The following is a 92900-nucleotide window of genomic DNA, read 5'->3' on the forward strand; positions in this document are numbered from 1 at the left end:
GCAAGCTCGGCGATCCGGCCCGCGTCCGTCACGTCTCCCGCGACCAGGTCGACACCGCCTTCCGTCGTACGCGCGACCGCAGTCACCTCACCTCCGGGCGGTAGACCGCTCGGTTGTCAAGTCCGGGACATGGTCTGGGTGCCGATGACGGCGAGCAGCCGGAGTGCCTCGTCGGAGGGTGAGCCCGGCTCTGCGGTGTAGAGGATGACGCGCTGGTCGCGCTCCGGGACGACCAGGACCTCGCAGACCACGTCGATCCGGCCGACCTCGGGGTGGAAGATCGTCTGGCACATGCTGTGTTGCCGGGACACATCGTGGAACGACCAGATCTTCGCGAACTCCTCGCTGCCCGCCAGCAGGTCCGCGACGAGCCCGGCGATGCCGGGATCGTTCGGGTAGCGGCCGGTCGCCCCGCGCAGGTCGGCCGCGGTCGCGAACGCGAAGTCGTGGGTCGCTGTCTCGCCGAACCGCTCCGCCTGCTTGTCGCCGTGCAGGAACCGCAGCCGGAGCAGGTTGCGCTCCTTGACCGGCAGCGCCGAGAAGTCCGTGATCAGCGCGGCGGACAACGGGTTCCAGGCGAGGACGTCGTACTTCGCGTCGAGGACCAGGGCCGGTACGTCGAGACGCGCCACCATCCGCAGGACGCCGACCCGGACGTCGGTTGGTGGGCCTGGCGGCGGACCGGGTTGCTCACCGGCCAGGCGGAACAGGTGGTCGCGCTCGTCGTCGTTCAGTCGGAGGGCCCGGGCAAGGCCGGTGAGCACCGGTCGTGACGGGCGTGGACCGCGGCCTTGCTCGAGCCGGGTGTAGTAGTCGGTGGACATCGTGGCCAGGCTCGCGACCTCCTCGCGGCGCAGTCCGGGGGTGCGCCGGCGCAGGCCCGCGGGCAGGCCGACATCGGCGGGCTTCAGCGCCTCCCGCCGTAGCCGTAAGAAATCTGCGAGCTGTCCCCGGTCCATGGACCAAGGATTCCAGGCGCCGCAAACCGTAAACAGGGACTGCCGATCCCAGGTTCGGCCCACTCTGCCTGAGTCCGCTCGGCGGCCGCAGATTGGACCGCATGAACACGAAGATCGCGCTCGTCACGGGCGCCAACAAAGGCATCGGCAAGGAGATCGCGCGGCAGCTCGGGGCGGCCGGGTTCACCGTGCTGGCAGGGTCCCGGGACCTCGCCCGGGGCGCGGCGGCAGCGAAGGAGCTGGTTGCCGAGGGCTACGAAGTGGAGGCGGTGCAGCTGGACGTGACGGACGAGGCGTCGGTGCGGGCCGCGGCCGGCCGGATCGAGGCGGAGTACGGGCGGCTGGACGTGCTGGTGAACAACGCGGCGATCATCCCGCCTGGCGACGACGCGGTGTCCCGCATCGAGGGCGACGTACTGCGGGAGGCGTTCGAGGTGAACGTGTTCGGGCTGGTCGGGGTGACGCAGGCGATGCTGCCGTTGCTGCGGAAGGCGGAGCAGGCCCGGGTGGTCAACATGTCGACTTCGCTGGCGTCGTTCGAGCTGGTCGGCGATCCGGAGTCGCCGTTCTCGACGATGCTGATGCTGGGGTACAACGCGTCCAAGGCGGCGGTGAACATGGTGACCGTGATGCTGGCCAACGAGCTGCGCGGGAGCGGCATCCTGGTGAACGCGGCCGACCCCGGCAACTGCGCGACGGACATGGGCGGCTGGGACGCGCCGCGGACGCCGGAGCAGGGTGCGGCCGTCGCGGTCCGGCTGGCGACGCTGGACGCGGGCGGGCCGACCGGTGAGGTGCAGGCCGAGGAGGGGCGGTTGCCGTGGTGAGCGACCTCCCCGGCGGACGTCAGACCAGAGCGCCGGACGTCATCAGGGCGCCGGACGTCTTCAGGGCGCCCGTAGTCAGACCAGAGCGCCGGACCAGGCGAGGGCTTGTTTGAGGAGCTGGCCGCGGCCGCCTTCGAGGTCGCCCAGCAGGCTCGGCTCGAGGGCTTCCTTCGGGGTCAGCCACGTGAGCTCGAGGGCGTCCTGGCGCGGGTTGCACTCGCCGGTCACCGGGACGACGTAGACGAGGGCGACGGCGTGCTGGCGGGGGTCGTGCAGCGGGCTGATCCCGGGCAGCGGGAAGTACTCCGCGACCGTGAACGGCACCGGGCTGACCGGCAGCCGGGGAAACGCCGCCGGGCCGAGGTCCTTCTCGATGTTGCGCAGCAGCGCGTCGCGGATCGACTCGCCGTGCAGCACGCGCCCTGACACCAGCGTCCGGGTGATCTGTCCGGCGGTCGTGGCCGACCCGCGCAGCAGTACGCCGACATGCTCGATCTGCCCGTTGGCGTCGACACGCGCCGGGACGGCCTCGACGTACAGGATCGGAACCCGGGTGCGGGTCTCCTCGAGCGCGAACTCGGAGAGCCAGCCGGGGTTCGGGTCAGGGGTGCGAAGGGAACTCATGGTGACCATCTTTGCCCACCACCCCACCCCCTGCCCGCCCAGTCCCATTCCCGCGCGTCGCCGCTACGGGCGGAAGGTTGCTCGGTAGCTGGAGGGGCTGAGGCCGAAGGTGGAGCGGAAGCGGCGGGTGGCGTGGCTCGGGTCGTGCCAGCCGACCATCGCCCCGATGGCGGCGATCGGCAACTCGGTCTCGATCAGCAGGCCGGCAGCGCGCTCGGCCCGGAGGCGGTTCAGGTACGCCATCGGTGAGATGCCTGCGGTCCGCCCGAACAGCCGGACCAGGTACCCCGGTGCGAGGTTCACCAGACCGGCCAGCCGGTCCAGCGTCCACGGCTCGTCGATGCTTGCCTCCAGCAATCGCATCGCGTGCTGCACCGCGGGATGGGCCGGCTCAGGCGACTCGCCGCCGCGGACGAGCGCGCCGGACAGCAACCCGAACACGTCCGGACCAAGGTACGCGTTGCGGAGCACGAGCCCGTCGCAGTCGGTGTACCCGTGCCACTCACCCGGCCGGAGCACCACGACCGAGTCCGGTTCGAGCGTGACCTCGCCGGCCGCCGAGAGGTGGATGCCGCGGCCGGCGATCACGACCGCGATCTCGAAGAACGCGTGGCTGTGCGGTGCGACGTCGGCGACCAGTTCGAGGCGTTCACCGGCGACCGGGAGGCGCTGGTCCGCGAAGACCTCACTGCTGAGGACCTTGTGCATTGCCGACCTCCGGAGGTCAGGATCAGTCAAGTTCTGGTCAACTGCTGCCTGTCCTCACCGTCGTGCGTGCCCGAGGCTGGAAGCACCAACCAGGCAACGGATTCCGAGGAGCCGACCGATGACCACCACCGACCCTACGACAGCCGCGCAGCTGGATGAAGAGACCATTTCGGCCTACCGCCGCGACGGCGTCGTCCGGATCCGGAACATCATCAGCGCCGACGAGGCGGCCCGGTTCCGGGACGCGGCCGCGGCGGCGAGCGGGATCGCTGCCGACAACGCGAGCGAGTCGCCGATCTTCAACCAGTACGTCAACATCTGGCGGCAGGACGACGTACTGCAGGAGCTCACCCTGGACCCGCGGCTCGCCGCCGCGGCGACGGCGCTGGCCGGGGTTCCGCTGCGGCTGTGGCACGACCAGTTGCTGATCAAGCCGCCGCACAACGGCGCGGCCACCGAGTTCCACCAGGACGCGCCGTACTGGCCGCACGGTGGCTCGCGGCACTCACTGTCCGTGTGGGTGGCGCTGGTCGACGTACCGGTGGAGCGCGGGTGCATGACGTTCATCCCGGGCTCGCACGACCACCAAGACCTGCGCCGGCAGGACTTGTCCGACCGCGACGACATGTTCCGGGCTGCGCCGGATCTGCGCTGGGAGGAGCGGCTCACGATCCCGCTGCGGGCCGGTGACTGCACCTTCCACAACGCCTATCTGGCGCACTCCGCGACGCCGAACCTGACCGACGACCCGCGGATCGCGCACGTGGCGATCTACGTCGACGCCGAGGCGACGTACACGGGCGCCCGGCACGTCGTCACCGACGGGCTCGGCCTGACCGTGGGCGAGCCGCTCGAGCACGAGCTGTTCCCTCGGTTCTGAGTATTTTCACGCCGTGACATAAGTTGTCAGGGTGCGTCTGCTCACTGACATCCGGCCGTTGAAGGAGTCGCCGGACTTCCGCCGGCTTTGGGTCGGGTCGACGGTGTCCCAGCTCGGCCAGCAGATGACCGCGGTGACGGTGTCGATCCAGGTCTACGCGTTGTCGCACTCGACGTTCGCGGTCGGGCTGGTCGGGCTGTGCTCACTCGTCCCGCTGATCGTGTTCGGGTTGTACGGCGGGGCGATGGCCGACGCGATCGACCGTCGTACTCTCGCACTCGTCTCGTCGGCCGGACTGTGGCTGCTCTCGATGGTCCTGGTGCTGCAGTCCCAGCTGCAGTGGAACCAGACCTGGGTCCTGTACGCCGTCGTGGCCTGCCAGTCGGCGTGCTTCGCGGTGAACAACCCGGCGCGGTCGGCGATCATCCCGCGGCTGATCCGGCCCGAGCTGCTGCCGGCCGCGAACACGCTCAGCCAGGCCGCGTTCAACCTGGGCTTCACCGCCGGACCGTTGCTCGGTGCGGCGGTGATCGCCTGGCAGGGGTTCGCGGCGGCGTACCTGATCGACGTGCTGACCTTCACCGCGGCGCTGTACGCGTTGTTCCGGCTGCCGTCGGTGCCGCCGACCGGTGAGGTGCGCCGGGCCGGCCTGCGGTCGGTGCTCGAGGGATTCACCTTCCTGCGGGCGGCACCGGCACTGCTCGCGACGTTTCTGGCCGACATCCTGGCGATGGTGTTCGCGCAACCCCGGGCGCTGTTCCCGGCGGTCGCGGGCGCGTTCTTCGGCGGGGGAGTCCGCACGGTCGGCCTGCTGCAGGCGGCGCCGGCGATCGGGGCGCTGATCGGCGTCGTATTCTCCGGCTGGGTGACCCGGGTACGGCGCCAAGGCGTGGCGATCGTGGTCGCCATCACGGTCTACGCCGCCGCGGTCGGACTCTTCGGGCTGTACCGCACGATCTGGCTCGGGGTCGCGCTGCTCGCACTGTCGGGGGCGGCCGACATGGTCAGCTCGGCGTACCGGAACACCGTCCTGCAGTCGGCCGCGCCGGACGCGATGCGCGGGCGGCTCCAGGGCGTCTTCATCGTCGTGGTCGCCGGCGGCCCGCGCCTGGGCGACTTCGTCGCGGGCACGGCGGCGTCGCTCACCACCCCGACCATCGCCCTCCTCGGCGGCGCCGCCGTCTGCATCGCCGGACTGTTGCTGCTCCTCGCCCGCAACCGCCCGTTCCGGGTCTACGACTCCAGGACGCGGGAGCTGAACTAGCCGCCGGTCACCAGCTTCTTGACGACCGTCGGCCAGGAGTCGACGTCCGGGTTGATCTGCTCCATCGGCTTGCCGTCGACGGTGACCACCTTGCGGTCGCCGAGCGGCTTCTTCAGCTTGTAGGAGGTCAGCGAGACGTTGTCGGTCTCCGGGCAGGGCTGGTTCGCGTCGATCAGGACCACGACCTTGTCCTCCTCCTCGGTGATCCGCAGGTCGGAGGCGCACTCCATAACGGTCCCGATCAGCAGGTCGGCCTCGTCGTACTTGGGCGGGTTCTGGATCCAGCGCAGGTACGTCGGCTTCTTCTTGTGCACCACCTGGTACGCCGGGACCGGTTGCGCGCTGTCCTTGGTCGTCGAACCGGTGCCGTCGCCGAAGAAGGTGCCGTAGATCATCCCGATGCACGGGTCCTCGGCGGCCTCGCCGTGCAGTGCGCCCCATGCGGTGGCCGCCTGGTAGCAGGCGTTCGACTCGCGGTTCAGCTGGATGTTGAAGCCGAGCAGTGCGAGCGCGGCGACGACCAGGAAGCCGGCCAGCATCCGGCGCGACTTGATCTGCTGCGGCCCGAGCACCCCGGCCGGCCGCTGGGCCTGCTCCTGATTCTGCGCTTGATTCTGGGCCTGATTCCGGGCCTGATCCTGCCCTGGATTCTGGGCCGGCTGGGCGTCCTCGGGGAACTGCCGGAACAGGCCCAGGATCGAGCTGGTCCACTGCGGATTGATCAGCGTCGGGATCGCGTACAGCAGGATCAGCCCGATCATCACGGCGATGGCGGGGAGGAGCGCCCAGTAATTTCGCACGGCAGCAAGATACGGGGCCATCGGGCCGTGCCCGAAAAACGGATACGCTTCGGAGGTGCCCGCAGAGACGTCCCAGACCCTCGACCGGGGACTCACCGTCCTCGAGTTGCTGGCGGACGCCCCGGACGGCCTCTCGATCACCGAGCTGGCCGCCGCCCTGGGCGTCAGCCGCACGGTGGTCTATCGGTTGGTGAACACGCTGGAGCTGCATCGGCTGGTCCGGCGTGACAGTGAAGGCCGGGCCCGGCTCGGTCTCGCGGTCCTGCACTACAGCCGGCGCGTTCAGCCCACGCTCCGTGACGCTGCGTTGCCGGTCCTGCGCTCGTTGGCGGAAGACACCGGTGCGACGGCGCACCTGACCGTCGCGGATGGTGACGAAGCGCTCGCCATCGCGGTGATCGAGCCGAGCTGGACCGACTTCCACGTCTCCTACCGGATGGGGTCGCGGCACGCGCTCGACCAGGGCGCCGCGGGGAAGGCGATCCTGGCCGGCCGCCGCAAACCCGACCCGGCCGGCCGGCCGTTCGTCGTCACCTCGGGCGAGCTCCAGGCCGGCGCGCAAGGCGTGTCGTCCCCGGTTCTCGGCGTACCGGGGGTCGAAGCCTCGATCGGCGTGGTCGTCCTCGGCAAACTCGACCGCGACTTCGTCGGCCCCCGAGTTGCCCGGGCCGCGATCGAGGTCGCCAAGCGACTCGCTTAGGCGGACCCCCACCCCATCACAATCGCTCCTCGAGCGGTGCCGCAGGCGGGGAGTCCGCTCGCCGGCCCGCATTGTGATGGCCTGGGCGTTCGGCAACCGCCTCGACCAGGGGCAGGACTCGGTGCGGGATCTGCTCGGCCAGCGCGATCACCGTCGAGGCTCGCTGGATGCCGCGGACGATGACGACCTGGTCGATGACGCGCTGGAGGTCGGCGTTGGAGCGGGCCACGATCCGGCACCAGAGATCCTCGGCGCCGGTGATCGTGTGGACCTCGAGGACCTCCGGGATCCGGGCCAGCGCCTCGGCGACCGCGGTGTGGCCGGAGCCCTGCTCGATCTGGAGAGTGGCGAACGCGGTCACCGGGTAGCCGATCGCGGTGGTGTCGATGTCCGGCCCCCAACCGCGGACCACGCCGTCACGTTGCAACCGGTCCAGCCGCGCCTGCACCGTGCCACGCGCGACCCCGAGCCGCCGCGACGCCTCCAGCACGCCGACCCGCGGCTCGGCCGCGAACAACGCCAGGATGCGGGCGTCCAGCGCGTCCACCGACATAACTTGCCTCCATCAATGGTCACCCTGACCAAATAGTCCAGCAACATCTGCACGATACTGCACAACCTGCCCAGTCAAACAGGGATGTGTTGCGCAACCTGTCCCGCCGCAGCAGGCTCATCGGCACGAACCCGAACCGGGAGGACCACGATGACCAGCACCGACCTCACCCCCGCAGAGCTCGACGCCGATCTCGACCTCGACCAGTTGAAGCAACTCGTCGGCCTGGTGCCGTACGACGAGAGCACCGACCCGTTCCCCGTGCACGCGATGGACGCCGTGGTGTTCGTGGTCGGCAACGCCACCCAGACCGCGAAGTACTACCAGCTCGCGTTCGGGATGGACCTGGTCGCGTACTCCGGCCCGGAGACCGGCAACCGGGACAGCAAGGCGTACGTGCTCAAGGCCGGCTCGGCCCGCTTCGTCATCACCGGCGGGGTCAGCCCGAAGAGCCCGCTGCTCGACCACCACCGCCGGCACGGCGACGGCGTGGCCGACCTCGCGCTCGAGGTCCCGGACGTGGACAAGTGCATCGAGCACGCCCGCCGGCAGGGCGCCGTCGTACTCGAGGAGCCGAACGACGTCACCGACGAGCACGGCACCATCCGCCGGGCCGCGATCGCCGCGTACGGCGACACCCGGCACACGCTGATCGACCGGAGCAAGTACTCCGGCCCGTACCTGCCCGGGTTCGTGGCCGCCAGCACCCAGGTGACTCGGCCGGAGGGGCACCCGAAGCGGCTGTTCCAGGCCGTCGACCACGTGGTCGGGAACGTCGAGCTCGGCAAGATGGACGAGTGGGTCGGGTTCTACAACAAGGTGATGGGCTTCGTGAACATGGCGGAGTTCATCGGCGACGACATCGCCACCGACTACTCCGCGCTGATGAGCAAGGTGGTGGCCAACGGCAACCACCGGGTCAAGTTCCCGCTGAACGAGCCGGCCATCGCGAAGAAGAAGTCGCAGATCGACGAGTTCCTGGAGTTCTACGACGGCGCCGGCGCCCAGCACATCGCGCTCGCCACCAACGACATCCTGCGCACCGTCGACATCATGCGGTCCAACGGCGTCGAGTTCCTGAACACGCCGGACTCGTACTACGACGACCCGGAGCTGCGGGCCCGGATCGGCAAGGTCCGGGTGCCGATCGAGGAACTGAAGAGCCGCGGCATCCTGGTCGACCGGGACGAGGACGGCTACCTGCTGCAGATCTTCACCAAGCCGATCGGCGACCGGCCGACGGTGTTCTACGAACTGATCGAGCGGCACGGCTCGCTGGGCTTCGGCAAGGGCAACTTCAAGGCCCTCTTCGAAGCCATCGAACGCGAACAAGAACGCCGCGGCAACCTCTGACCCCCGACCCGTTTCAGCGGATATCCCCGTGTGTTGTGGGTTCTCCCCTCGTCGGCAAGGGGAGAACCCACACGCGCGGGGGATATCCCCTGGTGCGCGGTGGGCGGTTAAGCGGTTGCCTGTTGCTGGGTGCAACTTATTACGGCGTGTCGCCGTCCGATTACCGGAATGACTGTCAAGGCAGGGGCCGTTCGGCTAGTGTGCCCGGTGAGTGTGCGTCGGGGCGTACATTCAGGAAGGGTTTCGTCATGAAGACACTGGGCATTCTGCTCAGCACTGCGGGCCTGGCCGGGGTGGGCGCGATCACCCTCGCCGCGACGCCGGCCCAGGCGGCCGAAGCCGCCGCCTGCTCGGGCGCCAAGTCGATCGCGTCGGCGCCGATGCTGCGGGACAACAAGCCACCCAGTTGGGGCACGATCCGGCTCGTCCGGGACAACTGCTATCAGTACTGGGCGGAGGTCACCATGGCGTCGCCGATGCCGGCCAACGCGAAGGCCAACGCCTACCTGGTGCAGTACGGCGGCGGCAGCAACGGCCGGGTGCTCAGCTGTGACAGCAGCGGCGGCAACGGGTCGGTGGTGAAGGGCCAGCGAACCTGCCGGACGCCGAAGGTGAAAGCGACCGCGGGCGGCATCACCTTCGTCGCGATCGGCCGCGAGTTCCACAACTACGGCGGCGGCTACGAGGAGATCTCGGAGAACTCCACCCGCCGAACCCGCTGACCGACCGTCCTGATCCGGACACCACCGCCCTGCGCACAACCGCTCAGTAATCACGAGTGCCCCGCGCCGGATGGCGCTTGGCGCTTGCGGCGCCCATGCACGCACCTCACGGCACTTGCCCAGCGCCCACGATGCTCCGCATCGAGGCCACTGCTCAAGCACCGCGATGCACGCACCTGGACACCGCAATCACTCAAGCGACATCCGACGCGGGGCACTAGGCTCGAACCATGAGTGACGTGGTCGAGCAGTTGCGGCAGGCGTTGCCCGCTGAGGCGCTGGTGACGGATCCGGACCGGATGGAGAGTTTCCGGTACGACCGGGCGATGTTCTGCCCGGCGGGGATGCCGCTCGCCGTCGTCCTGGCCCGGGAGACCGCGCACGTGCAGGCCGCCGTACGGATCGCGTCGGAGGCCGGCGTGCCCGTCGTACCGCAGGGGGCGCGGTCGGGGCTGTCCGGCGCGGCCAACGCGCTGGACGGCTGCATCGTGATCTCGCTGGAGAAGATGGACCGGATCCTGGAGATCGAGCCGGTCGACCGGTACGTCGTCACCCAGCCGGGCGTCTACAACGCCGTGCTGTCGCGGGCGGTCGAGGAGCAGGGGCTGTTCTACCCGCCGGACCCGTCCAGCTGGGAGTTCTGCTCGATCGGCGGCAACCTGTCCACGAACTCCGGCGGCCTGTGCTGCGTGAAGTACGGCGTGACGACGGACTACGTGCTCGGCCTGGAGGTCGTCCTCGCGGACGGGCGGGTGCTGCGGACGGGGCGCCGTACGGTCAAGGGAGTCGCCGGGTACGACCTGGCCAAGCTGCTCGTCGGCAGTGAGGGCACGCTCGGCATCATCACCGAGGCGACGCTCGCGCTGCGCCCGCTGGCCGCCCGGCCACGGACGATGGCCGCGCTGTTCGACTCCGGCGTCGCAGCCGGCCAGGCGATCACCGAGATCATCCGCAGCGGCGTGTCGCTCAGCCTGCTGGAGATCATGGACCGGACCACGATCGCCGCGGTGAACGCGTACAAGCGGATGGACCTGCCGACCGAGGCGGCCGCGATGCTGCTGGCCCAGTCGGACGCCGGTGGCGAGGCGGGCGCCGCGGACGTCGCGACCGTGGCCAAGCTGTGCCGCGAGCACGGTGCGATCGAGTGCCTGGAAGCCGAAGACCCCGCCGAGGGCGAACTGCTGCTGGAGGCCCGGCGGGCCGCGCTGCTCGCGCTCGACCAGCTCGGTACGACGATGATCGACGACGTCTGCGTGCCGCGTTCCCGGCTGGCCGAGTTCATCGGCCGGACCGAGGCGCTGGCGAAGGAGCTCGACATCACCGTCGGTGTGCTCGGGCATGCCGGCGACGGCAACATGCACCCGACCGTGGTCTTCGACCCGACCGACCCCGGCCAGGCCGAGCGGGCCCAGCAGGCGTTCGACCGGATCATGGAGATCGGGCTCGCGCTCGGTGGCACGATCACCGGCGAGCACGGGGTCGGCGTGCTGAAGCGGACCTGGCTGGCCGAGGAGATCGGCCCGGTCGCGCTCGACGTGCACCGGGCGATCAAGGCCGCGCTGGACCCGAAGAACATCCTGAACCCGGGCAAGGTGGTGGCCGAGTAGGGCGGCTGTGACCCAACCGCAACGGAACTGCCGAGGCCATTCGACGTCCATGGCCGTCGAATGTGACGTCCGGCCAGCACTATGGAAGGCAGTTGTCTGAATCTCCCGGGGGAATCGATGAGGCAGGGTAGGAGGCGCCCTATGCGCATGTGGCGAACCGGGCGCGCCTCCGCCGGTGCCTGTCGCCGGACCCTGCTGACCGCGGTCGTGACTGCCTCCGCCCTGGTCGGCCTGTCTGCCTGCGCGAACGGCGGCGGCCTGCGGGTCGAGGGCGCCGACGCGCCGGCCACCAGCGCGGCTCCCTCCGGCAGCCCCTCGGTGATGGGCGAGGGGATCGCTCCAGAGGAGACCGTCCGGACCCCCGCAGCGGCCGTCGACCTGGCCCAGGTGCGGGTCAAGCTGCTGGCCGACAAGCGCCTTCCGGACATCTCCCGGCGGGTGCTGACGAATTGCACGGTGATTTCGCGTTGCCTGAGCAGGGGTAAGTCCGTTGATGTTATGCACAACGGAACGCCTCAGCAGATCGTCCTGATCCACACCATCGAGAACTTCGTCTTCGGTATCTTCCTGATCGCGCTCGAACCCGCCGGTCCGCGGCCGATCTGGAGCCTGAAGGTCGAGCAGCCGACGATCAACGCCAGCCCGCAGGGTGACCTGGTGGTCGAGTCGAAGATCTACACACTCGACGACAAGGTCTGCTGCCCCTCGGGTCGGCGGGTCGAGGTCTACCGTTGGAACGGCCGGCAGATGACCAAGGTGAGCTCGACGGACAACAAGGGAGACTGAAGTTCGGTGGTACCGGAAGAACCGGCAGCGCGGATCCTGATGGTCGAGGACGACGCGGTGATCCGTGAGGCAACCCAGTTGACCCTCGAGCGGCACGGCTACGACGTCACCACGGCCGAGGACGGCCTGGAGGCGATCGAGCGTTTCGAGAAGATCCACCCGGACGTCGTGATGCTCGACATCATGCTGCCCGGGCTGGACGGCATCTCGGTGTGCCGCCGGATCCGCGAGACCAGCACCGTCCCGATCGTGATGGTGTCCGCCCGCGGCGACGCGCTGGACGTCGTACTCGGGCTGGAAGCGGGTGCGGACGACTACGTGACCAAGCCCTTCGACACCCAGGTCCTGGTGGCCCGGCTGCGCGCGGTGATGCGGCGGGCGGTGTCCGACCCGGAGCGGCCGGCGCCGACGGCCGGGTCCGGCGTGGAGTCGTTCGGCGACCTGGAGCTGGACCGGGAGGCGCTGGAGGTACGGCGGGGCGGCTCGTCCGTCCAGCTCACGCCGACCGAGCTCAAGCTGCTGATCGAGTTCGCCAACAATCCCGGGGTCGTGCTCAGCCGCTCCACGCTGCTGCAGCGGGTCTGGGACTACGAGTGGGGCGGCGACGGCCGGCTCGTCGACGTGCATCTGCAACGGCTGCGAACCAAGATCGGGGCCGACCGCATCGAAACCGTTCGCGGATTCGGATACAAGCTGCGGGCCTAATAGTGTCCTCCGGAGGCACACCGACCTAGGACGGAAGGCACTGACGTGGGACTGCGCGGGAAGCTCGGTCTGATCTTCCTGTTGGTCTCGTCGCTCGCGATCCTGGTGCTCTGCGTCGCGGTCTACACCCAGGCCCAGTCGGCCCGGCTGGACCGGACGCGGAGTTTCGCCGACGAGCGGATCCAGCTGGCCGCGTCCGCCTACGACCGCGACGGCGTGCCGGTGTTCGGGTCCAAGCTGGACGACCCGGACCTGCCGCCGCAGCTGCGGGACGCGGTGCTGGAAGGCAAGCGGGCGACGTTCAAGACCGGGTCGCCGAACGCGAAGATGTGGGCCGCGGTCGGGGTCAAGGACGGCAAGATCCTGTCGATCGTGCAGGACTACGAGACCAGCGACGACTCGATGAACGCGCTCCGGCAGGCGCTCATCCTCGGCGGGATCGGCACTGTCGGGCTGGTGGCGCTGGTCAGCGTGATCCTGGCCGGCAGCCTGTCCAAGCGGATCGTCGCGGTCGCCGGGACGGCGCGCCGGATCGCGGCCGGCGACCTGGATGCGTCCGCGGCCGAGGCGGTCGGCAAGGGCAAGGACGAGGTGCAGTCGCTCGCGACCGCCCTGGACACGATGGCCAGTTCGTTGCGCGGTCAACTGGAGGCCGAGCGACGGTTCACCGCTGACGTCGCGCACGATCTACGTACGCCGGTCACCGGGCTGACCACCGCCGCCGAGCTGCTGCCACCCGGGCGTCCGAGTGAACTGGTCCGCGACCGGGCCAAGGTGCTGCGACGACTCGTCGAGGACCTGCTCGAGATCGCCCGGTTCGACTCGGGCGTCGAGCAGGCCGACCTGGAGCTGGTCGGGCTGGGCGCGTTCGTCGGGTCGGCCGTCGGCCGGTTGCGGATGCAGCAGTCGCTCGCTCCGGACAGTGTCGTGGTCCACCAGAACGGCGCGGACGTCACGGTATCCACCGACTCGCGCCGGATCGAGCGGATCCTGGCCAACCTGATCGTCAACGGGCTGCGGCACGGCAAGCCGCCGATCGAGGTCAAGGTGTCCGGCCGGACCGTCGAGGTGGTTGACCACGGCAACGGGTACCCGGAGGAGTTGATTGCCGAGGGCCCGCGCCGGTTCCGGTCCGGGATGGCCGAGCGCGGCGTGGGTCACGGCCTCGGCCTGACCATCGCCGCCGGCCACGCCAAGGTCCTCGGCGCCGACCTGACCTTCGGTACCGCCCCCGGAGTGGGCGCCCTTGCCCGCCTGGTCCTCCCGCCCGAACCTGAGACTCAGTCTTAACCGCGAGTCCCACAGCGGCGCGCGGGTTGCCGGCCTCCGGGGGTGGTGACAGAAACTGGGGGCCTTGCAGAGGAAATAGCCTGTGCAGGGCCCCCAGTTGGCGTGGTCGGGGCCCGCTACCTGGTCCCGTAGACGTTCAGCTCGGCGGCCGAGCCGAAGACCGCGCCGTTGAGCGAGCTCGTGCCGACGAACTTCACGTACCGGCCGGGCTTGGCGGTGAAGCTGAGCCGCTGGTTGGCCGTCGAGTTCGGGAACTCACCGGTCGCGACCGGCGTGCCCCAGTCCTGGCCGTCGGCGCTGACGTAGAGCTCGTAGCCCTTGAACATCCCGTTCGTCCCGCTCTGCCGCGGCAGGTAGCCGAACCCGTCCACCTGGTACGTCGATCCGAGGTCGAGCGTGATGTGGTGCGGGAAACCGGCCGGCGGCGACACCTGAGACCAGGCGGAATGCCAGAGTGTGCTGGGGTTTCCGTCCAGCGCCTCGGTCGCGGCCCCACCGGTGGCGACGTCCTCACTGCTCACGTCGGCCACCGTGATCCGGGACTGCGGCACGATCCCCGGCGGCAGGACGGTCGCCTCTGCGGTGGTCGTCGCGCGGCCACCTGTTGCCGTCAGCATGTACTTGCCTTCCGGCGTGCCGGCCGGCGGCGTGACATCCCACTTCGTCGTCACACTGGTGCCCGCAGCAACGGTCGCGTGGGTCGCCGGAGTCGTTGCCGTGACCGTCCAGCCGTCGGGAGCGGTCAGCCCCAGCGTGATGTCTTTGGCGGCCACAACGTCGTTGTTGGTGAACGTGGTGACGAGGGTGTTCGCCTCGCCGGAGACCAGGCCGGTCACGCCGGTCAGCGCGATCGACGTGCAGTCGGCCGGCTCGGACGTCGTACCCAGGTCGGTGACGGCGAAGTCGTCCAGGATGAAATCGGCCTGGTCGCCACCGCCGGACAGCTTGCGCAGGCCGACCCAGTAGTCGCCGCCGCAACCGGCCACGAACTCCTGGCTGAAGGTCGCCTTCGTCCGTCGCTCACCGATCGGCGCCGCCTTGACCTCGACGGAGTCCGGCCGGTCGACGCCCTGCACCCAGGCGTACTGGCCGGCGCGACCGCTCTCGTAGCCGAAGCTGACCCTGTACTTGTGACCGGGCTGGAAGTTCACCGTCCACGGCGTCGTGCGGTAGACGAGGCCCGCGTTCTCCTCGTGCGACTTGAGCGACCACTCGCCGTCGAGCACGTCGTCGACGAGCTTCCCGTTCCACCCTGCTTGCGTGTACGGCGCGTGCTTCTTCGCGAGGCTCGTCCGTGGGTCGGTGACACCGCCGGAGTCGCCCTTCACGAACGGGCCCCAGCCTTGGTCGACGTTCTCGAAGTCATCGACCAACCCCGCGGCGGGCCGCTTGGTCTCGACCACGCGGACGTCGTCGATCCGGACCTTGGCGGCGCCGGCCGCCGCTCCGACGGCAAGTTGAGCGGTGGTGCCCTTGGCGGTGAAGACGACGCGGACGCGCTGGTAGTACGCGTCGTGCTTGTCGTCCGAGGCAACCATGTTCTGGGCGGTCGAGCGGGTGATGGTGTTCTTGACGCCGTCGACGGTGATGGTGGTCGGACGGGACTTGCCGGGCTCGACCTCGATCCAGGCGGAGGCGCTGTAAGTGCGGCCGGCGGTGAGGCCGGTGATGCGCTGCCGCAGGGACGACGCCTTGGCGCCGAGACTCGCGACGTACTGACCGTTGTCCAGCCGGGCGATCGTCGCGCCGGTGGCGTCCCAGGCCTGCAGGTTGCCGGCGTTGAAGCCCGGGTCCTTCAGGTGCGAGCCGTCACCCCAGTTCGCCGGACTCGGGGTCGGCGCCGCGTCGGGGTAGAGGACGTAGGGCTGGCCGGCGGTGGCGTCGAGGGTGACGGCGCCGTTGCGGACCGGGGCGCTCGCGACCTTGACCCGGCCGGTGTCGGTCAGCTTGTAGACCGAGAACTTCTCGACCCGGTTGAAGGCTGCCGGGAGCTGCCAGGTGGTGCGGCCGCCGGCCGGGTTGTAGTGGTACAGCTTCTTGTTGCCGTCCCACGGCAGCAGGTACTTGTCGCCGTCGAGCACCTTCGCGGTTCCGTCGTACACGGTCCGCTTGCCGTTCTCGACCGTCCCCCGGACGCCGCCGGTGAAGCTGATGCCGTCGGCGTTCCAGTCGGTGATCTGCTGCTGCTGGAGGTACTTGGCCGGCAGGTTCTTCTGCCAGATGTTGGGGTAGAACGCGTTCCAGTCGGTCTCGCCGGTCCAGCCCTCGAATTCGACCAGGCTGGTCTGGCCGAGGATCGGGTCGTTGTTCCAGACGTCCTTCTCGTGGTTGCGGACGAACCGGATGATCTTCGAGTTCAGGCCCTTGTTGGTGGCGCCGCCGTAGTCGAGGTCGTTGGCCCAGTGCGACCACAGCGACGTCCGCTCGTGCCGGTCGGCCCACTCGGTGGCGATCTGCCACCCCTGATCAGCCAGCTGCCGGGTCAGGCCATCGGCCAGCCAGCCGGACTGGTAGTACACGTCGATGTACAGTTCCTGCAGGTTCGCGTCGGTCTCGTCGCGGAGCTGCTGGAACCGCTTCACGATGTTGCCGGAGGCAAGGTCAGGGCGCTGCTTGATGTAGTAGCTCTGGTTCAGCCAGTTCCAGCCCTTGGCGTTCTTGTCGACCAGGTCCTCGCTGAACGCGTTCGCCTCCGGGTACGACTCGGTCGCGTTCACGTGCACCCCGAAGGCGGCGTTCCAGGCCTTGCCCTTCTTCAGCAGGGTGTTGAGGTCGGCGAGACCGCCGGCCCGGGTGTTGTAGTTGCCGCCGTAGTCCGGGTGCGCCGAGTCGTGGCCCTCCGAGCCGTACCCCTTCAGCACCGCCATCTGGCCGAGGCCGTCGGTGGCCAGCGAGATCCGCTTCACGTCGTCCAGAGTGCGCAGGAACGGGTGCGTCGCCTGGCTGGCGAAGTTGAACGGGATGTGCGTGACGACGCGGTCCTTGACCTGGTCGCCGCCCTTCGGCCCGGTCATGATCGAGCGGAACGCGATCGCGCCGTCCTGCCAGTCGACCGTCTGGTCCTGGTTCGCGTCGGGGGTGACCACGACCTTCGCCCAGGGCAGCGGTTCGGTGTACGGCGAGGTGTCGGCGCGGTACGTCCACTGGCCGCTCCAGACGCCGACGCGGGTCGTGCCGTCGGCGGCCTTCCGGGCGCGGTGCCAGAACCGGGCGCCGTCGTCGACGGACTGGCCGGACGGCTTGTCGTAGACCGAGTTCGACTCGATGCCGGCGGCCAGGCCGGTGGTGTTCACGAAGGCGTACGCCGCTCCGGTCGCGGACGGCTCCGCGGGCGTTGCGGATGTGATCGGAGTGATCTTGTCCGCGGTCCGGGTCGAGTCGGGGTCGAGCGTGGTGAACGCGGTCGTCGCGCCGGTGTCGGTGCTGGCGACGGACACCAGATCGTGGTTCGGGATGTCGATCGTGTGCACCCGCGACGCCTCGGTGTCCCGGACGGCGTCGACCTTGAACGTCGTCACCCGCCCGGTCACGCTCAGGCTCGCGTCCAGCTCGACGCCGGGAAGCGCGTCGAAGGCGAGTTCGTACGACGCCGTGCTGCCGCTGACCGCGGGTGGCGCGGTCAGGTGCGCGGTCCGCGCGACACCGTCGATCGTGACTGTCGAGATCGTCTCCGGTTGGCCGCCGAGCGCCTGGCCGGACGCGTTGTCGACGTACTTGATCACGCGTGGGAAGTCGGCTCCCACGGTGACCGTCAGCTCGTTCGACCGCAGCGTCAGGCCGGCGGCGTGCGCGCCCGCAGGCACGCTCAGCACACCGGCAGCCAGCGCTACAGCCAGTACCCCATGCCCCACTGAACGTTTCATGCGGAGAAAGTTCGCACGTAACCGCTAGCAGGTCAAGAGAAACGAACAGTAATGAACAAGATCAGCCTCGCCTTCGGCTCGGCGGAGTGGGCTGGGTTCAGGCAGGAAGGATTTTGCCGGTCACCTCGCCGAGGCCGAGGGGGCCTGCGGGGGTGGTGGCCCAGGCGGTGATGGTCACTTGGTCGCCGTTCTCGAGGAAGGTGTGTTGCTTGCCGTCGAGGGTGAGTGGCTCGCGGCCGCCCCAGGTGAGTTCGATGAACGAGCCGCGCTGGTCCGGCTCGGGCCCGCTGATCGTGCCGGACGCGTACAGGTCGCCGGTGCGGACCGAGGCGCCGTTGACGGTCATGTGGGCGAGCATCTGGGCCGGCGACCAGTAGGTCTCCTTGTACTGCGGCGAGCTCACCAGGTGCCCGTTGAGCCGGACCTCGAAGGTGATGTCGTAGTTCTCCAGCTTCTCGCCGGCCAGGTACGGAAGGACCGGCGGATCCTGCGCCGGCAGCGGTACGGCGGCCTCCGCGAGCGCGTCGAGTGACACCACCCACGGGGAGATCGAGGTGGCGAACGACTTGCCCAGGAACGGGCCGAGCGGGACGTACTCCCACGCCTGCAGGTCCCGTGCCGACCAGTCGTTCACCAGCACCACGCCGTACACATGCTCGCGGAAGTCCTCGACGGAGACGGGCTTGCCGAGCGTGGACGGCGTACCGACGACGTAGCCGAGCTCGACCTCGATGTCGAGGCGCTGGGACGGTCCGAAGGTCGGCGCGGGCGCGTCCGGGGCCTTGCGCTGACCGGACGGGCGGACGATTTCGGTGCCGCTGGCAACGATCGTGCCGGACCGGCCGTGGTAGCCGACCGGGAGGTGCTTCCAGTTCGGGAGCAGCGGCTCGGAGTCCGGCCGGAACAGCCGGCCGAGGTTGGTCGCGTGGTGCTCGGAGGCGTAGAAGTCGACGTAGTCGCCGACCTCGAACGGCAGCTGCATCGTCACCGCGGACTGCGGGATCAGGTGCGGCTCGACCACGTCGCGGTCGTTCTCGTTGCGGACCAGGTCGAGCAGCCACTCCCGGGTCGCCTGCCAGGCCGGGCGGCCGAGCGCGAGGAAGTCGTTCAGCGACGGCCGGGCGAACAGCTGCGATCCGTCCAGCATCTGCGCGGACGCGACCGGCGCGAGATCGATGACCTGGTCGCCGATCGCGGCGCCCACCCGCGGCTCCTCGTCGTTGTGCCGGAACACGCCGAGCGGCAGGTTGTCCGGCCCGAACGGCGAGCCCGCGGGGATGTCGATCCAGCTCACTGCTGAGCCTCCATCAGTTTGAGGGCGGTCAGGTCGTGGCGCGGCTCCTCGATGCTGCAGGAGCCGAACGAGGTGAACCATCGGCGGGTGCTTGCCGCCTGGTCGTCCGAGAGTTCGTTCGCGCGGGCCGCGAGCTGCTCGGCGTCGCGATCGGCCAGTACGGCGGCCAACTCGTCCTGCGAAGCGCCGTCGAGCGAGGCGCGAGTGGCGAGCAGCACGTTGAGGAACCCGTGGTGCTCGAACCCGGTGTCTGCCGCGGTGTGCCGCACGGCGTTGTGCAGGCCGGCCGTGCACTTGAACGCGACCTCACGATCGAGGCAGGCGGTGATGAACGCCGCGACCTGGGCCTCCGACGGGAACAGCGCGGCGTCGAGGCCGCCGGTGCGGAGCTTGGCCGCGTACCCGGCGTCGGCGACGACGTCCAGGGCGCGCTCCCAGGCGCCGTCCAGGCCGACCTCGACGAACGCGTTCTCCTCGTCCAGGCAGTCGTCGCAGGCACGCACCACGCGGAGCGCGTTGCGGGACAGGTCTTCCTCGTTGCGCAGCCGCACCTCGACCGCTTTCACCTCGACGTCGGCGGACCGGTCGCCGTACCGGACGGCGGGCTCGATGCCACCGGCGCCGCCGGTGATCACGACGGTGACCTCGAGCGGGGCCGGCCCGGTCCGGGCGGCCTCGGCGGCGACCTTCATCAGGTCCTCGTCGGCGCACACGAACGGCCCGACCAGGTCGGCGTACGCGGACTGGCGGTGCGCCCGGTGCGCGGCGACCGCCTCGGCCAGCGGCAGGTCCCCGGGCGGGAACACGGAGGCGTCGTCGACCAGGTGCCGGAACAGGGCAGGGACGGTTGACATGGGTCCGAGCCTAACGGATGCTTTCGGTAAGCGGACGCATGCGTTCGACTATCGTACACCTGGAGTCAGTGAGATGGCGTTCTACCGGCAGGTCGGGGAGATTCCACCGAAGCGGCACACCCAGTTCCGGAAACCGGACGGCGGGCTGTACTACGAGGAGCTGATGGGGGAGGAGGGGTTCTCGTCGGACTCGTCGCTGCTGTATCACGCCGGCGTACCGTCCGCGATCGTCGACTCGCAGGTGTGGGAGCTGCCCGACCTCGCCACCGTCGCGAACCATCCGCTCACGCCGCGGCATCTGAAGCTGCACGATCTGTTCACGGACACGTCGAAGAGCAACGCGGTGGAGGACAGGCGGCTGGTGCTCGGCAACGGCGACGTCCGGATCTCGTACGTCGTCGCCGAGCAGCCGTCGCCGCACTACCGCAACGCGATCGGCGACGAGTGCGTGTACGTCGAGAAGGGGTCGGCGACCGTGGAGACCGTGTTCGGTGTGCTGAACGCGGTCGAGGGCGACTACGTCATCATCCCGCGGGCGACGACGCACCGCTGGCTGCCGGGGGTGGACGGCGTACACGCGTACAGCATCGAGGCAAACTCGCACATCGCGCCGCCGAAGCGGTACCTGTCCCGGTACGGGCAGTTCCTCGAGCACGCGCCGTACTGTGAGCGCGACCTGCATGCGGCGGCCGAGCCGTTGGTTGTGGAGGGCAACGACGTCGAGGTGCTGGTGAAGCATCGCGGCAACGGGCCGGGCGGGATCGTCGGGTCGCGAATGGTGTACGCGACGCATCCGTTCGACGTGGTGGGGTGGGACGGGTGCCTGTACCCGTACACGTTCAACGTGAGCGACTACGAGCCGATCACGGGGCGTATCCACCAGCCGCCGCCGGTGCACCAGGTGTTCGAGGGCTACAACTTCGTCGTCTGCAACTTCGTGCCGCGGAAGGTGGACTACCACCCGTTGTCCGTCCCGGTGCCGTACTACCACTCGAACGTCGACTCCGACGAGGTGATGTTCTACTGCGGCGGCGACTACGAGGCGCGCAAGGGCTCCGGCATCGGCCTCGGCTCCATCTCCCTGCACCCCGGCGGCTACGCCCACGGGCCGCAGCCCGCAGCCATCGAAGCCTCCCTCGGCGCCGAACGCTTCGAAGAACTCGCCGTCATGGTCGACACCTTCCGCCCCCTCGAACTAGGCGAAGCCGGCCAAGCAGTAGACGACGGCGTCTACGCCTGGACCTGGTCCGGCCGCCGCAACACCTGAACCGCGGTTGGGGTGGCTGTGGGAGTCTTGGGGGGTGAGTGTGGATGGGGCGTTTGTGGTGGGTATTGATCGGGAGGCGGTGCGGGGGCGGCGGGTGCATGTGCGGAGGGTGCAGCGGCGGGGAGCGTGGGTGACGCTGGCGCTCGGCGTGGTGGGGATCCTGGCGGCGCTGTACGCGTTGGTGTCGTTTCGGGGAGCGGGCCTGTGGCCGTTTGCGTTGTTGCTGATCGTGGCGATGGCGCCGCTGGTGCTGAGCACGGTGCTGTTCTTCCGGCTCGACGGCGAGCGGCAGCGGTGGTACGACGCCAACGACGTGCAGCCGATCGCGATGCGGATGTCGCCCAAGGCGCTCGAGTTGGCGTGTGAAGGGGCGGCGTACCCGGTGGTGTTGCCGTGGCAGACCGTCCAGGGGTTCCGGCAGGTGAAACTCTTCGGGCAGTACGCGCTGGAGCTTCAGCTCGCTCCGGGCATCGGCGCCACCACGGCTGGCGTCCGCGGTCTGGACCAGCCAGCCGTACGGACCGTCGTCAAGCCCAACCCGCTGCTCCGGCCGACCGGGCTCTTCCTGGTGAACGCGCTCGACCAGCCGGTGCACGTCATCGACCAGGCGCTCAAGCACTTCTCCGGCGGCCGCGCCGGCGTCGTCACCTGACCGGCCTGGGGTGGCTCGTTAGCTGCCGATCATGAGGTTGCCAGTGGCGAGCGGGGTGGCCAGTTCGCAGGCGCCGGTGGAGATGGTGCAGCGGATGATCGCGGCTCGCGTCTCCTGACCGGTGTCGGCGCGGATCAGCAGGTGCTGGTCGTCCTCGGCGACTGTCTGCAGGAAGACGCCGGACCACTCGTGCAGCAGGCGGCCGGTCTTCGCATCCAGGGCGGCTGCCATGCCGTCGCCGTACCCGTCGCGGTAGATGGGGCCGGCGATCGCGGTGGAGCCGTCCTGCGTGAAGCTGTCGACCTGGTACTCACACGTGCGCCACAGCCGCTTGCCACTCGCGATCGACAGCACACTCGTGCAGCTGTGCTGGTCGTTCAGAGCGGTCAGCGACGCGGCCACCGCACCATCGCCGGACACAGCCGTCGGCTTCGACACGCTCTTGAGCGCGGTCGCCTTCGCGGCGCCCGGAGTCCACTCGTACAGAGTCCAGGTCTTGCCGTCCTGCGTGCCCGAGGCCTGGAAGTAGACCTTGCTGTTGACGTAGCCGAGCAGGGTCGCGTGCCAAACCCCTGGCACGGTGACCTTCTGGACCTTGTCCGCTTCCGCGTACACGGTGGTGCCCGCCTCGTCCTCACCGAGATCGGACATCAGGGTGGTGTTGTACGCCGCGGCCGTACCGTCCTCGGTGGTGACGATCCCGGTGACGTTCGGAGTCCGCCGCAAGATGGCGCCGTCCGAGCCCAGCGTCAGCATCTCGGTCGTGTTGTCGCCCGCGCTCACCACCGCGAGCACCGACTGCCGCAGCCGCGCGATCGCGTGGATGTCCTGCAAGCCGGGGACCTTGACGTCCCCACCGGCTCCACCGCGGACCGTCCGGCCGCTCAGGTAGGCGATCTGCGGCACCCGTCCGATGGGCAGCTTGTCGAGTACGACGGCCGTCTTGACCGGGCCCGAGGCCTTCTGCGTCGGCTTCACGGCGACCGTGGAGGCGTTCGGCGTCCGGCTCGGCGTGGACGGGCTCGGCGTGGTCGCGCCGGCCGGGGTCGGCAGGCCGCCGAGCGGCTTGGCGGCAGACTCCGCGTCGGCACGGGGACCCTGGCGGTAGGCGACGGCGCCACCAGTGGCGACCGCAGCCATGGCGACGGCTGCCACCACAGCGATCAGGGTTCGGTTTTTCTGCATCGGTGAGCTCCTTGGGTCACGATCCGGCAGTCCGCCGGTCGTGAGGTAGCGGCTCCGTCCCCGACTGTGACGCAGAGTATGCCGACTTTGTTCGCTAGCAGGGCAGGGCCTGGTAGGTGTACCCCTGGCGAGTCAGTTGAGTGAGCGCGCGGTCGAGCGCGGCGACGGTCTCGGAGCGGTTGCCGCCGCCGTCGTGCAGCAGGATGATCGCGCCGGGCCTTGCTCCTTTCAGGATCGCTCGCTCGATCTTCGCCGTACCCGGCTTGGACCAGTCGAGAGTGTCGACGTCCCACAGCACCTGGCGCTGGTGGTTCGACGCGGCGACCGCCTCGACGTGCGCGTTCGTGTCCCGGAACGGCGGCCGGAAGCACTTCGACTTCACCCCGGTCAGGATCTCCTGCCGCATCTTGTCCGCGGGGAGCTTGGTCAGCCTCGGGTGATCCCAGGTGTGGTTGCCGATCCGGTGACCCGCCGCCCTGGTCAGCGCGACCAGGTCGGGATGCGCGGCCGCCTCGCGGCCGAGGACGAAGAATGTTGCCTTGGCGCGGTGTTTCGCCAGCACCTGCAGGACCTTCGGCGTCCACTCCTTCTGCGGCCCGTCGTCGAAGGTCAGGTACAGGACCTTGCCGTGCGCAGCCAGGTTCCAGTCGGTCGTCGTGGATGTTGCCGTGGTCGACGTACGGCGTTGCCGCGCCGGCTGCTGCTTCTTCCGCGGCACCGCGGCCGGATGACGTACGACGGGAATCGTCAACGGCGCATGGGTTGAGGCCTGCATCGCAGGCGCTGCACTGGTGACAGAGTGGTCGGCCGGTTCGGCGGCCTGGGCGAGAACGGCACCGCAGAGGAGGGCGGCGACCAACGGCAGAAGCTTGCCGGGCGGCTTGGTCATGACGGGCATCCTCTCGTGCATGCGGGGCCAACCCGGCATCGGGGTGGGGCGCGTCGGCCGTATCGTTTGCGGTCCAGGCCGGCAGTCCCGGCGTGAGCGACTCGTGAGGCGGATGCATGACTGGTGAGACGGTCCGGCTGACCGTGATGGGCACCACCGACCTGCACGGCAACGTCCTCAACTGGGACTACTTCAAGGACACTGAGTACGACGACTCCGCGCACAACGACATCGGGCTGGCGAAGGTATCCACCCTGGTCACCGCGGTCCGGGATCGGATCGCCGCCGACCCGCGCGCCCCGCGCCCGCTGCTGTTGGACGCCGGCGACACCATCCAGGGCACCCAGCTCGCGTACTACTTCGCCAGGATCGCCCCGATCACCGACGGCCACCTGCACCCGGTCGCAGCCGCGATGAACGAGATCGGGTACGACGCCGCAGCCCTGGGCAACCATGAGTTCAACTACGGCCTCGATGTGCTGCGGAAGTTCCAGCAGCAACTCGACTTCCCGCTGCTTGGGGCGAACGCGCAGGACTGGACGACCGGCGAGCCCGTCTTCCCCCCGTACGTGCTGAAGCAGATGCAGGTGCCGGGCGAGCAGCCGATCACCGTCGGCATCCTCGGCCTGACCAACCCCGGGATCGCGATCTGGGACAAGGCGGTGGTCGAGAACAAGATCAAGTTCGGCGGTGTCGTCGAGCTCGCGCAGGTGTGGGTCCCGCGGGTTCGCGAGGCCGGCGCGGACGTGGTGATCGTGGCCGTGCACTCCGGGATGGGTCTGTCCTCGTCGTACGGCGACGCCCTGCCGGTCCCCGAGAACGCGTCCGCGCTGATGGTCGAGACCGTGCCGGGCATCGACGCCGTACTCGTCGGGCACGCGCACCAGGAGATCCCCGAGCGGCTGGTGACGAACCTCCAGACCGGCGAGCAGGCAGTGCTGACCGAGCCGCTGAAGTGGGGCATGCGGTTGTCGCTGATCGAGCTGGACATGCGCAACGACCACGGCCAGTGGAAGGTCGTCGATCGGCATGCCCAGGTGCTGAACGCAAACACCGTCGACGCGGACCCGAACGTGGTCGCCGTACTGCAGCAGGACCACGACACGGTGATCGAGTACGTGAACTCGAGGATCGGCACCTGCACGGAGGCGATGTCCGCGGCGACCGCGCCGTGGGAGAGCACCACCGCGCTGGACTTCGTCACCTTCATCCAGGCCGACGCGGTCGCGAAGGCGCTCGCCGGTACGCCGGAGGCCGCGCTGCCGGTGCTGGCGATCGTCGCGCCGTTCAACCGGGCGGCGGCGATCCCGGCGGGTGACGTGTCGATCCGGGACGTGGCCGGGTTGTACGTGTTCGACAACAGTTTGCTCGCGGTGACGATGACGGGGACGCAGCTCGGGGAGTACCTGGAGTACTCCGCGCAGTACTACAAGCAGGTGATGGGGACCGGGCCGTTCACGTCCGATCAGGTGACCAACGCGCCGACGCAGACCGCGCCGAACGGCACGCCGGACTACAACTACGACATCGTCGGCGGGCTGACGAAGCCGCTCAGCTACGTGATCGACATCGCGAAGCCGGTCGGGTCACGAATCACGGACCTCGCGTACGGCGGAGTCGCGGTGGCGGCGGACCAGCAGTTCGTCGTGGCCGTGAACAACTACCGGCAGTCGGGCGGCGGCAACTTCCCCCACATCACGACCGCCCCGGTCGTCTACAACCGCCAGGTCGAGATCCGCCAGCTGATGATCGACTACGTCACCGCCACCGGCACTGTCGACCCGGCCACCTTCGTTGGCGGTGACTGGTCCTTGGTCTCCGGCGGTGCTCCCATCATCATCAACCCCTGATGTATGTGGTCGCTGTGCTCAACCTCTCCAAGCTCGCGCCGCTGGGCTTGGCCTGAATTAGGTCAGCCACTCGCAGAAGCCGCAGCCGACGGAGTCTGCGGCGAGCGGCCAGGCGGAGCGCGGTTCAAGGTCGCGGGCGATCTGCTCGGCGCGCGCATCGTGCCTGCGCTGGGCGTCGCCGCCGCCGTACGTCCCGGCTCGTACGTAGGCCCACTGGCGTTCGTCGGCGTGCACGAAGTACCGGCTCTCGCCTTCGGGGCCGCGTGCTTGCCACAGGCCGGGTTCAACCTCCGAGCACTGCGTGACCGGTCCTCCGGTCACGTCGGTGAAGCCGGTACAGGGTGCCTGGTCGGGGGCGAGGTTGCGGATGCTGACCTCCACCTCGGCGATGCGGGAACCGTTGGACGGCGGCTCGAAGACTAGGTAGTCGATCCCCGTGCTCGAGTACTCAACGGAGTACGGCCAGGTGCCGTCCAGGTCGGTTTGCAGCGGCCGCTCGACGACTTCCTCGATCCGCTGCTGCTCGGACCACACGTCGCCCAACATCCACCCCGCAGGCAGCCCGGCGAGCACCAGAAACCCGGCCGCAACCAGCAGCGAACCCCGCGACGGCCGAGCCCACTGCCGCCGCTGGCTGCTGTTGAGCACGCAGGCGACGACAAGCACGACCCCAGCCAGAAACACGAGCAACCGAGCCTGCCCCAACATCGCAACCCATACCGCGCCGACGAGCAACCCCATGGCCACAGCCACCCCGACCCCGAAGATCCCGCCCACCCGCAACCGAACCGCCAGCACGATTACCGCGATGGCGGCGGCGATCACACCGGCGATGAGGCCGTACGCCATACCGCTCAGAACCGCAAGGCACTCCTCCTCAGGCAGGCACTCCCCAGCCGAGATCGCCGTCCCAACGATCCCGACCACCACCCCGACGCCCACCCCAATCCCCAGCCCCCCGAACACACTGGCCGTGACACCCGCCCCGAAACTCCGCTCATCCACCCCGGCACGATAAGCACCACCCCGGTCCACCCCGAGCCCACACACCCGCCACTACAAGTTCCTCCGCAAGCCCGGAGCTCGCATGAGCAGCCGTTGTGCGGAGGAAAAGTGTCAGCGGGTGGCGAAAAGTCTCCGGAGACTCGCGGAGATGACGACCGACGAGGCGCAGGACGCCGTACGGCGGGCGCCGTTGGTCATCATCCCGGTCGGGGCGCAGGAACAGCACGGCGGCGGGATGGCGATGGCCACCGACACCGTGTGGGCCGTGGGTGTCGCCGACCTCGTGGCCGAGCCGCTGGGTGGGCGTGCAGTGGTCGCCCCGGCCGTCCCGTACGGCGCCTCGCCGCATCACATGGCCTTCCCCGGGACGGTGTAGTTGTCTCCGGCAACCTTCATGAACGTGCTCAGGGACGGGGTCGCCAGCCTGCGGGAGCACGGTTGGCGGCAGTTCCTGGTGGGCGCTCGGGATCCCACTCGGCCCGGGGGCGCCGGTCAGGTGAGCTTGACCCCGGCGGCGCTGAGCTCGGTGAGAGCCTGCTCGGTCGTCGCCGGGGCGACTCCCGCGGTCAGCCGGGTCAGGACCGTCGTACCGAAGCCTGCCTGCTTGGCGTCCAGGGCGGTCGCGCGGACACAGTAGTCGGTGGCGAGCCCGCAGACGTCGACGTCGGTGACGCCCTTCTCCCGCAGCCAGTCCGCGAGCGCCCGGCCGTCGCCGTGGGACTTGCCCTCGAAGCCTGAGTAGGCGGCCGCGTACTCACCCTTGTCGAAGATCGCGTCGAACGGCTGCGGGTCCATGTTCGGGTGGAAGCTGACGCCGTCGGTGCCGGCGACGCAGTGCCGCGGCCAGGAGTCGATGTAGTCGGGGGTCTTGGAGAAGTGGTCGCCCGGGTCGATGTGATGGTCCCGGGTGGCCACGACGTACTCGTACTGCTTGTCACCCGGGTCGGCCTCGTACCACTTGTGCAGCAGCTCGCCGATTCGGAACGCCACGTCCGCACCACCCTTGACGGCCAGGCTCCCGCCTTCGCAGAAGTCGTTCTGCACGTCAACCACAATCAGTGCCCGGGCCATCGCGACGCTCCTTCTCCAGGGTCCTGTGCCCACGGTACAAGTGTCACCACCCCGGTACGGCGAGCGCGCGCCGCGGGTGCGTTTTCGCCCCGGCCTGCGCTGACAGTTATCGTGTGGTGGCACAACGTCACAGGTCGGGTCACAAGTCGGGTTCGCGCACGGGGGATTCATGATGAAGAAGGCTTTTCTGGCGGTGGTCACGACCGCGGCCGTGGTTGCTGCGGCCCTGATTCCCTCGGGCCGTCCGGTGGAGGCCGCGGCGCCGGGGTTCGCCTCGGCGGTGTCGGCGGTCAGCCAGACGACCTGGCAGACCAACGCCAGCGTGAACGCGCTCGCCGTCGCCGGGAACACCGTGTACGCCGGTGGCCTGTTCACCCGGATCCGGCAGCCCGGCAAGGCGCTCGGGCAAGGTGACGCGGCCCGGACCTACCTCGCCGCCTTCAACCGCAGCACCGGTCTGCCGACGCGGTTCGCGCCGACGCTGAACGGCGCGGTGTGGAGCATCGCCACGAGCCCGGACGGCAAGTGGGTCGTCATCGGCGGCGACTTCACCACGGTCAACGGGGTGTCCCGCAAGCGGGTCGCGTTGTTCAGCGCGGCGACCGGTGAGCTCGTCAGCGGCTGGGACCCGGCGATCAACTACCGGGTCGCGGCGCTGGCGATCCGAGGCAACACCGTCTACGTCGGCGGTTCGTTCGGCCGGGTGGACAACGTGGTCCGGAACCGGCTGGCCGCGATCAGCTTGAGGACCGGTGTCCTGACGTCCTGGAACCCGGACGCCGACGACGACGTGCACGCGATCGAGCTCTCGGCGGATGGGAAGCGGGTCTTCGTCGGCGGCGGTTTCATGACCCTGCAGGGTGTGCCGCACCATGCGCTCGCGATGCTGAACACCACCACGGGCGCTGCCTACTCGATGCCGGCCGCCGCGGCAATCCCGGCGAAGACGGTCGACTGTGACAGCCGGGTCAAGGACATCGACATCCTCGGCAACAAGGTCTTCGTCGCGAACGCCGGCAGCGGCATCGGCTGCTACGACGGTGTGCTCGCGGCCGACGCGTCGACCGGCAAGCTGCTGTGGCAGAGCAAGTGCCTCGGCGCAACCGAGGCGGTCAAGGCGATCGGCAACTGGGTCTACAAGGGCTCGCACGCGCACGACTGCAGCCGGGACGGCGGCTTCTCGGACAAGACCGGCATGCACCACCTGCTGGTCTACAGCGGAATCACCGGCAAGCTCGGCCCGTGGTTCCCGAACACGAACGCGGGCGGCAGCACCGAAGTCGGTCCGCTGGCGTTAGCGTCCGGCGGCAACGACGTCTGGGTCGGCGGCGACTTCACCCGGGTGAACGGCGTCTCCCAGCAGGGGCTGACCCGTTTCACCAACGCTCCCGGTGGCGCGCGGCCGGGGTTGCCGGCGGCGCCGAAGGTGTCCAGCACCCGGGTCAACCGGGCGGCGGTCAGCTTCCCGACCGTGCTCGACCTGGACAACATCTCGCTGACCTACACGCTGTACCGGGGCAAGACGAAGGTGGGGAGCTGGAAGCGTACGTCGTACTCGTGGACCAAGCCTGTCGTGACGACGTTCAGCGACAGCGGCCTGACCAGCGGCCAGTCGGTCGCCTACCAGGTCGAGGTCAGCGACGGCCGCAACGTCCGGAGGAGCGCGGCCGCCGCTGTCAGGATCCGCTAGCCCGGGATCAGGCTGCCGCCGGTGACGCGGAGGATCTCGCCCTGAATCGCGGTCGTCCGCGGTGAGGTGAGGAACAGGATCGCGTTGGCCAGTTCGGCGGTGTCCGGCAGTTTGCGGGCGCTGAACGTGGCCGCGATCTGCTCGAGCGCGGGTTTCGGGATCGCCCGGTGCTCACCGTTCTCCAGCGTGATCCCGGGCATCACCACGTTGACCAGTACGCCGTCCTGGCCCAGGTCGTGCTGGAGACTCGCGACCAGGCCGTGCAGCCCGGCCTTCGCGGCGGAGTACGGCCAGGAGCCGGGCAGACCGCGCTCGGCCAGGTCCGTCGAGATCAGTACCAGCCGGCCGTGCTCCGACCGTCGCAACGCGGGCGCCACCTGCTGCACGAGGTGGTAGTTGCCCTCGAGATTGCCGCGCATCACCGGAACCCACCAGTCGGCCGGGCCGTCCTCGACCTTCATCGGCCGGTCGTGGAACCCGGCGTTGCCCCAGTTGACCGCGTTCCCCACCACCACGTCCAGCCCGCCCCACCGCTGCACGGTCGCTTCCACCGCGGCGGCGATGGTGTCCGGCTCGTTCAGATCCATCGGTACGACGTACGCCGTACCGCCCCGCCGCCTCGATCTCCTCGGCCACCGCCTCGGCCGCGTCCTTGCGCGCGTTGTAGGTGATCGCAACCCGCGCCCCTTCCCGCCCATATCCGATCGCAGCAGCCCGCCCGATCCCGGACGACCCACCCGTCACCAGCACCGCCACATCCTGCAACCCCAGGTCCATTGCCGTACCCTTCATGTAGTTAGTCGGCTAATCACAAAACTTAGCCGTCTAACTACCAGGATGCAAGGCAACTTTTGCGGCGTGCCGTGCATCCCCTCGGGTAGTGCTTTTCTACCGGGGGTGAGAGATGAATCGGTATGGCATCAGGGGAACGATGGCGGCGACGATCTTGGCGGCCGGCTTGCTGGTCGCGGCGGCGCCATCCACGGCACACGGCAGTACGGCGGGGGCCGCAGCTGCCTGTGAGGTCAAAGCAGGGGCGGTGACGGCCGGCGGGGACCACTGGATCCAGGGGTTCCGGGCGACCGCGCCGATCACCCGGACAGAGAACAGGGTCGTTGCCCGGGGCCTCTATCCGGACGGCCAGGCCCGGCTCAGCAGCAGCTGGGAGTACGGGTCGCACGCGGAACTGCCCGGGACGATCCACTCCGGCTTGGTCACCTTGGGAACCGTGCTGTACGAGCACGGGTACGTGATGGAGCCGGACGGCAGCGGGCCCTTCGGATCGATGGATCGGATCGGGGGCGGCTGGGGAGCGTTCAAGGCGCTCGACCTGTCGACCGTCCTGACGTCGTCGACGACCGAGCGCTGGACCGGCTACGGTCTGCGGACCGACGGGATCCTGCAGCGCTGGAACGTCACCCACAACGCCGGGCAGCCGGTCTGGCGGCCCAGTGGTACGGCGACCGGGTTCGGGGCGGTCAAGGCGATGGCATTGATCAGCCAGACCAGGACCTACGACACGTTCCTGATGAACACCGGCAGCGGTGGGCTCTACACGGTCCGGATCCCGACCACGACCCCGATGAAGCCGGTGGTGAAGAAGGTTCGGAGCTCCACCTGGCAGGGGTTCGAGTCGCTGGTGACGGCGCGCTGCGGCAGCACCGGCACGCTGCTGCTCGGCATCGACAAGGACACCGGCAACGGCTACCTGTACGCCGTCGGCCACGGCGCCACCGTGATCAAGGGCCTCGGCAAGGTGCCCGGAACGTTCACCAACCCGGTGAACTTCTCCTGGCGCCGGGACCGCGACCTGCCGACCGGCGCGTGAGCTTCGGGCGGCCGGCGGTCCGATCCGCCGGCCGCTACCGCCGTCGTGGCTGAACCAGGCCCGACTCGTAGGCGGTGATGACGAGTTGGGCGCGGTCGCGGGCGTGGAGCTTGGCGAGCAGGTGGCCGATGTGCGTCTTCACAGTGCCGTGGCCGACGTGCAGGTGGTCGCAGATCTCCTTGTTGGACAGGCCGCGGGCGATCAGGGACAGGACCTCGCGCTCGCGCTCGGTCACGCCGTCGAGTCCGTGCAGCGGCGCCTGGCCGGGCTCGGCCAGGCGGGCGAACTCGGCGATCAGCCGGCGCGTGATGGAGGGTGCGAGCAGCCCTTCGCCGGCCGCCACGACTTTGATTGCCTGGAGCAACTCAGTGGGCGGGACGTCCTTCAGGAGGAACCCGCTCGCGCCGGCGCGCAGGGCGGCGTACACGGAGTCGTCCAGGTCGAACATCGTCAGGATCAGCACCCGCACCCCGGCGTCCTCGCGACAGAGTTGCCGCGTGGCCTCGATCCCGTCGAGTCGCGGCATCCGGACATCCATCAGGACGACGTCCGGCCGCTCGCGGCGGGCGAGCTCGACGGCTTCCACGCCGTCCGCTGCCTCGCCGACCGTCACGAGACCGGGAGTGGTGTCGATCAGCACCCGGAAGCTGCCGCGCAACAACGCCTGGTCGTCCGCCACCAGGACCCGGATGTCGGTCACGCGCGCACTCCGATCGGCAGTTGGACGACGACCTCGAAGCCGGTCGGCGATCGAGGCCCGGCCCGGAACGTCCCGCCGTACATGCTCACCCGCTCCCGGATCCCGATCAGCCCATGCCCTTCGGTCACCGTTCCGCCCACGCCGTCATCGGTTACTTCGAGCCGTACGGCGGATGCGTCACCGGAAACGTGCACCCGGCAACGACGTGCTCGCGCGTGTCTGGTGACGTTGGTCAAGCACTCCTGGACGATACGATGGACCGCCAGCTCGACCGCCTCCGGGAGCGGGTCGGTCACTTCGACGAGGAGTTCGACCTGGACCCCGGTGGATTCCACCCGGGCCGCCAGTTCCGGGAGCGCGGACAGACCTGCCGTCGGCGGCTCATCCGTCGTACGCAGGAGGCTGAGCATGTGGCGAAGCTCGACCAGTGCGTCGCGGCTCGTGGTTTCGATGACGGCCAGCGCGTCCGAGACCTCGTCGGGCTTGACGTGCAGGACGTGGTTGGCGACGCCGGCCTTGACCGCGATCAGTCCCATGCTGTGGGCAACGATGTCGTGCAGCTCGCGGGCGATCCGGAGCCGTTCGTCCGAGACCGCCTGCTCGGCGAGCGCTTGGGCCGCCCGCACCGCCGCGGCGCGCCGATCCCGGACCACGCGACCTAGCGTCCAGGCGCCGTACATGCCGGCCAGGCCGGTCAGCACCAGGACGACACTCGTCGAACCCTGCGGCGAGCCGCCGATCAGGGCGAGGACGAGGACGACGAAGGCGGTTCCGCCGCCCGCGCTGACCAGGCGCCTGGTTGCCGGCGGCCGTGGTCGCGCGTAGGTCAGGCCGACGACGTACAGGACGTAGCAGGCGGCCAGCAGCGGGTCGCGCAGGGTCTGGGTGGCGATCGCGGCGGCGGATGCGACGAGTACGGCGGCCAGCGTCGGCAGCGGCCAGATCCGTCGGATGGCGACCGGCACAGCGAGCGCCACCATCAAGATCAGGGACCACCAAGGAGCGTCCGAAGGAGCCGTGAAGGCGTACACGACGGCGATGAGGCAGTCGGCGGCGATCAACTGTCGCCGGGTCAACGCGGACTCCGTCACTCGACGAACCTAACCGACCGGCCGGCCGCCGACCTCGGACCCAGGTCTGTCGGCCCGCCGTCCGATGTGCTCGCCTGCCATCGACGGCAGCGTGGCCGGCATGGTCAAACTACTCACGATCGCTGCGCTCGCGATGAACGCGGTGACAGTGCCGGCACCGAGCCTGGACTGGGGCGAGTGCCCCGGTGGGCCGGGCGAGGTCGGGATCGAATGTGCGTCCATGCAGGTCCCGGTCGACTGGGACGACCCGGGCGGCCGGCAGCTCACCTTGATGGTCGGCAGGTTGCGCTCGACCGCCGCCAACCCGCAGGGCTCGGTGCTGGTCAACTTCGGCGGGCCGATGGGGATGAGCATCGACCTGATGCGCTCGTACGGCGGCGCCGAGGCGTTCGCCGGGTTGCGGCAGCAGATGGACATCGTCACCTGGGACATGCGCGGCGGACCCAACGTGCCCGGCTTGAGCACCAACCTGGACTGCGAGTGGAGTGGGGCGCGACTGCCGCGGCTGCCGCGCAACCAGGCCGAGTTCGACCGGCTCGCGGCGGCGAACCGGGCCGTGGCGTCGAAGTGCCAGGCGAAAGATCCACAACTGTTCGAGTCGATGGACTCGGCCAGCCAGGCGCACGACCTCGAGGCGATCCGGCAGGCGCTCGGCGAGTCGAAGGTCAACTTCTACGGGGCGTCGTACGGCGGCTTCCTGGCGCAGGCGTACGCCCGGCTCTACCCGCACCACGTCCGCGCCCTCGTGCTGGACGGGACCTGGAACCACAGCGCGGCCAACTGGGACCGTGAGTTGCCCAAGCTTGCGCGGGACGTGCAGAGCTTCCTGACGCGCTACTTCGATTGGTGCAAATGCTCACCGGCGCAGTGGCAACGGCTCGTGGCGAAGGCGAGTCGCACGCCGATCCCGGCTCCGGCAGCGGGGACGACGTACGACGGGAACGACCTGCGGGCGCTCGGACTCCAGCTCGCGAGGCGCGGGCCCGAGGCGTACCCGAAGCTGACCCAGGCGATCAAGCAGGCCCTCGCGGGTGACGCGTCCGGGTTCACGCCGGCTCGGCCCAACCCGCCGTACCCGTACACGCCGACGCCCGGCGTGGTCGAGTGCACCGACTGGCCGCGGCCGGCCAACCAGCGCGAGCTGCAGCGACAAGTACGGCGGATGGAGGCGGCAGCGCCGTACACGGGTGCATCCGGCACGATCGCCTACGCGATGTTGTCGTGTGTCGGCTGGCCGGTGCCGGTGCAGAACGAGCCGGCCGCGCTGCCGAAGGGACTGCCGCCGTTGCTGATGGCCGGCAACTGGAGCGAGTACGACTCGGCCGCGCGGGTGATCGACCAGGTCCCGGGGAGCGGGTCCGTGTACCACGACGGTCCGGGGCACACGCTCTACATGGTCAACGCCTGCGCCCGCGCGAAGATCGACGCCTACTTCGCGGACGGCGTCGTACCGCCGCGTGGTATCCGTTGTTGACACCAGTTAATTGCAGTAACTAGTGTCGCAAGATGATCACGGGACCGCACCAGCCGCGAACCATCAGCTACCTCGGACTGCGAGAGCTCGACGGGTGGCGGGTGAAGTACTACGGCATCGCGAAGAGCGGCCGGCCTGATGCTGCTCTGGTCGCGGCGGCTGAGCGTGCCGTGAAGCAACTGCCGACCTTCCTGGACGATGACGAGCCGCATGGCGTCGGGTTCGTCATCGTCCACGAGGCCGGCCGGCGTTCGTACGTCCTGATCGACTGGTGGGCCGCGCAGAACGAGATCCACCAGCGGATGCTGTCGGCTCCGGGCGACGAGCCGGACCAGCTCGCGCCACACTCGAGCGCTGCGATCGGCTGTGTCTGGGAGCTCGCGGTCACCGACTTCGAACGGCGCGCGTGGCTGCAGCATGTGCTCGCGAACCCCGGCGGCCCGGACCTCGACGCGTATCTCGCCGCCAGCTTCGAAGCCAAGCTATGACGTCCTTGCCCACGGACGTCGCCCTGGTCCACGCCTTCGTCAACACCCTCGACCTCCGCGAGTTCCGCCGTCACGGCGAACGCCTGCAGCCCCACGACACCTTGGATTCCCCGACTGCCCTGCGCGACTGGCTACGAGACCACGACCTCATCGAAAACCGCCAAGTCACCAAAGCGCACCTCGCGCAGGCGCTACGCCTTCGCACAGCCTTCCGCAACGGCACCAAGCAAACCCCCGGCGAGGCAACCCACCTGGACCTGACGCTCACCGTCACCGTCGATCCAGACTCCGGTGTCGCGCTGTCCCCCGCAGGTGCCGGCGTCGAGGCAGCCCTCACCAAACTCCTCCTGACCGCCGCCGACCTCACTGCTCGCGGCCGGTGGACCCGGCTCAAGATGTGCCCTGCCGACGACTGCCACTGGATCTTCTACGACCAGTCCCGCCCGGGCCGCGCCCGCTGGTGCTCGCCCGACCGCTGCGGCAATCGGACCAAAACCCGCGCCTACCGCGAACGCCGTACCTGAGGAAATCCGCTGGCCCCGCCGGGAGCGCGGTGGCTAGGGTGCGGGGGAGTCGAGAGTGCGAGGAGTTGGTGATGGTCGGTCGCCCCGGCACGCGCTGACGCACCTGTCATCGCGTGCTGCTTCGGTGGAGGTGGCACGGTTTCCCCTGCCCGGATTCGGGCTGACTCGAAGGAATCCTTGTGCCGTCTTTGTGGGCGGAAGCCGACTTTCGCAAGCTCTGGATCGGCCAGAGCGCCTCGTTGTTCGCCGCCTACGCCAGTCAGGTGACGCTGCCGTTGGTAGCGGTCGTCTCGCTCGGCGCCAGTGCTGCTCAGCTCGGCGGCCTGCGGGCCGCGCAGCAGGTACCGATCCTGCTGGTCTCCCTGTTCGTCGGCGTGCTGGTCGACCGGTGGCGAGCGCGCCGGATGATGGTGTACGCCGACCTCGGCCGGGCCGTCCTGCTCGGGCTCGTCCCGATCGCGTGGACGCTCGGGCTGCCGTTCCTGTACGTCGTCGCGTTCGTCATCGGCGTGTTCAGCGTGTGCTTCGACGTCGCCTGCCAGGCGTCCTTCACGCGGCTGGTCCGCCAGGATCAGCTTGCCCAGGGCAACAGCATCCTTGAGGGCAGCAAGTCGGCGGCGCAGATCTCCGGGCCGGCGATCGGCGGTGCGCTGGTGTCGTTGCTCACCGCACCGCTCGCGGTGCTGGGGAGCGCGGTCGGCTTCCTGGTCTCGGTCGTCTCGATCTGGCGTCTTCCCGACGCCCGGCCGGTCGCCCCGTCCGGCGGCATCCGGGACGGGCTGTGGCTGGTCGTCCGCGACAGCTCGCTGCGGGCGATCGCGATGGCGACCTGCGTCTACCAGTTCTTCTTCACCGCCATGATGACGGTGTACATCCTGTTCCTGTCCCGCTCGCTCGAACTGCCGGGCGCGGCCATGGGTCTCGTCCTGGCGGCCTTCGGCCCGGGTGCGTTGGCCGGGTCGCTGCTCTCCAGCCGGATGCCGCGCTGGTTCGGCTACGGCCGAGTCGTCGTCTTCGCCGCGCTCATCTCCGACCTGGTGATGCTCTCGACCGCCGCCTTGCACGGCTCGACCACGGTCACCGTGGCCGCCCTCGTCACCATCAACTTCCTGTACGGCGTCTTCAGCCAAACCGTCGACGTGGCCATCATGGCGATCCGCCAAGCCGTCACCCCGGACACCGTGCAGGGCCGAGTGGTGGCCACCATCGCCTTCCTCGGCATGGGTCTGACCCCGGTCGGCGCCTTGCTCGGCGGCGCAGCGGCCGGCGTCTTCGGCGTCCGGGCAGCCCTCGCCGCCACGATCGCCGGTCTGTTCCTGTCCCCGCTGACCCTCAGCCTGTCCCCACTGGCACGCCTCGGCCGGATAGTCCGGTGAGGCGGGCTGCGCACTCGGCCGCCACGGCCTGGCAGAAAGACTCAGGGGTGTCGGGCTCGGGGATGACGTGGTGAACGGCCCCGACAGATTCGAGTGCCGCGGCGGTGATGCGTTGTGATGCGGCCATCTGGGGAGCGTGGTGGTTCCTTCTTCCGGGGATGCCTACTTGGCAGTATTTGGCTCAGTGGCCTAGCCAATAGCCCAATGGGCCAGTTGTCAATAAGCTGGGTTGTATGGACTCGCCGCTGCCCGGAAGACTGGTACCGCCTCGTCCGGTACTTCGGTCGCGCCTCTACGAGCAGGTCGCCGACCAGATCTCCACCTGGATCAAGGAGAACGGCCTGCTGCCCGGTGACCGCCTGCCACCGGAGCGTGAACTGGCCCAGCGGCTCGGCGTCAGCCGGGCGACCCTGAGCCAGGCGCTGGTCGCGCTGGAGGTGATCGGCGTGGTCGTGGTCCGGCACGGCGATGGGACAGTGCTGACCGAGCGGGCCCGGACTGGAGCGGTGATCGAGGCGATCCGCGCGCATGCCGATCGGTTGCCGGAGATCATCGAGGCCCGCGACGCGCTCGAGTCGAAGCTGGCCGCGCTGGCAGCGGTACGGCGTACCGACGACGACCTCACCGCGATCCGGGCGGCGCTCGACCGGATGGAGCGCGACATCGAGACCGGCGGACGCGGGGTGGACGCGGACGAGCAGCTCCACGGCGCGATCACCGCGGCGGCGCGGTCGGAGTTGCTCACCCAGATGATGGCGGCGATCCACGACCTGATCCGGGAGACCCGGTCGGAGTCGCTGTCCCAGCCGGGGCGGCCGCGCGAGTCGCTGGCCGGTCACCGGAAGGTGGCGGACGCGATCGCGGCCGGTGACCCGGATGCCGCGGCCGCAGCGATGCACGAGCACGTCATGCTGGTCTCCGACGTCGCGCTGCTCCGCGAGCAGTCGTGACGGGTCCCGAACATCTGGCGGTGGTCGCTGCGGGTCTCGGCGCCGGCGTGTTGACGTCGACGGTCGGGGTCGCGTCGTTGCTCAGCTTCCCGGTGCTGATCGCGCTCGGGATCCCGCCGGTCGTGGCGAACGTGTCCAACACCGTCGGCCTGCTTCCGGCCGCGGCCAGTGGGTCGTTCGGGTACCGGCGCGAGCTTCGCGAAGTGCCGCGAGCTCACTCAGTTGCCGTCGTACTGACCTGTGCGATCGGCGCGATCGGTGGCGCGGCGCTGCTGCTGGCGTTGCCGCCCGGGGTGTTCGCGTCGCTGGCGCCGTGGCTGATTCTGTTCACCTGCCTGATCGTCGGCGTGCAGCCGTGGATCACGAAGTGGCTGCGGTCGCGGCACGAGGGCCCGCACGCCGAGCGGACCACGATGTCGCCGGCAACCACGTTCTTCGCCGCGCTGACCGGCGTGTACGGCGGCTACTTCGGCGCCGGCGCGGGCGTGATGATGATGGCGGTGCTCGGCCTCGGCCTCGATCTCGACCTGCGCATCGTCAACGCCCTGAAGACCCTCGCGCTGCTGGCCGCGAACCTCGTCGCCGGCCTCATCTTCGTCTTCGTCGCCGACCTCGACGTCACCGCCGCCGGCCTCCTGGCCGCCGGCTCCGTCGTCGGCGGCTACGTAGGCTCCCACATCGGCCGCCGCCTCCCGGCAACGCTGCTGCGCGTGCTGATCGTGGTCGCCGGGGTGACGGCCGCGGTCCTGATGCTGGGCTAGGCCGAGGTTATGCTCGAGCCGTCTTCTGCTGGGGAAGGAGCCCGATGACGGCACTACCGAACGACCTGCCCATCGTCGAGCGGGACGTGGTCCGGCTCGTTGTCCGCGACGACCAGGACCGGATCCTGCTCTTCCACACCCGCGAGTTCGGCGCCCCGGAGTTGGGGGTCTGGTGGGAACTCCCCGGTGGCGGCATCGATCCGGGGGAGACCGTGGTGGACACGGCGCTGCGCGAGTTGCAGGAGGAGACGGGAATCGTTGCCACGGCCGACCAGGTGGGGTCACCGACCTGGCGCCGTACGGCGGCCTTCCGGCATCGGGCGGCCCGGCACCTGCAGCACGAGGTGGTGTGCCAGGTGCGGCTCAGCGGACCGGGGCCGGACATCGACGAGTCCGGGCGGTTCGACGACGAGAAAGAGGACTACTTCGGCTTCCGGTGGTGGCCGATCGCCGAGGTGGTCGCCAGCGAGGAGCTGTTCTACCCGCGGAACCTGCCGGGCCTGCTGACCGGCTTCCTGGCCGGTGAGGAGATCGACGAGCCGTTCGAGCTCTGGTCCTGATCCGCTAGAGGTGCTGGGTGATCGCGGCGGCTGCGATCAGGAGGCAGATGGCGCCGTTCAGGTAGCGGTGGGTGTAGAGGATGGCGACGAACTCGCGGATGGTTGCCGTCGGCCAGTAGTAGGTGGCGGTCGGGGAGCCGACGACCTGGCCGTTGACCTTCGCCCGGCGGGCGGTGAGGGCGGCGCGGAAGGCGTGGAAGTTGTTCGTCACGATCAGGCAGCGGTACTTCGGCTTCCGGGCGACCATGAGTTCACGGCTGAAGGTCAGGTTCTCCCACGTGCTGGTCGACTTGTCTTCCCGCAGCACCCGGTCGGCCGGCACCCCGCGCTCGATCAGGTACGACGCCATCGCGTGCGACTCGGGGATGTCCTCGTCCGGGCCCTGGCCGCCGGAGGTGATGATCACCGGTGAGCGGCCCTTGCGCAGCGCCCGGTCGTACACCTGCTTCGCGCGGTCCAGCCGGCTCGCGAGCAGCGGCGGGACCCGGGAACCGCGCAGGCCGGAGCCGAGGACGATGATGAAGTCGACCTTCCGGGACGAGCGGACCCGGCTGTAGACGAAGGCGTAGGCGAGGAAGCAGACGAACAGGAACGAGATGTAGGTCAGGACGCCGATCAGGACCGACCGGACCGCGGCGAGTGGTTCCCAGCCGAGCTGCTGGACGGCGATGCCGAAGACGACCAGGCCGATGATGCCGAGACCCGCGGCGAGGGACAGCAGGTTGGCCGGGCGACGGCCTTCGCGGCGCAGCATCGTGATGCCGTTGACCACCAGGAACACCGCGAGGACGGCGATCGTCACCGGGATGGCGGCCAGGATCGCGACCACGAGCAGCCGGGCGGCGGTGTCCGAGACCGCGTCCAGCGCGAAGATCACGCCGAGCCCGGCGAACATCAGCGTCAGCACCAGGAAGATCCCGTTCCGGAACAACCGCCGGTCCCGCCAGAAACTCAGGCAGAACACCAGGAACCAGAACCCGGCCGCCCCGAAACAGATGATCATCGGGAGCCATCCAACCACGCTGTCCGTCAGGTGGAGTCGCGCCTTACCAGAGTGGTTCCGACGCGTTCGAACTGCTCCCCGCCGCCCGAAACCTTTCGCCGTACTCCAAGGGATAAGACCGTCCTGCCCGGGCGTGGGCGGATGTGCGAGAGTCGGGCCGGAGAGAAGGGGCCATCGATGACACAGCTGACCAACTGGGCCGGGAACATCAGCTTCGAGAGTCCGCTCGAGCGGCCGGCGTCGGTGCCCGAGCTGCAGGAGCTCGTCGCCCGGAACGAGAAGGTGCGCGTGCTCGGCACCGGGCATTCGTTCAACCGGATCGCCGACAGCACCGGCACGCTGGTCACGGTCGCAGACCTGCCGAAGGTGATCGAGGTCGGCGACGGCGGCGTGACCGTCTCGGCCGGGCTCCGGTACGGCGAGATCACCGCGGCCCTGCAGTCCCGCGGACTCGCCCTGCACAACCTCGGTTCGCTGCCACACATCTCGGTCGCCGGCGCCTGCTCGACCGGGACGCACGGCTCCGGTGACACCAACGGCCCGCTGGCGGACGCGGTCAACGCGATCACGTTCGTCGACGCGTCCGGCGAGTTGGTCACGCTGACCCGCGGCGACGCCGACTTCGCCGGCTCGATCATCTCGGTCGGCGCGCTCGGGGTGACGGTGAGCCTGACGCTCGACGTGCAACCGTCGTACGAGATCAGCCAGGTCGTGTACGACGGATTGCCGGTCGATCGGCTCGGATCCGACTTCGCCGAGGTGATGGGCAGCGCGTACAGCGTCAGCGCGTTCACCGACTGGGTCGACCCGGACGTGATGGTCTGGCGCAAGCAGCGCGCGGGTGCGCCGATCGAACCCGACTGGCTCGGTGCGCACGTCGCCGACGGAGCCCGGCACCCGATCAAGACGATGCCGGCCGACTACGCCACCCAGCAGGGCGGTGTGCCGGGGCCGTGGAACGAGCGGCTGCCGCACTTCCGGCTCGAGTTCACCCCGAGCAACGGCGACGAGCTGCAGTCCGAGTACTTCGTGCCGCGGGCCAAGGCCGCCGAGTCCTTCGAGGTCTTGCGAGCCCTGGGCAACCAGCTGGCGCCGGTCATCCAGGTGTCCGAGGTACGCACGATCGCCGCCGACGAGCTGTGGCTGAGCCCGAGCCAGGGCCGTGACACGGTCGCCCTGCACTTCACCTGGATCCAGGACGAGGCCGCCGTACGCCCGGTCGTGCTCGCGCTCGAGGAGGCGCTCAACCCGCTCGGCGCCCGGCCGCACTGGGGGAAGGTCTTCGCGGCCGACGCGGCGTACCTGCGCTCGTGCTACCCGAAGGTCGCCGACTTCATCGACCTGGCCGCGAAGTACGACCCGAACGGCAAGTTCCGCAACCCTTACCTGGACACCTATTTACCCGCTCAAGCCTGATCCATCGGCTCGAGGGTTGTCGTGATGGTCCACAGCAGGTTGCGGAGCACGCGACGGTCCTCGGGGCTGAGCGCGGCGAGGGCGCGGCGGCCGGCCCGGTCGTAGATCTTCTGGACGGTCTTGGCCAGCTCGGCGCCGCGGTCGGTGAGCTCGATGCTGACCTGACGGGCGTCGGTCGAGTTCTTCACCCGGCGTACCAAACCGGCGGTCTCCATCCGCTGGGTGGTCTTGGTCGCGGTCGGCACCTCGACGTCGAGCACCTTCGCCAGCTTGGCGACCGGCAGCGAGCCGTGGTGCAGGAGCTTGGCCAGCACGAGCTCCTGCCCGGTGTGCAGGCCGGTGCCGGCCAGCTCCTCGGCGACCGCCTTGCGGGCCGCGCGGTCCGCGAACCGCATCGCGACCAGCACGTCCGCCTCACTGGCCGGCGCGTCGGCGGGCCATGCCTGGGGTTCAGTGCTCACATGTGGCTCCGCGAGAGGAACGGATTCCGGGCGTCGTAGTCGCCGACGTACTCGGTCGGGATGGCGGCCTCGCCGCGGCTCAGCTGGCTGGCGTAGCGCGGGAGCTCGTCGCGGACCTTCAGGTGGTGCGCCTGGGACTCCTCGGGCGTGGTGCGGCCGACGATCTTGCCGCCCTCGACCAGGACCTTCAGCAGCTCGCGGTCGTCGCCGTCGTCCGCCGGCGGCTCGCCGACGCCGATCAGCTCGACCTCGGCGACCCCGGCGGCCGTGCGCCGGCGCAACGCCCACTTCCGGCCGCCGATCGAGATCTTGTCCGGACTCTTCTTCGCCACCGGGAGCAGCGTGCCGTCGGCGTCCTCGCGGGCGACCAGCTTGTAGACGAACCCGCTGGTCGGGTGGCCGCTCCCCGTGACCAGCGCGGTCCCCACGCCGTACCCGTCGACCGGCGCCGGCGCCAGGGCGGCGATCTGGAACTCGTCCAGGTCGCTGGTGACGATGATCCGGGTCTTGGTCGCGCCGAGCGAGTCAAGCTGCTCACGGACCTGGCCGGCCAGCGACGGCAGGTCGCCGGAGTCCAGCCGGACCGCGCCCAGCTCGGGCCCGGTGATGTCGATCGCGGTCCGGACCGCCTCGGCCACGTCGTAGGTGTCCACGAGCAGCGTCGTTCCCTTGCCGAGGGCATCGACCTGGGAGGTGAACGCCTCCCGCTCCTTGTCGTGCAGCAGGGTGAACGAGTGCGCCGCCGTACCGGTGCTGGGGATGCCGAACCGGCGGGCGGCCTCCAGGTTCGAGGTGGCGGTGAAGCCGCCGATGTACGCCGCCAGCGCGGCGGCGACCGCGGCCTCCTCGTGGGTCCGGCGCGAGCCCATCTCGATACACGGCCGGCCGCCGGCCCACCAGGTCATCCGGGACGCCGCCGAGGCGACCGCGGAGTCGTGGTTCAGGATGGACAAGAAAACGGTTTCCAGGAGCACCGCCTCGGCGAAGCTGGACTCCACCACCAGCACCGGGGAGCCCGGGAAGTAGATCTCGCCGTCGGCGTAACCGGAGATGTCGCCGGTGAACCGGTAGTCCGCGAGCCAGTCGCGGGTAGCCTGGTCCACGACACCCCGATCGGCCAGGAACGCGATCGACTGCTCGTCGAAGCGGAACCGGTCGAGCGCGTCGAGCAACCGGTTCACGCCGGCCACCACGCCGTACCGGCGGCCGTCCGGGAGCCGGCGGGCGAACAGCTCGAAGACCGATCGGCGATGCGCCGTGCCGTCGGCCAGGCTGGCCTGCAGCATGGTGAGCTCGTAGTGGTCTGTCAGCAGCGCGGTCGAGTGCGTCACAAGGGCAGCCTATTGCGAACGACGAACCGATGATGGAGAGAATGGACCGGTGAGCACCGCACCCAGCGAACTCGAGAGCCCCGAGGTCGACGAGGCGATCGAGCTGAGCCCGCCGTGGGTGACGATCGTCTGGAACGACCCGGTCAACCTGATGGACTACGTCACCTTCGTGTTCCAGACCTACTTCGGCTACTCCAAGCACAAGGCGGAGAAGCTGATGCTGCAGGTCCACCAGGAGGGCAAGTCGGCGGTGTCGAACGGGAACCGAGAGGCGATGGAACGCGACGTCGAAGCCATGCACTCCTACGGCCTGTGGGCCACCTGCGAGAAGTCGTGACACGGTTCCGCAAGCGCCGCAAGACCGTCGTCGTCAGTTTCGCCGAGCACGAGGCGGACATCCTGGCGAACCTGCTCCGCAACCTGGTCGAGCTCCTGTACGACGGGATGCCGCCGCGCGCCACCGAGTCGTCGGACCCGCTCGCCGCGCTGCTCGACAGTGACGGGCCGACGTCGCCGCCGGAGGACGTCGTACTGCAGCGGCTGCTGCCGGACGCGTACTCCGAGGACGACATGGCGTCGGCGGAGTTCCGCCGGTTCACCGAGCGCGGGCTGCGCGACGGCAAGATCACCGACGCCAAGCGGGTGCTGTCCGCCCTGGAGGAGTCCGGCGCCGACGAGATCGCCCTCGAGCCCGACGAGCAGCTGTCCTGGCTGCGAGCTCTCAACGATCTCCGGCTGGCGATCGGCACCCGCCTGGACATCAAAGAAGAAGACGACTACGCCACCTGGGAGAAACTCCCCGACGACGACCCCCGCCGCCTCACCTACGACCTCTACGACTGGCTCGGCTACCTCCAGTCAGCCTTACTCCACAACATTCGCTGAAGCCCGGCCACCGCCTTCGGCGGCGGCTGCTGGTTCGGCGCCTTTAGCGCGTTGCAGGCCGTGATCGCGCTCCAGGCAGGTGGGCGAAGGTGGGTGTGGTTGCTGCAGATGAGATCTGCCGACGGGACGTAGGGGTCAGGTGGCATGTGGTTCCCGCCTGAGCGCCGGCCGGCAGGGCGGAGACCTCCTGTCCGTCGGCGCCACTAGGCAGACCCTGAGTCCACACCCGTCAGGACGGGGGGATATCCACTGGTGTTGTGCCTCCTCCGGGCGTGTGTCAGGGGAGAAGGCGTGACGCGCGGGGTTATCCGTCCGCGGGGGGCGGTCGGTTGGTGCCGCGCTTACGATCGGCGGGTGAGTTATCCGAGGACTGGTGGGCGGCTGGGTGGGGTTCCGGACTTTCCGGGGGTTGAGCTTGGGGTGCTCGAGTACTGGGAGCGGGACGGGACGTTTCAGGCGTCGGTGGACGGGCGGGAGGCGGGGCAGGACGGGAGTAACGAGTTCGTCTTCTACGACGGGCCGCCGTTTGCCAACGGGTTGCCGCACTACGGGCATCTGCTGACCGGGTACGTGAAGGATGTCGTGCCGCGGTACCAGACGATGCGGGGACGGCGGGTCGAGCGGCGGTTCGCGTGGGACACGCATGGGCTGCCGGCCGAGCTGGAGGCGCAGCGGGTGCTCGGGCTGAAGACGAAGGCGGACATCCTCGAGCTCGGGATCGAGAAGTTCAACGAGGCCTGCCGCGCCTCGGTGCTCAAGTACACCGGTGAGTGGCGCAGCTACGTCACCCGGCAGGCCCGCTGGGTCGACTTCGACAACGACTACAAGACGCTCAACCGCGACTACATGGAGTCGGTGATCTGGGCGTTCAAGACGCTCTACGACAAGGGCCTCGTGTACGAGGGACTGCGGGTCCTTCCGTACTGCTGGAACGACGAGACCCCGCTGTCCAACCACGAGCTGCGGATGGACGACGACGTCTACCAGCCGCGCCAGGACCCCTCGATCACGGTCGCGGTCGAGTTGGAGACTGGCGAGCGGCTGCTCGCCTGGACGACCACCCCGTGGACCCTGCCGAGCAACCTGGCGATGGCCGTCGGCCCGGACCTCGACTACGTCGTCGTGAACGATGCCGAGGGTCGTCCGGTGATCCTGGCCGAGGCGCGGCTGGCGGCGTACGCCGGTGCGCACGGCGACTTCGCCGGCCTCGGAGGCGAGGTGCTCCGCCGGCTCAAGGGGTCGGAGCTGATCGGCCGCCGCTACACCCCGCTGTTCGACTTCCTGGCCGGCACCGCCAACGCGTTCCAGATCATCGCCGCCGAGCACGTCACCACCGACGAGGGCACGGGCGTCGTGCACATGGCTCCCGCGTACGGCGAGGAGGACCAGACCGCCTGTGAAGCGGTCGGGATCCCGACCGTGCTGACCGTGGACGACGGAGCGCGGTTCACCGGCGTCGTCCCGCCGTACCAGGGGTTGCATGTCTTCGAGGCGAACCGGCCGATCATCCGGGACCTGCGGGCGTCCGGCGCGCTCGTCCGCGAGGACAGCTACGTGCACAGCTACCCGCACTGCTGGCGGTGCCGGAACCCGCTGATCTACAAGGCGGTGTCGAGCTGGTTCGTCGAGGTGACCCGGGTCCGGGACCGGATGGTCGAGCTGAACGAGCAGATCACCTGGGTCCCGGAGCACGTGAAGCACGGGCAGTTCGGCAAGTGGCTGTCGAACGCGCGGGACTGGTCGATCAGCCGGAACCGGTTCTGGGGCTCGCCGATCCCGGTGTGGCGGTCGGACGATCCGTCGTACCCGCGGATCGACGTGTACGGGTCGATCGAGGAGCTCGAGCTGGACTTCGGGGTGCCGGTCACCGATCTGCATCGCCCGTACGTCGACCAGCTGACCAGACCGAATCCGGACGACCCGACCGGGCGGTCCACGATGCGCCGGGTGCCCGACGTGCTGGACGTGTGGTTCGACTCGGGATCGATGAGTTTCGCGCAGGTGCACTACCCGTTCGAGAACACGACGTGGTTCGAGCACCACTTCCCCGGCGACTTCATCGTCGAGTACATCGGCCAGACGCGCGGCTGGTTCTACACGCTGCACGTGCTGTCGACCGCGTTGTTCGACCGGCCCGCGTTCTCGTCCTGCCTGAGCCACGGGATCGTGCTCGGCAACGACGGGCAGAAGATGAGCAAGTCGCTGCGCAACTACCCGGACGTGACCGAGGTGTTCGACCGGGACGGCGCGGACGCTATGCGGTGGTTCCTGATGTCCAGCCCGATCCTGCGCGGCGGCAACCTGGTCGTCACCGAGCAGGGCATCCGGGACGGCGTCCGGCAGGTGCTGATCCCGCTGTGGAACGCGTGGTACTTCTTCGCGCTGTACGCGAACGCAGCGGGCGCGTCGGGATCCTGGTCGACCGCGTCGACCGACCTGCTGGACCGTTACCTGCTCGCCCGCCTGCGGATCTTCGTCGGCGACGTCCAGGACCGGCTCGACCGCTACGACATCGCGTCCGCCTGCGACGCGGTGAACGACTACCTCGAGGTGCTGACGAACTGGTACATCCGGCGCTCCCGGGACCGGTTCTGGGCCGGCTCGGCGGAGGCGATCGACACGCTCTACACGGCGCTCGAGGTGGTCTGCCGGACCGCGGCGCCGCTGCTGCCGCTGGTGTCCGAGGAGGTGTGGCGCGGTCTGACCGGGGAGCGGTCCGTCCACCTGACCGACTGGCCGACGGCTTCCGACCTGCCGGAGGACGCCGGCCTGGTCGCGCGGATGGACCGGGTTCGGGAGATCTGCTCGGTTGCATCGTCGATCCGCAAGACGGCCGGGATTCGGGCCCGGCAACCGCTGCAGCGGCTCACCGTCGCGGCTGCCGACGCCGAGGAACTGCAGGCACTGGCTCCGATCATCAGCGCGGAGGTCAACGTGCGGGAGGTCGTGCTGACGTCGGCGGATGCGGCGGATGCGCCGGTGTCGCAGCGGCTGACGGTCAACGCACGGGCGGCCGGACCGCGGCTCGGGCGGGACGTGCAGTCGGTGATCAAGGCTTCCAAGTCAGGTGACTGGTCGGTCTCCGCCGATGGTGTTGTGGTTGCCGGTGGCATCGAGTTGGCGGAGGGCGAGTACACGCTGGAGACCACGCTGGCCGAGGGCGGGGCTGCGAGTGGACTGCTGGCCGGCGGCGGCTTCGTCGTACTGGACACTGGTCTGACGCCTGAGCTGGAAGCCGAGGGGGTGGCGCGTGACGTGATCCGGTCGCTCCTGCAGGCGCGGCGGGACGCCGGTCTGGAGGTGACGGATCGGGTGCGGTTCTCGGTGACGGCGCCGGCCGAGGTGGTCGCCGCGGTCGAGGTGCATCGCGAGTTGATCATGGGGGAGACGCTGGCGGTGGAGCTCGCGTTGGCGGAGGGTCCCGAGGTGCGGGTCGAGGTCACTCCCTAGGGTTGGCCCCATGGAGACGCGCAGGCTTGGTCGTACGGGTCGTGATGTGGGTGTCGTCGGGCTCGGCGCCTGGCAGCTCGGGGCCGACTGGGGGTCGGTCGACGAGAGCGACGCGCTCGCCGTACTGCGGACCGCCATCGAGGGCGGGGTCACGTTCATCGACACGGCGGACGTGTACGGCGACGGACGCAGCGAGCGGCTGGTCGGTCAGGTCATCAAGTCGACAGCGCTCAACGGGTCTGGCGGCTTGACCGTGGCGACCAAGATGGGGCGGCGGGTCGAGCAGGTGCCGTCGGCGTACAACCTGGAGGCGTTCCGTGCCTGGAACGACCGGTCCCGGGAGAACCTCGGCGTCGACACGATCGACCTGGTCCAGCTGCACTGCCCGCCGACGCCGGTGTACTCGAACGACGCGGTCTTCGACGCGCTCGACACCCTGGTGGACGAGGGCCGGATCGCGTCGTACGGCGTGAGCGTCGAGACCTGCGCGGAGGCGCTGACCGCGATCGCCCGGCCGAACGTCGCGTCGGTCCAGATCATCCTGAACGCCTTCCGGCTCAAGCCGCTCGACGAGGTCCTGCCGGCCGCGCAGGAGGCGGGTGTCGGCATCATCGCCCGGGTCCCGCTGGCCAGCGGGCTGCTGTCCGGGAAGTACGACGAGAACACGGTGTTCGGCGCGGACGACCACCGCACGTACAACCGGCACGGCGAGGCGTTCGACGTCGGCGAGACCTTCTCCGGCGTCGACTTCGGCACCGGCCTGGAGGCCGTCCGCCGCCTGATGCCCTGGCTCCCCGCCGGCACCACCATGGCCCAGTTCGCCCTCCGCTGGATCCTCGACCAGCCCGGCGTCACCGTGGTCATCCCCGGCGCCCGCAACCCCACCCAAGCAGCCGCCAACCTCACCGCCGCCACCCTCCCCCCACTCACCCCCGACCAGTTGACCGCCGTCCGCGACACCTACGACACCCTCATCCGCCCCCAGATCCACGACCGCTGGTAGGGCGTCACCCCACCAGTTGAATGCTGGTGCTGACGACCCCGGAGACGATGCCGACGATGGCACCAGTTGTCGCGAGGCACTTCGTCGGATTCACCCACAGACCCTTGTTCAGCTCACGCCATCGGCGTGGAACGAAGGTGAGCTTGAGCTTCTGCCACTTGTGCTGGCGGACCTGGTTACAGCCGAGCAGGATCCCCGACGAGTTGTTCCGGCAGGGGCCTTGGCGCCCCTCGGCTCCGCACCAGACAGGTGCCTGGAACAGGAAGAAGCCTGTGACCAACGCCCAGCCGGCGACCAGCACCGCCGGTCCGAGCGTCCATGACCAAGCCGCGGTGAGCATGATCGCCAGCAGCACCCAACCCCAGTACTTCCGCAGTCCCCTCATGTTCACCCAGTATCACCTCATGATTACTCTCTGAAACCATCCCAGTATCCGGACGGGAGCTGCGGTGGTCAGGTCGGGCCGTTCCGGGCAACTACGGTTGTGCTGTGTTGGAGATCGAGCAGAGGACGTACGACGCGATCGTTGCGCATGCGCGGCGGGATCATCCCGACGAGGCGTGTGGGGTGGTTGCGGGGCCGGTGGGGTCCGGGCGGGCGGTGCGGTTCATTCCGATGCTCAACGCGGCGATGTCGCCGACGTTCTACGAGTTCGACTCCGGCGATCTGCTCCGCCTGTACAAGGAGATGGACGAGCGCGACGAGGAACCCGTGGTGATCTACCACTCGCACACCGCGACCGAGGCGTACCCGTCCCGCACGGACATCAACCTGGCCCAGGAGCCCGGCGCCCACTACGTGCTGGTGTCGACCCGGGACGGTGCGGAGTCCCCGGCGTACGACGGCCCGGTCGAGTTCCGGTCGTACCGGATCATCGACGGCGAGGTCGTGGAAGAAGAAGTCCGCGTGGTTGGTTCCTATGAAGAGACCGAAGGAGAGAAATAGAGATGGCGATCGAACTGCGCGTCCCGACGATTCTGCGCACCTACACCGGCGGTGAGAAGGCGGTGAACGGCGACGGCGCCACCCTGGCCGAGCTGATCGACAACCTGGAGGGCACCCACCCGGGCCTGAAGGAGCGCATTGTCGAGGGTCAGCCGGAGGAGCTGCGCCGGTTCGTGAACGTGTACGTGAACGACGAGGACGTCCGCTTCACCGGCGGCCTGCAGACCGGTGTCAAGGACGGCGACGTCGTCGTCGTGCTGCCCGCGGTGGCCGGCGGCTGATCATGCGCTTCGACAGCCTGCTCGACTCGGTCGGGGGCACGCCGCTGGTCGGGCTGCCCAAGCTGTCGCCCTCGGCCGACGTCCGGCTGTGGGCCAAGCTGGAGGACCACAATCCGACCGGCTCGATCAAGGACCGGGCCGCGCTGCGGATGCTGCTGGACGCCGAGAAGGACGGCCGGCTCCGGCCCGGCAACACGATCCTGGAGCCGACCTCGGGCAACACCGGGATCTCGCTGGCGATGGCGGCCAAGCTGCGTGGCTACCGGATGGTCTGCGTGATGCCGGAGAACACCTCCGAGGAGCGCCGGCAGATCCTGCGGATGTGGGGGGTCGAGATCATCTCCTCCCCGGCCGCGGGCGGCTCGAACGAGGCGGTCCGGGTGGCCAAGCAGGTCGCCGAGGAGCACCCGGACTGGGTGATGCTCTACCAGTACGGCAACCCGTCGAACGCGGCCGCGCACTACGACGGCACCGCGCGCGAGATCCTCGCCGACCTGCCGTCGGTGACGCACTTCGTGGCCGGCCTCGGCACCACCGGAACGCTGATGGGCGCGGGCCGGTTCTTCCGCGAGCACAAGCCCGAGGTGCGGATCGTCGCCGCCGAGCCGCGGTACGGCGAACTCGTCTACGGGCTGCGCAACCTCGACGAGGGCTTCGTCCCCGAGCTGTACGACGAGACGCTCATCGACGCCCGGTTCTCGGTCGGCCCGCGGGACGCCGTCCGCCGGGTCCGGGAACTGCTCGACAACGAAGGCATCTTCGCCGGCATCTCGACCGGCGCGATCCTGCACGCCGCGCTCGGCCAGGCGGCCAAGTGCGTGCGCGAGGGCGAGTCCGCCGACATCGCGTTCGTGGTCGCCGACGGCGGCTGGAAGTACCTGTCCACCGGCGCCTACGAAGGCACCATCGACGAGGCCGAAGACCGCCTCGAAGGCCAGCTCTGGGCCTGATTCCCAGGCACTACCTGTCCAGGATCCAGGCCGCGGACCGTGGCGGGGCCGTCCTCCGGACCCGGTCGGCCGGGGCTGGGGGTCGGTAGTCACCGGGTGGGCCGGCGGAGGAGCCCGTCCCGGTGCCGGTGCCTTGTTGTTGCCTTGGGCACCTGATGGATACTCAGGTCATCTGCGGCCTACGGTTGCTTGAAGAGGATCCTGCGTCCGATCCGGGGATGGACGCCGCGGCCCTTGCAGCTGGTGCAGGGGCGCTGTGCGTAGCTGAAGATGCTGCCGTGGTGCCGCCCGGCGCCTTTGCAACGGTGGCACTTGGCGTTCGGGTGCAGCGACAGCGAGACGACGTACAGAGCGAACGCCGCCATGGCCAGCACCAGCATCGTCCCGGTCGGCCCGAGAGTCGCCAGGACATCCGCCATGGTGCTGTTGGTCTCCGCAGCCTGACCGGCGGCCTGCCCAGCGGCCGTGGCGTTCTCCGGTTGCGGATTCGGTGCGGCGGTGGTGCTCAGCGCCACCGCGATGTGGTGCGCCAGATTCATGGCATCACGAAGGGCGGTCGTACAAACATCGCTCCAGAGTGGCGCGCATCACGCGAAAAGGCAACTCCGGAGAGTAAAGATGTGGATAAGTCCGGCGTGTCGGTTGATCACGTTAGGTAAGGCTCGCTTCAGAACTGCCCGATCCCGGGTTTGTCCAGAGGTGTGGCCGGCCGGCCCGCGGCCGCCGGTTAAGCTTTCCGGCGTGGCTGACGCACCGGTGGGGATCTTCGACTCAGGCTTCGGGGGACTCACGGTCGCGAGGGCGGTGCTCGACCAGTTGCCGCACGAGCCGATCCTCTACCTGGGCGACACCGCGCGGCAGCCGTACGGCCCGAAGCCGATCGCCGAGGTGCGTGAGTACGCGCTGGAGTGTCTCGACCACCTCGTCGAGGCCGGCGTGAAGATGCTCGTGATCGCCTGCAACTCGGCCAGTGCGGCGATGCTCCGCGACGCCCGCGAGCGGTACGACGTACCGGTCGTGGAAGTGATCCTGCCCGCCGCCCGCCGCGCCGTCGCCGCGACCCGGAACCAGCGCGTCGGCGTGATCTGCACCCGCGCGACCGCGGCCTCGCTGGCCTACGAGGACGGTTTCGCCGCGGCGCCGCAGGTCGAGCTGTTCACCCGGGCCTGCCCGCAGTTCGTCGACTTCGTCGAGTCCGGCGTGACGTCCGGCCCGGAGCTCCTCGAGGCGGCCCACGAGTACCTCGACCCGCTGGTCGAGGCCGGCGTCGACACCCTGATCCTCGGCTGCACGCACTACCCGTTGCTGACCGGCGTCATCTCCTACGTGATGGGTGACAACGTCACCCTGGTCAGTAGCGCGGAGGAGTGCGCCAAGGACGTGTACGGCGTGCTGACCAAGACCGGCCTGCTCCGCCCGGACAACCTGCCCGAGCCGCGGCACCGGTTCGTCACCACCGGCAGCCCGGCCGAGTTCGCCGCGATCGGCTCCCGCTTCCTTGGCCCGGTTCTGTCCGGCGTCGACCAGTTCGCCTGGATCCGCTGACCCCGCGCCGGCACCTCGTCGTACCAGCGCTCGTTCGTCCCGGTTCGTACTCGCGGGTGTGACGGGTCTCGCACTGGATGTTGTCCATGGCACCAGATCGAGCGTGGATGTGCGCGAAATCATTGCCAGGCTGCTGGATCGGCTCTTCGGTGACGCCACCGGCTTCCCTGCGAAGCAGGCAACCCGCCGGTAATGTTCAAGCTATGAAGCTCACCGTGCTCGGCTGCTCCGGGTCCGTCCCCGGGCCGGACTCGGCCGCCTCGAGCTATCTGGTCACCGCCGACGGGTTCAACCTGATCCTGGACCTCGGCAGTGGCGCGCTCGGCTCGCTCCAGCGGCACCTCGCCGTCCCGGAGATCGGCGCCATCGGCCTGTCCCACCTGCATCCTGACCACTGTATGGACCTGTGCGGCCTGTACGTCTCGGCCAAGTACGCGCCAGGCTCCCCGATCCCGCGGATCCCGGTCTACGGCCCACCCGGTACGGCGTACCGGATGGCGCTGGCGTACGACCTGCCGCTCGACCCGGGGATGGAGGAGGAACTGGAGTTCCACAGCTGGAAGGACGTTCAGCAGATCGGGCCGTTCACGGTGCGCACCGCGTCGATGGTGCACCCGGTGCCGGCGTACGCGATTCGTGTTGAGCACGGCAACAAATCGCTCGTCTACACCGGCGACACCGGGCCGAACGAGGCGCTGATCGAGCTCGCCCGCGGCGCCGACCTGCTGCTGTCCGAGGCCGCCCTGCAGGACAACAACCCGCGCAACCCGACCGACCTGCACCTCACCCCCGCCGACGCCGGCGAACAGGCCAAGAAGGCCGGCGTCAAACGCCTCGTCATCACCCACGTCCCACCCTGGTACGACCGCGAGACCCAGGCCGAGAACGCCCGCAAGACCTACCCCGGCCCGGTCGACATCGCCACCCCGCACGCCGTTTTCGAGATCTGACGCCGGGCGCTGGACAAATCTGGGTTCTGAGATCTACTCTCAAATTAGAGTCGATCTCAGAAGGGGTTATGTCATGGATACAGATCCGCGCCGGTGGTGGGCGCTGGGGGCGATGTCGGTCAGTCTGCTGGTGGTCGGGCTGGATCTGACCGTGCTGAACGTGGCGTTGCCGACGCTTGCGACCGAGCTCGGGGCGTCGACAAGTCAGCTGCAATGGTTCGCGAACGCGTACACGCTGGTGCTCGCGGCGCTGTTGCTGCCGGCGGGGTTGCTGGGGGACCGGTTCGGGCAGAAGCGGCTGCTGATCTTCGCGCTGGTGATGTTCGGCGCCGCGTCGGCCGCGTGTGCGTTCTCGTCGTCGCCCGAGCAGTTGATCGCGGCTCGGGCGGCGCTCGGGGTCGGGGCGGCGTTCCTGATCCCGCTGTCGATGTCGCTGCTGAACGTGCTGTTCGCGCCGGAGGAGCGGGCGCGGGCGATGACGATCTGGGTGATGGCGAACTCGCTCGGCATCCCGCTCGGGCCGGTGCTCGGCGGTTGGCTGCTGGACAATTACCGCTGGGGCTCGGTGTTCCTGATCAACCTGCCGCTCGTCGCGGTCGGCCTGGTCGCGGTGGCCGTGCTGATCCCGGCGACCCGCGGTCATCGTTCGGGACGGATCGACGTACTCGGGATTCTGCTGTCGGGGGCTGGTCTGGTGGCGCTCACCTACGGGTTCATCGCGGCCGGGGAACGTGGTTGGGGCTCGATCGTGACGCTTGGGTGCATCGCGCTCGGGGTGGGGTTGCTGGCGGCGTTCGGGGCGTGGCAGGTGCGGGCGACGGATCCGCTGGTCGACCTTGCGCTGTTCAGGTCGCCGCGGTTCATGTGGGGGACGGTGCTTGCGACGTTGGCGTCGTTCGCCTTGATGGGCTTGCTGTTCGTGCTGCCGCAGCTCTTCCAGGCCGTGCAGGGTGCGGATGCGTTGTCGACCGGGCTGCGGTTGCTGCCGATCATCGGCGGCCTGCTGGTCGGAGCGAAGATCGCCGAACGGCTCGTCGTCGCGGCCGGGGCGCGGGTGGCCGTCTCCGTCGGCTTCGTCCTGATGCTCGCCGGGCTGGCGATGGGGGCCTTGGGCAACGTCAACTACGGCTACACGGCGATCTGGGTCAGCCTGGTCGGGCTCAGCATCGGGTTCACGTTGCCGCCGGTGATGGAGCTGGCGATCGGCGCGCTGACGGTCGAACGCAGCGGCTCGGGTTCGGCGCTGATCCAGGCGTTGCGTCAGGTCGGCGGGACGATCGGGGTCGCGATCCTCGGGACGGTGCTCAACTCTGCGTACCGGGACCGGCTGGACGTCTCCGGACTGCCTGCTGACGTGGCGCACGCGGCTCGCGACAGCGCATCCGGAGCCGTGGCCGTCGCAGCCCAGGCGAACCTGCCGGCCTTGGCCGAGTCGGCCCGCGATGCCTTCATGCACGGCATGACCGCAACCCTCTGGACGTGCTGCGTGGTCGCCTTCGCCGGACTCGTCCTCGCCCTGGCCTTTCTCCCACGCCGGCCCGTGTCCGCCGAGAGCACGCCGGAAGAAGTTGCCACAATCGGGTCATGACGACGGACAAGCCGGCTGGGTTGCGTGAGCGGAAGAAGGCGAAGACCCGGGCGGCCATTCAGGAGCACGCGCTGCGGCTGTTCCGGGAGCAGGGGTACGCCGAGACGACGGTGCAGGAGATCGCGGCCGCCGCCGAGGTGTCGCCGGCCACGTTCTTCCGGTACTTCCCGACCAAGGAGGACACCGTCGTCTTCGACCGGCTCGACCCGGTGATGATCGACCTGTTCCGGTCCCAGCCGGCCGGCCTGAACCCGACCGAGGCGTTGCGCGCCACCCTCCGGGACAGCCTGGCCACGCTGTCCGACGAGGAGTGGCAACTCGAGGCCGAGCGGCAGCGACTCGTCCTCAAGGCTCCCGAGCTCCGCGCCCGGATGCTCGACCAGTTGTACGCCGGGATCGACCTGCTGGCCGAGTTGGCGGCCGAACGCGTCCACCGGCCGGCCGACGACTTCGCCGTACGCGCGTGGGCCGGTGCCGTGGTCGGGGTCGTGATGGCCACCTACGAGATGACGCCTGACCTGTCCCTGCCGGACAGCCTCCGGTTGATGGACCAGGCCTTCGAGCACCTGCAGGCGGGGCTGCCGCTATAGCTCGGTGATGGCAACCGACATGGTCGCGCCGGGGATCGGCATGGCGAGCGCCTCGGCCTCGATCGCTTCCCTGTCGCCGGCGGAGAGCTTGATGGATCGGACGTCGACGTTGCCCTTCCGGCGGCCCCAGGTCCCGACGAGCTTGCCGTTCAGCAGGAGTCCGTTCGGGTGGAACGTGTCGTGGAGGTGGATGCGCGGCTTCAGGCCCGGGGCGATGAACAGCCCGTGCTTGTCCTGACCGAACAGGCGCAGATCCGGTGCCGCGAGGAACCGAACCCCGGTGAACTCTGGCGCGGAGCGGACCGCGTCCTCGTCCGCCGTACGAATCCACCCTTGGCGGCCTTCGAGGTCGACCGGCATCAACTCGTCCGCCAGTTTTCGCCAGACCTCGGCTGCTTCCGGCTTCGACAATCCCGCCCACCACGCGAACGCCTCGACCGTGGTCGGGCCGAACGCCTGCACATGCCGCCGACACAGCTCCAGATGCGCATCCCAGAAGTCGATCTCGGGTCGCGGAACCTCCCGGACGTACAGCGCACTCGTCGTCCACCGAAGCGCCAGCCGCCCACTCCCACACGACCCCCGCAACTCCGGCCCCCGGCCGCCCCGATGCTCACCACCCGCCAGGTCCCGGCAGATCCGGTCGGCCTTGTCCTCGATCGCCTTCCGCTCCTCCGGATCCAGCGGCAACCGCCCGATCGTGAACACCCCGAAGTCCGCCTCCGGCAACACGTACACCGCCCACCGCGGACTGTAGGTCTGGATCAACCCGGGAGCCTCCCAAGCCCCCGCCTCACACCTCTCCACCCGCCCGTACAAACCCACCAGCGCATCCCGCGGAGCCGTGTCCTGCAACCCGAACCGAGCCGCCTCCACATAAGCCCCAACGGGCAACCGCTCGACCAGCCGATTCACCCACAACCGATAGCGAACGGCTTCCTGGTAACTGATCGAGAGGCTCACCCAGCAGATTCTGCTGGGCGGAGGGGCGCGTCGCCGGGTTGGAGGTTGAAGTGGCTGGCGGCGGACGCGTTGCGGATTACGAGTTCGAGGTAGCCGGTGCCGGAGCTGCCGGGGATCAGGCCGGGGGTGTTGCGAGGGACGGCGGTGAGGTGGGGGTAGCAGGTGATGTGGGTGATGGTGGTGGCGCCGGTCGGGGTGCGGTGGATGACGGGCAGGGTGGCGCCCAGGGCGAAGCCTGCCTCGGCGGGGAGGCAGTTGAGTTTGCAGTTGCCGAAGTTGTCGATGACGCTCACGGTCGGCGGCTCGTCCGGGGTCAGGGGTACGACGGTTGCCGTCGAGACCACCGGGCGGTCGTCGGCGACCCACTTGGCGAGCAGCGGCAGGTACCAGAGGCTGCGGAACTGGGTGTCCGCGATGGTGTCCACGTCGGCAGGCGTGAGGTTCGTCCACGATGCCGCGGCCAGGACCTCGCGGATGTCCGTGACGAACACCTTGTCGATGTCGAGCTCCCGCCGTACCAGGGCCAGGGCTCGTGGGTTGAACGTGCTCGCGACCAGGTGCTGACCGAACCAGAAGTAGCAGAACGGCACGCCGTTCGGCCAGGCGCCGTCGCGGGGCGCGATGTTGAGCAGGGTGATGGTCGGATGGCCGTCCTCGCCCAGGGACTGCGTCGATCTCAGGCAGTCCAGCAGGGTCAGGGCCGCGAAGGCCTCCGGGTCGGGGCCGTCGGCGGCCACGATGGTCGGGGTCTGGCCGAAGAGCGCGCCGATGCGGGTGCTGAGCCGGGCCCGGGCGTTCCCGTCGGAACAGTCGGTGATGTAGGTGATCGGGTACACGATTCTCCAAGTGACGTTTGCAGCCGGAAGGAAATGAGAGAGGCCCCCGACGCGTCGGGGGCCTCTCTCGCTGCAAGCATCAGTGCGTGCGCCGCTAGAGTCCTCCGCATCGAGGGCTCAGCATTCGCATAGCGGCGTACCAGGTCACGAGATGCGATGGTACTAGCGACTTTGGCCGTTGTCGAAGTACGAGACCAGCGCCGGGTCCAGGGCCGGGATGTCGATCGGGGTGCCGTTCTCGCGCAGGGACGTGGTCGCGGCGTACCCGGCGGCCACCGCGGCGCGGGCCGCGACCGGCGACGTGAGCGTCGCGCCGCCCTCGCGGACGAACCGGATGTACTCGTCGACCAGCCGCGGGTCCGCGCCGGCGTGACCGCCGTCGGCGTCCGGGATGTCGACGACCAGGTCGGCGTCGTCGCGGTACCCGGACCGCTTGCTGTTCCACACCTTCACCACGCCGCCCGGGCTGTCGCCGAAGTTCTCCAGCCGGCCCTCGGTGCCGATCACGGTGTAGTTGCGCCAGTAGTCCGGCGTGTAGTGGCACTGCTGGTAGGTGAGGTAGACGCCGTTGTCCAGCAGCAGGTTCGCCATCGACAGGTCCTCGACGTCCATCACCGGCGCCATCCCCTGCTGCGACAGCGGCGGCCAGTTCGACTCGGACACGAAGTCCGCGAACCGCTGCCCGGACCGGTCCAGCCGGTCCTCGATCCCGCCGTACAGGGTGAGTGCGCCCATCGCGTTGACGCGGGTCGTGTAGCCGCCGGCCAGCCAGTGCATCACGTCGATGTCGTGGGCGCCCTTCTGCAGCAGCAGGCTGGTGGTGCGGCGCCGGTCCGCATGCCAGTCCTTGAAGTAGAAGTCGCCACCGTGGCCGACGAAGTGCCGGCACCAGATCGCCTTCACCTCGCCGATCGCACCGGACTGGATCAGGTCGCGCATCGTCAGGACGACGGGCATGTGCCGCATGTTGTGGCCGACGTACAGCCGGGAGCCGCTCTCGTAGGCCGCCTGCAGCACCCGGTCGCACCCGGACGTGGTGATCGCCAGGGGCTTCTCCACGAACACCGCGACGCCGGCCCGGAGGAAGTCGATCGCCGGGTCCTCGTGCAGGTCGTCCGGCGTGGTCAGGAAGACCCCGTCGAGCTTCTGGTCGAGCAGCTCGGTGTGGTCGGCGTGTGTGGTGGCTTCCGGGTACTGCGCCTGCGCGGCGTCTCGCTGCGCGGCGGCCGGGTCGGCGAGCGCCACGACCTCGGACCCTTCGCCGGGACGGTGGGCGTACTGCGCGATGCGGCTGCGGGCGCCGAGGCCCACCACACCGAACCGAAGATCAGTCATAACCAGGCAACTCCTGCACATAGTTGTTTGCAGCACCCTAACTCCGAGCACTTCCGTCCTTCAATCACCCGTCCTCCAGCTGGAATTGCCCCAGTCGTCATCCGGGCAACACCAGCGGCTCGACCGGTGACGTCACCATGACGGAATGTGAGCCTCCACTACGTGGCACTGGGCGACTCGACCACCGTGGGTGTCGGGGACCCGATGAACGGCAGTAGCACGACCGATCTTGCCGGTGCCGGTGCGCGCCCGGGCGAAGGGTGGCGGGGCTGGGCCTCGCTGCTCGCCGACGCCCTGGCCAGCTCCCACCGTGTGACGTTCTCCAACTTCGCGACCAGCGGCGCCACCGCGTCCGCCGTCGCGACCGACCAACTGCCCGACGCGGTCTCGACCGAGGCCCCGATCGACCTCGCCTCCCTGATCGTCGGGGTCAACGACACCCTGCGCTCCACCTTCGACCCCGGCCGGATCCGCGACTGCCTGTACCTGTGCGCCGAGCAGCTGACCGGGCGCGGCGCACTGCTGCTCACCGTCCGGTTCCACGACCACGGCCAGGTGTTCGGGCTGCCCGCCTGGCTGCGCCGGCCGCTGTGGCAGCGGATCGAGCAGGTCAACCTCGCGTACGACGACCTGCACGCCAGGTTCGGCGGGATCCGGCTGGACATGGCCGACTACCCGGAGGTGTACCGCCGGGACTTCTGGAGCGTCGACCGCCTGCACCCCGGTGAACGCGGTCACCGCCGGCTGGCCCGCGGGTTCGCCGACGAGCTCGCCCGGCGTGGGCTGCAGATCGACGTACCGCCGGAGCTGGACTGCGCCTACCGGCCGCCGAGCAGGTGGGCGGACGCGGTCTGGATGGTCCGCGAGGGCGTGCCGTGGCTCGGCCGCCGGGCCGGCGACCTGACCCCGTGGGCAGCCCGGATGGCAGTCAGCCAGCTCAAGCCCGCCACCAATGCGGAGGTGCAGCGCGTGGAGGCATAGGGCATGACTGGCAGTTCCCTGCGTGCTGCGCGGCACTCGGCGGGCGCCTCGCTGCACTGGAGGGAAGGTCACGATGGATCCGCATCGAGCCCTCCCCTCCAGCACACCGAGGCACTCCGCCGAGCACCTGCTCGCGACTGCAGGGAACTGCCAGTCATGCCCTAGGGTCGGGGGCATGGCGCGTATCGATGGACGTACTCCCGACCAGCTTCGGCCCGTGACGCTGACCCGGAAGTGGCTCGACCACGCGGAAGGCTCGGTGCTGGTCGAGTTCGGCCGCACCCGGGTGCTGTGCGCGGCGAGCGTGACCGAGGGCGTGCCGCGCTGGCGGAAGGGCTCCGGGCTGGGCTGGGTCAGCGCGGAGTACGCGATGCTGCCGCGGTCGACGAACACCCGCTCGGACCGGGAGTCGGTCAAGGGCCGGATCGGTGGCCGCACGCACGAGATCTCCCGGTTGATCGGGCGTTCGCTGCGGGCCGTGATCGACTACAAGGCGCTGGGTGAGAACACGATCCTGCTCGACTGCGACGTGCTGCAGGCCGACGGCGGCACCCGGACGGCCGCGATCACCGGCGCGTACGTCGCGCTCGCGGACGCGGTCTCGTACCTGCGCGACCGCAAGCTGCTCAAGTCCGAGCCGCTGACCGGCTCGGTGTCCGCGGTCTCCGTCGGCATCATCGACGGCGCCCCGATGCTCGACCTCTGCTACGAGGAGGACGTCCGGGCCGAGACCGACATGAACCTGGTGATGACCGGCGACGGCCGGTTCATCGAGGTGCAGGGCACCGCCGAGGGCGCGCCGTTCGACCGCTCCGAGCTGGACAGCCTGCTCGAGCTCGGTACGGCGGGATGCTCGGAGCTCACCAAGCTGCAGCAGGAGGCGCTCGCGTGACGCGGGTCTTGCTTGCCTCGAACAACAAGAAGAAGCTAGAGGAGCTGCGTCGCATCCTGACCCCGATCGTGCCCGGGATCGAGGTGCTCGGACTGGGCGACGTACCGCCGTACGAGGAGCCGGCCGAGACCGAGCCGACGTTCGAGGGGAACGCGCTGCTGAAGGCGCACGCGGCGATGGCGGCGACCGGCCTGCCGTCGATCGCGGACGACAGCGGGATCTGCGTCGACGCGCTGAACGGGATGCCCGGCGTCCTGTCCGCGCGCTGGTCGGGGCCGGCCAAGGACAACCACGCGAACAACGTGCTGCTGCTCGGCCAGTTGGAGGACGTGCCGGACGAGCGGCGCGGGGCGTCGTTCATCGCGGCAGTCGCGTTCGTCCGGCCGGACGCCGAGGACGAGATCGTGATCGGCGAGATGCGCGGGCACGTCATCCGCGAGCTGCGCGGTACCGGCGGCTTCGGGTACGACGTCCTGTTCGCCGCCGATGGCTACGACCGGACCACGGCGGAGCTGTCGATCGAGGAGAAGGACGCGATCAGCCACCGGGGCAAGGCACTGCGAGCCCTCGCCCCGATCGTCGCGAAGGCGCTGGGAGGGTAACCATGCTGTTCGCAGGATCGGATCGGGACGGGGTCGCGGACGGCAGGATCACCACCGCGTACCGGCGCTGGGCCGAGGCACGCGTGGTCGAAGGCCGGATCTACCGCACCAACGCCGGCCGGATCGAGATCGAGAGCGTCCGCGAGGTCAACCCGGACCTGATCGCCGACGACGACGACGACGTCGCGGCCGCGGACCGCCGCAACGCGAAGGACGTGCGCCGCCGGCTGCGCGGCAACGAGGACTGGCCCACGTTCCTGATCAGGTTCCACCTGGTCGAGGGTCCCGACCCCCGCGAGCAGCTCGCCGCCCAGTCGACGCTGACCGCCGCGGACCTCGAGGACCTGACCGCGCGCCTGGAGAAGTTCGACTCGCTCAGCCACCACGGCCCCTGGACCACCGCCACGCTGCGCCTGATCCAGGCCAAGCCGGCCACCCGGGCCGCCGACCTCGCCACCGAGCTCGGCCGCGAGACCGCCCCCTTCAAGCTCGACGTCCGCAAGCTGAAGAACCTCGGCCTCACCCACAGCCTCGAAGTCGGCTACGAGCTCAGCCCCCGCGGCACGGCGTACCTGGACTCCCTGCACATCTGAGGGGTAGGGGGCGGTTTCTGAGGGGTTGTCTCCGATGTGGGGACCGGGGCCGGAATCCGATCGTGAGATCAAGCGGCGAATCCGCCGCCGGTCTCACAGGAGGAATCATGAACCGCAGGTGGTCAGCCCTCGCACTGTCCGCAACCGCAGTGGGCGCGTTCGCGTTCACCGCCACCGAAGCCGCCGCCGACCCGCATCCGGACCGGGAGTTCACCGCGGTCTCGACGGATCCGCCCGGTTGGCCGGACGAAGGCACCGGTTACCCCGGTGACGGTGCCAAGGTCCCCGAGTACAGCTACCCGAACTACGACCCGGCGTACGAGCAGCCGCAGCGCCACCCGCGGTACGGCGTGACGCCCGTGCAGGACGTGCCCGCTGCCGAGGTCAGCAAGGCCGACACCGGAGACACCGCGCTGCAGGTCGGCGCCTCCGCGCTCGGCGCCGCCGGACTCGCGTTCGGCGGGATCTGGATGCTCCGCAGGCACCACCGCGCGGCCACGTAGGCGTATCCGGAGGAGGGGGACCAGCTGTCCGGCGGGCCTGCACGCCGGACAGCTGGTACAGACAGGCCAGGCCGGCGGGCGCAGACTGAACCCTGTGGGAGGGGGAGCTGCCGGGCTTGCGGGTCGGGTCGAGGAAGCGGAGGTCCTCGGATCCGCGATCCGGGGAGCAGCCGAAGGTCGGCCGTGTGCGGTCTTCGTGCACGGTGAGGCAGGTGTGGGCAAGACCCGTCTGGTCCAGGCCGTCTGCGCCGAGGCCGCAGACAGCGGCATCGCCGTCTTGTGGGGACGCTGTGTCCGCTTCGGCGCGGTGGACTCGCCGTACGGGCCGCTGGTCTCCGCACTGGAGGGTTGGGTCGAGTCGGCCGAGCCCGCTGAGGTGACCGAGGTGCTCAAGGCAGTCCCGGCCGCAGGCGAGTTGTTGCCGTCGCTGGGAGGCTTCGCCGACGACCGTGAGGTCCGGCTGTTGTCCGTGGTCGATGCGCTGGTGATGGCGATCGCCGTGCGCCGGCCGACGGTTCTCGTCGTGGACGACGTGCAGTGGGCCGATCCGGCGTCGCGGGACGCGCTGGCCTATCTGGTGGCCGGATTCCGCCGGCAGCGGCTGGCGGTCCTGACGACGTGTCGCGACGAGGAGCTCGGCACCGGTCATCCGATGCACAGCTGGCTCGCGGATCTCCGCCGGCTGCCGGCGGTGAGCGTCGTACGCCTGGACCGGTTGAGCTGGGACGAGACCGAGCAGCAGGTGGCGATGTTGCTCGGCGGGCGTCCACATCACCGCCTGGTGGACGACGTCGTACGACGGTCCGACGGCAACCCCTATCTCAGCGAGCTACTCCTCGAGGGAGTCCCGGTGACCGCCGACGAACTGCCCGCCGGTCTGCCGGCCGAGCTGAGCGGCGCGTTGCTCGCCGCCTGGCACCGGCTTCCGGCGACGGCGCGCGAGGTCATGCGGCTGCTGGCGGTCGCGGGCCGGCCGACGTCGATCGACGACCTGCGGGAGGTCGCCTCGGCGCACGGGATCGGTCCTGCTGCGGTGACCAGCGCGCTGGCCGAGGCGACGAACACCGGGATCACCGTGGCGCAGGGGGCGGGCTTGTGCTGGTTCCGGCACTCGTTGCTGGCCGAAGTTCTGTACGCGACCTTCGTGCCCGGCGAGGCCGAGTCGGTGCACGCCGCCTGGGCGAAGACGCTTGCCGCGCGTCCGGCGACCGGCCTCGACGAGGTCCAGCGACAGGGCGATCTCGCGTTGCACTATGAGGCTGCCGGTGACCTGAAGGCCTGTTTCGAGGCGTCGCTGCGAGCGGCCGACCTGGCGAGCGGGATCAAGGCCCGGCGCGAGGAGGCGGTCCATCTGCGTCGGGCGGCAAGCCTGATGATCCACACTGGAAAGGTCGACGACGAGGTGCGCCTGCTGGAGCGGGTCGCGCGGGCGAACGACCTGGTCGGCGACGGCGAGGCGAGCTTCCAGGCGTGGAGCCGCGCGCGCGAACTCGTGGACGAACGCACGGACCCGCTCCAGGCCTGCCGGCTGCTCAGACGCTGGGCGGACTCGGCCTTCGCGACCGGCCGGACCCGTGGGCGCCCGATCGCCGAGGCGGAGCACGCGGTCGAGCTCAGCCGGGGCTTCCCCGACAGCGAGGAGTACGCCGAAGCCCTTGCCTACCTGAGCTGGTGCCAGTGGTGGAACAACGAGCTCGAGCTGTCCGCGACGTACGCCGAAGAAGCCGTGCAGGCCGCTCACCGCTCGGGTGCGAAGGCGGCGTTGAGCCTTGCGTACGCCGCTCGCGGAAATGCTGACCGCCACAGTGAGCGAGCGGACCAGGACACCGCCACCGGCTTGGGATTCGCCGAGGAGACCGGCGATCCGGAACTGATCTGGCGGATGCTCGTGATCCGCCAGAACTACCTGAGCCGGCGCGGCCGGGTCGACGAGTGCATCGACCCCACCAAGCGGTTCCTCGCGTTCGCCCTCAACGCCGGAGCGCAGTCGGTGGCGGTCTTCGCGGCCGGGCTGCTGTCCCACCACCTGCTGATGTTCGGGCGCCTGCAGGAGAGCGCGGAGGTCATCCGGGAAGGACTCTCCCTGAGTGGTCTGCCGAATGCGGCCGCGATGGTTCGCCTGAGTGCGGCCGCGTTGGCGGTGCGGCAAGGCGACACGGACGTCGCGGGCCTGCACCTCGAGCGGGCGAAGGAACTGATCCCGGGACTCGAGAGCCGGGTGGGCCTGTTCTCGCAGCCGGTCCTGGCGGAGTACCTGCTCGCCACCGGCCGAGCCGAAGAGGCGCTCGACCTGCTGTCGCACACGATCGGCGCGCAGAACGTCGACACCCGCGACGCCGACGAGCTGCTGGTGTGGGGAGGACGCGCCGCGGCAGAGCTGATGGGCGCTGCCAGGGACCGGCAGGACAGCCGCGCTCTGCAGACGACCCAAGCCGCGTTCGACAACCTCCGGGCCGCGCGCAGCACGATGCAGCCGGCACCCTTCGAACCCGGCGGTCCCGCTGACCTGATCCAACCGGCGATGCAGGCGTTGTTCGAGGCGTCCGCGACGTCCACCTCGGCCGCCTGGGCGGACGCCGTACGGCGGTGTGCCGTCGCGGGACTGCGTTGGGACGAGGCCGTCGCCTCATCACGGTGGGCACAGGCGCTCCTCGACGAAGGGGCCGCCCGGTCCGTCGTCGCCGTACCGCTGCGGTCTGCGCACCGGTTTGCTGGCGAGGTCGGTGCGCGGCCCTTGCTCAACCAGGTCGAGGCCTTGGCGGCTCTCGGTGGCATTCCGCTGCAGGAGCCGACGCAGCCCGTACCGGACGAGGCGCCGGAACGCTTGCGTTCGTTGACTAAGCGGGAGCACGAGGTGCTGTCCTACCTGGTGGCCGGCCGGACGTACGGCGAGATCGCGAAGGCGCTGTTCATCAGTGAGAAGACGGTCAGCGTGCACGTGTCGAACCTGCTGCACAAGACCGGCACGTCGTCCCGCCATGAGGTGGCTGCGCTGGCAGTCCGGCTCGGTCATCCACCGCCGGACTAGCCGTTCTCCAGTCGGCCCAGCGCGCGGCGGGTAGTGCGGTCGGCGGACGCCGGTCGGCCGACGGCTGCGCCGTACAGCGGTATCTCGTCCCTGAGCTGCAGCAGGCCGGACAGCTCGTCGTCGAGGAAGCCGCCGAGGTTGACCACGCCTAGAGCGAGCCCAGTCGCCGCGAGTACGACGTTCTGCGCGACGTGACCCGCTTCGAGCAGCAGATAGCGGTGCCCGCGGTCGCCGTACTTGTCCATAGGGCGCGCGGACAGCACCAGTACGACGGCAGCCTCGGCAGCCCACGCCTGGTCCAGAAACAGCCTGCTGACGGATGACGGCGGCACCGCAGTCTCCTGGACGACCTCTAGGCCGTCCGCGAGCGGCACGTAGTGGTAGATCCCGGCCGGCAGGTCGTCCACGCAGCGCACGATGACGCTGAGCTCGAGCGGATAGAGCCCGCCTCCGGACGGCACCGGTCGATCGACTACGTAGAGCGGGCCGTCATCGGTCACTCCGGTGCTGCCGTAGCCGACCCGCAGTAGCGTCGCGAGCTCCGCGAAGCCGATCGGCCCATCCTGGAATGCGCGGCAGGACACCCGGTCGCGGACCAGGTCGGCCAGCGGCATGTCGAGCTTGATGCCCGGCGGCAGCGGGATCCACCGCGCTGTCGGGTCCTCTCGTCCCGGGGTCGGAAAGTCGGGCATCTCAGGCCAGTGGGTGTGGGGCGAGGTTGAGCTCGTCCAGCCGGGCCGGCGCCGGGCGCAGGCCGATCCGGGCCGGCATCTCCAGTAGCCGGGATCCACCGAGCCTCGCCTGGTTCGCGCCGAACCAGATCGGCACGAAGCCCGGCACCAGACCGCGTACCACCCGGACGCCGACGGCCTCGACATCAGGCGGCGTCACGTCCACCGCGAGCACGTCCGGCGCGACCTTGGCCAACGACCGCACGAGCGCCTCCAGGCTGTCGTCGCCGGGGGACGCGTCCGGCCACGGCAGGCGCGGGCTGTCCCGGAGGAATCCCAGACCCTCGGCAGCAGGGTCGGCGTACAACAGGTCGTGGTCGTCTATCGTCGCGACCTTTGCCGGTGCGGCGGCCAGCTCCACCATGCGAGCCCGGACGGCCGGCAACCGGAGCCGACTGCGCAGCAGCGGCCGGACCTGCGCCACCTCCAGCACCGCGGACCGAGCAGCGACCACCGGGTCCATCGCAGCAGCAGCCCCGACCACGGCAGCCGGTGCCCGGTCGGACCACGCAACGGCGAGTACGGCGGTGGCCGCTGTGTCGGTCGGGAGCAGATGCACCGTCAGCTCGACTCCACGCCGCGCATGGGTCGCAGCGATCCCGCGGACCACCTCGTCGGGCACGTCCGCCGCTGCAACGCAACGGCCGGCCAGCTGATGCGTCCATGCGATCGCGAACGCGTCCCGCTCAACCACCTCGAGCAACGCTCGCAGCGTGGCGCTGTCCCGATCTGCGCCGGCCGCGAAGCCGTTCGACGTGGCTGGGAACAGCGCAGCCGGGGACCGGTAGCCCAGATGCGTCGCCAGCAAGGGGATCCAGATCTCCTGGCCGGTCACCAGCGACTGCGCCGGCACCCACTCCAGCTCGGTCTCCGGCCGCCACGGCTGGAAGGGCAGGTCGTCGTACTGGTGGTCGGCGAACAGCACCAGGTCCCGCGGATGCAGGCCGGGCCGGTCCAGTCCGTCGTACGTCGACGTGAGCTTGCGCTCGGGGTGCCAGGTCATGGCGGCGTACCGCTCGAGGGCCTCGCCCAGCGCGCCGTCACGCGCCGCACGGTGGGTCCAACCCTTGCCGGTGCACGAGATGAACGCGTCGCGGCCGGTGCGGAAGTGAGCGTTCGCCAGCTCGGCGCGTACGACGTACGGACGCTCTGGCTCGTCGACATCCTTCGGCATCACCTCCAGGACGCGGACGACACCGCACAGCCGATCGACAGTCCGCCGTTCGACCTCGTCCATGTCGGTGACGACCGCTGCCGATGGTCGCTGGACCTTCGCACACGCCGGACAGTCCGGGCGGGGCAGCACCGGATGCAGCTGCTCGGCGCCAGTCCGCGCGTCGAGGGTCAGCACGCCGTCGGCGAGCTGCGCCTGAGTGACCATCGCCAGCAGCGCTGGCAGCACGGGCCGGGCCGCATCCGGCGAGCGACGGGCATCAAGCTCTTCCTCGACCGCCATCGCTGCCGCGAAGTCCTGCTCGCACGCGAGCGCTCGCATCCGCCAGCACAGGTAGCACGAGCCCTCGCCGGCCAGCACCAGCGGACCAACGGTCGCCCGGTGCCCTCGTACGGCGATGTGCAGCGTCGGCACGCCCAGCCGCAGCCCGATCGTGTTGACCCAGGAGTGCAGCACCGGAAGCGCACCGTCGTCGGCCGCGATCACCAGATCGGCGTCCGTCATCACCGCCGGCAACTCTTCGCGCTGTCCCGGATACGGCGCGGGAACCCAGCGGGCAGGCAGTATCGCCGACCCCGCCAGGGCCGTGGTGAGTTCCGGGTGGCCGACCAGGACGACGTGCGCCCCGGACAGCCGGCCGGTCATTCGCCGAGGTTCGCGAACCGCTGGACGGCGCCGGCGTCTGCTTCGCCGAACGTGCCCTGCTCCCCGGATGTCTCGAAAATGCCCATCATGGCGCAGCGCAGCCCATCCAGGTGCGCCGAGCCGGCGTCCGCGCCGGCAAGGATGTCCCGGACCTTGACGTAGCCCGCCCATTCCTGGTCGGTCACCGTCTCCAGCCCGTCTTTCATGCTCTGCAGCTTGGCCTTCAGCTCGTCCAGCTCCGGAACGGCCATCGTTCCCCCTCCCGTCGTCCCCAGTCGCAGTATCGACCGGGGACGGACGGGCCACAAGGTGCGAGAGGCGGGACTCGAACCCGCACGCCCGGGGGCACCGGCACCTAAAGCCGGCGTGTCTGCCGTTCCACCACTCTCGCCGAGGGAGTCGCCTCCCCTTCGCAGGACATCCTAGGGGAGGCGACCGGGCTCAGCGGCTCTGGAGGGCGTCGATGAAGACCTGGCGCAGGTCGCCGGGGTTGCGGGCGACGTAGCTCTGGCCGCCGGTGGCCTTGGCCAGGGCGCGGAGCTCGTCGGCGTTCGCCTCCGGGCCCATGCCGAGCGCGATGATCCGGACCGGGCGGGCCGGGTCGGTCAGGCTCTCCAGGGTCTTCACGGTCTGCTGCAGGGTGGGGCTGCCCGGGTCGTCGTTCTTGCCGTCGGTGAACAGCAGGATCGAGTTGACCGCGCTGGAGTCGTACTGCTGGCGGACCGCCCGGACCGCGGCGATCGCGGTGTCGTACAGACCGGTGCTGCCGTTCGGGATCGGGCGCTGGATCTTCAGGTTGTCGAGGATCTTCTTGCGCTGCCGGTCCGACAGCGGCGCGATCGGGACCAGTTCCTTGTAGTCGGCGTCGTCCGGGCCGATCTTGGTGGAGAACGTCCACAGGCCGAGCGAGGCGCTGTTCGGGAACAGCGACAGGCCGCCGCCGGCCGCCTCGATGGTGAGCTGCATCCGGGTCTTGGCGCCGACCTTCTCGGCCATCGAGCCGGAGATGTCGATCACCGCGAGCGAGTGCGTGGACAGCGACAGCCGGGTCCAGTTCAGCAGCGTCTTGTCGATCGTCTCGCCGTTCGGCTTCGGCAGCTGGGTGACGTCGCCGACACCGCGGCCGCCGCTCAGCGGGCTGAGCTGCGCGTCCCGGAAGCCCGAGTCGTCCCGGGCCTGGCCGGACCCGTCGGTCAGCAGCTCGGCGGCGAGCGCCTTGGCGGCGTCGGTCGCCTGCTGTGCCTCGGACTTGGCCGTGACCACGACCGGGTAGTCCAGCACCAGCGTGCCGGTGGACGGCACGATCGCCCGGAGCTGGGCGTCCGGGTGGTCGTCCTGGTACTTCACGAACGTCTGCTCCGACACCGGCACGACGACCTTGCTGCTGTCCTGGTCGGCGCGGCCGAGCAGGGCGTTCGGGTCGGTGTACGGCTTGGCCATCGAGCCGAGCCGCTGCGCCAGCGGTACGACGACCGACGCAACCTGGGTGTCGGACGCCGACGTCCGCTGCCGCTCCGACTGGATCGCGAGCAGCGACAGCGCACCGGGCGACGTGCTCAACGGGTCCAGCAGAGCCGGCTCGGCGCCGCCGAGCGCACGCAGCCAGGACGAGGTGTCGGCGAAGTTGGTGTTCCGTCCGACCAGCACCAGCGGTGAGGAGGCGACGGACGGTACGGCGACGGTCGGCACGCTCTGGCCGTCGTCGGCCTGGGCGACCCAGAGCGAGGAGTCCGGGATCCACAGGTCGGGACGGTTGTCGCTGTTGCCGGCGATGTCCTGGGCGACCTTCGCCGAGGGAGCCGCGCTGATGGTGAACTGCAGACACGGAGTTCCGTCGTCGCCGCCCTTGCCGGCCAGCGACTTGGCCGCCGACTCGAGTGCGGGCTGCAACTCGGGCGTGGTGCTCAGCGAGATCTGCGTGGGATCGTCGCACGACTGGCCGCCGCCGCTCAGGAAGCCGTCGGCTCCCGACTCGGATCCGAAGGACCGGACCACGAACACGGCGCCCAGCGAGATCACCAGAAGCCCGACCGCGGTGATGTACACCGATCGACGGTTGTTGTTACTTCGCGTCACCGCAGAGGAATGTTTTCCCATCGCGGCAGGTCCCTCCCTCCCAGAGGCTGACTGCGCGCGCAGATTACCCGCTTTCGGCTGGTCACGGCGAAGATCGCCGTGGTTCCGGACACACCCCCGGAACGGCCGCAACGCGACGCTGAGGGGTGCGGGAGTACCGGTCTTTCACAGGAACGCTGGAAAACTCACCGACGGTAGCGCTCCGGCTGCGGTCCGCTGAGATGGGCGTGTGATCCAAATCACACTGGATCGCCGACTCAAACGACCGTTCCATAGACCAGTCCCGTGAAACGGTCGAAGGTTTCCCCCTGCCGGAGCCACCAGGTGGCTCGGTCACGGTGACTCAGAGACCCAGGTCGCGGCGGAGCTTGGCGACGTGGCCGGTCGCCTTGACGTTGTACTGCGCGACCGCGATCTTCCCGTCCGGGTCGACGACGAAGGTGGAGCGGATCACCCCCGTGACCTTCTTGCCGTACATGGTCTTCTCGCCGAACGCGCCGTACGCGGTCAGGACCTGCTTGTCCGGGTCGCTCAGCAGCGGGAACGTGACCGCGTCCCGCTCGCGGAACTTGGCCAGCTTCGCCGGCTTGTCCGGGGAGATGCCGAGCACGGCGTACCCGGCGGCCTGCAGCGAGTCGAGCGAGTCGCGGAAGTCGCAGGCCTGCTTGGTGCAGCCCGGGGTCATCGCGGCCGGGTAGAAGTAGACGATCACGTTCCTGCCGCGCAGGCCGGCCAGCGAGACCTCGTTGCCGTCGGCATCCGGCAGGGTGAACTCGGGTGCGGTGTCGCCGACGGACAGACGTTCGGACATCAGGGCCCTCCACACGGATCGGTTGACTGTGCGCAATGTTACGTGCGGGATAACTGGAGACGGTTCCGGGTGCGAGCGCGGCCGACCTGGGTGAAGATGCGCAGATGAGCCGCGCACCGTCCCGCCCCGCGGGCCCCCAGCTGTTCGACGGGTACCTCGACCCGCGGCGTCCGCACGCCGGCGCGTACGACGAGATGTTCGACCCGGTCGACGGGGTCCGGACGGCGTACAAGCGGCTGCACGACTCGCTCAAGCCGCTGCAGCCGGGCGACCTCACCGCCCGGTCCGAGGCGCTGGACCGGGCGCTGGTCGACCAGGGCATCACCTTCAGCCTGTCCGGCCAGGAGCGGCCGTTCCCGCTGGACCTGGTGCCGCGGGTGATCACGGCCTCGGAGTGGTCCCGGCTGGAGCGCGGCATCGTGCAGCGGGTCCGCGCGCTGGAGGCGTTCCTGGCCGACATCTACGGATCGCAGCAGATCGTCGCGGACGGTGTGCTGCCGCGGCGGCTGATCACCTCGTGCGAGCACTTCCACCGGCAGGCGGCTGGGATCGCGCCGCCGAACGGGGTCCGGATCCACGTGGCCGGGATCGACGTGGTGCGTGACGAGCAGGGTGACTTCCGGGTGCTGGAGGACAACCTGCGCAGCCCGTCCGGGGTGTCGTACGTAATGGAGAACCGCCGGACGATGACCAGGGTGTTCCCGGACCTGTTCGCCAAGCACCGGGTCCGTGCGGTCGGCGACTACGCCGTCCACCTGCTCAGAGCGCTCCGGGCGGCCGCTCCATCGAGTGCGACCGACCCGAACGTCGTCGTACTCACGCCGGGCGTCTACAACTCGGCGTACTTCGAGCACTCGCTGCTGGCCCGCCAGATGGGCGTGGAACTGGTCGAGGGGCGTGACCTGCTCGCCCGCAACAACGTGATCTACCTGCGCACCACCGAGGGCGAGCAGCGGGTGGACGTGATCTACCGGCGGATCGACGACGACTTCCTGGACCCGGTGCAGTTCGTGCCGGACTCCGTGCTCGGTGTCGCGGGCCTGGTGAACGCGGCGCGGGCCGGCAACGTGGTGATCGCCAACGCGATCGGCAACGGCGTCGGCGACGACAAGCTGATCTACACCTACCTCCCGGAGATCCTGAAGTACTACCTGGGCGAGACTCCGCTGCTGCCGAACGTCGACACCTACCGCTGCTGGCTGCCGAACGAGCAGACCGAGGTGCTGGACCGGCTGGACGAGCTCGTCACCAAGCCGGTCGAGGGCTCTGGTGGGTACGGCATCGTCTTCGGGCCGGATGCCTCGCCGAAGGAGCTGCTGGCCCAGCGGCGCCGGATCAAGGCCAATCCACGCGGCTGGATCGCGCAGCCCGTCGTACAGCTCTCCACTGTGCCTACCAAGGTCGGCGAGCGGCTGCAGCCGAGACATGTGGACCTGCGGCCGTTTGCGGTGAACGACGGCGACGACGTGTTCGTGCTGCCGGGCGGACTGACCCGGGTGGCCATTCCGGAGGGCAGTCTGGTCGTCAACTCGTCGCAGGGTGGCGGGTCGAAGGACACCTGGGTGCTGGCGCCCAGAGCCTCCGACGAGGACGCCGAGCTGCGCGGCCGCGGGCTGGGCGCGACCGGGGTCAAGAAGGACGAGGCCTCGACGCTGGAGCAGGGGCCGGAGCTGAACATCGCCCAACAGCAGCAGCAACAGTGATGGGGAGGTGCTGACGATGCTCGCACGCAACGCCGAGTCGCTGTACTGGATCGGCCGGTACGTCGAACGCGCGGACGACACGGCGCGGATCCTCGACGTGTCGGTCCATCAGCTGCTCGAGGACGCGACAGTCGACGCCGACACCGAGAGCCGCACGCTGCTGTCGGTCCTGGGCATCACCCCGCCGGACGGCACCCAGCTGGACGTGTGGGGGCTGACCGAGCTGGTCGCGATGTCGCCGGAGACCGGTTCGATCGTGTCCTCGATCGGGAGCGCCCGGGAGAACACCAGGGTGGCGCGCGAGGTGGTGTCCAGCGAGCTGTGGCAGTGCATCAACGCCATGTGGAACGCCGTACCCGAGCGGCAGCGGGCTGCTCGCCGGGTGGGGCCGCACGAGTTCTTCACGTTCGTGGAGAACCGGGCGGCGATGTTCGCCGGGCTGGCGGACTCCACGATGAGCCGGGACGACGGCTGGCGGTTCCTGGTGCTCGGCAGGTCGGTGGAGCGGGTCGACATGATCGTGCGACTGCTGATGTCCCGGGTGGGCGACAAGCCGACGTCGCCGGGATGGGTGACCGTACTGCGCTCTGCGGGTGCTCACGACACGTACTTGCGGACGTATCGCGGGGCGCTGGACGCGTCGCGTGTGGTGCAGTTCCTGCTGATGGACAGGCTCTTCCCGCGGTCGGCCTTCCACGCGCTGACACAGGCTGAGTCCTGCCTGGTCGAGCTGGACCACGGGCCGTCTGCCCGGATCGGTGCCGGTGCGGAGGCATCCCGGCTGCTGGGGAAGGCCCGTAGCGACCTGGAGTTCCTGCGACCGGCCGAGCTGCTGGACGACCTCACTGGCCGGCTGCAGGCATTGCAGACGACAGTGCGCGAGGTCGGCGAGGCAGTGTCGAGGCAGTACTTCCATGCAGTGCCGTGGATCGAGTGGAACAACGCGGAGGTGAACCTGTGACCGGGGTGGTGGGGCGGGGAAGGAATCGAGCACAGTGGCGTCTTCGCGTAGTCCATACAACCGGCTACCGCTATGCGACTGCAGTGACACAGTCCTACAACGAGGCTCGGCTCACTCCGCGCAGCGATGACCGGCAGAACCTCATGGTCGCCCGCCTCGAGACCGTCCCGGCGACCAGGGCCTACAAGTACACGGACTACTGGGGCACTGAGGTCAGCTCCTTCGACCTGCACACGCCCCACACCGAGCTGAAGGTCGTTGCCGCCTCGGTGGTGGAGACGACCGAGCAACCGGCGCCGACCGTCGACGCCACGTGGACGCAGATCCGGGCGGAGGAGAACCTCGACCGGTACGCCGAGTACCTCGAGTGGACGGCGTACGTGCCGAAGCATCGTGAGCTCGCTGCGGTGGCCCGGTCGCTGCGCAAGGGCATAACGCCGCAGGAGACCGTGCTGGCGGTGTCGAAGTGGGTGCACGACAGGCTGAAGTACCAGCGTGGCACCACTGGCGTGCACTCCTCTGCTGTCGACGCCTGGCAGGCCGGAGAGGGCGTGTGCCAGGACTACGCGCACCTGACGCTCGCCATGCTGCGGGCGGTCGGCGTACCCGCGCGCTATGTGTCCGGCTACCTCCACACCAAGCCCGACGCGGCGGTGGGCGAGACAGTCGTGGGGGAGAGCCATGCGTGGATCGAGGCGTGGACCGGGGAGTGGTGGGGCTTCGACCCGACCAACGACATCCCGATCGGGCACCGGCACGTCTGGGTGGCCACCGGCCGCGACTACGCCGACGTGTCCCCGCTCAAGGGCATCTACTCCGGCGGCGCGGCGACCGCAATCGAGGTGACCGTCGACATGACCCGGTTAGCCTGAGCGCATGCGGGCGATGACAGTCACGACGGGGAAAGCTGACTCAGCCGCAGTAGGAGAGGTGGAGGAGCCGCCGGACTCGGACGGTTCGATCCTGGTCGAGGGACTGCTCACCGGGATCTGCGGCACGGACGTGGAGCTGGTCTCCAGCGGGTTCGGCCGGGGCAGACCAGGCTCCGACCACCTGGTGATCGGCCACGAGTCGCTCGGCCGGGTCCTGGAGGCCCCGGAAGGCTCCGGCTTCAGTCCCGGCGACCTGGTGGCCGGTGTGGTCCGCCGGCCCGACCCGGAGCCCTGCCCAGCCTGTGCACGCGGCGAGTGGGACTTCTGCCGCAACGGCCTCTACACCGAGCGCGGCATCAAGGAGATGGACGGGTACGGCGCCGAACGCTGGCGAGTCGACCCGTACTTCGCCGCCCCGGTCCCGCAGCAGCTCGGACACCTCGGCGTACTGGTGGAGCCGGCCAGCATCCTCGCCAAGGCGTGGGAGCAGGTCGACCGCGTCGGGTCGCGCTCGTGGTACGGACCCGAGCAGGTGCTGGTCACCGGGGCCGGTCCGATCGGCCTGCTCGCCGCTCTGATCGCATCGCAGCGCGGGTACGGCGTACACGTGCTGGACCGGGCCACGGAAGGCCCCAAGCCCGAGCTGGTCCGGGCCCTCGGCGGTACCTATCTCACCGACCTGGCTGACCTGCACGTCACGCCGGACGTGGTGATCGAGGCGACCGGCGCCGGGCAGGTGGTGTTCGACTGCGCCAAGCTGCTCGCCCCGGCCGGGGTGATGTGCCTGACCGGGATCTCGCCTGGTCCGGCGACCATCGACGTACCCCTGGACGCCCTCAACCGCCAGCTGGTCGTCCGCAACGCCGCGCTGGTCGGGTCGGTGAACGCGGCAAAGCGGCACTACGCGGACGCGGTCGACCTCCTGCAAGCCGCCGACAAGGCCTGGATGGAGGGGCTGATCACGCGGACCGTGCCGCTGTCGGAGTGGCCGAGCGCATTGGCCCGGGAACCGGAAGACATCAAGGTGGTCGTCGACTTGCAGCGATGACCTGCGAGGATGGACTCAGCAGGGCCTGCCCGGCCATCCCGGGGCAGGTCCAGGAGACGAAGGGAGTGTCGACAGGTGCCGGACACGCAGGCTCGGACCGCCGAGCAGATCGAGGCGGACATCGCCGCCACCCGCGCGCGCCTGGCCTCGACCGTGGACGAGCTGGTCGACCGGGCGCACCCGAGGAACGTTGCCAAGCGGCAGGTCGAGCAGGCGAGGGCCCAGGTCTTCGACGAGCGCGGCCAGCTGCGGACCCAGAAGATCGTCGCGGTCGGCGGCGCCGCAGTCGGCGTGGTCGCCGTGCTGCTGCTGATCCGCCGGCTGGTGGGCCGCCGGTGACTCCACGCAAGCGGCTCTCGGACGACAAACTGCCGATCCGGATGCTGCACGACCGGGTGCTGGTCTCCCTCGAGCAGGAGGGCGAGCGGAAGTCCTCGGCGGGCATCCTGATCCCGGCCACGGCCCAGATGGGCCGCCGGCTGGCCTGGGCGAAGGTCGTCGCGATCGGGGCCAACGTACGGACCGTCGAGGTGGACGACCGGGTGCTGTTCGACCCGGAGGACCGGGCCGAGGTCGAGGTCCGCGGCGACGACTACATCCTGCTCCGCGAGCGCGACCTGCACGCGGTCGCCGCCGGCCGCCTCGAGGACGGCCAGACCGGCCTCTACCTCTGATCGAGGCCGTACAGGCGGACGGCGTTCTCCCGGGCCCACAGCGTGGCCACGCGGACGGCGTCGTCCGCAGACCAGTCGCCTTGCGCCACGAAGCCGTCGAGCACAGAGCCGACGGCACGCCGCCACAACATGGCGCCGAGGAAGTGCAGCTCCGCCGGACCCCACGCGTCCGAGGAGTAGAGCAGCTTCGCGAACGGCGCCAGCTCCAGCCCCTCGGCCAGTACGGCGGCCGCCCGCGCACCGACGTACATGGTGGTGAGCCCGAGGTCCAGGTGCACGTGCGGGAACACATGTGCGAGGTATGCCGCGTTGCGGTGGAACGGATAGCAGTGCAGCAGCACCACCTGCGTGCCGAGCGGCTCCACGAGACGCAGCCACTCGGTCAGCAACACCGGATCGGCTCTATGCAGTTGTAGATCCGTGTCACCGAAGCCGACGTGTAGCTGTAGCGGCAGTCCGCGTCGCGCGCCGGTCCACAGCAACCAGCGCAGCAGCACGGGATCCACGACTCGCCCAGCACCCGCCGAGTACCACCGATCCAGAGCAGCCAGTACGTCGGCGCTACTCGGCTCGGCCGGGTCGAAGTCGAACCCGTACCGATACGCCACGATGCTCTTCAGCCCGACAGCCCTAGCAGTCCGCTCCGCCAAACGCCTTACCAGCGCATCGGGTACGGCGGCCACGTCGGACTGCTGCGTGGCGACGTACTCGAGCTCGGCCTCCAGCCGCACCACCTCGTGCGCGAGGGAACCACTGAGCTTCGCCAGCTCGTCGACGCCGGTCACTGCATCACCCAAGTAGCCGGTGTCGACCAAGTAGTCGCTCACCCCGGCCGCATGCAGGAACAAGCTGTTCACGTCGGCCGCCTGGGACCGCGCGGTCAGATACTCGTCCGGTGCTGCGTGCGGAGCCAGTCCGAGCAGCGGAGCGCAGTACCGGCGGATCGCCAGGCCCAGCTGCGAGTCGAACGTCGACATCCACAGCGGGACGGGCCGGTCGGACTCGGTGATCAGCTGCTCGAAGCCGGCTCGGTCGAGGGGTCCTTTGACGGCCCCGTGCACGTGGTGATCCACCAGCGCCAAGCCGTCCAGGTGCTCAGCCAACATGGCTGCTCAGCCGGAAGCGCGACGGAACCGACGCCTCGCCCGTCACCAGACCGCGGACGAACTCACCGACCAACGGCACGAACTTGAACCCCTGCCCGCAGAATCCAGCCGCGACCGTGATCGGCCCGACCCGGTCGATCACGAAGTTGTCGGTGGGCGTGTTGTCGTACAGGCAGCTGATCGCCGTCGACCTGGTCAAGTCCAGGCCGGGGAACCACTCCTCGACGTACCGCACCAGCTGTTTGTCCCGTTCCGGCTCGGCTCCGAAGTCCCGCTGGTCCGGATCGACCTCCGGACCGGTGGCGTGCAGGCCGACCTTCACGCCGGACCCGGGTTCGAACAACCCGTAGCGGCCCCTGTGGACGAACGACGGCCAGTCGAAGTCCGCCACCGGCTCGAAGAACCGCGGCTGCTCCTGCGTCACCCGGAACGGCGGCAACGGCACCAGCCCGGTCAGCAGCTTCGGCGCCCACGCACCGGCCGTAACCACGACCTGCCGCGCCTGCACAGCCCCATCGGGTACGTCGAGCTCGACCACATCACCCTGGACCCGCAAGGCCCGCACCGGCGACAGCTCCCGGAACTCCGCGTTCGCCACTCGCTGCAGTGCACTGACAGTCCGGTCGGCGTACAACCGCCCGGACCCAGGTTGGTAGAGCACCGGAGTCTCGAACCGCATACCCTGCCACCGCTCGGCCGCCTCGGTTGCTGTGAGCACCTGTCCGGTCGGGTGCAGGGCCCGGAAGGTCTCGACGGCCGCCTCGTCGACTCCGTGGTCGATCCCACCGGTCACCTCGAACAGCGTCTCGCCGGACTCGTCCTCCAGCGCCCGCCACAGCCCACGCGCCTGCTCGGTCAGCTGCGCGACCTCAGCGTTGTCCGCTGCCGGCCGGAACAGCCGTGTGCCACCATGCGACCCGCCACGCACATGCCCGAGCTCGTACTGCTCCAGTACGACGACCTCGCGCCCGGCAGCCGCCAACGCCCGCGCAGCCGCCGACCCCATCGCGCCCGCGCCGACCACTGCCACGTCGTACGTCATCTCATCCGGCCCTGGTCGTCGTACCGGGCGCGCATCAAGCCCTCGACGGCCTGGTGGTCGGAGCGCGGCGAGTCGTGCAGGGCTGCCATCGTGCTGGCCCGATCGGCTTCGGTCCGGTTCTGCCCCAGCTTCACCTTCGCGGTCACCTGATCGACCCGCAGGGTGAACGCCTGCAGCTCCGGCAGCAACTCGTTCGTCCGGTCGCGCGCCCACTCGTCGCCTCGCCAGCGCGCGTCCGGGTCGCTCGGGTTGAGCGTCTCCTCGTGGTCCTTGACGAGCCGGGTCAGGTGCGCCCGGACGGCGTCCGGGTCGTCCAGCGGCACCGCCTGCCCACGCAGTTCGATCGCCACGAAGTTGTACGTCGGCAGACCGCGGGTCGCGTACCACGCCGGGCTCACGTACACCGACGGCCCGAGCACGCTGATCAGGATCCGGGCGCGCTGCCGGATCGACTCCGCGAACGGGTCGAGGGCAGCCACATGGGCGACGATCTCCAGGCCGTCGTCCCGCCGTACCTGGACCGGGACGTGCGCGATCCGCAGGTCGGGCTGGTCCGTCACGAGCGTGGCGAACGGCTGCGCCTCGATCAGCCGGGTCACCTCGTCCAGGTCAGGCTCCACGTAGTCGGGGGCGACGTACATCCGGGCTCCGTTCCGTTGTCGGCGGTCTCCCTGCAGAGTAAGGCCATGACTTCTGCCGACCTGCTGCTCCGCAACGCCCGCCTGGTCCGCGACGGCGCGCCGGCCGATCCGGTCGACATGCTGATCTCCGCCGGAACGATCGCGTCCATCGGGTCCGCCGAGCCCGACGGCGCGGAGGTGGTCGACCTCGACGGCCGCTACCTGATGAACGGGCTGTGGGACCACCACGTGCACTTCCAGCAGTGGGCCCTGTCCCGTCAGCACCTAGACCTGTCCTGTACGACGTCCGCGCGCGAGGTCGCGGATCGGGTCCGGGACCGGCTCGCCACCAACCCGCCACCAGCCGGGGGCGCGCTGCTCGGGTACGGGTTCCGCGACGGGCTCTGGCCGGACCAGCCGCTCAAGTCGCTGCTCGACGACGTGTCGGGCGACGTACCGGTCGCGCTCGCCAGTGGCGACCTGCACTCCGGCTGGCTGAACAGTGCGGCGATGCGGCAGCTCGGTGCGGTGGACCGGCCGAGCGGTCTGCTGCGCGAGACGGAGTTCGCGCCCGTGATGAAGCTGCTGGCGACCGCTCCGGCCGTCGTCGGCGAGTTGGTCGCCGATGCCGCGCGTACGGCGGCCTCCCGCGGCGTCGTCGGGGTCGTCGACCTGGAGAACGCTCGCAACACGGAGGTCTGGAGCGACCGGTACGCGGCCGGGATCGACGTCCTCCGGGTCGAGTGCAGCGTCTACCCGGAGAACCTCGACTGGGCGATCGCACAGGGACTGCGGTCGGGGGACGCCGTACCGGAGACCGGTGGCCTGATGACGATGGGGCCGTTGAAGGTGATGACGGACGGCTCGCTGAACACGCGGACGGCCTACTGCCACGATCCGTACCCGGGGATGGCTGAGGACGCCTACGGGCTGCTCGTCGTACCGCCGGAGGTGCTGGTGCCGCTGATGCAACGGGCCTTCGACCACGGGATCACGAGTGCGATCCACGCGATCGGGGACCACGCGAACCGGCTGGCGCTCGACGCGTTCGAGAAGGTCGGCTGCGCCGGGACGATCGAGCACGCGCAGTTGCTCGCGCCGGAGGACTTCCCGCGGTTCCGCGAGTTGGGTGTGGCGGCGAGCGTGCAGCCGGTGCATGCGCTGGACGATCGCGACGTGGCGGATCGGCACTGGGCCGGGCGGACTGGGCGAGCCTTTGCGTTCGGTGGGTTGCTGGCGGCGGGCGCTGAGTTGCGGCTGGGGTCGGATGCGCCGGTGGCGCCGCTCGATCCGTGGCTGTCGGCGGCGGCTGCTGTGCATCGTTCAGGTGACGAGCGCGAGTCGTGGCATCCGGAGCAGGAGATCCCGGTTGGCGCTGCGCTGGACGCCTCGACCCGCGGCGGCCGGACTCCGCGTGCGGGCGCTCCGGCCGACCTCGTCGTACTCGACGCCGACCCGATGCTCGCCGCAATCGACGAGCTGCGGGCCTTCCCGGTCCACTCGACCCTGCTCGCGGGCCGGTGGACCTGGCGCGCCTAGAAGCTGTTCGGGCCGAAGCGGAAGACCGCGACGAGCAGCGCGAGGATCAGCAGGACGGCGTTGATGGCGATCGGCTGCGTCTCCTTGCGGCGGGCGTGCGTGATCGCCGCGCCGAGCATCAGCACGGCGAGGCCGGTCGCGGCGAGCGGGACCAGGACCGGGGCGATGTCGAGGACGGCGGGCAGGATCAGGCCGAGCGCGCCGAGCACCTCGGCGGCGCCGATCAGCTTGACCGTGCCGGGCGAGAAGTCCTCGACCCATTGCATGTTCGGGTTCGCGAGCAGCTTGCGCCGTTCCTGCGTCAGCTTCATCACGCCGGCGCCCAGGAAGAGGGCGGCGAGCAGCCCCGCGACGATCCACAGAAAGACGTTCATGTCCCACTCTCAGTCATTGGTTGACGAATCAACTCAACGCTAGACCCGGATGACTTGAAGCGTCAACTAATGTCGTAAAATGTGCTCATGGACGACGGGGTGCGGTGGCTGGAGCAGGACGAACTGGCGAGCTGGATGGCGTTCGCGGCCCTGATGTTCAAGCTTCCCGGCGCGCTCGACTTCCAGCTCCAGCGCGACTCCGGGCTGAGCCATTTCGAGTACCTCGTGCTCGCCGGGCTGTCCGAGTCGCCCGGCCGATCGCGGCGGATGAGCGATCTGGCCGGCTTCGCGAACGGCTCGCTCTCGCGGCTGTCCCATGTCGTCAAGCGCCTCGAGCAGCGCGGCTTCGTCGAGCGTCGCCCCGCCGAGGACGACGGCCGGATCACCGTCGCGACGATCACCGACGCCGGGTACGACGTCCTCGTCGCGGCCGCTCCTGGTCACGTCACGACCGTCCGCGAGCTCGTCATCGACGCCCTGACTCCGGAGCAACTCGTCCAGCTGAAGACCATCGCCGACCAGATCCTCGCCAAGGTCGACCCGGGAAAGCCCTGCTGAATCGCCGGCAAATCGCTTGCTCCGAGCGAACGGTCGTGCTTTTATTTTGCTGTGAGCAAGGGCGAACAGACACGGGCTGCCGTGCTGGACGAGGCCGCGCGGGTGGTCAGCGCGGCCGGCCTGAGCGGTCTCACCATCGGCCTGCTGGCCGACCGCATGCAGCTGTCGAAGAGCGGCCTGTTCGCGCACTTCCGCTCCAAGGAGCAGCTCCAGGTCGCGGTGGTCGAGCGTGCGGCCGAGCTGTTCGCCGAGCGCGTCGTCCGCCCTGCGCTCCAGGCGCCCCGCGGTGAGCCGCGCCTGCGTGAGCTCTTCGACCGCAAGCTCCGCTGGGACAACGGCGATCTCGCCCTGCCCGGTGGATGTTTCTTCGCCAGCGTCTCCGCCGAGCTCGACGACGCGCCGCCGAGCCCGGTCCGCGACCGGGTCGTGAGCGCCGAGCGCGACTACGGCGACCTGCTCGCCAACGTGTTCCGGACCGGCATCAGCGAGGGCCACTTCCGCCCCGACGCCGATCCCGAGCAGTACGCCTTCGACATCCGCGGCGTCCTGCTCTCGTACCACCACGCCAGCCGGCTGCTGGCCGACCCCAAGGCCGAGGACCGAGCACGTACCGCCTTCGAGGCGCTCGTCCGGGCGGCTCGCCTCTGACCCTGACCTGATGATCTGGAGTAGTCGACATGGCAGCAAAGAAAAGCACGAACGTTCGGTTCTTTAGATTCGGATTCAGCCTGCTCGAGCGGGTCGCGCCGGGCGTCGGTGCGGGGGTGCTCAACCGGCTGTGGTTCCGGGTCCCCGCCGTACCGGAGAAAGCTCGGCGGCCGCGCGGTGAGCTGCCGGCCGCGACCCCGTTCGACGTCGACGGGATCCGCGGGCGGTCGTACGGCGCGGGGCCGACCGTCTACCTCGTGCACGGGTGGGGTGGCTGGGGGTTGCAGCTCGGCGCCCACATCAAGCCGCTGGTCGACGCGGGCTTCCGAGTGGTCACGTACGACGCCTGGAGCCACGGCGACTCGGCTCCGGGCCGCGAAGGTAAGAACGCGTCCACCCTCCTCGAACTCGCCGACTCGCTGAAGACGGTGGTCGCCGCACAAGGTCCGGCGTACGGCGTGGTCGCGCACTCGCTGGGTGCACCCGCGACCGCGTTGGCGATGCGCGACGGGCTCGACGTCGACCGCGTGGTCTTCATCGCCACGGCGACGGACTTCACGGACTGGCTCGACCAGTTGCAGGCGGCCCTCGGCTTCGGAGCGCGGATCCGGGCCGGGTTCCTCCGGCGTTTCGAGGCGCGCTTCGGCCCGATGGACTCGTTCCATCTGAACGCGGTCATCCCGGCCATCGCCGAGCGCCGCGCGCTGCCGCTGCTCTTGCTCGTCCACGATCGCTCCGACCCGGAAACGCCGTACCAGGGCAGTGTCGACGTCACCGGCGACTGGCCGGGCGCTCGCCTGGAGACGAGCGACGGGCTGGGGCACCGGCGCATCCTGCGCGACCCCGACCTGGTGAAGAAGGCGGTCGAGTTTCTCGCGGAGCGAGCGCCGGGCGACCGGCGATCCGGCCGGCAGGAGAGAATGCTGGGGTGATCTTCGAGACCTCCAGCCGGTTGCCGGACTTTCCGTGGGACAAGCTCGCGCCGTACAAGCAGAAGGCGGCCGCCCATCCCGACGGGATCGTGGACCTGTCCATCGGCAGCCCGGTGGACCCGGTGCCGGACCTGATCCAGCAGGCGCTCGCGGACGCGGCCGACGCACCGGCGTACCCGACCACGATCGGTACGTCGACCGTGCGGCAGGCGGCCGTGGACTGGATGGCCCGGCGTCTCGAGGTGCCCGGCGTGGACCCGCAGACCGGCGTGCTGCCGGTGATCGGCACCAAGGAGCTGATCATGCTGCTGCCGACGCTGCTGGGGATCGGCGCCGGCGACACCGTGCTCATCCCGGACCTCGCCTACCCGACGTACGAGGCCGGTGCCGCGTTGGCTCGGGCCACCAGCGTTCCGATCGCCGACCCCACGACGTACGACGGGCCGGTGCGGGTCGCCTACCTCAACTCCCCGCGGAACCCGTCGGGTGAGATCACCTCGCCCGAGGACCTGCGCCACGCCGTCGAGTGGGCACGGGCGAACGACGTGCTGCTGGTGAGCGACGAGTGCTACGCCGAGTTCGGGTGGGACGCGCGGCCGGTGTCGGTGCTGCACCCGGACGTGTGCGGCGGCAGCTTCGACAACCTGCTGGCGGTGCACTCGCTGTCGAAGCGGTCGAACCTCGCCGGCTACCGGGGCGGTTTCGTGGCCGGTGACGAGACGGTCGTCGCGGAGCTTCTTGCCGTGCGCAAGCACGCCGGCCTGATGGTGCCGTCGCCGATCCAGGCGGCGATGGCGGCCGGCTTCGCGGACGACGCCCACGTCGACAAGCAGCGGGAGCGGTACCTGCGGCGCCGCGCCGTACTGCGCGATGCCCTGACCGACGCCGGCTGGGTCATCACCCTGTCCAACGGCGGCCTGTACCTGTGGGCCGAGCACCCGGACCACGACTCCTACGGCTCGGTCGGCGCGCTCGCGGACCGCGGCATCCTGGTCGCCCCGGGAGCCTTCTACGGTACGGCGGGGGAGCGGCACGTCCGCGTGGCGCTGACCGGCACCGACGAGCGTATCGACGCCGCGGTGAAAAGACTGCAGGAATAACAGAACTTCCACGTCCTGTGTGACGTCTTCCTCTTCGACCGCATCTTTAGTGGGTAAGTTGCGGTGAGGGGAGAGGGGCGATCACATGACGTGGCGGGTTCTTGGGGTGGGTTTGGCGGCGGTGCTGCTTGCGGCAGGCTTGCACGCGCCCAGTGCTTCGGCGGACGACGAGCCGACGCCGTCGGAAACGCCGTCGTCGGCGGCCGTCGAGGAGCCCACGCCGACGCCCACTCCAACTCCAACTGCGACCCCAACCGAGACGCCGACGCCGACGCCAACTCCGACGCCCACGCCGACGCGGACGGCGGCGGCCGCGGAGTGGGAGATCACGCTGGACCCGATCGCCGCGTCCTGGGAGGACCGGCCGACGGTCTTCACAGGCAGGATCAACCAGCCGATCACCGGGTCGTACATCACCCTGTGGCAGCGGGTCCCCGGCGCCTGGGTGCTGCGCGCGTCCACCCGGACCACGACCGGCGGCGTCTACTGGTTCAGCTACACCTCGGCCACGCCGGGCACGTGGGCGTTCCGGACCATGATCGGCGTCAAGGCCGAGACCGCGCTGGCGATCTCGCCGTACCAGTCCTCCAACATCCAGGACCGCAAGATCGTCCTCAACACCCCGGCGCCGTGGTACGCGACGCTGACCGGCGCCTCGGTCACCGGCCGGATGACCCCGGCCGAGCCGGGCAAGGAGCTCGCGCTGCAGGACTACCTCGGCAGCGGCAGGTGGCGGCTGCTCGCGATCGGGAAGATGGACAGCTACGGCAGATTCCGGCTGCGGGTGCCGGACGACGTGCCGGCGACCCGGACCGTCCGTGTGGTCACGCGCTGGGTGACGCAGCCACAGATGGAGTACTCCGGCCTGGCCACGATCGTGGTCAAGGCAGCGCTGAACCCCAAGGTGTACGCCGTCTCGGCCTCGATGGTGCCGTACACGTACCGGTCCGGCTGTCCTGTCGGGCCGTCGTCGCTGCGGCTGATCCAGCTCAACTACTGGGGTTTCGACGGCAAGGTGCACCGCGGTGAGCTGATCGTCCGGGACGCCGCCGTGTCGAAGATGATCACGGTCTGGACCTCGACGTTCGCCTCGAAGTTCCCGATCCGGCAGATGCGCCGGGTGGACCGGTTCGGCGGCAGCGACATCAAGTCGATGGAGGCGGACAACACGTCGGTCTTCAACTGCCGCCGGGTCACCGGCAACCCGTACGCCCTGTCGCCGCACTCGTACGGGTGGGCCATCGACATCAACACCGTCGAGAACCCGTACCTGGCCGCCAACGGCGTCTGGTACCCGTCGAACGGCCTCGCCTACCGCAACCGCTCCATCGTCCGTCCCGGCATGCTCTTCGCCAGCAGTACGGCGACCAAGGCGCTGATCAACCAGGGCTACTTCTGGGGCGCGTACTGGAGCAAGCCCGACTACCAGCACTTCCAGCCGAAGTGAGGGCAGTCGCCGCGGCGGCGGTCCTCTCGGTGCTGCTGGTGGGGTGCAGCGGCGAGGAGACACCGCAGGCTGCTCCCACCCCAACCCCGTCCATCCCCGAGACCGTGGGTGGGACCGTGCCCGTGCCCACCAACACGCTGAGCACGGTCAAGCCGACGGATGCCGCCGTACCGCCTCAGTTGCCGGAGGAGGCGACGGCTCCGCCGCCGGCCACCGCTGGACCGCTCACTGCACGCAACCTGCCGACGCCCGACAAGCTTGGCTCGGGCTGGAAGACGTACGTCGACCCCGGCGGTGCGGAGGTCGGCTTCCTGGGCAACGACACGTGGACCCGTCGACGTGAGCCGCACCAGGCTGCGTATGAAGCGTTGCCGGTCGGCTGCGCCGGTCAGCTGCCGTCCGGGTCGTTGCCGGTGCCGCAGTACGCACTGCAAGGCGCCTACCGCACAGCGGACGACAAGCCCGGCACAGCGCTCCTCCTGCGGTTCACGGCTGCTGACAAGGCGACGGCGTACCGCGCTGGTTACCAGGCGCGCATGGCAGCCTGCGGCGACGGCGGCGACCTCAGCGTGAAGCAGCTGTGGTCGGAGGACAGCGCAGCAGCCGGAGTACGGCGCTATGGGGGCGACGAGGCGGAGCAGTACGTCGATGTGTCCGTGGTGCAAGGCTCCACGGTCGCCCTGCTCGCCGCCGCGTCCGCTGAGCCCGACAAGCAGTCCGACTGGGCGCACGACGTCGTACAGGCGCTGCAAGCTGTCATCGATGTCCCGTAACAGAAGTTTTATTACCTTTCAGTATTTGTTGTCTTACACTCCCGTTATGGGTGACTTCGACCGGTATGCCCGCCACACCGCGGACCTCGACGCGCCGTACGCGGTGGTCGACCTGGCCGCGTTCCGGCGGAATGCGGACGACCTGGTCCGCCGCGCCGGGGGGACACCGATCCGGATCGCCTCGAAGTCGGTCCGCTGCCGCGCGCTGATCGCGGCCGCGCTGGAGCGGCCCGGGTTCCACGGCGTGATGAGCTACTCGCTGCCCGAGGCGCTCTGGCTGGCCGGCAACGGTGTCGACGACATCCTGCTCGGTTACCCGACCACCCACCGGACCGCGCTGCGCTCGCTGGCCGAGGATCCCGAGGCGGCCGCGCGGATCACGCTGATGATCGACTCACCCGAGCACCTGGCGTTCATCAAGTCCGTCACCGCCGGCGGCGCCCGGATCCAGGTCTGCCTCGACGTGGACGCGTCGCTGCGCGTCCTCGGGCAGCATCTCGGGGTCCGGCGTTCCCCGCTCCGGACGCCGGCCGAGGTCGCCGGGCTCGCCCGCAAGGTGGTCGCCGACGACGCCTTCGAGTTGGTCGGAGTGATGTTCTACGAGGCGCAGATCGCCGGCCTCCCGGACACGTCGCCGGCCGTCCGCTGGGTGAAGCGCCGCTCGGCGGCCGAGCTGGCCGACCGTCGCGGCGCCGTGGTCGATGCCCTCAAGCAGTTCGCCCCGCTGCGGCTCGTGAACAGCGGCGGCACCGGCAGCCTCGAGGTCAGCAGCGCTGATCCGGTCGTCACCGAGGTCACCGCCGGCTCCGGTCTCTACGGCCCGACCCTCTTCGACAAGTACGACGTCTTCCAGCCGGCGCCCGCGGTCTTCTTCGCGCTGGACGTCGTACGGCGGCCGGCGCCGCGGATCGCCACGCTCTTCGGCGGCGGGTACGTGGCGTCCGGTCCGGCGAAGAAGTCGCGGCTGCCGTTGCCGACCTGGCCGGCCGGATTGAAGCTGCTCGGGACCGAAGGCGCCGGCGAAGTGCAGACTCCGGTCCAGGGGAAGTCGGCCGACACGCTGCGGCTCGGGGACCGGGTGTGGATGCGGTACGCGAAGGCGGGCGAGATGCTGGAGCGGTTCGATGTCGTGCACGCGATCGACGGTGACGAGCTGACCGCGCTCGCGACGTATCGGGGCGAGGGGAAGAACTTCGGATGAGCACCTGGCGGAACTGGGCCGGCACCGAGTCGGCGACCGGCGTGGAGCTGCTCCGCCCAGCGTCCGCCGACGAGCTCGCGGCCGCGGTCAAGGCCGCCGCCGAGCAGGGCAAGAAGCTCAAGGCAGTCGGTTCCGGCCACTCGTTCACCGGCTGCTCGGTGCCCGAGCAGGTGATGATCCGGCTCGACGGGCTGTCCTCGATCACCAATGCGGACAAGGCGTCCGGCCTCGTCACGGTCGGCGCCGGCACCGGCCTGCGCAAGCTGAACGCCGGGCTGGCGGCCTTCGACCTGGCGATGGCGAACCTCGGCGACATCGACAAGCAGACCATCTCCGGCGCGATCTCCACCGGCACGCACGGCACCGGCGTACGGCTCGGCGGCCTCGCCACCCAGGTGGTCGGGCTCGAGCTGGTCACCGCCGACGGGTCGGTCCTGCACTGCTCCGCGGAGGAGAACGCGGACGTCTTCGACGCGGCCCGGATCTCGGTCGGCGCGCTCGGCGTGATCACCTCGCTGACCCTGCAGTGCGTGCCGGCGTTCCTGCTGCGGGCACAGGAGATGCCGCTGCCGCTGCCCGAAGTGCTGGACGGCTTCGATGAGCTTGCCGACGGCAACGACCACTTCGAGTTCTACTGGTTCCCGCACACCGACATCGCGCTCACCAAGCGGAACAACCGGGTCGCGGCCGGCGTCGGCGCCTCCCCGGTCAGCTGGATCCGCGGCTGGGTCGACGACGAACTGCTGTCCAACAAGGTGTTCGAGCTGACCAACCGGCTGGCGACCCGCCGACCCGGGCTGGTGCCGCGGATCAACCGGGTCGCGTCCCGCGCACTGTCGGCCCGGGAGTACGTCGACGCGTCGTACAAGGTGTTCTGCTCCGAACGCAACGTGGTCTTCCGCGAGTCGGAGTACGCCGTACCGCGGGAGCACGTGGTCGAGGTGATCCGCCGGCTCCGGGCCTGGATCGACGCTTCGGGAACGCACTACCCGTTCCCGATCGAGATCCGGGTGGCCGCTGCGGACGACATCTGGCTGTCGACCGCCCACGGCCGCGACACCGCCTACATCGCCATCCACCAGTACCACCGGCTCGAGCACGCCGAGTACTTCCGCGCCTTCGAGCGGATCGTCGCCGAGTACGACGGCCGGCCGCACTGGGGAAAGCTGCACACGTTGACCGCGGACGACCTGCGTGCCCGGTATCCACGGTTCGACGACTTCCTCGCCGTACGCGACCGCTTGGACCCCAACCGTGCCTTTTCGAACCCTTACAGCCGGCAGGTCTTCGGCTAGCCTGCGGGCATGACCGGTGTGGAGAAACTGGACGCAGTAGCCGAGGACTGGCAGAAGGCGCTGGCGATCGTCGCGCACCCGGACGACCTGGAGTTCGGGTCGGCCGCCGCGGTCGCTCGATGGACCAGGCAGGGCAAGGAGGTCGTGTACTGCATGCTGACCTCCGGTGAGGCCGGCATCGACGGCGTGGCGCCGGACGAGTGCGGCCCGCTGCGCGAGGCCGAGCAGATCGAGTCGGCGCGGATCGTCGGCGTGTCGGCGGTCGAGTTCCTCGGCCAGCCCGACGGCACGATCGAGTACGGCGTCGCGCTCCGCCGCCTGATCACCTCCGTGATCCGGCGGCACCAGCCGGAGATCGTGATCACCAACAACCTCCGCGACACCTGGGACGGCGACGTACTGCTGAACCAGGCCGACCACATCAACACCGGCCGCGCCACCCTGGACGCGGTCCGGGACGCGGCCAACCGGTGGATCTTCCCGGACGCGGGGGAGAAGTGGAACGGCGTACGCCAGGTCTGGGCCTCCGGCTCACCCACCGGCCGGCACGCCGTCGACACCACCGACACCTTCGACGTCGGCGTCGAGTCGCTCCGCGCCCACAAGGCCTACATCGAAGGCCTCGGCTACGACTTCGACCCCACCGAGTTCCTCGAAGGCATCTCCCGAACCACCGGCACCCGCCTAGGCACCAAATACGCCGCCCCCTTCGAAGTCTTCACCCCCTAACCCCCTCCGACCCGGCTGCTGGCCGTCGAGTTGTCGATTTTGGTTGGGAATCGCGGTGATTTTGCGCCAATGTTGACAACTGGGCGGCCGCTTTCGCTCTGAGGTCACGCCGCGCGGTGGGGGTGGTGGCGGGCGCGGAGGTCGGTGGTGATGCGGGCGATGACGGTGTTGGGAGCGGCGAGGAGGTCCCGGGCGGTGACCACCCGGACGAGCCAGCCGGCGCGTTCGAGGTTCTCCCGCCGGCGGATGTCGCGTTGCCACTGCACGGCATCGGTGAGGTGGTGGGCGCCGTCGTACTCGATGGCGATCTCGAGCTCCGGGTATGCCAGGTCGGGCGCCGCGAGCCAGCCGCCGTCGGAGTCGAGGACGACGTGCCCGACGGTGGGCTCGGGCAGTCCGGCGAGTACGAGTAGCAGTCGAAGGTGGGTCTCCATCGGAGAGTCAACTCCGGCCCGGACGAGTCTCGCCGCCTGCCGCGCCAGCCGGATTCCCCGCGCGCCGACAGTCGACTCGGCCAATGCCGACAACGACTCAGGAGTTGCCGGCGTACGACGTACCAGCGAGTCGCCCGCGATGACGAGCGAGGTGAGATCGCTACCGCCGGCGAGATCCAGGAACGTCCGCTCGGGCGACGTCACCGGCAAGCCGTTGACCGTCCATCGATCGAGCTCCCGCACCTGGTGCGCCACCAGACCGCGAACCCGAGGCGCAGAACGCGTCGGGTCCTGCCGAACACTGACATGCACCCGCTCGTCAGCCGGCCCCGACGCACCCCACAACGCCAGCGCAGTGTGATGACTCAGCACGCCGCCCGGCGCGATCAAGAGCGCAGCCTCCGCCCTAAGCCGAAGGCTCACCGCTACGCCGGCAGCAACGTACACCGACCCGAGCACCCGCCGATACCGCCTACCCCGCAACATCCCACGAGAGACCCCAACACCCCCCGCACCCGCAGCACTAACCAGCCCTCCAACCCGATCCTCCACCCCACCACGATCCCCCAATCCCCCCAACCCCCGTCGCCGCTTATCCACACCCCCCGATTCCGGACGCCGAGTTGTCGATAACGGTCGTCGAAGGCCCCAGTTTCCAACCTGGATTGACAACTCGGCGGGTTCAGCGCTCGGGGAGGTCGAGGGCGATCGTGAGGTGGGGCGGGGTCCGGGCGCCGAGTTGTCGACAAGGGTCGTCGAAGGCCCCAGTTTCCAACCTGGATTGACAACTCGGCGGGTTCACCGGTCGGGGACGTCGAGGGCGATGGTGAGGTGGGGTGGGTTCGGGCGCCGCGTTGTCGATAAGGGTCGTCGAAGGGCTCAGTTTCCGACCTGGATTGACAACTCGATCGGGGTCAGCCGTCGGGGAGGTCGATCGTGAGGTGGGGCGCACCCGCGCAGGGCGCTCCCGATACGGCTGGGTTCGGGCGCCGAGTTGTCGCGATAAAGGTCGTCGAAGGTCTCAGTTTCCGACCTGGATTGACGACTCGGCGGGGTCAGCGGTCGCGGAAATCGTGAGGCGTACGGGGGTCGGCCTACACGGCACGTCCGGGGTGGGTTCGGGCGCCGAGTTGTCGATAAAGGTCGTCGAAGGCCTCAGATTCCGACCTGGATTGACAACTCGGCGGGTCAGCGGTCGGGGAGGTCGAGGGCGATCGTGAGGTGGGGTGGGTTGGGGGATGGGCGGCGGGGTTCGCGGTCGCCGGATGGGTCGCCGGGAGGCGGCGGGGTGTGCCAGGAGCGGACGAGGACTCGGCCTTTGCGGGACAGGCGGAGGAGGTCGATCTGCTGGACCTGGCTGGCTGGGATGCCGAGTTGGGCGAGACTGCGGTTCGCCATGGTGCAGGCGGCGTCGTGCTTGCGGGGCGACAGCTTGTGCTGCAGTACGACCGCGATCGTCCCGTCGGGCAGGTCCTCGATCCGCTGGAAGCGCATGCCCTTGTCGAGCGAGTGCGACTTCAGCGCAAGGGTGATGTAGTCGGTGTCGGACAGTCGTCGGTCGGTCTTCGCGCGCGCAACCACTTCATACCGGGCCATGCCTCGATCATCCGTCGCCCACCACCGGTTTTCCAGCAACGCCCCTGGCAACTACCTGCCCCCACCCAGGCCAACTACTGCCCCACCACGCCAACTCCGATGGCCGCCCACGGGAACCCGAGGCCCTGAACAGCAAATATCCTGTTCAACCCCACCACCACGAGCGCACGCCCCCCATCCCCGGCAACATCCGCAGCCCGCAGCACCTTGTAGCCCGCAGCGCCTGCGGCACCCCGCAGCCTGCGGCACCCCGCAGCCCGCGGCACCCTATGGCCCGCGGCGCCTGCGGCACTCCCCGCAGCCCGCGGCACGCAGTCCGCGGTGCCGGCGGCGGTACCCCGCGCAGCTCTCGGCAGGCAGTCCGCGGTGCCTGTGGCACTCCGCGCAGTCCGTGGTGCCCGGTACTCCGCGCAGCTCTCGGCAGGCAGTCCGCCCGCGGTGCCTGTGGCACTCCGCGCAGCCTGCGGCACCCGCGGCACTCGCAGCCCGCGGCGCCTGCGGCACCCGCGCAGCCTGCGGCACTCGCAGCCCGCGGCGCCTGCGGCACCCCGCGCAGCCTGCGGCACTCGCAGCATCCTGTAGCCCGCGGTGCCAGGCACTCCGCGCAGCCCGCGCGCCTGTGGCACCCCGCGGCACCCGCAGTCCGTGGTGCCTGCGGCACCCCTCGCGGCCTGCGGCACCCGCGGCAACCTGTAGCCCGCGGCGCATGCGGCACTCCGCGGCGCCCGCGGTTTGAGGTTGGGTGGGGGTCAGAGGTGGAGGAGGCGGGTGGCTTCGGTTAGGACGGTGGGGGAGGCGAGGGATTGCCAGCGGGGGATTTGGTCCTGGAGGAATGGGCGGAGAGTGGGTTCCAGGGCTGGGGCGTGGTCGAGGACGTCTAGTTCGTTGACGATTGTAAGGTCGACGAAGTCGCGGAGGTCGGCGCCGGACAGCTCCTCGGAGGTGCCGGTGAAGCGGTCGGTGACCGTGTGGTGCTCGGCCAGGTCGCGCCAGGTGGTCTCGCGTTCGCAGGAGCCGTAGCGGTAGACGATCAGCTCGGCCTCAGGGCCGATGACCGCTTCCAGGACGGGACGTTCCTGCTGCCAGTCGAACAGGTGGGTGGGGAACCCATCGGTTCCGTACGCCGCATGCGCGAGGCCGGCCAGCACCAGGGTGTCGGACGCGCCGAGGGTGGTCAGGCGCTTGGCGACGCGGTGGAGGTGGACGTACAGGCTGCCGCCCGCGTGGTCGAGCTCGTCGGCGCCGCGCACCAGCAGCAGCGATCCCATGTCCTGAAAAGCGCTCATCTGACCCCTTCATCCGGAGTGGCCAGGGCCCCGCAGGGACGGCCCAGGGAATCACGGTAAGGCTTCACTCACCCCCTCGCCCAGCAATCCGGCGCGGCGGCTTCGTCACATTGTCTTTTCGGGTACGGCGTGGTGCCGCTGCCGCATGCGTGGTGTGCGGGTGCGGGTAGCTGCCGTTTGGTGCTTTCCACCCTCGTGCGGGAGGTGCGCACGAGCGTCGATGTAGACAGTGGACGGCTCGATC

92 protein-coding genes, 1 tRNA gene and 1 pseudogene are annotated in these 92900 nt (G+C 69.6%); 57 read left to right on the forward strand and 37 right to left on the reverse strand.

The genetic code is table 11. From position 1 onward, the window contains the following. Positions 1–116: 116 nt before the first annotated feature. The gene (locus AB0H36_RS26580; RefSeq protein ID WP_360528836.1) at positions 117–959 is read right to left on the reverse strand and encodes a helix-turn-helix transcriptional regulator; all 843 of its coding nucleotides are present in this window, start codon (positions 957–959) and stop codon (positions 117–119) included. A 101-nt stretch (positions 960–1060) separates the two neighbouring features. Here AB0H36_RS26580 and AB0H36_RS26585 point away from each other — a divergent pair, with 101 nt between their 5' ends. Beyond that, complete coding sequence (locus tag AB0H36_RS26585) at positions 1061–1786, forward strand: SDR family oxidoreductase (RefSeq protein ID WP_360528839.1); 726 nt, start codon at positions 1061–1063, stop codon at positions 1784–1786. 75 nt (positions 1787–1861) lie between these two features. Here the strand turns inward: AB0H36_RS26585 and AB0H36_RS26590 are convergent, their stop codons facing one another. Together AB0H36_RS26590 and AB0H36_RS26595 are read right to left on the reverse strand one after the other, a co-directional pair. Next, the gene (locus tag AB0H36_RS26590; RefSeq protein WP_360528842.1) at positions 1862–2410 is read right to left on the reverse strand and encodes an NUDIX hydrolase family protein; all 549 of its coding nucleotides are present in this window, start codon (positions 2408–2410) and stop codon (positions 1862–1864) included. Positions 2411–2473: 63 nt separating this feature from the next. After that, positions 2474–3118, reverse strand: a complete 645-nt coding sequence (locus tag AB0H36_RS26595; protein ID WP_360528845.1) for an AraC family transcriptional regulator — start codon at positions 3116–3118, stop codon at positions 2474–2476. Positions 3119–3236: 118 nt separating this feature from the next. Between AB0H36_RS26595 and AB0H36_RS26600 the strand changes: the two genes are divergently transcribed. Then, entirely contained in the window at positions 3237–3998 is a 762-nt protein-coding gene (locus AB0H36_RS26600; protein WP_360528848.1) for a phytanoyl-CoA dioxygenase family protein, read from the forward strand. A gap of 31 nt (positions 3999–4029) precedes the next feature. Continuing rightward, entirely contained in the window at positions 4030–5262 is a 1233-nt protein-coding gene (locus AB0H36_RS26605) for an MFS transporter (protein WP_360528851.1), read from the forward strand. Here the strand turns inward: AB0H36_RS26605 and AB0H36_RS26610 are convergent. Next, on the reverse strand, positions 5259–6062 hold the full coding sequence (locus tag AB0H36_RS26610) for a hypothetical protein (protein WP_360528854.1): 804 nt from the start codon (positions 6060–6062) through the stop codon (positions 5259–5261). The two genes, AB0H36_RS26605 and AB0H36_RS26610, sit on opposite strands and share 4 nt — an antisense overlap. 55 nt (positions 6063–6117) lie before the next feature. On the opposite strand from AB0H36_RS26610, the gene AB0H36_RS26615 reads away from it, so the two are divergent. After that, on the forward strand, positions 6118–6762 hold the full coding sequence (locus AB0H36_RS26615) for a helix-turn-helix domain-containing protein (protein ID WP_360528857.1): 645 nt from the start codon (positions 6118–6120) through the stop codon (positions 6760–6762). A 16-nt stretch (positions 6763–6778) separates the two neighbouring features. Here the strand turns inward: AB0H36_RS26615 and AB0H36_RS26620 are convergent, their stop codons facing one another. Next, a complete protein-coding gene (locus AB0H36_RS26620) occupies positions 6779–7315 on the reverse strand; it encodes an Lrp/AsnC family transcriptional regulator (protein ID WP_360528860.1) in 537 nt (178 codons plus the stop codon). A gap of 150 nt (positions 7316–7465) precedes the next feature. On the opposite strand from AB0H36_RS26620, the gene hppD reads away from it, so the two are divergent. The 6 genes from hppD (at position 7466) to AB0H36_RS26650 (ending at position 13778) form a co-directional block, all read left to right on the forward strand. Further along, on the forward strand, positions 7466–8668 hold the full coding sequence (gene hppD / locus AB0H36_RS26625) for a 4-hydroxyphenylpyruvate dioxygenase (protein WP_360528863.1): 1203 nt from the start codon (positions 7466–7468) through the stop codon (positions 8666–8668). 248 nt (positions 8669–8916) lie between these two features. After that, positions 8917–9390 carry a hypothetical protein gene (locus AB0H36_RS26630; protein WP_360528866.1) on the forward strand — a complete coding sequence of 158 codons (474 nt, stop codon included), beginning with the start codon at positions 8917–8919 and terminating at the stop codon, positions 9388–9390. A 230-nt stretch (positions 9391–9620) separates the two neighbouring features. After that, a complete protein-coding gene (locus tag AB0H36_RS26635) occupies positions 9621–10997 on the forward strand; it encodes an FAD-linked oxidase C-terminal domain-containing protein (RefSeq protein ID WP_360528869.1) in 1377 nt (458 codons plus the stop codon). Between the two features lie 141 nt (positions 10998–11138). Then, a complete protein-coding gene (locus AB0H36_RS26640; protein ID WP_360528872.1) occupies positions 11139–11783 on the forward strand; it encodes a hypothetical protein in 645 nt (214 codons plus the stop codon). A gap of 6 nt (positions 11784–11789) precedes the next feature. Next, complete coding sequence (gene cseB / locus AB0H36_RS26645) at positions 11790–12488, forward strand: two-component system response regulator CseB (protein ID WP_360528875.1); 699 nt, start codon at positions 11790–11792, stop codon at positions 12486–12488. 45 nt (positions 12489–12533) lie between these two features. Further along, positions 12534–13778 carry a HAMP domain-containing sensor histidine kinase gene (locus AB0H36_RS26650; RefSeq protein WP_360528878.1) on the forward strand — a complete coding sequence of 415 codons (1245 nt, stop codon included), beginning with the start codon at positions 12534–12536 and terminating at the stop codon, positions 13776–13778. Positions 13779–13894: 116 nt separating this feature from the next. Here the strand turns inward: AB0H36_RS26650 and AB0H36_RS26655 are convergent, their stop codons facing one another. From AB0H36_RS26655 to AB0H36_RS26665, 3 genes are all read right to left on the reverse strand, one after another. Beyond that, the gene (locus tag AB0H36_RS26655; protein ID WP_360528881.1) at positions 13895–17641 is read right to left on the reverse strand and encodes an endo-alpha-N-acetylgalactosaminidase family protein; all 3747 of its coding nucleotides are present in this window, start codon (positions 17639–17641) and stop codon (positions 13895–13897) included. Positions 17642–17738: 97 nt separating this feature from the next. Further along, a complete protein-coding gene (gene fahA, locus AB0H36_RS26660) occupies positions 17739–18935 on the reverse strand; it encodes a fumarylacetoacetase (protein WP_360528884.1) in 1197 nt (398 codons plus the stop codon). Then, entirely contained in the window at positions 18932–19789 is an 858-nt protein-coding gene (locus AB0H36_RS26665; protein WP_360528887.1) for a hypothetical protein, read from the reverse strand. Before AB0H36_RS26665 ends, fahA begins: the two co-directional genes overlap by 4 nt. Positions 19790–19862: 73 nt before the next feature. Here AB0H36_RS26665 and AB0H36_RS26670 point away from each other — a divergent pair, with 73 nt between their 5' ends. Both AB0H36_RS26670 and AB0H36_RS26675 read left to right on the forward strand, forming a co-directional pair. Then, positions 19863–21056, forward strand: coding sequence for a homogentisate 1,2-dioxygenase domain-containing protein (locus tag AB0H36_RS26670; protein ID WP_360528890.1), 1194 nt, complete (start codon positions 19863–19865; stop codon positions 21054–21056). A 130-nt stretch (positions 21057–21186) separates the two neighbouring features. After that, a complete protein-coding gene (locus AB0H36_RS26675) occupies positions 21187–21708 on the forward strand; it encodes a hypothetical protein (protein WP_360528893.1) in 522 nt (173 codons plus the stop codon). An 18-nt stretch (positions 21709–21726) separates the two neighbouring features. Here AB0H36_RS26675 and AB0H36_RS26680 read toward each other — a convergent pair whose 3' ends face one another. After that, positions 21727–22893 carry a hypothetical protein gene (locus AB0H36_RS26680; protein ID WP_360528896.1) on the reverse strand — a complete coding sequence of 389 codons (1167 nt, stop codon included), beginning with the start codon at positions 22891–22893 and terminating at the stop codon, positions 21727–21729. A gap of 94 nt (positions 22894–22987) precedes the next feature. Continuing rightward, a complete protein-coding gene (locus AB0H36_RS26685; protein WP_360528899.1) occupies positions 22988–23782 on the reverse strand; it encodes a polysaccharide deacetylase family protein in 795 nt (264 codons plus the stop codon). A gap of 116 nt (positions 23783–23898) precedes the next feature. Here AB0H36_RS26685 and AB0H36_RS26690 point away from each other — a divergent pair, with 116 nt between their 5' ends. Further along, on the forward strand, positions 23899–25632 hold the full coding sequence (locus AB0H36_RS26690; RefSeq protein WP_360528902.1) for a 5'-nucleotidase C-terminal domain-containing protein: 1734 nt from the start codon (positions 23899–23901) through the stop codon (positions 25630–25632). Positions 25633–25689: 57 nt separating this feature from the next. Here the strand turns inward: AB0H36_RS26690 and AB0H36_RS26695 are convergent, their stop codons facing one another. Next, positions 25690–26637 carry a hypothetical protein gene (locus AB0H36_RS26695; RefSeq protein ID WP_360528905.1) on the reverse strand — a complete coding sequence of 316 codons (948 nt, stop codon included), beginning with the start codon at positions 26635–26637 and terminating at the stop codon, positions 25690–25692. A 148-nt stretch (positions 26638–26785) separates the two neighbouring features. Here AB0H36_RS26695 and AB0H36_RS26700 point away from each other — a divergent pair, with 148 nt between their 5' ends. Next, positions 26786–27013 carry a creatininase family protein gene (locus AB0H36_RS26700; RefSeq protein WP_360528908.1) on the forward strand — a complete coding sequence of 76 codons (228 nt, stop codon included), beginning with the start codon at positions 26786–26788 and terminating at the stop codon, positions 27011–27013. A 116-nt stretch (positions 27014–27129) separates the two neighbouring features. Here the strand turns inward: AB0H36_RS26700 and AB0H36_RS26705 are convergent, their stop codons facing one another. Beyond that, complete coding sequence (locus AB0H36_RS26705; protein ID WP_360528911.1) at positions 27130–27708, reverse strand: isochorismatase family protein; 579 nt, start codon at positions 27706–27708, stop codon at positions 27130–27132. A gap of 172 nt (positions 27709–27880) precedes the next feature. Here AB0H36_RS26705 and AB0H36_RS26710 point away from each other — a divergent pair, with 172 nt between their 5' ends. Continuing rightward, positions 27881–29398 (forward strand): fibronectin type III domain-containing protein, encoded by a 1518-nt coding sequence (locus AB0H36_RS26710; RefSeq protein WP_360528914.1) that lies wholly within the window; start codon positions 27881–27883, stop codon positions 29396–29398. On the opposite strand, the gene AB0H36_RS26715 is transcribed toward AB0H36_RS26710, so the two are convergent. Next, a complete protein-coding gene (locus tag AB0H36_RS26715) occupies positions 29395–29985 on the reverse strand; it encodes an SDR family oxidoreductase (RefSeq protein WP_360528917.1) in 591 nt (196 codons plus the stop codon). The genes AB0H36_RS26710 and AB0H36_RS26715 overlap by 4 nt on opposite strands. A gap of 79 nt (positions 29986–30064) precedes the next feature. Continuing rightward, positions 30065–30190 (reverse strand): annotated as a pseudogene (locus AB0H36_RS26720) (hypothetical protein); the annotation flags it as partial. Between the two features lie 139 nt (positions 30191–30329). Between AB0H36_RS26720 and AB0H36_RS26725 the strand changes: the two are divergent. Next, entirely contained in the window at positions 30330–31226 is an 897-nt protein-coding gene (locus tag AB0H36_RS26725) for a hypothetical protein (protein WP_360528920.1), read from the forward strand. A 34-nt stretch (positions 31227–31260) separates the two neighbouring features. Here the strand turns inward: AB0H36_RS26725 and AB0H36_RS26730 are convergent, their stop codons facing one another. Together AB0H36_RS26730 and AB0H36_RS26735 are read right to left on the reverse strand one after the other, a co-directional pair. Further along, a complete protein-coding gene (locus AB0H36_RS26730) occupies positions 31261–31926 on the reverse strand; it encodes a response regulator transcription factor (protein ID WP_360528923.1) in 666 nt (221 codons plus the stop codon). After that, the gene (locus AB0H36_RS26735) at positions 31923–33017 is read right to left on the reverse strand and encodes a sensor histidine kinase (RefSeq protein ID WP_360528926.1); all 1095 of its coding nucleotides are present in this window, start codon (positions 33015–33017) and stop codon (positions 31923–31925) included. The genes AB0H36_RS26730 and AB0H36_RS26735 overlap by 4 nt, the downstream gene beginning before the upstream one ends. A 100-nt stretch (positions 33018–33117) precedes the next feature. Between AB0H36_RS26735 and AB0H36_RS26740 the strand changes: the two genes are divergently transcribed. The 7 genes from AB0H36_RS26740 to AB0H36_RS26770 all read left to right on the forward strand — a co-directional run bounded on the left by AB0H36_RS26740 (position 33118) and on the right by AB0H36_RS26770 (position 39150). Further along, the gene (locus AB0H36_RS26740; RefSeq protein ID WP_360528929.1) at positions 33118–34491 is read left to right on the forward strand and encodes an alpha/beta fold hydrolase; all 1374 of its coding nucleotides are present in this window, start codon (positions 33118–33120) and stop codon (positions 34489–34491) included. A gap of 32 nt (positions 34492–34523) precedes the next feature. After that, positions 34524–34979, forward strand: coding sequence for a hypothetical protein (locus AB0H36_RS26745; protein ID WP_360528932.1), 456 nt, complete (start codon positions 34524–34526; stop codon positions 34977–34979). Further along, complete coding sequence (locus AB0H36_RS26750) at positions 34976–35503, forward strand: CGNR zinc finger domain-containing protein (RefSeq protein WP_360528935.1); 528 nt, start codon at positions 34976–34978, stop codon at positions 35501–35503. The genes AB0H36_RS26745 and AB0H36_RS26750 overlap by 4 nt, the downstream gene beginning before the upstream one ends. Positions 35504–35682: 179 nt before the next feature. Then, a complete protein-coding gene (locus AB0H36_RS26755; RefSeq protein WP_360528938.1) occupies positions 35683–36879 on the forward strand; it encodes an MFS transporter in 1197 nt (398 codons plus the stop codon). Positions 36880–37112: 233 nt separating this feature from the next. Beyond that, positions 37113–37829, forward strand: a complete 717-nt coding sequence (locus tag AB0H36_RS26760) for an FCD domain-containing protein (protein WP_360528941.1) — start codon at positions 37113–37115, stop codon at positions 37827–37829. After that, the gene (locus tag AB0H36_RS26765) at positions 37826–38590 is read left to right on the forward strand and encodes a sulfite exporter TauE/SafE family protein (RefSeq protein ID WP_360528944.1); all 765 of its coding nucleotides are present in this window, start codon (positions 37826–37828) and stop codon (positions 38588–38590) included. Before AB0H36_RS26760 ends, AB0H36_RS26765 begins: the two co-directional genes overlap by 4 nt. A gap of 44 nt (positions 38591–38634) precedes the next feature. Continuing rightward, positions 38635–39150, forward strand: a complete 516-nt coding sequence (locus tag AB0H36_RS26770; protein WP_360528947.1) for an NUDIX domain-containing protein — start codon at positions 38635–38637, stop codon at positions 39148–39150. A gap of 4 nt (positions 39151–39154) precedes the next feature. On the opposite strand, the gene AB0H36_RS26775 is transcribed toward AB0H36_RS26770, so the two are convergent. Next, complete coding sequence (locus tag AB0H36_RS26775; RefSeq protein ID WP_360528950.1) at positions 39155–40153, reverse strand: ElyC/SanA/YdcF family protein; 999 nt, start codon at positions 40151–40153, stop codon at positions 39155–39157. 177 nt (positions 40154–40330) lie between these two features. Between AB0H36_RS26775 and AB0H36_RS26780 the strand changes: the two genes are divergently transcribed. Next, positions 40331–41569, forward strand: a complete 1239-nt coding sequence (locus AB0H36_RS26780) for a D-arabinono-1,4-lactone oxidase (protein WP_360528953.1) — start codon at positions 40331–40333, stop codon at positions 41567–41569. Here AB0H36_RS26780 and AB0H36_RS26785 read toward each other — a convergent pair. Further along, entirely contained in the window at positions 41560–42030 is a 471-nt protein-coding gene (locus tag AB0H36_RS26785; RefSeq protein WP_360528956.1) for a MarR family transcriptional regulator, read from the reverse strand. The two genes, AB0H36_RS26780 and AB0H36_RS26785, sit on opposite strands and share 10 nt — an antisense overlap. After that, a complete protein-coding gene (locus AB0H36_RS26790; RefSeq protein WP_360528959.1) occupies positions 42027–43361 on the reverse strand; it encodes a nicotinate phosphoribosyltransferase in 1335 nt (444 codons plus the stop codon). Before AB0H36_RS26790 ends, AB0H36_RS26785 begins: the two co-directional genes overlap by 4 nt. A gap of 49 nt (positions 43362–43410) precedes the next feature. On the opposite strand from AB0H36_RS26790, the gene clpS reads away from it, so the two are divergent. The 4 genes from clpS (at position 43411) to AB0H36_RS26810 (ending at position 48699) form a co-directional block, all read left to right on the forward strand. Next, positions 43411–43698, forward strand: coding sequence for an ATP-dependent Clp protease adapter ClpS (gene clpS, locus AB0H36_RS26795; protein ID WP_131361796.1), 288 nt, complete (start codon positions 43411–43413; stop codon positions 43696–43698). Continuing rightward, positions 43695–44246 carry a DUF2017 domain-containing protein gene (locus tag AB0H36_RS26800; RefSeq protein WP_360528962.1) on the forward strand — a complete coding sequence of 184 codons (552 nt, stop codon included), beginning with the start codon at positions 43695–43697 and terminating at the stop codon, positions 44244–44246. Before clpS ends, AB0H36_RS26800 begins: the two co-directional genes overlap by 4 nt. 354 nt (positions 44247–44600) lie before the next feature. Further along, positions 44601–47696, forward strand: a complete 3096-nt coding sequence (gene ileS, locus AB0H36_RS26805; RefSeq protein WP_360528965.1) for an isoleucine--tRNA ligase — start codon at positions 44601–44603, stop codon at positions 47694–47696. Between the two features lie 10 nt (positions 47697–47706). Next, positions 47707–48699 carry an aldo/keto reductase gene (locus AB0H36_RS26810; protein WP_360528968.1) on the forward strand — a complete coding sequence of 331 codons (993 nt, stop codon included), beginning with the start codon at positions 47707–47709 and terminating at the stop codon, positions 48697–48699. 4 nt (positions 48700–48703) lie between these two features. Here the strand turns inward: AB0H36_RS26810 and AB0H36_RS26815 are convergent, their stop codons facing one another. Further along, complete coding sequence (locus tag AB0H36_RS26815; RefSeq protein WP_360528971.1) at positions 48704–49090, reverse strand: hypothetical protein; 387 nt, start codon at positions 49088–49090, stop codon at positions 48704–48706. Positions 49091–49188: 98 nt separating this feature from the next. Between AB0H36_RS26815 and AB0H36_RS26820 the strand changes: the two genes are divergently transcribed. From AB0H36_RS26820 to AB0H36_RS26830, 3 genes are read left to right on the forward strand one after another with little or no spacing between them, the layout of a single operon-like run. Then, positions 49189–49644 (forward strand): M67 family metallopeptidase, encoded by a 456-nt coding sequence (locus tag AB0H36_RS26820; protein WP_360528974.1) that lies wholly within the window; start codon positions 49189–49191, stop codon positions 49642–49644. A 2-nt stretch (positions 49645–49646) separates the two neighbouring features. Then, positions 49647–49925, forward strand: coding sequence for a MoaD/ThiS family protein (locus AB0H36_RS26825; RefSeq protein ID WP_360528977.1), 279 nt, complete (start codon positions 49647–49649; stop codon positions 49923–49925). Further along, the gene (locus AB0H36_RS26830; protein WP_360529096.1) at positions 49925–50875 is read left to right on the forward strand and encodes a cysteine synthase family protein; all 951 of its coding nucleotides are present in this window, start codon (positions 49925–49927) and stop codon (positions 50873–50875) included. Before AB0H36_RS26825 ends, AB0H36_RS26830 begins: the two co-directional genes overlap by 1 nt. 179 nt (positions 50876–51054) lie before the next feature. On the opposite strand, the gene AB0H36_RS26835 is transcribed toward AB0H36_RS26830, so the two are convergent. Beyond that, positions 51055–51414: a hypothetical protein gene (locus AB0H36_RS26835; RefSeq protein ID WP_360528980.1), complete on the reverse strand. Its 360-nt coding sequence runs from the start codon at positions 51412–51414 to the stop codon at positions 51055–51057. Positions 51415–51616: 202 nt separating this feature from the next. On the opposite strand from AB0H36_RS26835, the gene murI reads away from it, so the two are divergent. From murI to AB0H36_RS26855, 4 genes are all read left to right on the forward strand, one after another. Next, on the forward strand, positions 51617–52420 hold the full coding sequence (gene murI, locus AB0H36_RS26840; RefSeq protein WP_360528983.1) for a glutamate racemase: 804 nt from the start codon (positions 51617–51619) through the stop codon (positions 52418–52420). A gap of 203 nt (positions 52421–52623) precedes the next feature. Continuing rightward, positions 52624–53370 carry an MBL fold metallo-hydrolase gene (locus AB0H36_RS26845; protein WP_360528986.1) on the forward strand — a complete coding sequence of 249 codons (747 nt, stop codon included), beginning with the start codon at positions 52624–52626 and terminating at the stop codon, positions 53368–53370. Positions 53371–53443: 73 nt separating this feature from the next. Next, a complete protein-coding gene (locus AB0H36_RS26850) occupies positions 53444–54958 on the forward strand; it encodes a DHA2 family efflux MFS transporter permease subunit (RefSeq protein WP_360528989.1) in 1515 nt (504 codons plus the stop codon). Then, positions 54955–55548 (forward strand): TetR family transcriptional regulator, encoded by a 594-nt coding sequence (locus tag AB0H36_RS26855; RefSeq protein WP_360528992.1) that lies wholly within the window; start codon positions 54955–54957, stop codon positions 55546–55548. Before AB0H36_RS26850 ends, AB0H36_RS26855 begins: the two co-directional genes overlap by 4 nt. On the opposite strand, the gene AB0H36_RS26860 is transcribed toward AB0H36_RS26855, so the two are convergent. The 3 genes from AB0H36_RS26860 to AB0H36_RS26870 all read right to left on the reverse strand — a co-directional run bounded on the left by AB0H36_RS26860 (position 55543) and on the right by AB0H36_RS26870 (position 58682). Continuing rightward, on the reverse strand, positions 55543–56511 hold the full coding sequence (locus tag AB0H36_RS26860) for a crosslink repair DNA glycosylase YcaQ family protein (RefSeq protein ID WP_360528995.1): 969 nt from the start codon (positions 56509–56511) through the stop codon (positions 55543–55545). The two genes, AB0H36_RS26855 and AB0H36_RS26860, sit on opposite strands and share 6 nt — an antisense overlap. Further along, positions 56508–57347: an SAM hydroxide adenosyltransferase gene (locus AB0H36_RS26865; RefSeq protein ID WP_360528998.1), complete on the reverse strand. Its 840-nt coding sequence runs from the start codon at positions 57345–57347 to the stop codon at positions 56508–56510. Before AB0H36_RS26865 ends, AB0H36_RS26860 begins: the two co-directional genes overlap by 4 nt. A 162-nt stretch (positions 57348–57509) precedes the next feature. Further along, positions 57510–58682: a Gfo/Idh/MocA family oxidoreductase gene (locus AB0H36_RS26870; RefSeq protein WP_360529001.1), complete on the reverse strand. Its 1173-nt coding sequence runs from the start codon at positions 58680–58682 to the stop codon at positions 57510–57512. A gap of 147 nt (positions 58683–58829) precedes the next feature. On the opposite strand from AB0H36_RS26870, the gene AB0H36_RS26875 reads away from it, so the two are divergent. The 6 genes from AB0H36_RS26875 to AB0H36_RS26900 all read left to right on the forward strand — a co-directional run bounded on the left by AB0H36_RS26875 (position 58830) and on the right by AB0H36_RS26900 (position 65281). Further along, complete coding sequence (locus AB0H36_RS26875) at positions 58830–59663, forward strand: SGNH/GDSL hydrolase family protein (protein WP_360529004.1); 834 nt, start codon at positions 58830–58832, stop codon at positions 59661–59663. 175 nt (positions 59664–59838) lie between these two features. Further along, positions 59839–60555: a ribonuclease PH gene (gene rph / locus AB0H36_RS26880; RefSeq protein WP_360529007.1), complete on the forward strand. Its 717-nt coding sequence runs from the start codon at positions 59839–59841 to the stop codon at positions 60553–60555. After that, entirely contained in the window at positions 60552–61157 is a 606-nt protein-coding gene (rdgB, locus tag AB0H36_RS26885; protein ID WP_360529010.1) for an RdgB/HAM1 family non-canonical purine NTP pyrophosphatase, read from the forward strand. The genes rph and rdgB overlap by 4 nt, the downstream gene beginning before the upstream one ends. A gap of 2 nt (positions 61158–61159) precedes the next feature. Continuing rightward, positions 61160–61750, forward strand: coding sequence for a hypothetical protein (locus tag AB0H36_RS26890; RefSeq protein ID WP_360529013.1), 591 nt, complete (start codon positions 61160–61162; stop codon positions 61748–61750). A gap of 107 nt (positions 61751–61857) precedes the next feature. After that, positions 61858–62253: a hypothetical protein gene (locus tag AB0H36_RS26895; RefSeq protein ID WP_360529016.1), complete on the forward strand. Its 396-nt coding sequence runs from the start codon at positions 61858–61860 to the stop codon at positions 62251–62253. 94 nt (positions 62254–62347) lie between these two features. Next, positions 62348–65281, forward strand: coding sequence for an AAA family ATPase (locus AB0H36_RS26900; protein ID WP_360529019.1), 2934 nt, complete (start codon positions 62348–62350; stop codon positions 65279–65281). Here the strand turns inward: AB0H36_RS26900 and AB0H36_RS26905 are convergent. The 6 genes from AB0H36_RS26905 to bcp all read right to left on the reverse strand — a co-directional run bounded on the left by AB0H36_RS26905 (position 65278) and on the right by bcp (position 70718). Then, a complete protein-coding gene (locus AB0H36_RS26905) occupies positions 65278–65973 on the reverse strand; it encodes a SagB/ThcOx family dehydrogenase (protein ID WP_360529022.1) in 696 nt (231 codons plus the stop codon). The two genes, AB0H36_RS26900 and AB0H36_RS26905, sit on opposite strands and share 4 nt — an antisense overlap. A gap of 1 nt (position 65974) precedes the next feature. Further along, positions 65975–67831 (reverse strand): TOMM precursor leader peptide-binding protein, encoded by a 1857-nt coding sequence (locus AB0H36_RS26910; RefSeq protein ID WP_360529025.1) that lies wholly within the window; start codon positions 67829–67831, stop codon positions 65975–65977. Next, a complete protein-coding gene (locus AB0H36_RS26915; protein WP_360529028.1) occupies positions 67828–68082 on the reverse strand; it encodes a hypothetical protein in 255 nt (84 codons plus the stop codon). The genes AB0H36_RS26910 and AB0H36_RS26915 overlap by 4 nt, the downstream gene beginning before the upstream one ends. 59 nt (positions 68083–68141) lie before the next feature. Beyond that, positions 68142–68222, reverse strand: a tRNA-Leu gene (locus AB0H36_RS26920). Between the two features lie 50 nt (positions 68223–68272). Beyond that, on the reverse strand, positions 68273–69877 hold the full coding sequence (locus tag AB0H36_RS26925) for a substrate-binding domain-containing protein (RefSeq protein ID WP_360529031.1): 1605 nt from the start codon (positions 69875–69877) through the stop codon (positions 68273–68275). Positions 69878–70250: 373 nt separating this feature from the next. Then, positions 70251–70718 (reverse strand): thioredoxin-dependent thiol peroxidase, encoded by a 468-nt coding sequence (bcp, locus tag AB0H36_RS26930; RefSeq protein ID WP_360529034.1) that lies wholly within the window; start codon positions 70716–70718, stop codon positions 70251–70253. A gap of 104 nt (positions 70719–70822) precedes the next feature. Here bcp and AB0H36_RS26935 point away from each other — a divergent pair, with 104 nt between their 5' ends. From AB0H36_RS26935 to AB0H36_RS26960, 6 genes are all read left to right on the forward strand, one after another. Further along, positions 70823–72421 carry a circularly permuted type 2 ATP-grasp protein gene (locus AB0H36_RS26935; protein WP_360529037.1) on the forward strand — a complete coding sequence of 533 codons (1599 nt, stop codon included), beginning with the start codon at positions 70823–70825 and terminating at the stop codon, positions 72419–72421. Between the two features lie 16 nt (positions 72422–72437). Beyond that, positions 72438–73382 (forward strand): alpha-E domain-containing protein, encoded by a 945-nt coding sequence (locus AB0H36_RS26940; protein ID WP_360529040.1) that lies wholly within the window; start codon positions 72438–72440, stop codon positions 73380–73382. A gap of 8 nt (positions 73383–73390) precedes the next feature. After that, positions 73391–74254, forward strand: a complete 864-nt coding sequence (locus tag AB0H36_RS26945; protein ID WP_360529099.1) for a transglutaminase family protein — start codon at positions 73391–73393, stop codon at positions 74252–74254. A 4-nt stretch (positions 74255–74258) separates the two neighbouring features. Next, entirely contained in the window at positions 74259–75302 is a 1044-nt protein-coding gene (locus AB0H36_RS26950) for a glucose 1-dehydrogenase (protein WP_360529043.1), read from the forward strand. A 75-nt stretch (positions 75303–75377) separates the two neighbouring features. After that, positions 75378–75641, forward strand: a complete 264-nt coding sequence (locus AB0H36_RS26955; RefSeq protein WP_360529046.1) for a DUF3618 domain-containing protein — start codon at positions 75378–75380, stop codon at positions 75639–75641. 41 nt (positions 75642–75682) lie between these two features. Continuing rightward, positions 75683–75976 carry a co-chaperone GroES gene (locus tag AB0H36_RS26960; RefSeq protein ID WP_131362142.1) on the forward strand — a complete coding sequence of 98 codons (294 nt, stop codon included), beginning with the start codon at positions 75683–75685 and terminating at the stop codon, positions 75974–75976. Here AB0H36_RS26960 and AB0H36_RS26965 read toward each other — a convergent pair. From AB0H36_RS26965 to AB0H36_RS26975, 3 genes are read right to left on the reverse strand one after another with little or no spacing between them, the layout of a single operon-like run. Continuing rightward, positions 75967–77082 (reverse strand): amidohydrolase family protein, encoded by a 1116-nt coding sequence (locus AB0H36_RS26965; RefSeq protein ID WP_360529049.1) that lies wholly within the window; start codon positions 77080–77082, stop codon positions 75967–75969. The genes AB0H36_RS26960 and AB0H36_RS26965 overlap by 10 nt on opposite strands. Next, the gene (locus AB0H36_RS26970; RefSeq protein ID WP_360529051.1) at positions 77072–78124 is read right to left on the reverse strand and encodes an FAD-dependent oxidoreductase; all 1053 of its coding nucleotides are present in this window, start codon (positions 78122–78124) and stop codon (positions 77072–77074) included. The genes AB0H36_RS26965 and AB0H36_RS26970 overlap by 11 nt, the downstream gene beginning before the upstream one ends. Then, positions 78121–78765, reverse strand: coding sequence for an FMN-binding negative transcriptional regulator (locus AB0H36_RS26975; RefSeq protein ID WP_360529054.1), 645 nt, complete (start codon positions 78763–78765; stop codon positions 78121–78123). Before AB0H36_RS26975 ends, AB0H36_RS26970 begins: the two co-directional genes overlap by 4 nt. Before the next feature lie 45 nt (positions 78766–78810). Between AB0H36_RS26975 and AB0H36_RS26980 the strand changes: the two genes are divergently transcribed. Then, a complete protein-coding gene (locus AB0H36_RS26980) occupies positions 78811–80283 on the forward strand; it encodes an amidohydrolase family protein (protein WP_360529057.1) in 1473 nt (490 codons plus the stop codon). Here the strand turns inward: AB0H36_RS26980 and AB0H36_RS26985 are convergent. Next, a complete protein-coding gene (locus AB0H36_RS26985; protein WP_360529060.1) occupies positions 80280–80657 on the reverse strand; it encodes a DoxX family protein in 378 nt (125 codons plus the stop codon). The genes AB0H36_RS26980 and AB0H36_RS26985 overlap by 4 nt on opposite strands. Before the next feature lie 87 nt (positions 80658–80744). On the opposite strand from AB0H36_RS26985, the gene AB0H36_RS26990 reads away from it, so the two are divergent. The 9 genes from AB0H36_RS26990 to AB0H36_RS27030 all read left to right on the forward strand — a co-directional run bounded on the left by AB0H36_RS26990 (position 80745) and on the right by AB0H36_RS27030 (position 89340). Then, entirely contained in the window at positions 80745–81215 is a 471-nt protein-coding gene (locus AB0H36_RS26990; RefSeq protein WP_360529063.1) for a MarR family transcriptional regulator, read from the forward strand. 51 nt (positions 81216–81266) lie between these two features. Next, positions 81267–81863: a TetR/AcrR family transcriptional regulator gene (locus AB0H36_RS26995; protein ID WP_360529066.1), complete on the forward strand. Its 597-nt coding sequence runs from the start codon at positions 81267–81269 to the stop codon at positions 81861–81863. Between the two features lie 29 nt (positions 81864–81892). After that, positions 81893–82795, forward strand: coding sequence for an alpha/beta fold hydrolase (locus AB0H36_RS27000; RefSeq protein WP_360529069.1), 903 nt, complete (start codon positions 81893–81895; stop codon positions 82793–82795). Further along, positions 82795–83895 (forward strand): succinyldiaminopimelate transaminase, encoded by a 1101-nt coding sequence (gene dapC / locus AB0H36_RS27005; protein ID WP_360529102.1) that lies wholly within the window; start codon positions 82795–82797, stop codon positions 83893–83895. The genes AB0H36_RS27000 and dapC overlap by 1 nt, the downstream gene beginning before the upstream one ends. Positions 83896–83980: 85 nt before the next feature. Further along, a complete protein-coding gene (locus AB0H36_RS27010) occupies positions 83981–85342 on the forward strand; it encodes a M15 family metallopeptidase (RefSeq protein ID WP_360529072.1) in 1362 nt (453 codons plus the stop codon). After that, positions 85339–86115 carry a hypothetical protein gene (locus AB0H36_RS27015; protein ID WP_360529075.1) on the forward strand — a complete coding sequence of 259 codons (777 nt, stop codon included), beginning with the start codon at positions 85339–85341 and terminating at the stop codon, positions 86113–86115. Before AB0H36_RS27010 ends, AB0H36_RS27015 begins: the two co-directional genes overlap by 4 nt. A gap of 46 nt (positions 86116–86161) precedes the next feature. Then, the gene (locus AB0H36_RS27020) at positions 86162–87316 is read left to right on the forward strand and encodes an amino acid deaminase/aldolase (RefSeq protein WP_360529078.1); all 1155 of its coding nucleotides are present in this window, start codon (positions 86162–86164) and stop codon (positions 87314–87316) included. Beyond that, a complete protein-coding gene (locus AB0H36_RS27025; RefSeq protein WP_360529081.1) occupies positions 87313–88611 on the forward strand; it encodes a D-arabinono-1,4-lactone oxidase in 1299 nt (432 codons plus the stop codon). Before AB0H36_RS27020 ends, AB0H36_RS27025 begins: the two co-directional genes overlap by 4 nt. Before the next feature lie 9 nt (positions 88612–88620). After that, positions 88621–89340: a PIG-L deacetylase family protein gene (locus AB0H36_RS27030; RefSeq protein WP_360529084.1), complete on the forward strand. Its 720-nt coding sequence runs from the start codon at positions 88621–88623 to the stop codon at positions 89338–89340. 104 nt (positions 89341–89444) lie between these two features. On the opposite strand, the gene AB0H36_RS27035 is transcribed toward AB0H36_RS27030, so the two are convergent. From AB0H36_RS27035 to AB0H36_RS27045, 3 genes are all read right to left on the reverse strand, one after another. Further along, positions 89445–90260 carry a hypothetical protein gene (locus tag AB0H36_RS27035; RefSeq protein ID WP_360529087.1) on the reverse strand — a complete coding sequence of 272 codons (816 nt, stop codon included), beginning with the start codon at positions 90258–90260 and terminating at the stop codon, positions 89445–89447. A gap of 702 nt (positions 90261–90962) precedes the next feature. Further along, the gene (locus AB0H36_RS27040) at positions 90963–91370 is read right to left on the reverse strand and encodes a hypothetical protein (RefSeq protein ID WP_360529090.1); all 408 of its coding nucleotides are present in this window, start codon (positions 91368–91370) and stop codon (positions 90963–90965) included. A 749-nt stretch (positions 91371–92119) separates the two neighbouring features. After that, entirely contained in the window at positions 92120–92656 is a 537-nt protein-coding gene (locus tag AB0H36_RS27045) for a DUF6817 domain-containing protein (protein WP_360529093.1), read from the reverse strand. Between the last annotated feature and the right edge of the window lie 244 nt (positions 92657–92900).

This window comes from Kribbella sp. NPDC050820, assembly GCF_040653975.1.
In the GTDB taxonomy this organism is placed as follows: domain Bacteria; phylum Actinomycetota; class Actinomycetes; order Propionibacteriales; family Kribbellaceae; genus Kribbella.

Bases quoted from the DNA above. Each gene is read 5' to 3' on its own strand.
- AB0H36_RS26580 (WP_360528836.1), bottom strand. From the start codon at position 959: ATGGACCGGGGACAGCTCGCAGATTTCTTACGGCTACGGCGGGAGGCG.
- AB0H36_RS26585 (WP_360528839.1), top strand. From the start codon at position 1,061: ATGAACACGAAGATCGCGCTCGTCACGGGCGCCAACAAAGGCATCGGC.
- AB0H36_RS26590 (WP_360528842.1), bottom strand. From the start codon at position 2,410: ATGAGTTCCCTTCGCACCCCTGACCCGAACCCCGGCTGGCTCTCCGAG.
- AB0H36_RS26595 (WP_360528845.1), bottom strand. From the start codon at position 3,118: ATGCACAAGGTCCTCAGCAGTGAGGTCTTCGCGGACCAGCGCCTCCCG.
- AB0H36_RS26600 (WP_360528848.1), top strand. From the start codon at position 3,237: ATGACCACCACCGACCCTACGACAGCCGCGCAGCTGGATGAAGAGACC.
- AB0H36_RS26620 (WP_360528860.1), bottom strand. From the start codon at position 7,315: ATGTCGGTGGACGCGCTGGACGCCCGCATCCTGGCGTTGTTCGCGGCC.
- hppD (WP_360528863.1), top strand. From the start codon at position 7,466: ATGACCAGCACCGACCTCACCCCCGCAGAGCTCGACGCCGATCTCGAC.
- AB0H36_RS26630 (WP_360528866.1), top strand. From the start codon at position 8,917: ATGAAGACACTGGGCATTCTGCTCAGCACTGCGGGCCTGGCCGGGGTG.
- AB0H36_RS26635 (WP_360528869.1), top strand. From the start codon at position 9,621: ATGAGTGACGTGGTCGAGCAGTTGCGGCAGGCGTTGCCCGCTGAGGCG.
- AB0H36_RS26640 (WP_360528872.1), top strand. From the start codon at position 11,139: ATGCGCATGTGGCGAACCGGGCGCGCCTCCGCCGGTGCCTGTCGCCGG.
- AB0H36_RS26655 (WP_360528881.1), bottom strand. From the start codon at position 17,641: ATGAAACGTTCAGTGGGGCATGGGGTACTGGCTGTAGCGCTGGCTGCC.
- AB0H36_RS26665 (WP_360528887.1), bottom strand. From the start codon at position 19,789: ATGTCAACCGTCCCTGCCCTGTTCCGGCACCTGGTCGACGACGCCTCC.
- AB0H36_RS26670 (WP_360528890.1), top strand. From the start codon at position 19,863: ATGGCGTTCTACCGGCAGGTCGGGGAGATTCCACCGAAGCGGCACACC.
- AB0H36_RS26680 (WP_360528896.1), bottom strand. From the start codon at position 22,893: ATGCAGAAAAACCGAACCCTGATCGCTGTGGTGGCAGCCGTCGCCATG.
- AB0H36_RS26685 (WP_360528899.1), bottom strand. From the start codon at position 23,782: ATGACCAAGCCGCCCGGCAAGCTTCTGCCGTTGGTCGCCGCCCTCCTC.
- AB0H36_RS26690 (WP_360528902.1), top strand. From the start codon at position 23,899: ATGACTGGTGAGACGGTCCGGCTGACCGTGATGGGCACCACCGACCTG.
- AB0H36_RS26700 (WP_360528908.1), top strand. From the start codon at position 26,786: ATGACGACCGACGAGGCGCAGGACGCCGTACGGCGGGCGCCGTTGGTC.
- AB0H36_RS26705 (WP_360528911.1), bottom strand. From the start codon at position 27,708: ATGGCCCGGGCACTGATTGTGGTTGACGTGCAGAACGACTTCTGCGAA.
- AB0H36_RS26710 (WP_360528914.1), top strand. From the start codon at position 27,881: ATGAAGAAGGCTTTTCTGGCGGTGGTCACGACCGCGGCCGTGGTTGCT.
- AB0H36_RS26715 (WP_360528917.1), bottom strand. From the start codon at position 29,985: ATGGATCTGAACGAGCCGGACACCATCGCCGCCGCGGTGGAAGCGACC.
- AB0H36_RS26725 (WP_360528920.1), top strand. From the start codon at position 30,330: ATGGCGGCGACGATCTTGGCGGCCGGCTTGCTGGTCGCGGCGGCGCCA.
- AB0H36_RS26740 (WP_360528929.1), top strand. From the start codon at position 33,118: ATGGTCAAACTACTCACGATCGCTGCGCTCGCGATGAACGCGGTGACA.
- AB0H36_RS26745 (WP_360528932.1), top strand. From the start codon at position 34,524: ATGATCACGGGACCGCACCAGCCGCGAACCATCAGCTACCTCGGACTG.
- AB0H36_RS26750 (WP_360528935.1), top strand. From the start codon at position 34,976: ATGACGTCCTTGCCCACGGACGTCGCCCTGGTCCACGCCTTCGTCAAC.
- AB0H36_RS26760 (WP_360528941.1), top strand. From the start codon at position 37,113: ATGGACTCGCCGCTGCCCGGAAGACTGGTACCGCCTCGTCCGGTACTT.
- AB0H36_RS26770 (WP_360528947.1), top strand. From the start codon at position 38,635: ATGACGGCACTACCGAACGACCTGCCCATCGTCGAGCGGGACGTGGTC.
- AB0H36_RS26775 (WP_360528950.1), bottom strand. From the start codon at position 40,153: ATGATCATCTGTTTCGGGGCGGCCGGGTTCTGGTTCCTGGTGTTCTGC.
- AB0H36_RS26780 (WP_360528953.1), top strand. From the start codon at position 40,331: ATGACACAGCTGACCAACTGGGCCGGGAACATCAGCTTCGAGAGTCCG.
- AB0H36_RS26810 (WP_360528968.1), top strand. From the start codon at position 47,707: ATGGAGACGCGCAGGCTTGGTCGTACGGGTCGTGATGTGGGTGTCGTC.
- AB0H36_RS26825 (WP_360528977.1), top strand. From the start codon at position 49,647: ATGGCGATCGAACTGCGCGTCCCGACGATTCTGCGCACCTACACCGGC.
- AB0H36_RS26835 (WP_360528980.1), bottom strand. From the start codon at position 51,414: ATGAATCTGGCGCACCACATCGCGGTGGCGCTGAGCACCACCGCCGCA.
- AB0H36_RS26845 (WP_360528986.1), top strand. From the start codon at position 52,624: ATGAAGCTCACCGTGCTCGGCTGCTCCGGGTCCGTCCCCGGGCCGGAC.
- AB0H36_RS26850 (WP_360528989.1), top strand. From the start codon at position 53,444: ATGGATACAGATCCGCGCCGGTGGTGGGCGCTGGGGGCGATGTCGGTC.
- AB0H36_RS26855 (WP_360528992.1), top strand. From the start codon at position 54,955: ATGACGACGGACAAGCCGGCTGGGTTGCGTGAGCGGAAGAAGGCGAAG.
- AB0H36_RS26870 (WP_360529001.1), bottom strand. From the start codon at position 58,682: ATGACTGATCTTCGGTTCGGTGTGGTGGGCCTCGGCGCCCGCAGCCGC.
- rph (WP_360529007.1), top strand. From the start codon at position 59,839: ATGGCGCGTATCGATGGACGTACTCCCGACCAGCTTCGGCCCGTGACG.
- AB0H36_RS26890 (WP_360529013.1), top strand. From the start codon at position 61,160: ATGCTGTTCGCAGGATCGGATCGGGACGGGGTCGCGGACGGCAGGATC.
- AB0H36_RS26895 (WP_360529016.1), top strand. From the start codon at position 61,858: ATGAACCGCAGGTGGTCAGCCCTCGCACTGTCCGCAACCGCAGTGGGC.
- AB0H36_RS26905 (WP_360529022.1), bottom strand. From the start codon at position 65,973: ATGCCCGACTTTCCGACCCCGGGACGAGAGGACCCGACAGCGCGGTGG.
- AB0H36_RS26910 (WP_360529025.1), bottom strand. From the start codon at position 67,831: ATGACCGGCCGGCTGTCCGGGGCGCACGTCGTCCTGGTCGGCCACCCG.
- AB0H36_RS26915 (WP_360529028.1), bottom strand. From the start codon at position 68,082: ATGGCCGTTCCGGAGCTGGACGAGCTGAAGGCCAAGCTGCAGAGCATG.
- bcp (WP_360529034.1), bottom strand. From the start codon at position 70,718: ATGTCCGAACGTCTGTCCGTCGGCGACACCGCACCCGAGTTCACCCTG.
- AB0H36_RS26935 (WP_360529037.1), top strand. From the start codon at position 70,823: ATGAGCCGCGCACCGTCCCGCCCCGCGGGCCCCCAGCTGTTCGACGGG.
- AB0H36_RS26940 (WP_360529040.1), top strand. From the start codon at position 72,438: ATGCTCGCACGCAACGCCGAGTCGCTGTACTGGATCGGCCGGTACGTC.
- AB0H36_RS26950 (WP_360529043.1), top strand. From the start codon at position 74,259: ATGCGGGCGATGACAGTCACGACGGGGAAAGCTGACTCAGCCGCAGTA.
- AB0H36_RS26960 (WP_131362142.1), top strand. From the start codon at position 75,683: ATGCTGCACGACCGGGTGCTGGTCTCCCTCGAGCAGGAGGGCGAGCGG.
- AB0H36_RS26965 (WP_360529049.1), bottom strand. From the start codon at position 77,082: ATGTTGGCTGAGCACCTGGACGGCTTGGCGCTGGTGGATCACCACGTG.
- AB0H36_RS26970 (WP_360529051.1), bottom strand. From the start codon at position 78,124: ATGACGTACGACGTGGCAGTGGTCGGCGCGGGCGCGATGGGGTCGGCG.
- AB0H36_RS26975 (WP_360529054.1), bottom strand. From the start codon at position 78,765: ATGTACGTCGCCCCCGACTACGTGGAGCCTGACCTGGACGAGGTGACC.
- AB0H36_RS26980 (WP_360529057.1), top strand. From the start codon at position 78,811: ATGACTTCTGCCGACCTGCTGCTCCGCAACGCCCGCCTGGTCCGCGAC.
- AB0H36_RS26985 (WP_360529060.1), bottom strand. From the start codon at position 80,657: ATGAACGTCTTTCTGTGGATCGTCGCGGGGCTGCTCGCCGCCCTCTTC.
- AB0H36_RS26990 (WP_360529063.1), top strand. From the start codon at position 80,745: ATGGACGACGGGGTGCGGTGGCTGGAGCAGGACGAACTGGCGAGCTGG.
- AB0H36_RS27000 (WP_360529069.1), top strand. From the start codon at position 81,893: ATGGCAGCAAAGAAAAGCACGAACGTTCGGTTCTTTAGATTCGGATTC.
- AB0H36_RS27010 (WP_360529072.1), top strand. From the start codon at position 83,981: ATGACGTGGCGGGTTCTTGGGGTGGGTTTGGCGGCGGTGCTGCTTGCG.
- AB0H36_RS27020 (WP_360529078.1), top strand. From the start codon at position 86,162: ATGGGTGACTTCGACCGGTATGCCCGCCACACCGCGGACCTCGACGCG.
- AB0H36_RS27025 (WP_360529081.1), top strand. From the start codon at position 87,313: ATGAGCACCTGGCGGAACTGGGCCGGCACCGAGTCGGCGACCGGCGTG.
- AB0H36_RS27030 (WP_360529084.1), top strand. From the start codon at position 88,621: ATGACCGGTGTGGAGAAACTGGACGCAGTAGCCGAGGACTGGCAGAAG.
- AB0H36_RS27035 (WP_360529087.1), bottom strand. From the start codon at position 90,260: ATGTTGCGGGGTAGGCGGTATCGGCGGGTGCTCGGGTCGGTGTACGTT.
- AB0H36_RS27040 (WP_360529090.1), bottom strand. From the start codon at position 91,370: ATGGCCCGGTATGAAGTGGTTGCGCGCGCGAAGACCGACCGACGACTG.
- AB0H36_RS27045 (WP_360529093.1), bottom strand. From the start codon at position 92,656: ATGAGCGCTTTTCAGGACATGGGATCGCTGCTGCTGGTGCGCGGCGCC.